The sequence below is a fragment of the Staphylococcus kloosii genome, from assembly GCF_003019255.1.
Taxonomy (GTDB): Bacteria; Bacillota; Bacilli; order Staphylococcales; family Staphylococcaceae; genus Staphylococcus; species Staphylococcus kloosii.
The window spans coordinates 2,479,870-2,595,212 of the sequence record NZ_CP027846.1; the positions used below are offsets into that span (position 1 = coordinate 2,479,870).

Here is a 115,343-nt window from a genome sequence, read left to right on the forward strand (position 1 = left end):
AAAATTGCAATTATCTAAAATTGAACATGACGTTGACGCAACGAAAGTCAGAAATAGTATGGCCGCTTTAATTGATTTAGATATATTAAGAATTTCTAAAAGCAAGCCTACTCAAGTTCAATCCGCTCATTTAATAGATAAAACAATTAGAACGTTATTTGATGTATCTACAACACCAAATTAATCTAATCTAATTACGAATATAAAAATGCCGTTCTTTGGCCTATTCGCCATCGAACGGTTTTCGTATTTATTCTTTCGTTGCCCAAAATAATGAACTACTTGTATAGATATTTTACAAATTTATTATTTCTTCAAATTAATACAATGATTTATCAATTAATATCCTTTATAATCATATTATCGTACAAACGCACAATACATATATTTTTTATCATTGTGTATTATATTTAGAAAGCGGGATTACATGTTTCTTTTATTTATTATGGGTATCGTTGCTGGTATGGTTGTACCCTTTCAAACATCAATCAACTCTAGGCTTAGTTTATACACCAAGTCATCATTTTATGCTTCCACTATCTCTTTTGCTACTGGCACGGTATTTTTAATACTCATTAATGCCATTATTAACCCACAGGCATTTACGCCACATTTTTATAGTGGTCAGTCATTAAGCTATGTATGGTTTGTTGGTGGTGCATTAGGTGTCATCTTTTTAACAGGAAATTTATTACTATTACCTAGACTAGGTGCTTCTTTAACCGTCGTAATGACAATTGCCGGACAAATTATTATGGGCGTGACAATCGATACTTTTGGTTGGTTCGGCGCACCACATGACCCTTTTACAATTTTTAAAGTTATAGGTATTATTATTTTATTTATCGGTATTTTACTTATGAATTATACACGCAAAGCGGCTAATAAAAATAAAACAGCCAACCACTTTTACTTATGGCTTATTATTGGCTTTGTCTTTGGATTTGCACCACCTATTCAAACAGCAATTAATAGTGCTTTAGGTCAACAAATCCATTCCTCAGTCATGGCTGCACTCGTTTCATTTACAATAGGAACAATCTTGCTATTTATTTTGACGCTTATATTCAATAGATCACTTAATATGACGAGCCACAACGAAGTTCAAGGTAAAATTAAGCCGTGGTATTTTATCGGAGGTATCCTCGGCGTAATTTTTGTAACGAGTAATATTATTTTAATGCCTCATTTAGGTGCAGCAGTCACTACCATTGTTGCCATGCTAGGTCAAATGTTGATGGGTGTAATTATCGATCACTTTGGATTATTAGGAACTACCGTGAACAAAATAACACTACGTAAAGTTGCGGGCGTTATAGCTATTATGATTGGAATTATTTTACTACGTTTTTTCTAATAATGTAGACGTAAGACATTTACTTTGCACTTTTAGTAAATGTCTTTTTTTTATACAAAAATTTGGTAACTTTTCATAGTATAATCAACCATAACAATAAACATTATTGAGGTGACTTCTATGAATAAGCATATTTTAATATCAATAATCACTATAGTCAGTGCCGTTATTATTGTAACCTGCTACTTTTTTTATAAGTACTATATAGTGAAAACTTCACATCAACCTGAGATTAAAACGATAAAGGTTCAATACGAACCATCTAAAAAGATTAATGCTAGATATGAATCACAATCGCTATATCATTTTTACCTAGAACCTAAACATGGATATATAAACAACTGGTTAGTAAAAAATGGGACGCAGGTACATAAAAATCAACCACTTTTTGAATATTACAATCCAACTGTTGAAAAAGCTATTGCACTTAAACAACAACTTCTCGCAACATTAAACCACGATTCAGAACATACGCAGGACAACGCTCAGCTCGTTACTTTACAAAATGACATTGCAACACTCCAGCAAAATTTAAGAACTAAAATCAACGCTCCTTTCGATGGTATATTAACTATCAATAACAGCAACCCTTCAACTCCACAATCGTATTTCGCTACACTTTATCAACCGAAATATCATATTTCTGCTAAAGTACCAGAAGCATACATATCCACTCTAAAATTAGGTACTACGCTCAAAATTCACTCCCCACATAACGACCAAATCAACAATGAAAAGATAATTCATATCTCCCCTATACCTAGCAATTATGATACTAATGATAAACAATCACAATATGAATTACGGTTAACAGCTTCTGCAAAACCACTGCTCGGACAACATTGCGAACTTGAAATACCATCCACATCAATTGCTATACCTCAATCTGCATTATTAAATAATAAATATGTTTTTATAAAAAAATCAAATAAATTTGTAAAAAGAGTAATTAAATTTAATAAATCGGGTAATAATAATCGTATCACTGTTAAATCAGGTTTATCACAAGGAGATATAATTGCGGAAAATGCAAATTCACTAAATACCTTGAATTAATTTTAATTTCTAGAACAATATAAGAACTAGACCAAAGAATAGGGATAAACTTTAATTTAAAAGTAATTATTATTTTTTGAATTTTGCTTATTTTCTTATTGAATTACAATAGAAAAACATCATGCTCATTCTTAAACAGTTTTTAGTTTACTTTTTATTTTAATTTAGATATAATTAACTAAATAATACTGGTTTTAATATATTTTATACAAATATATTCTAGCCTTATATTAAGAATAAGTTTTGTATAAACTTTGAATTTTGACAAATAATTATAAAATTGTTACTGATAATACAACTTGAACGGGCTTATAACACGGGAGGAATAAAGAATGGCGATTTCAAAAATAAATGATTGTTTCGAATTATTAGCTATGGTAACTTACGCAGACAAATTAAAAGGCATTATTAAAAAGGAATTTTCTGTAAGTTTCGAGGAATTTGCAGTGCTAACTTATATAAGTGAACACGAAAGTGAAGAATATTACTTAAAAGACATCATTAACCACTTAAACTACAAACAACCACAAGTAGTTAAAGCAGTAAAAAATTTATCGCAAGAAGATTACTTCGATAAAAAACGTAATGAACATGATGAAAGAACTGTGTTGATTTTAGTAAATAAAAAACAACGTAATAAAATCAATGAATTATTAGGGCGCGTTAATGATAGAATCAAACAAGCGAATGATAGTAAAGAAGTTTAATACTTCATTATTTCGCTTATAACTAATAAAAAGAGCGAGTTACCTTCATAGGTAACTCGCTCTTTTTATTTAATGTTATTTTGCAAGTATATCATTAACTATGATTCAATTTTGTCGCATTTATAAATATATTAAATGCGTTTTTAAAATGCATCGGTTCTTCTATATGAGGTGCATGTCCTGACTCATTAAATATATTTAAATTAATATCTGTATGTGTTGCTAAAATAGCTTTCACATTGTTGTGATTAACTAAAGGATCGCACTTCCCGTTAATAATTAATATAGGTACATTTCCTCTTTTAATATTTCCATCATCATGATGCGTCGGAAACGACATTAATGCTCTATTAGCAATAGCGCTACATTCATCTTTTTGTCTGGCATATACTCTCTGTTCTTGTAACCATTTTCGTGCACTTTCTTTCGATTTATAAATATAAGGAAACAATATAATCAAAGCCTCTGCTTTATCAAAACCGACAATTTCATCTTGATGTTCAAACATTAATTTATTGATACCATGCGTACCATTAGTGAAATCAAATGAAATTAATGTTAAAGACAATACTTTCTCTTCGTAGCATTCAGCAAATGTTTTTGCTATAACACTCCCCATTTCATGCCCAATAATATGAACATGTGCAATATCTAATCTTTCGAGAAGTACAGCTAAATCATTAATATGATCCGTTAAATCATAAGCAACAGGTTTTGATGAATAACCATGCCCTCTCACATCATATGTGATTACCTCATAATGTTCTTTTAGTTCGTCTTTTAGATTTATAAAAGCAGCCATATTACCATCTAAAGCATGAATTAAAATAACGGGAACACCTTGACCCTCTCTTGTGTATGCAATCTCGTTGTCGTTATCAATCGAAATTTTATTCATTTGGGTCACCTCCCCTTACAAAACAATATACCCGCATTTATGATACTTTATACTAGTTTATTGCAATTAATCACTATTTAAAACATACTTAAATTTATTATTTTTAATTAATATTGCCTTCGTAGATAGGGTTATAACTACACTTTTGTCACTATATTTCCAAACAAAAAAGAGAACTGAAGTCATCTCAGTTCTCTCTTCCACTAATTTCTCGACGAAATTCTTATTGTGTAGTAAATAATAACGATTAATAATAATACCCAAATAGTAATAGAAGCAATTTGTGCAATTCCAGGATTAATAATCATAGCATCAATTGTTTTCTGGCACAACAACAAGCCAATGCCAGTAAATTCTAAACGTCTGAAATAAATACCAGATATACTAAAAATAATACCTACGAAAAAGATAAATTGATGCGCATAAATCGTTACTGCTACAATACTAAAATTCACGTTGAATGCATGAATAACTACAAGTATCAACGACACTAAAGCAATCGCCAATCCGATATACATCTCAACCTTATTACTATACAAATAGTTTTTATTCGCTATCCTTAAATAAATAACAATGGAAATCGGTAAAATAATTAGACAATATACGATCGCTAAACCGGAAATAGCTTGAAAAGGTACATACTGTTTATCATATAAATATGAAATAAGTACGAAGTTTAAAATGAAAAAGACAATTGGGTTTAGCTGTAACGTAAATAAATTACGCTGAATTGTTAATATGATTTCTGCTGGCGACTTCCCTCTATATTCAATATAATCTTGGTCTTGATCTTCAGATTTTTTAAAATCTTTTTTTAACTTACTTTTAATATCATCAATTAAATTAGGAGAAAGTCCTTTATGGGTAAAATAGTCATTTATATTTTCCACTAATACTTTGTCGTTTACTCGCATTATAATCTCCTTTTCCTTACTTTATTACAAAATATGATTATATTTTTATTTCTCTAATTAGTTTTAAGTTTAACTTAATAGTTATTGTAACAGTAAAACAACCGACAAGTATATACAATGCCGGTTGTTTTATTAAAATATCATTATTAAATAACTATAATTATTGTAAGTCTATACGATATAATTTTATGTTTTTATCTTTTGGTGATGAAGAAGTAAATTGATAAGATAAATTATTATCTTGTATATAACCTATGTTCCCAGTCACATTATTAAAATGTTCACGTGTAGTGGCATTTGTGCTTACTTCTCTTTTTACTGCATTAAATGAAGGGCCAGAAGGTTCATTATATGACATTGATACTCTAGTAATTTTACCTTGATCTTTTTTACCGTCGGCAGTAACGACTAAAGTTCCTTTTGGTTCTTTAAATTCATAGTAATGCTCTTTATGATCGGGTCTATAAGAATATAGTGGTTTTTTATTCGTTTTTAAAACCGTTTGAATTGAAGCACCAATTTTCGCACCTTCTAATGACTTATCACCTTGTTGTAACTGCTTCACATTATGAATTGAGTTACCTGTGGCAGCATCTGCACTTGTTGCACTCACACCTGACAATGTAATACCTGCTACTAATACCGCTGACAATAACTTTTTCATAAGCACTCTCTCCTTTAACTACATACTATTTGTGCTCATGTACAGTATAATATAAAGATTACAAAAACAACAGTAATATTACAGAAATATTTCATATATTACTTACTTTTTCTTTATACAGCCATATTAATATATTTAATAATTATTTAAAACGTTTAATGAAACTATTTACTGAATTTAAAAAATCAGCTTTTTGTTCAACAAACGGATATAGTCCAGACGATTGAAACACTTCAAACTCACTATCTTTAATATAATCAGCGACTTCTTTAGCTTCAACTATCGTTGTTCTTTCTCCATGTTGACCTGCAATAATTTGTGTAGGTGTCGTAACTTTACCAAGATATTCTCTAATATTATTACATTTGAATGAAGCTTTAATAGAGTCCATTTCATTACTCGTTGCTATACCATTTGTATTTTCAACATGTTTTAAAAACTTATTAACTTTCTTTTTGTCGTAATACATTTTAGCTGCAAGGAATTTATGCTGCTTCTCCTCATCCCAAGTGCGAATTTTTTCAGAATATCTTCTATAGATACGTTCTTCCGGAGTGGAATCTTCAATCATCGTAGGATTAATCATTGTTAACGACGACACATAATTTGGATTTGTGGCACTAAATTCTGCAGCAACTGAGGCACCCATCTCATGTCCAATAACAGCACATTTATCTATGTAAAGGTAATCCAACAATTCTTTTACATCATTAGCATAATCTGTAAATTGAATATTATTAGGTTTATCAGAATACCCATGACCACGTAGATCAATTAACACGACTTGATTATGTGTGGCTAAATCATCCTCGATGTTATGAAATACAGTATAATTATCAAAAGCAGTGTGGATTAATACAATCGCATATCCTTCACCTACTGTTTTATAATTTAATATTGTACCGTCATTTGTAGTAAATAAATTCATAATTTTAATTTCCCTTCTGTTCTAATGGTAAAATAGTCAATAATTCTTCTAAAGTTGATATCGTAAAATCTACTTCTTCGGGTAAAGGTTCAATTTCTGCATCCTCTTCTTTAAACCATACACTAACCATACCCATCGCTCGAGCTGGCGCAACATCATTTAATGGATCGTCACCGACATACATTGTTTCTTCTGGTTTAGTATCTAATTTTTCTAAGATATTTTCAAAAATTTTAGGATGGGGCTTTCTATACCCTACTGTTTGAGAAGTAGACATATAATTAATGACATGTTCTATGCCTAACGCATGTAAACGATACTGTTTAATTTTGGATTTACCGTTAGCGATAACGCCTGTAAGATAATCTCTTTTAGTTAATTTTTCAAGCGTATATAACGTATCATAATAAGGAAATACATAACGATAGAAATGCATTTCAAAATCATGAAATAAATCTTTCCAAGTTAATCTATCAACATGAAAATCTTTAATTATCGCTTTATACAATTCCGGCTTGTCGTGATCTTCATCATCATCAAGTTCAATAAATTTATTTTTAAAATCTGCCAGTTGGATACTAACTAAATAGTCATGGAAACGTTCATATTGTTCTTCAATAAACTTGTCTCTCGATTTCTTTCTATCTAGTAAAGTACCTTCTAAATCAAATACGACGGCTTTAATATTTGATAAATCCATAGTCTACCTTCTTTATAGTTAATTTATACATTTCAAGCTAATCTACTGTTTTGGGTTGTGTTACCATCAAGTAAAATAGTACTGGAATTCCAATTAATGCTAGAACAATACTTGCTGGTATTTGATACGTTTGTAAAATAATACCACCAAACCAATCAGCTATTACCATTACGGTTCCACCTATAATAATGTTCAACGTCATTTGTATACCTAGTGAGTAACCTACGTAATATCTGCGAATCAATTGGGGTATAACCATACCAATAAATCCGATAACCCCAACAAATGAAACAATTGTTGCTGTCAGTATCGAAGAGATAAATAGTACAGTATAAGTTAAATTTCTAGATTTAATTCCTAGAGATTGCGCATGCATCTCACCTAATTGCAGTAATTTTATACGCGGCATTAAACTATATAATATTATAATGCATAGAATCAACACAAGCCCTATATAATATATTTCATTATATTCTGCTGAAGAAAATCCACCAAACATATAATTTACAATATTATTCATTTTGCGCTCATTAAAAATGATTAACACATAGAGTAGCGCATTAAACAATGCACCTATCATAATACCCGCTAAAATAAGCGATCTTGTAGGATACCCTCGCGACATAATTGACGTAATTAAAATGACTAATATTAATGTTATCAAACTGAATATCATTGATAATAATGGAATGAACAAGAAGCCTAGTCCTAAAATTACGGCTAAGCCAGAACCAAACGTAGCACCACTAGCTAATCCTAACGTAAAACTATCTGCCAATGGGTTATTTAATAACGTTTGAAACATTTGCCCAGCAAGCGTCAATCCAATACCAGCCAACAATGCTTCAACCACCCTAGGTATTCTCACTTCTAGCAATATTGTTTGCGCCATTGCATGATTAAGACCCCATAATCCCCATACAATACTTAAAATGAAAGTAATTATTAATATGATTAACCACAAATATAACGTCTTATAATGTTGCATCATTGTTCCACACTTTCATTAATGTCTCGATTATTTCTTCTTATTACAATATCACGAGCAGTACATTAACACCATAGCAATAAATGATAAGCATATACATTTTCAACATATATTATGCATAAAAGCATCCGTAACGCTAGCCTTGGCTAATTAACGTTCGGATGCTTATCTTTATTTTATGTTATTTATATAGTGCATCACGTAAAGATTTTAAACCATCATCAATACGAGGTCCTGGACGTGATATTTGGTCACCATTCACAGCTTTAATTTCGTTATTTTTAACTGCATTTGTTTTTTCAAAACCACCACGTTGTTTTACCATTTTTTTATAATCTGCTTCGCTCATACCCATTGTCGAAATCATCACATCAGGGTTCTTTTTAATAATACTTTCCTTGCTTACTTTTTTCCATCCTTCTACAGATGCAAAGTCATTTTTTGCGTGTAATTTCGTTAACATATCATTAAAGAACGTATTTTTACCTGCAGTATAAATTTCAGGTTCGGAAGAAACTTCCATAAACACTTTTTTCTTAGGTTTATCTTTAGGTACTGATTTTATAACTTTATCAACATTGTGACGTGTTTCTTTAACTAATTTATGTGCTTGTTTTTCTTTATGTACGACTTTACCTACTTGTTCAAACGACGCATAAGTTTCTTTTAAAGATTGTGCGTCTTTAATATAAACGACTTTCACACCACTTTTTTTCAATGACTTAAGTACTTTGCCGTCAGTAGATTTTTGACTTTCATGCGCTAAAATTAAATCTGGTTTCGCTTTAAGTAAAGCTTCTTTGTTTAATTTCATAGCGTTAAATTTCTTTTTATTTTTGACGTCTTTAGGATAATCGTCTACCGTCGACACACCAACAATTTTTTTAACTAACCCGAGTTTGTATAAAATTTCAGTATTACTTGGCATTAATGAAATAATTCTATCGTATGATTTGTTTGATTTATCACTTTGTTTATCATTACTCCCGCCACTACATGCGCTCAGTAACAATACAGCTGCAACTATTAAAAATAATAAACTTCTTGTTTTTTCCACTTTATATTCTCCTATTTTTTAGATTAATTTAATAATATCAAACAATTCAAACGATTTCATTGCTATTTTTTAATTAAATTAACTATATAAAAAATATAAAATGATTATCCTTGTTGCTTCACATAATATTTTATCGCAGCTACTAGATATTCATGAAAATTTTCAACTCTATTTTTATTTAAGTTGCGCTGAAAACGTTCATCATTGTTATATGTTTCTGCTACATATATTAAAAATTGTTTATCACAATTAGGTACTTGCTGAGTTAAAATCGTTTCAAGTTTCGGAATAACGCGTGCAATGTCTTCAATACTTTTATTTTCTAATACTAAGTTATTCACTTCATCAAAGAATGCATCAAATTGTGCTTTCGTTTGCTGATTGTTTTGTTCACGTTCTCTTTTATTCATGCCTTCTCTTTGTTGATCAAAAGATTGATAGTATTTGGTATTGCCATATTTTAATTGCGCTTCTTTCATGTATTGTTGGTCCATATTAAACGCTCCTATATTTTCTTCTTCCAACGCTTGTTGTGGTGTGTTTTCAAAGTGTTCATCTAAAAATTGTAAAATATGAGTAAATTTATCTCGTTGTTGTTTCACATTATTGTAGCTTGCTTTTAGCATATTATTTTTGGTCTGTACGTCCGCTTCGAAATATAACTCGATTTGCGCTAACGACAATCCTAGTTCTTTTAAAAAGATAATCGATTGTAATTTGCGAATATTTGCTGAATCATATAAGCGATAACCATTGCTTTCAATATGGTTAGGTATAACGAGCTCGATATCATGATAATAATGCAATGTTCGTTTGCTTATTTGCACGACATCTGCAACTTCTTTAATCGTAAATAATTTTTTCATGTAAGTTCACCTCTTACTTCAAACTATGCACTATTACGTAACGTTACAGTCAATAACTATTATCTAATAAAATAACTTTCTAAAAATTGCAGTTTTTGTTGTTCTTTTTTATTAAAGTATTGCTTACCAAAATTATCTAATAAAGCGTGAAACTCATTAGCATCTTGAGCAGTAAAATGTGCAGGTAATGATACTTGTTTACGCAATTGTTCATAATTATTCGTGCTATTATAGCCCAATTTATAAAATATTCTGCGTGTATAACTGTCTGGAATAAAGACTGGCACTTCAAAAATATAAACGAGTAATACATCCGCCGTTTCATTACCAACGCCTTTTATGTCTAACAAATTATTTCTCAATTCATCTTGATAATATGCTTTAATTTCTTCATATTCATAGTCAAATCTTACCATCCATGTCAGCACAGATTTTATAGTTTGTGCTTTAGCTTTATAAAAGCCACTTGATTTAATTATTTCTTGTAATGCTTCATCAGATAATTGCAATATATTATCTGGCGCTAATTGTGTGTGCTGTTCTAAGTTTTCTATGGCAAGGGCCGCGTTTCTCCAATTTGTATTTTGTACTAATATCGCCCCTAAAACGATTTCTATTTTAGTTCTAGCCGGCCACCATTGTTGAGGGCCCATATGTTTATATAATATGTGATATAACTCTGTTACATTTAACATTATTTGTCCTCACTTTGTAGAAAAATAAAAAGACTAAGACACACTTTGATGTCTTAGCCTATATTATCATATTGCTAAAATATGACTTACATTGATTCTGGTGCTTGAACGCCAACTAAATGCAATGCATTGTGTAACGTTATTTTTACAGCTTCTATTAAAGCAACAAGCGCCTTAGTTTTAGCTTCATCATCAGTCAACACTTTTTCATCGTTGTAGAATTTATGGAAGTGTGAAGCTAAATCTTGGATATAATTTGTAATACGATGAGGTGCTCTATGACTTGCTGCACTTTCAATAGTAGGTTCAAAGTCAGCTACTTTTTTCAACAATTCAATTGCTTTATCGTTCGTAATCAATGATAAGTCTGCGTCTACAGACGGTTTAACACCTCTATCTGCTGCTTGTTTTAAAATTGAACAAATACGTGCGTGTGCATATTGCGCATAGTAAACAGGATTATCTTGTGATTCTTGTTTAGCTAATTCCATATCAAAATCAAAATGAGTATCAGAACTACGCATAGTTAAGAAGTAACGTGCTGCATCAACGCCTACTTCATCCATAATTTCACGTAACGTAATAGCATTACCTGTACGTTTACTCATTTTTACTTCTTGGCCATCTTGCATTAAACGTACAATTTGCATGATTTGAATTTCTAAACGATCACTATCTACGCCAAATGTTTCCATTGAAGCTTTTAGACGGTTAATATAACCATGATGATCTGCACCAAATAGGTCAATTAAAATATCGTTACCACGTTGTATTTTATCGAAATGATAAGCGATATCTGGCAAGAAATAAGTGTAAGTGCCATCTTGTTTTATTAATACTCTGTCTTTATCATCTTTAAAGTCAGTAGTACGTAACCAAGTAGCGCCGTCTTTTTCATATGTGTAACCTAAATCTGCCATTTTATTTAACACTTCAGTAATTTCATTTTGTTCATAAAGTGACGTTTCGCTAAACCAACTATCATAATTGATATTGAAATCTGCTAAGTCTTTTCTTAATTTTTCCATTTCATAAGAAACACCTAGTTGTCTAAATGTTTTAACACGTTCATCTTCTGGTAAATCTTTAAGTTCTGGTTGTTTCTCTGCTAAATCTTTACCAATATTAATAATATCTTTACCATGATAACCATCTGCAGGCATTTCGTGACTCGTATCACCTAATGCTTCAAAATAGCGTGCTTCAATTGAACGTGCTAAATTTGTAATTTGATTACCCGCATCATTAATGTAATATTCTCTCGTTACATCATATCCTGCCGCTTCTAATAAATTACATAACGTGTCACCTACTGCGGCGTTACGTGCATGACCAATATGTAAATCTCCAGTTGGATTGGCTGACACATATTCTACTAGTACACGTTCTTTACTATTAGGAGCTACGCGACCAAAATTATCGCCTTTATTAATAGCTTCTGGTATCACTTCAGTCAAATATGAATTATCTAAATAAAAGTTAATAAATCCAGGTCCTGCAATAGCTACTTCTTTGACGTGTGCTTTTGTAGTATCTAAGTTATCAACGATAGCTTGTGCAATTTCACGAGGATTACGTTTAGCTAATTTAGTTAATACCATTGCGATATTTGAAGCATAATCTCCATTTTTATTATCTTTTGGTGTTTCAATTTTAACTTCAGGCATCTCACTCGCATCAATAAGTTGAGCCTGTTCGATGCTATTTTTAATTTCATCAATAAGTGTCTGTTTCACTTGATCAATTATGTTCATTTTCACTTTGCTCCTTATAAGTAATTTCAAATTGGTATGTGCCCATTTTTTCTTCCTCTTGCCATAGATCATAATGTACTTTTAATTTTCCACCATGGTCCGTTACAAAATGTAAAATAGAGTGTGTACGCACTGTCAATGGTATACGTCCGCCACCTACTTCATATAACGTAAAAGTATCTTCACCTTCAACAAAATGAAGATTCATATTAATATCACCTTTACGTATAATTTTTACGCCCGATTGTTCAATTTTAATCGTAACTTTCACTGTGGCGTCATCGATAACTTCTTGATAACGTATAAATTCAGCGTTACGTTTTGACCAAGTTCCATGAGTTTTAAATGAAAACTTATTCTTTTCATCTAATTGTTTAACCACTTGTTTTGTTTGTATGTCCACATTGTAGTCCAATGCTCGTTTCACCCTAATCTCATTAAAATAATACACACAATTATAGCATAATTTATATATGCAATACAGTTGTGATATTGTCTAGCAATAAAAAGAAGCTAAGTATAAATTAAGTCAGCTACACATAAGAGTTCAACTAAACGTTTATCGTTCGTTGAATATTAGTTATAGCCAAACTACCTTAGCTTTAAAAATTTACTCTAAGATATTTACTTAGCTTCTTGTATTTTATTCTGTTGCTAACGCTTGATGTAATTCTTCGGTAGAATTGTTCCACATTTCAGCATTATGTTGTGCTAAAAATTCTCTTAAGACCTTTTTATTGTCGTCACCAATTTGATCAACAACAATTTGTCGTTTCATTGATTTATCCATCATGTTTACATGTTCAGGCATACTCTTATACCCACGTCTAATTTTTTTGTTAACCATTAAGTAACAAGCTGTTACCCCAGCATAATAAGGTCCGTGTTCGCCACGTTCAGTCGTAACCCAACATAACCAATATTCTTTAGCACCTTCTACATCTACTGTCTCTTTTTCTTTAATCCATTTCACGCCTTTTTCGACGCTAGCACGTGCATGCATACCACCAATATCAATAAATGCCTCTTTGTTTTCTACATCTATAAATACTGGCGCGATATTATCTAAACTAATGGAACCTATATTTGTTCCTTTATGCCCATCAAGCGGGTCATTTTTTATAATATTAAATTTAAAGCCGTTATTTTCAGCCACTAGGTGTGCACCTCCAATATTTATCTTTATCACTTATTGCAATCTTAAAATATCTCGTTATACATAACAATATTTTAGTTCAATTCATTTAAAATACTTATAATTGCGTTACGTACATTATCGTCTGTAACATCGCTAATTAATTCTTTCGGATAATAAAGTTTATAGTCTTCTCGATTAATTCCAGTAATGCTAGAGATGACCAAGGATTCATTACTTATTTCTCTAATTGTGCCATTTCTTCTAAGCAAATGGATCGGTTGGCGGTTAGAACCCGGACGATCATAATCATATGGTAAATCAGTGAATGATTCACTTACGAAGTAATAGTTAGGATCTATTCCTGCTTGTACAAATAAATCAGTTAGTTCCGTTATTGTAATAATTGAACCGTCAAATGGCATATATTTAAATAAGTCTCTATTAATAAATCTACGTGCTAAATCACTTAAGATGGCGTCGTCTTCATTTACCCAGGCTTTTAAATAATATTGCACTACCACTTCATCCAAATCGACATATTGTGCAATAGTTACCGTTTCCTCAAAGAAAGGAATAAAGTCAGTTGGGTACATTTTAAACTGATACCCCTCATTGTAAAGTTGTTTAGCGCGTTTCAAACAGTTATTTAATAATACTTCCCCGCCTCTACTAACAGGATGGAAGTATATTTGCCAATACATTTGATAACGACTCATAATGAAATTTTCTACAGCGTGCATACCACTCTCTTTAATTAATACCTCATCTTTAGATGGACGCATTAATCTCAAAATACGTTCCATATCAAATTGACCGTAAGAAACGCCTGTAAAATAAGCATCTCTTTGTAAATAGTCCATTCTATCAGCATCAATTTGTGAAGATATCATTGAAATAACTAACTTATTGTCATGCGTTTTATTTATTACATCTGCCACTTCTTGTGGAAAAGTTGGTGAAACACGTGACAGCACTTCATTTACTTCTGTTGGACCTGTAATAATAGCTTGAGTGAATGCTTCATGGTCTGTATTAAATATTTTTTCAAAACTATGAGAAAACGGACCATGACCTAAATCGTGCAACAACGCTGCACACAAAGCTAGAGGCGCATCTTTATCATCCCACGCCTCTCTACCAGAAAATGATTCATCTATTAGTCGACGTACGATTTCATATACACCTAATGAGTGACCAAAACGGCTATGCTCTGCAGTATGAAATGATAGATATAAGGTTCCTAACTGTTTAATTCTTCTCAAGCGTTGAAACTCTTTCGTTTTAATCAAATCCCAAATAATTTGATTTTTCACATGAATATATCTATGAATAGGATCTTTAAATACTTTTTCTTCTGGTAATTGTTGTGAAGCATATGTTGAATAAGTCAAATTTGTCCTCCTGTTCACTCACAATGTTAATTTAACGTTTTATACATTAACGCTAAATTCATCGTTTCACCATACATAACATGATTATAAGAGCGTAAAATTTCAAATCCTTTATTTTTATAGAAACTTACGGCTTCTTCATTTTGATTATCAACTTCAAGATAAACTTCGTTATACTGACCTTTGAATTGTGCTAATCCTTGGTCTAGTAACTCTGAACCATAACCGTGATGTTGTGAAACTGGTGTTACGTAATGTGCTGATAAATAAAGTTCTTTTCCATAAATAAAATTGGCAAAGCCAATAATTTCATTATCCGCTTCGACAACGAGGAAAAGTTGTTCTTGTAATCTTTTATTTAAGTGTTGTTCATTATATGAAGCAGCTAACAAATCATTTACTGTTGTAGCTGCGTATATGTTTAAATAAGTGTTATACCAAGCTTTTGTTGCGACATCTCTGATGCCTAAAACATCATTTGGCGTTGCCTTTCTAACTGTATACATGTTGTTGTCCCCCTATGAGATATAGGCTAATAATGTATTTATTATAACATAATTCTAATATGCAAAATATAATATTCAATTAAACTATTGTTGTAAAAGTCCATTAGTAAAAATAAAACCGTTTGTATAATCATGTTATTAAGAAATTGGTGCCATTTTATTTGAAAAAATTAGCAATGATAATTTTTTCAAATAAAAAACTCGGCTCAATTGTGACATACATTATCATTGAACCGAGAGTGTATAACATATTTATATGATGATTGTTGTTTGCATTACCTTATTTTAAAGTTTCTTGCCATTCTCTAGCGCGATTTAAGGCATATGAATCTTTAGTAATATCGCCAGGTCTTTCGGCTGTACCTATGATATAACCTTTTAATTGACCTCCTAAAAACTCTAAAGCGTATTTCATTTGCGAAATACATGGTTTTGCTTTTACTTTAGGGAAATCTCCGCCTACTAATATTAATCTAAAATCTTTCGTAGCCATTTGTTCTTTAAAATCTGAATAACGTTTATCTACCATCGTTTCAGACCAGTGATCAATAAATGCTTTCATCGACGCAGATACACTATACCAATATACTGGTGATGCAAAAATTACTGTGTCACTAGCTAACACTTTATCGATAATTTTTTGATAATCGTCTGGATAACTTTCAATTGAACCTTCTTCGTGTCTCATATCTCTTACTGGATTAAGTTGATATTGCGTTAAATCAATCCATTCATAGTCATGTCCTTCTAATGCAAATCGAGCTAGTTGGGCAGTATTGCCTTCTGGTCTACTACCTCCAAACAAAACTGTAATCATAATATACTCCTTTGTTTTTATTTATTTCACAGGGAATAATTCTTCGATTTGTTTAATTTCGGCATCTGTTAACTTCACATCTACGGCTGTTAAATTATCTACAACTTGATTAGGCTTTTTAGCGCCTGGTATAACAACATCAAGAGACGGCTTAGTTAAGTAATATGCTAAGACAACATGAGCGACATCAACGTTATGATTATCCGCAATACCACGTAGTTTATCTACTTTAGCTAAATTCTCTTTGAATTTTTCACCTTGGAACTCTGGATTTTCAGCTCTTAAATCATCAAATCGTGAGTTTTCGTTATATTTACCTGCCAGTAACCCAGAAACTAGTGGGAAGTATGGAATGAACGTAATATTATTCTCTGCAGTATATTTTAATATATCTTCATTCTCTCTATTTAGTAAATTATATTCAAGTTGCACAACATCTACGTCATTATTTTTATTTGCTTCTTTTAATTGCTCTAATGTGAAGTTTGAAACGCCAATAGCTTTAATTTTGCCTTCATCTTTTAATTCTTTTAATGCTGCAACAGCTTCATCTTTAGGCGTATCATCATCTGGAAAATGAATATAATATAAATCGATATAGTCTAATTGTAAGCGTTCAAGACTTTTCAAAGCTTGTTCTTTTAAAAATTCAGGTTTATTTGAAAAATGTACGTTTTTGTCGTCATCAAAATAATGTGCACCTTTAGTAGCAATTGCAAAATCTTCTCTTGGAAACTCTTTAACTGCTTCCCCAACTAGTTCTTCTGAACGTTCAGGACCATAAATATAAGCAGTATCTAATAAATTAATGCCATTTCTAATAGCTGTACGCACAACTTCCTTACCTTGCTCTTCATCTAAATCTTTATATAAATTGTGACCACCCACAGCATTAGTACCTAGTGCTATAGGGAATACCTTAACGTCTGATTTACCTAATGTAACTTTGTTGACCATTTATAGACATCTCCTTTTAGAAGTATTATTACCTATTCTAACGAAATATAACCAAGAACAATAATAAGATGCCCATAAAAAAATCGTTGCAACATACTTAATGTTACAACGATTAATTATTTTGATTTTTTCGTTGTGCAAGTTTTTCTTTTAACTTGCGGTCTTGTTCTTCTTTACGTCTTTTACGTTCTTCATTACGTTTTCTAAGCCTTTCCTCTTCTTCAGGATCTCGAGGCTTTTCCAATTGTTTTTGGACTTTTTCTATAAGTTCATCTTCAGTTAATGCAGCGATGGGACGGTTATTGACGAAGGCAAAAGTTTTACGACGACCAGGTCCACAATAAGATTGACAGCCTACTTCAATTTCGGCATGTTCATCTAATTTTGTTAATTTTTTAGTTAACGTTTTACAATTGACCGCTTGGCAATCATCACAAATTAAAAACTTATTTTGCACCTTCAATACCTCCTATCAAAAATTTTATCACTCGTAATTTATCGATTTTAACTTTATTTATTGTACTCTTTTTGACCATAATTTCAAGTTTTAATTGAGTATTATGCATTTACACAACATAAATAAATCGACCACCTTTATTTTAAGATAGTCGATTGCATTAACATTGTTATTAAGTCCACCATAAATCCGGTGCAGGTTCTTCAATGTTTACACTATTTAAATTTGTCACTGCTTTTTGAAATCCTTCTTCAATAGACATGATAGGGTCTTCGTGTTCGATGCTAACAACATAATCATAACCATACATACGTAGAGCACTAATCATATTGCCCCATAAACTTGGTGCATGGCCATAGCCTACCGTTCTAAAAGTCCAAGCACGTGTTTTAACCTCGCTATAAGGTTGCATATCTGTTAAACCATACATATTCACATTTTCTTGGTCAATATACGTATCTTTCGCATGAAAATGATGAATTGCATTTTCCTTGCCTAAAATTTTTATCGCTGCAATAGGGTCAATACCTTGCCACCACAAGTGACTAGGATCTAAATTGGCACCTAATGCATCGTTCGTAGCTTCTCTAAGTTTTAATAGCGTATAAGGCGTATGAACTAAAAATCCGGCATGTAATTCAATACCAATTTTCACATTATGATCTTTTGCATATTGAGCCGCTTCTTGCCAATAAGGAATTAATTTTTCTTCCCATTGCCATTTCAACACTTCAGAATACTCTGTTGGCCATGGTGTAACTGGCCAGTTAGGATACTCAGCCTTTTCATCAGAACCTGCAACGCCAGAAAAAGTATTCACTACTGGAACGTCTAATAGCGAGGCTAACTGTACAGTTTTTTTGAATGTTTCTTGTGCTTGTTTCGCCTGTGCCTTGTTCGGTGAAATTGGATTATCATGACAACTTAAAGCGCTTATCGTCAATCCTCGTTGCTGAATTTTGTCGCGGAATTGTTGTCTTAGTTTGTCATCTTCTAATAATGCGTCAACATCACAAAAATCATTCCCCGGATTACCACCCGTGCCAATCTCGACTGCTTTTACACCCGCTTTAGCGACATGATCTAACATTTCTTCAAATTCTTTATCTTGAAACAATACAGTAAAAACACCAATTTTCATTATGCTTCCTCCTTACAACATTATTTATTCAAATTTATAGCTTCTCCTCGTTCATCACTTTGATAAATCGCTTCAATAATAGCATTCACTCTTAATGCTTCTTCTGGTTGCACAATTAATTGTTCATCGCCTAAACAACTATTAACGAAGTTTAGTGCTTGTCTGCGCGCAGCAACATGTTCATTATGTTCAGCTTCTGCTGTTTCAGTAACGAAAGTGCCATATTTTGGAGCATAAGTTTCGAAAGGATAAACATTTAATCCACCATCGACGCCAGAAATACTAATATGCATTTTGTCTTCTTTTATGTTTGCCGACCATGAACATTCGAATTGCATAGATGAACCATCATCGAACGTTATAAAACTCGTTACATGATCATCTACATCAAACGTTTGATGGTTTATGACGCCCCACTCGTTTAATTGATTAGGTATTTTACTTAATCTGTTATACGTTTTGCCTAAGACATTGACAGGATGAACTTCCCCTAGTAACCATAGTGCTAAATCTAAAAAGTGACAGCCGTAATCAATTAAACTACCGCCACCTTGTAATGACTTATTAGTAAAAACACCCCAGCCAGGCACTTTTCTGCGACGTAATGCTTGCACTCTAATAACTAGCGCGTCACCAATAATATTGTCATCTACGGCTAACTTGGAACTGATTGCAGCATCAGTAAATCGATAATGATATCCAATGGCTAATAACTTATTGGACTGTTTAGCTGCCTGAACCATTCGTTGGCATTCGTCTACTTTCATGGCCATCGGTTTTTCGCAAAACACATGTACACCTGCTGTTAATGCACTGACAGTGATGTCACAATGAAATTTATTGGGCGTACAAATTGTTACCGCATCAATGTCATCAAACATTTCCTCGTAACTTTCATACACGTTAGGAATATCAAATTTATGCGCTACAGTTTGTGCTAATTCATTATTAATATCCTGCACACCGATAATTTCTACTTGATCTTCTAATTCTTTGAATGTTGGTATATGTCTACCTTGTGCAATACCACCTACGCCGATAATTCCCATTTTCAATTTTTTCATTAAGCGTTATCTCCATGTTTTGGTTTAATAACTTCTAATGGTTGTGCATTACCATATTGATGTTTAGGCGTTTGAGTGTTTTGTACCCACTTGACGCCATTACGAATGACTTGTTGAATTTGCTCATTATAGTATGTTGGATAAGATTCATGTCCGGGTCTGAAATAAAAGATTTTCCCATTTCCACGTTTAAATGTGGCACCACTTCTAAACACTTCTCCACCTTCAAACCAACTAATAAATACTGTTTCGTCCGGCGCTGGAATATCAAAATGTTCACCATACATTTCTTCTTTTTCCAATTCGATATAAGAAGGTATATTTGAAGCAATTGGATGTGCAGGATCTACAACCCAAAGTCTTTCTTTTTCGTCTGCTTCTCTCCATTTCAAGTCACAAGAAGTCCCCATTAAACTTTTGAAAATTTTAGAAAAATGACCAGAATGTAAAACAACGAGTCCCATACCGTCTAAGACACGTTGTTGTACGCGTGCAACAATATCGTCATTTACTTCGTCATGCGCCTTATGTCCCCACCACACTAATACATCTGTTTGTGCTAAAACGTCTTCGGTTAAACCATGTTCTGGTTCATCTAGTGTCGCTGTTGTAACATTATGTTCTGTAGATAAAAAACTGGCGATTGTTTCGTGTATGCCTTGAGGGTAAACCGCTCTAACTTGTTCATTTTCTTGTTCATGTCTAAATTCATTCCATACAGTAATGTTCACACTACATATCCCCTTTACGAATTAATTAAAGTAAACTGCTTTACCTGTTCGTGCCGATTCATAAATCGCTTCTAAAATTTGTGTAACGACCATTGCTTCCTGTGGTTTAACGACTGGTTCGGTATCGTTTAAGATGCTATCGATCCATGCCTGTGCTTCTATTTCCGCTTCATCTTCTTCCTCACCATCATAAAATGCAACGCCTTTGTTATCTAATTCAACCTTCGTCGTATACAACTTACTAAAATCTTCACCGTTTAGACGCAAACCATCTTTCATATCGGCGCCACCTTCAGTACCTGACAAAGCACACTTTGCTTCGTCTTCGTCTAATGTATTTAACGCCCAACTTGATTCTAAAATAATCGTTGCACCGTTCGTCATTTTAATATATCCAAAAGCGGAATCTTCTACCGTAAAGTCTTTAGGATTCCAAGATCCCCATGCATTAGCTGCATTTTCTTTTTTTCCTAATTTATGGAACGTTGAACCCATAACAGACTCAGGTTCGTAATTGTTCATCATCCATAAAGTTAAATCTAACGCATGTGTTCCAATATCTATAAGGGGGCCACCGCCTTGTTTTTCTTCATCAAGAAATACTCCCCAAGTAGGTACAGCTCTTCTACGAATTGCTTGCGCCTTACCAAAATAAATATCTCCTAAATCTCCACGTTGCGTAACTTTATGTAAATACTGACTATCTGAACGAAATCTATTTTGATAACCGATTGTTAATTTTTTATTATTACGTTCAGCTGCAGCAATCATTTCTTGTGCTTCTGACGTAGATTTAGCCATCGGTTTTTCGCACATCACATGCTTACCGGCATCTAATGCAGCGACAGTAATCTCTTTGTGAGATATATTGGGCGTACATACATGCACCACATCAATTTCATCATTTGCTAATAACTGTGTGTAATCTTTATATACTTGCGCGTTTTCAACACCATATGCGTCAGCCGCTAGTTCTGCCTTGTCTATCTCGATATCACAAAAACCAATTAACTTTACTGCTTCAATTTTGTCTAAACTCGGTAAATGTTTACCGTTTGCGATACCACCACAGCCTATAATTCCTACGTTTAATGTCATTGTGCTTCATCCTCTCACACTATATTAGAAAGCGTTTACATTTAATGATAAATAAAAAAGATTTACTTTATATGTTTATTTAATTTTCAAATTTTTATAATTATATCGTAATATAATTTGTTCTTCTCACCAATAATTTTGACGTAATTAGAATTTATGTATTAATATTAGAATATATTTCCAAAGCATGAAAAAATTTCTATTGCTAGGTGTGACAAATAAATGTTATTAGACCATTTGATTAACCAATATTACGATGATTTGAACGACAATGACTTGCATATTATTAACGTTATGCATAACAATATGCCGCAGTTACCCTCTATGAAAATACAAGAGCTCAGCCAACTTACACATACTTCTATTTCAACTATACATAGATTAGTTAAAAAACTAGGCTTCGAGGGCTATAGTGACTTTAAATTTTATATGAAATTAAAATCACAAGAAAATACAAAGCAAGTCGAAGAAACACATTCAATTATCGAAGATGTACAACGTACTATTGAACATTTAGACATGCTTGATTATGATGCACTCAATAAACTTATTGATATTGCCCCTCTAATTTATATTTTCGGTACTGGTATGGCACAACAAAATGTTGCTCGTGATGCACAACGACACCTATTATCAATTTCTAAAAAGGTTATTTTACTTAATGATGAAAATGAATTAGCTATGGCAATTGATCAAATGGCAAAAGATGATTTAATGTTTATTATTTCATTATCGGGAGAAACGCAAAATATAACGCAACCCGTACATATTTTAAAAGCCCGTCAACTAAATTATGTTTCGATTACGACATTACATGATAATTTTATCGCTCAAAATGCTAAATTTAATATTTACGTTAGCAGTACTCCCCTACAATTTTTCAATAATACTCAATATTATAGTTTTACGCCTTATTATGTTATTTTTGATTACATTGTTCGTACATATCACAACTATAAAATTGCGCAAAAAAATAAGGATTAAACCTTACTTTATGTCTCAACTCAAAAGATAACTTTATCTGAGTTGGGACATATTTGTGTTGGTTCTATCCTTTATTGCCCGTGATGTATATTAAATTCTAACGGTTGTACATCGTTGCGTTGCCATTCATCAAATATAGCATTTTTATTAACGTCACTGCGTATTATTGTAATACCACAGTCGCCGCCACCTGCGCCCGATGTCTTCGCGGCACCACCGTGTGCTTCAGCAATATCACATAACGTTTTTAAATGTGGTGTTTCGATATCAACAGTAGCCTCACGATCCATCTGTTGAATAATCGAACGATTGTGACGGATCATCTGCTGCACACCTTTAATATGATTAGTCTTAAATGCATGAATTAACTTTTCTACACAAGCATGTGATTGTTCTAAAAATTTACCATAAAAAGTAGGGTCAGATTTCAGCCTTTTAACTTCACTGACTAAATGATGAGAAGAAGCTGGAGAACCAGTCCATCCTATCAGAACTTCCATATTTTCTGGCGCTTGAAGTGGTTCAATGTGTAAACCTGGCCAGTTTTTCTTGAGTACTTCGTTAACAGAAGTATCTTCAATTTGTTGCATAACCCATTCATGATCAAATGTACTGTAAGCAAGCCACCCAGTATAAACACTTACTGCAATGTCTCCACAAGAGCTTAAACTTTGTAATTTCATGTTGGCAATAACTGCCAATTTGTAAATATAAAGGTTTGATAATTGCATGTCATAAAATTCATTTAACGCTTTTACTATTGAAACGAGCACAGCAGCGCTTGAGCCGAGCCCATATTTATGACCAGAAGCATCGTCCAAATTACTATCTATTGTTAGATGGAAATGTTTTAACTTAATATTGTTACTGCGCACGTATTGTTCAAATACTTCTATTGCAGTAATGACGTACTTTAATTGTTTTGCCGCATTCACATCAGATAGAACTATATTATCTTCTCGACGTTGGAAGGTAATTGGTTCGTGGTGTAATGTTTTTGAATGTATAGAACTTTGCGTTATATCCGCTTCTTCAATCGTTGCTGTTACGAAACGATCGACTGCTATCAATACAGATTTGTAACCGGGTTCTGTCACTGCATATTCTCCAGCGATATATAATTTACCGGGTGCTTTCACTTGAATCATTTTATCTCTTCCTTATTGTATAATTTCTACTCCAGAACGCGTAATGTCACTTGCTATAATTTTGTCTTGTCCGAAATAACTTTCTAATTGCTCTACTACGTATTGCTTATGTGTTTTTTCGACTAAAATTTTAACATTTGGGCCTGCATCCATAGTGAAATAACAAGGATGGCCTGCCTCCCTACATTGATGAACAATTTCCATTGCTTGATAACTATCCGCAACAAGATATGAAAATGGCGGTTGAGCACCTAGATTTGTCGCATGCATACGTAAGCCGTTAGCTTCAATAATTTCACCCATGCCTACAAAATCTTTATGTGCAATAGCCGTCTTCACATTAGCGATATCTTCATCAACATGGTCTAACCAATATTGATAAAAGCGTGATGTATCTCTAGTTAAAGACATACCCGCACGACTAGATACTTTTTTCGATTTATTATTAATAACTACAAAAATCATAGCTAAATCATCTTCCCAATTGTTCGCATCAATAGGAAAACTATAAGATGAATCATCATCATGTCCTTTTTCCCATTCCACAAAACCACCGAAAATACTACGTGAAGCAGATCCTGAACCTCTACGAGCAAGTTTGGACAATTCACGTTTACCATAATTAAGTTGTAGGGCTTCATTACAAGCTGCTGCTAAAGCGGCATATGCACTTGCAGAAGAGGCTAATCCTGCTGCAGTTGGCACATAATTATCACTTTCTATATAAGCAAACATTGAGGTATTGCTTTTAGCTCGTACCACATCCATATACTTACGGATTTTAGCACTTTCTTTATCATCTACTTCGACACCGTTTAACACTAACTTATCTTCGGTATATGTTTCATCAAAAGTGACTTTTGTTTCTGTATAAAAACGTTCTAATGACACTGATAAACTGTTATTCATTGGTAAAATTAATTGTTCATCAGCTTTACCCCAATATTTAATTAATGCAATATTCGTGTGCGCGCGCGCTTTACCACTTTTAGCCAAGTTGTTTACCCTCCTAAATATTCAATCCATGTATGATGCGCACCAAGATCATGGGCACTTTGTTGTATTTTTTGAGCAGTCTCAAGGTCTTCAGCGAGAAGAATCATACTTCCTCCTCTACCACTACCTGTTAATTTACCAGCTATAGCGCCTTGTTTTTTACTTTCTGATAAAATAAGTTCGATTTTTTCATGACTGACAGTTAAATGTCTTAGACATTCCTGACAAGAATTAAAAATAGTCGCTAACTTATTAAAATTAGAGTCTTTAATCGCGTCACTAGCATCATAAACCATTTTACCAATATGTTCGATATATTGCAGATATTTATCATCGGAATCACATAAATTATGTACATCTTCAACTGATTCTTTCGTCGAACCCTGTATGCCAGTATCTACAATAACCATGTATCCGTTCAACGTTAAAGCTTTTAAATTTTCGACATTACCTTGTTTAAACCATACCGGTTTATTTGAAACAATAGTTTGAGTATCAATGCCACTCGGTTTACCATGTGCAATTCTTTCTGACCAATTTGCTTCAGCAATTAATAATTCATCTGATAATGGTTGGTCTAAATAGTCATAACTTGCTCTTATAAATGCTACCGCAAAAGCAGCACTTGAACCTAGCCCCCGTGAAGGTGGTAAATTTGTTTCAATCGTTACTTTAATAGGTTCTTTGACGTTATGTTTTTCTTTAAACCGTGTAGTTACTGCTTTTAAATGCTCAGGTGCAGTTGCTAAATTACCAGTATAAACATCACTTGAAATATATGATTCTTCATTAGCGTCTCTTGATGTAATTGTTGCACGAACAATCCCTGAAGTGAATGGAATCGCAATAGCTGGTTGTCCAAACGTGACTGCATGTTCTCCAATTAATATTACTTTTCCATTTGCTTCACCATAACCATATTGTGTCATTTATCAATCACCTTTAGACTTTTCTATAATTTATATTTTCATTTATTTAACTTAATAACTGTCATCTTCTAGAAAACTGCAGACTGAAATTATTAAATTTATCTTAGTATTTATTTGAACTTTCAGGCACAAAAATTTCACACATTAAAGTTTATACTCTCACAATTATATTGATCTGTTATCGGGCTAAAGTCATATCTTTATAGTTATAAAAATTAATACCTGCTACTAATTTAATATCATACCACTTTATTATAGAACTCATTCGCAATATATTCAAAAATCTGAGTACTATTTTTTAATAAAAGGAACAATCTACATACTTTATATATATTACTTGGTCTAAATTTATAATTCAATAATAAATAGGCGGTACGCTAATAAATTAGCACACCGGCCTATTTTACCAATTAATAACTTTCTTTCCTCAGGTACTATATATTAGTTATCCATAGCATTATTAATCTTTGCATTTCGCGCAATCATTTTATCAAAATAGCCTTCATAGCGAGACCATTCAACGTCAGTGATGGGTTCCATATTTAAACGGCCGCCTAAATCTTTTAACGCATAAAGCAATTGGAACATAACATCTTGTACCGTAATTTCTCGGTCTAATAATGTTGCTAAGGATGCCATACAATTAGGTTCAATATTAGGATAAGTGAATTTTGTGTCTTGTCCTTGTTTAGCTCTGTCGTAAAATGTTTTCATCATCTGTGCACGTTCAGCACCAGAACCTTCAACACATAAATACACTTGAACTGCTATACCGCCTCTGACACGTCTTTGAGATATACCAGCGAACTTTTTACCATTGATACTTAAATCAAATTTCCCTGGACAATAAGAACGCTCAATTTCGTGTGTTTCTATTTCAACGTCTTCGTCTTCAAACATTTTAGCAACGAGTAGGTACATAACACTAAAAGCTTCATCAATTGTAGTTTCTGTTTTGCCTTTGAAAATTAACGAAATATTTAAAATACCTTGGTCTAGAACGACACCTAACCCGCCAGAGTTTCTAACTATGGCATTATAACCTTGCTCTTCCGTTAAATAACGTATGCCATCACTTAAAAAAGGTAGGCGTGAATCATGGATACCTAAAATAACGACGTGTTGATGAATCCAGGTACGTACGACGTTACTTGATTCTTCTCTTCCTACGCTTTCTGAAAAAGTGTCATCAAATGCAAATGATTGCATCGGTTCTAAACCTGAAGAGTGATCAATGTAACGCCAGTCAACGCCATTGAAATATTTACTTGCTATATCCATTATTGTAGTGATTGAGCCGCTGTAATAATAGAAAGGTTATAAACGTCTTCTGTTGAACAACCACGTGATAAATCGTTAACTGGTGAGTTAAGACCTTGTAATACTGGTCCTACTGCATCATAACCACCTAAACGTTGTGCAATTTTATAACCGATATTACCAGCTTCCAAGCTTGGGAATACAAATACGTTAGCATCGCCTTGTATTTGCGCATCTGGCGCTTTTTTCTTAGCTACTTCTGGTACGATAGCTGCGTCAAATTGGAACTCTCCATCAACTATTACGTCTGTTAAGTTGTCTTCTTTAATTTTTTGTTGGGCTAATTCAACTGCTGTAGAAACTTTTTCAACATCGTCAGATTTAGCTGAGCCTTTAGTTGAGAAACTTAGCATCGCTACACGAGGAGACATACCGAATGATTGTGCTGATTTAGCACTTTCTACTGCAATTTCTGCTAAGTCTTGAGCTTCTAATGTAGGGTTGATTGCACAATCCCCAAAGATATATTGTTTATCATCTTTAATCATAAAGAAGATACCTGATGTTTTAGACACACCTGGTTTTGTTTTGATGATTTGTAAAGCTGGGCGTACAGTATCACCTGTAGAGTGAGCAGCACCACTTACTAGTCCTTCAGCTTTACCAGTATAAACAAGCATAGTTCCGAAATAGTTTACATCGTTTAACATTTCTTGTGCTTGTTCTTCTGTAGCTTTACCTTTACGACGTTCTACAAAAGCAGCAACTAATTCACTACGTAATTCACTTGTAGCCGGATCTATAATTTCTAAATTTGAAATATCTAAGTTTTTCTCATTTGCTAAAGCTTTCACATTAGCTTCGTTTCCTAGTAAAACTGGTGCAACTAAATCACTTTCTTGTAATTGTACAGCCGCTGTTAATACTCTTTCATCTTCACCTTCAGGTAAGACGATTCTTACATTTTTTCCTGAAAGTTTTTGTTGTAATACATCTAATAAAGACATAATAGCCTCCTTGAATATTTATGTTTAGTTATTTTCCAATGCTATTATACGCTATTTTTGTTCATAATTCCATGTCACGAATTTGTAATCATTTACTTATGTTATAACGTTTCCTTTATGATAAAATTTTTATTGAGATAAGATTAATTAATACAAAAGGAGCGATATTAATGCCACAAGCACCAGAAACTTTAGATGGTTGGTATAGCTTACATTTATTTTACGCTATAGATTGGACAACTTTACGCTTAGTCCCAGAAACAGATCGTCAAACGATGGTTGAGGAATTGCAATCATTTTTAACTAAACATGAATCTGCACGCAATAATAATGCCGGAGATCATGCTTTTTATAACATTACAGGTCAGAAAGCTGACATTTTACTTTGGGTCTTAAGACCTGAACTAAAAGATTTAAATGCTGTAGAAAATGAGTTTAACAAATTACAAATAACAGACTATTTAATTCCAACATATTCATACGTTTCAATTATTGAATTAGGCAATTATCTAGCCGGTAAATCAGACGAAGATCCATATGAGAACCCACATATTAAACCTAGATTATTCCCTGAATTACCAACATCAGAATATATTTGTTTTTATCCTATGGATAAACGTCGTAACGAGACTTATAACTGGTATATGTTACCTCTTGAGAAACGCCAAGAGTTGATGTATAACCATGGTAAAATCGGACGTAAATACGCTGGTAAAATCAAACAATTCATTACAGGTTCTGTTGGATTAGACGATTACGAGTGGGGCGTTACATTATTTGCTGACGATCCATTACAATTCAAAAAAATAGTTTATGAAATGAGATTCGATGAAACTACAGCTCGTTATGGTGACTTTGGTAGTTTCTATGTAGGACAAATTATTCAAAGTGAACAATTGCCTTCATTCTTCGCACTTTAATTTTTATAATATAAAAAAAGCGTCTGAACTAATTAGTTCAGACGCTTTTGTAGTGTGTTTGGGAGAACTTTTTCACTACAACAAATTCAGTCAATATTGTCGCTACTCAATATCAATTTATTTTGTTAACCAATTCAAACGAACGGTTAACATTATTATACATTTAAATTATAGGTTGTTGCAAACTTTTTTGTATTTCAAATTAACTTCCACCAATTTAAACGCTTTTATATTTTTATTTTAATAATGTAAAAACAAAAATTGTATTCCATGTTACAATAAAAATTCCTTAGTGAAATTTAATAATATTTGGTGATGACATGACAACTATAAATCAATCAACTGAAAATTCCAACGAAAAACTAATTAAAGATGTGGTTGTACTTGCTGGCCGTATTTTACTTGAATCAGGTGCTGAAGGTACAAGAGTAGAAGATACAATGACACGTATCGCAAATGCACTTGGTTACACAGAAAGCAATAGCTTTGTAACAAACACAGTAATCAATTTCATGTTACATAATGAATCTAATCCAAGGATATTCAGAATAAAGGCTCGTGACACTAACCTCTTTCGTATTTCACGTACAAATGGCGTGTCCCGAAAAATTGCTAAAAATGAAATATCCTTAGAAGATGCATATAAAGAATTAGAAAAAATATACAGTGAACAAAGTATACAGCATGATTTAATTTATAAATTTATCGCAGCTAGTGTGATATCAGTTAGCTTTTTATATTTACAAGGCGGACACTTAATAGATGTATTTACAGCTTTATTTGCTGGTGCCTTTGGCTACATCGTTGTAGAAATTTTAGATCGTAAATTGCATGCACATTTTATACCCGAATTCTTTGGAGCAACCGTCATCGGTCTATTTGCTATTTTAGGTAATACTTTAATTCCAGGTGGTTCTATTGAAACCATAATTATCGCCGCCGTCATGCCTATCGTACCCGGTGTCTTAATAACTAACGCAATACAGGATTTATTTGGTGGACATATGTTAATGTTTACAACGAAATCACTCGAAGCCCTCGTTACCGCCTTTGGTATTGGTGCAGGTGTTGGTACAATTTTAATCATAGTTTAGGAGAGCTGCTTATGTTTTGGATATTAAATTTAATATTTAGTTATGCTGCATCATTGTTCTTCGGCGTTATTTTTGACGTTCCAAAACGCCTTTACAATACTGCTGGTATCGTAGGTGCAAGTGGCTGGATGGTATACATTTTCTTCTCCGAAGGCTTAGAAATTCATAAAATTTACTGTAGCTTTTTTGGTAGTTTAGCTTTAGGCCTACTGAGTCATATAATGGCTCGCTTAAAAAAAGAACCTGCTATTATTTTTATGATTCCTGGCATCATTCCTCTAGTACCCGGAGGCTTAGCCTTTGATGCTACAAAAAGTTTAGTATTAGTACAATTTAGTAAGGCTATCGATACAATGTTGGAAGTAACTTTAATAGCCGGCGCTATAGCTTTAGGCTTATTATTTGCCGATCAATTTTGGAAATTAATTATCTCTGGTACGAAACATACTCGCCGTAAAATATAAATACAAACTATCGTCTTAGTGCAATGCTAAGACGATAATTTTTTTGCCTCAACTTGATACTATTTTATTGTTGTGATGCCGTTTTAAGAAAGCAACTAGGAATAATGATGCAAAGTAATAAAATCGTGGCAAATAAGAAACTCCAGTGGTAACCGACAATCGAATGATTGGCAGACGTATGAATACGATACGTATAGCTAGCTACAATTGTTGCAATAATAGCAGTACCAAAAGTCGTACCTAATTGTTCAATTATATTTACACCGACACCCGCTTCAGGCAATTGTTCTTCCTCAAGTCCTTTATAAGCATTACTTGTTAAAGGTAACATGATACCTCCTACACATAACCCACGTATAAATAATGTTATTAATATCCATATCATAGGTGTATGGCCCGTAATGAATATTAACGGCACCGAACCTATAAGAGACAACATAATACTAATTATTAACACACGTTTCGCGCCATATTTATCTGTCGCTTTACCAATAAATGGTCTAGTGATTAGCATCCCTACACCTTGGGGAATCAATGCTATTGCGACTTGAATTTCAGTATAGTGTCTAAACGTTTGGAAAAATAATGGCAATATTATCATCGGGCCTAAAATTGCCATGTTTGCTAATAACAAGCCCACACTTGATACAGCGAAATTTCTCGTTTTAAAAAGTTCTAACGGCAATACAGTAGGTCTTTTACTTATTCGGTCATAAAAGACATATGCAATCAACATAACAGCACCTATTATCATAAATAGCGTCGTACTTATATTATTAAAATTATTATGTTGAGAGGCACAAGTAACACCATAAATTACTGACACTGTAAACACGGCTAAAAGAAGCAAACTTACAAAGTCTAATTTTTGATGCTTCTTAAATGGCTCAAATTGAGGTAAATTTTTTATCATCAACGGTACTGCAATTATTGTGACTATAACATTAATGAAAAATAACCATTGCCATGAAGCCAATTGTAATAACACGCCACCTAACACTGGCCCTAATATCGGACCTAGTATCATGGGTGTCGTCACGATAGCAATCACTCGCCCCAAATATGCTTCACCGGCAACTTTTACTAATAACGTTGACATTAACGTAGTAATAATACCGGCACTTAAGCCTTGAATGACTCTAAAGACTATAAATAAGAAGACAGAATTACTTAATCCAACACACAATGAAATAACACCAAAAGTAATAACCGCATTGATAAATACACGCTTACCATTAAATTTGTTCATCAACCATCCAGAGATTGGTACAGCTAATGCTAAGGCTAATATATATCCTGTAATCCCCCATTGTAATACGCTTAAAGTTGTATGGAATGTAGCTGATAATTGTTTTATCGCAATGTTTACCATCGTGGAATCTAACATTGGGGCAATCGCACCTAAAGCGATAGACCATGCAGCTACTAAAATATGTTGTGGAATTTTATCATGAACTTCTCGTTCCATAAATACATCCTTTCAATAATGTTTCTTTAGAAACAAAATGATAAACCTATATTGTTTCCTTGTCAACAAAAAATCCACAATAAAAAACTACCAACTAATATTTCATGTACATTAGCTGGTAGAATAAGCATTTTCTTCACGTCTAAGTCTACTTATTATGACTTTGTTGTTTAATTTCCTCATCAAGGTGCGCAGAGTACTGCTCAATAAAAGACAACATTGCATCATATTGCTCATCTTTAATATTGTCAAATACTTGGCGATCTCTTTCCTGAAATTGTGCATGTAAACGTTCATGTATAGTAAAAACTTCATAGCCTTTTGATGTTAACTTGTAATAAATTTCTTTTTTGTTATCTTCCCTTTGATAACTTTCTATTAATTCTTTGGCTAATAATTTCTTCATTAATTTACTAATTGCGCCCCGTGTCATATATAATTCGCGTGATAACTTTTGGACATTTGGATTATCTATTTCTTGAATAGCTTGCACACAGTGAACTTCAGTAGCCGTATACCCTTTAAGTTCTTTTTGCATTTGTGGCTTATTTAACCATACTATTTTTTGATAAAGTGATCTCATTTCAGTAATGAGTTTTTCTTCTTTATTCATTGCTACACCTCATAAATACGATTCACATCAATTGTAGCCCTATCATAACATTTCTTTTTAAAAAAATGCTATATCAGAGTGATATAAAAAAACTGTTGGTAATATAATTACCAACAGTCTATTCTAGTTATTTTTTTTCTTCTTCATGTAAAATATCTTCAACTTCAGCATCTGTTCTATTTAAGATCATCTGACTTAAATAATCATTATTCATACGTTTCAATTTAGGATAACGCACAATAAAGAAGATTAATCCAAGTATCGTCCAACCGCCTAATGCGATGTACGAAGGCATTGATAATGCAGCCGGTGATCCTGGTATCAATAATAATAGTAAAAATATAAATGCTACGATTGAACCTAAAATCGCAAATGTTTTGTATATCGGGCCATAAGTATTGCTGTTTTTATTGTAACTAAACAATTTAACAGCCGACAGACATGTAATTAAATATGCTATCGATACGCCTGTTGAAGACATATCAACAATCCAAGTTAATGCCGTACGACCTAACCATGGTGCTATTAAAGTTATTGCTACTAAGAATATAATTGCGATATAGGGCGTCTTATATTTCTTATGCAATTTACTAAATACTGAAGGCATAATACCAGAACGACCCATTGAGAATAGCAATCTGCTTGAACTCATTAAGAAGCCATTTAAACCGGTAAATATACCCATCATTATTGCAATAGCTAGCACGGCTAAACCTATATAGCCAAAAGCTTCTTGCGTTTCAGCACCAGTTAACCACAGATTACCATTTAAACTTTTAGAACTTGTGCTTAACCAACCTGTAAATAATAGCATTACAACATATGTGAGTGCAGACGCTAATAAACTATACACAATAAGTTTAAATGTTTTGTTAGGTGAAAAATCAAATTCTTCTGCCGTTTGTGGAATATTATCGAAACCGACATATGCCCACGGTGCAACTGCAACAATCATTATAATAGAAGTAAACCATCCTTTAGATTTACTTGCTAATGGTTGAAGATTATCAAGGGCAAAGTTATGACCAAAAAATGATCCAAAGAATAATAATAAAATCGTAATAACCATTGCTACACAGAAATAATATTGTAATGAGCCAGAGACGCTAGCACCCTTAATTGCTATAAACATAAACACTAAGAGTAATACTGACGCAATAATAATTTCTGTAATATAAACATCCCAACCTGCTATCGTATATAACTTGCCTGTTTCTAAAATATTAGGCATTAAAAACTTTATTAACAAACTAAATGCGGTAGCATTCAAAGCTACTACACAAATATAACCAAATGTTAAAAACCATGATGAGAAAAAGCTTACGTATCTACCGAATCCCAAGAAACTAAAGGCGAATGCACCGCCAGATACTGGGAAACGTTCTACTAAAGCACCATAACTCACTGCAATTAAAATCATTAATAATGCGCCTATTGTAATACCAATCGCAGCTGCAATTGGGCCTGATTGACCTATCCAATCACCAGGTAAAATAAACGCACCCCAACCAATACATGAACCATATGCAATGGCCCATACAAATTTTTCAGAGAGATTTTGCTTCAAATCTCCCCTATCCACATTTACATTTTTATTACTCATAAAAAAACTCACCTCATGGAGTGTATTATACCCATAAGATAAGCTTTTGTAACATAGGTAATTTTACAATTTGATTGTTGCAATGACTAACAACAACCATCCTGCTAAAAACATCAAGCCACCAATTGGCGTGATTGCACCTAATATTTTAATTTGTGTTAACGCTAAAATATATAATGATCCACTAAAGAAGATGATACCGCCAAAAAGCAACCATCCTGACCAATTAACGTTCATTGAAGTCGTACCGCTAATAATACCTAGCGCAATAAGTCCTAAACCGTGATACATTTGGTAAGTTGTTGCCTTTTCCCAAACTGACATATATTTATCTGATAACTTGCCCTCTAAACCGTGTGCGCCAAAAGCACCAGTTGCTACTGACATGAGTGCATTTAAAGCACCTAAAATTATAAATAGCTTCATTATTATTAAGCTCCTTTTCTATTTTTAAAAATCAAAAATTGAATCGCCATTACCTATATTATCATCTGTCGTTAATTTAGATCCTTGCGTTGAATTTTGAACAGACGATTGTTGTTGCATTGTTGAAGGCACTTTCGCCCCCATCGCTTGCAACTCTTCTGCACTAATATCCGTTGATTTATTGCTGCTGCTTTGATTTGAATTATGAACTGAATTCTTAAATGAAGACGCTACATTATATGTATTGTCTCTCGTTTTTCTATTATTACTTGTATCATTAGTGTAAAGTGACGTTAATGTATGAATGGCATACATATGCTTTTCAAAATCTGCATCACTTTGTGCTTCATCAGCTTGTACAAGTTCATGTTCGATTAATTCGATAATATTATCTTTATTCATTGTCATTTCGCTCACCTTCACACCAATTTATTGGTTGAATTCCTTTTGATTCCAAATAGTTATTAGCTTTCGAGTAAGGTTTCGAACCAAAAAAGCCTCTATAAGCTGATAATGGACTTGGATGAGGTGCTTTAATGATGCAATGTTTACTAGTATCTATTAATTTAATTTTTTGTTGCGCAGGTTTTCCCCATAAAATAAACACAACATTAGATAAATTTTGAGATACAGCTTGTATCACTTCATCAGTAAAAGTTTCCCAACCTATCTCTTTATGAGAATGCGCTTCTCCTTGACGTACCGTAAGCACTGTATTTAACAACAGCACACCTTCTCGAGCCCAGTCTTGTAGATGTGGTGCAGTTCTTACGCAACCAATATCATCTTCTAATTCTTTATACATATTTCTTAAAGAAGGTGGAAACTTTGCATTAGGTTGTACAGAAAACGCCAGCCCGTGCGCTTGATTTGGACCATGGTATGGATCCTGGCCTAATATTACTACCTTAACATTATCAAAAGGCGTTAAATCGAAAGCTTGATAAATATTTTCTTTATCTGGATACACTATTTTAGTTGAATATTCATGTTCTAAAAAGTCGTGCATTTCTTTGAAATCATGACGATTAGTTATATCGTGGAACACTTCTGACCATTCCATAGACTTCACCTCACCGAATATCATAACATATCACTACCTCAAAGTTACCAAGAATATTCTTTATAAATATGACGATTTTATTGCATCTATTATAATAGAAAGAATTAAGGTAAAAAACTTAACCAACTGTATAATGTAAACATAAAAATTATTTAAGTTAACAATATAATTGCAATACATCAGCTATTTGATTTATGCTTATATTAAGATTTTACGACGAATTTGGAGTGATACAACATGTGTACAGGATTTTCATTTTTCACAAAAAATGGCCACCATTACTTAGCACGCACGATGGATTTTGCATTTGAATTTAACGGCATACCTATTGGCGTACCACGAAACTATAATTATCAATTTGACTTGGAACCTGCTTCAAAGTTAAGTTACGGATTTTTAGGTACCGGTGTAAAAGTTGGGCGTTACCGTTTCGGTGATGGCATTAACGAACATGGGCTTGCCGTGTCCAATCATTATTTTACCGGAGAAGCTACTTATTCAGCTGACAAAAAAGACGGTTATTTTAATTTAGCTCCCGAAGAATTTATCGTATGGGTGTTAGCTTACGTCAAAGATATTGCTGATTTAAAATATAAAGTTAAACGACTCAATATCGTTAACATTAAAAATCCGACATTAAATGTTGTCCCTCCATTACATTTCCTTATAACAGATGCGCATGGCAATACTGTAACTATCGAACCGCACGATGGTCTACTTGTCGTCAAAGACAATCATGTTAATGTGTTAACGAACATGCCTAACTTAGAATGGCAAATTGAAAATTTACGTAATTATGCTTTTCTAACGCCTGAAAAAAATACTCAAAAAATAATGGGTAAAGTACTAATACGACCATTAGGAGTTGAAGCAGGCACTAAAGGATTACCTGGAGGTTATACATCACCTGAAAGATTCGTACGTGCTGCATATTTACGTAACCATATGATTGATGCTAACGATGAAATATTAAATCTAACAAATTGTTTTAAAATTCTAGATGCTGTGAGTATACCTAGAGGTGCAGTATTGGATGCTGGGGAAACACATTACACGCAATATCAACTCATTATGGAAAGCAAGACACAATCTTACTATATTAAACCTTATTATAGTAGTGATGTATTTCAAGTCACTTTAAATAATGACATCTTAAATGCGGATGATTTAACGTACTATTCATTAAACAATACCTTTTCGACTGTACAATTAAATTCTTAACTATCTCAAGGTCTATTTAACGCATTATACTTTGCATATCCAACAAAAGTGATATGATATATTTAAAAGAATTTTGTGGGAGTGAATTAATTTATGGCATTAAAAAAAACATTAACAATTGCCGGTTCTGACACTAGTGCTGGCGCTGGAATGCAAGCTGACTTAAAAACTTTTCAAGAGTTACAAACATATGGCATTGTAGCTTTAACTTCAATTGTAACGATGGATAAAGAAACATGGTCACACGATGTAACACCAATTCCATTTGACGTTTTTGAAAAGCAATTAGAAACAGCAATTTCTATCGGACCTGATGCAGTCAAAACAGGTATGCTAGGTACTGAAGAAGTTATCAAACGTGCTGGAGAAGCATTTGAAGAATCAGGCGCTGATTACTTTGTCGTAGACCCTGTTATGGTTTGTAAAGGTGAAGATGAAGTCTTAAACCCAGGTAATACTGATGCAATGATTAAATATCTATTACCAAAAGCAACTGTTGTAACACCAAATTTATTTGAAGCGGGTCAATTATCTAATTTAGGTAAATTAACTACGATTGATGATATGAAAAAAGCTGCTAAAATCATTCATGAACAAGGTGCAAGTCATGTAATTATTAAAGGCGGTAAAGCGTTAGATCAAGAAAAATCATACGATTTATATTTCGATGGTCAAAATTACTATCAATTAACTACAGACATGTTCCAACAAAGTTATAACCATGGAGCAGGCTGTACTTTCGCAGCGGCTACTACTGCTTATTTAGCCAATGGTAAATCACCTAAAGAAGCAGTTATTGCTGCCAAAGCATTCGTTGCTTCAGCTATTAAGAATGGCTGGAAAATGAATGACTTTGTTGGACCAGTTGATCATGGCGCATATAATCGCGTAGAACAAATAGACGTAGCAGTAACAGAAGTTTAAATTATTTAATAAAAACGATCCTAGGACAGAAATATTCTAGAAAGTAAAAATACAGTGGAAATTCATTAGTAAAATTGAATTTCCACTGTATTTCATTTTTAAAGTCTTTTTGGTAGCTCTTAGAGCTGCCATTTTTCTTATATTTGTCGCCATTAAGGTAATTCCAAGTTCGCGTTTTACATCGGATTGCCCCGTAATGACATACGAGTAAAACCCAAAATAGCCTTCAAATATTAAAAAATTGGTTCTACATCTATCTTTCTTTGGTTGTAGATTTTTTCAGTTTCAGGATTTGAAAGCAAGTTTTGTGTCATATATTTGAAGTATTTCCACACACTATTTTTCATAATTTTTAATTTGTAGTTTGATATGACTTTTTTCTACTTGTATAAAATTGGAAATTAGTAACGATTTTGTAAAGTGCTGACGCCTGAGGGAATCGTATGAGTGAGAGACTACAGGCTCGAGCCATATTATTCTTGATCAAGGCAAGCATGCACGAACAAAATCGTAGATTATAAAAATAGCACCTCATTTTACTGAATGAATCAATAGAATGAGGTGTTATTTAATTTGAGTTAGGAATTAAGTCCCAACTCGTTTTTATTATGCTTCTTCTACTGCAATTGCTTCTTTAATATAAGCTTCCGCATCTGCTAAACGTTGAAGTTCTATCTCGTCTAACTTCAGAGCAAAACGTTTTTCAACACCTCGGTTACTTATTAACGTAGGCATACCTAATCCTACATTATACTTATTATATTCACCTTCTAACATTGAAGTCACAGGTAAAATTGCACGTTGATTTAACACAATAGTATTAACTAATTCGACCGTAGCACGTGAAATAGCAGTATTCGTCCACCCTTTATTATGTAAAACATCAAAAGCTACTTTATCGATAATACTACTTATCGCTTCTTTATCTATTGGTTCACAATCATAAAGTTCTTCAAACTCTTCGATAGTCATACCAGCAATACGTACACGACTCCATATAGGTACAGCGTGTTTACCATGTTCACCCATTACGAAAGCCTCAACGCTTTTAGGGTCAATATTATAATGGTTAGCAATTAATTTTCTAAAGCGAGCACTTTCTAACAATGTACCCGTACCTAAGATTTTATGCTTAGGATAATTTGAAGCTGTAGTAGCAATATATGTCATTGCATCTACAGGATTAGTAATAAAAATAATAATTGCATCATGTGTAACTTGTTCAATACGTGACATAATATCTTTCACAATCGTTTTATTATTTCGTGCCAAGCTAGTACGATCTACAATTGATGCGTCCATTGGCGTACTTGCCGTTATAACGATAAGATTCGCATCTGCCAAATCTTTATAATCTCCAACATGTACATCAATACTATTTGTTGAAGCTAAACCTTGCATATGTTGATGATCTAGTACTTCGCCTTTAAGTAACTTTTCGTTACTATCAATAACCGTTATTTCAGAAAATTGATTCATATATTGAATATCTGTCAAAAATTGGCTTCCTACCTTGCCAATACCAATGATTCCTAATTTCATATTATCGCCCCTTGTTTTACCATTTTCATATTATATATTCACCTTACATTAATCATTGTACTACACTCAAAAAATTGAATCGCATCGCTTTTCTTTCACTTTATAGGTCTTGCGATATAGAAATTATATATCCTTAGACCGAATAAAAGTTGATACCCTAGACTCATGTATTTTCATTACACATGCTTTATTATATTAAACATAGAGCAACAAAGGAGGGAATGTTTCAATAGTAGTTATTTATCTCAATATCCTATTGTTTAAACCATTTAACACTTGTTACAAAATAGCTCTATAAAGAAGAGATAAAAAAACCGGTCGAAAGTCTGATATCAATTTGATACCCCAGACTCATGTATTTATAAAGTAATTAAGTTATTATAATACATGTAGAGAGCAAAGGAGGAACGCAGCATGATAATCTACAAACAAGCTTTTGAAAATGGTAATCCTATTTGTGAGATAATTACTAAAACATTTAAAACAATAACTGTGAAGTTTGATGAAAATTTTAGTAATTCAGAACTATATAGGTTACTCTCTCTACTTGAAAGCGACGTTGATAACATGAATCTAAGTTATTAACCGAAGTAGCACCTATAGAGCACACATAAGTTATACGCATAAGTACAACCTTAACATTTGAACATGAAATTAACTCCCCCTAAGAATGATTTGTATTAAAGTATATTTATAAGTTGTCCCCTTACAAATGATACTTTTCGTTACAAAAACCCTAATTAACTCACCTATAGAGCGACGTTATGTTAGTCAAAGATTGTCCCCTTTGATTACTTGGAGAGACCCCTCGAAGTTTACTAACTACAACGTCGCTCTTTTTTTATGCTGTATATATTTCTTTTTTCTTACTTAAGCTAAACATCCATACACTAATAAATGTAATAAGCGCTAAAATTCCGAAAAGAATAAAACCATGTTGCGTCACGTCAAGCAAGTAACCACCTAACAATGGTGCTAACAATCCACCAAAGTTTTGTAAGCCTGCTAAAGAATAATAAGAACCTTTTAAACCTTCTTGTGAGATCTCATCAATTCGTATATCAAGCATTGTAAAAACAAACATTTCTCCAATTGTAAATATAAACATTGCCACTATGAGCATCACAATATGTGTCATCGTACCTAGTAGCAATAGTCCAATAGGTAGTAATGTTCCACCTATCATAACTGCGTTTTTTGTAGGTACCTTATTGCCAATTTTATAAATAAAATACTGACAAGTTAATACTGTAATACCGTTTACTAAAACTAACTGTGCATAAAGACTTGAAGCAGTATGTGCACCATGTTCATGCGTGAAAAATTGAGGTAACAAGACGGTCATTTGATTGTAGCCAAAAGTGAAAAATATAGCGCCTGCAATCAGATATACAAAACTTATATTATTTTTAAAGATATTAATGGACCGCTTAAATGATAATGATGTTGCTTGCTTAAAATGTGATAAATCGATATTAAATTTAGTAAAAGTGTACACAAACACTAAAATATTAATGCTATAAGCTAAAGCTACAGCGTAGAATAAATTTGCATAACCAATCGCTCGCCATTGCGTAGATAATAAAGGTGCAAAAGCAGCAGCTAAATTAATTAAGTAATAGCGCACATTGAAGACTAATTTCTTCTTATCTTCTGGAGATAGGATAGAGATTAAAGCTTTGTACAACGGTACTGCTAATGACGTCCCAACACTAGAAAAAATGGAGAATGCAATAAAACCAATATAATTATGTATAAAAGGAAAGCTAGCAAAGCTAATTACACAAATTGATAAACCTATGTAGATAATTACTTTTTTATCATATTGGTCTAAAAATGGTGCTGCAATAAAACTCATAACCATTTTGGTGATGGCAACAACTGCCAATATAGTTCCTACCGTAAAACCACTATAATGATATTGCGATACTAAATAGATAGACAAAAATGGAATGACTAAAAATTCTGTAAATTTTTGCAAAAAAGTAGCGATAAGTAAAGCATATATAGATGGCGATAAATTGAGCATGTAATTCCCCCAACTATTCTATTTTTATATAATTGCCATCATATCATATTTATTATTTGCTGACACTAACACAAAAAAACACTCAGTAACGATAACCGTTACTAAGTGTTAATAAATGTATTAAATTATACATGTTTATCTTTAATCCACCATAATGCTTTTTTAGGATTTTCCGCATAATAATCAAATTCTTTTTGACTAGATACGTTAGGATAAGACCCTTTTAAAGATTTACCTGCAGTACTCACATGTAGTAAGCCTACAACAATAATACCTACAATACTTACCGCCGTTAAGTAATAAGCAGGAGATAAAGGATCACCTGTTTTAGCTACTAAACTAGAAGCAATTAATGGTGTTGTACCACCAAATAATGATACTGATACGTTAAATGTTACAGCTAATGTTCTGTAACGAATATGTGTATAGAACATTGTTGGTAAAGAACCTGGCATTGTCGCTTCATATGTTGATAAGAAGAAACCTAAAATGAAAATACCAATAATGATAAATACTAGAGACTTAGTTTGGAATAATGAGAACGCTACAGTACTTAAAACAGCTGTACCAATTAAACCAATTAAGAATACTTTTTTCTCACCGATTTTGTCAGCCACTCTACCAAACATAAGCGCTAACGGTATCATAATAGCCATTACAATAGTAATTAATACTGATACTAAAGTATCATCTAACTTCACTACACCTTGTAAATATGAAGGTAAATATGAAGTTACCATATAGTTTGTACAGTTAAAGAATGCAACTGCTACGAAACAAACAATAATATCTTTATAATAATATCTAATAATCGTGAAGAAATGTACATTATCACGTTTAGGTGTAGATTCGATATCATTCTCATATACTGGAGATTCTTCTAATTTTCTACGTAAATAGAAACCAAAGATACCTAAAAATAATCCTAGAATGAATGGAATTCTCCATCCCCAACTAGCCATTTGCTCAGAACTTAAAGCGAAGAATAATACACCGCTTAGTACTGAAGCTGCGATATAACCAGATAATGTTCCTATTTCAAGTCCACAACCTAATGAATTACGTTTTTTATCCGGTGAAGACTCGGCAACGTAAACCATTGCACCAGCATATTCCCCACCTGTTGAGAATCCTTGTAAAACACGTCCTAATAATAATAATATAGGCGCCCATACACCAATTTGATCGTATGTAGGTAACAGTCCGATTAATAATGTAGAAAATGCCATCATTATAATCGTCGTTGTTAGTACTACTTTTCTACCGTATTTATCTCCAATTATACCGAAGATAATACCACCTACTGGTCTAAGTAGGAACGCAATTGCGAATGTAGCAAAAGTAAATATCAGTTTCAATTGATCATTTTGAACTGAACTGAAAAAGTTTTGGCTTATGATGACTGCCAAATAAGAATAAAGACCAAAGTCAAACCATTCCATGGCATTACCAATTCCTGTCGCGAATACTGTTTTTTTCGCTTTTTTTGTTTCAACCATGTTTATATTGCTTTTATCAAAATCCATTGAACATGTCACTCCCTTAGCATGTTATAGTATTATACGTAATTAATTCATTTTGTCAAACAGCTAATCAACTTATTATTTTTCGAAAATCTATTTTCATACATTATTAAAAATTGAATTTATTTTTTAAAATAATTTTGAAACTAATTAATTTTCGAAAAACAACCGTACACAACTAACATGCTTCATTGTTCTTATTAAGAACAATTAACTTTACCACCCTGTCTGCATTTAAAACATTTATTTTACCGTCATAACAGTTTTCGAAAGTTATTTCCTCGTTAATACTAATAGGGTTCACATATTTCACTTCATAATATTTCCAGTTTAAATTCAGTTGCGATAAGATAATTTCTACTACTAATTGTCCTGGAACGATTTGATCATGAATTGGATTTTGATCATCGATAAGTGATAAATAATCATCTACAAATTGTTTAGTTATGTGTATCATTTTCCACCTTCTTAACAAACGTTTGATTAATAGAAATGCATTTAAGGTTATTTTTATAAATTTCTAGTAAAAATTCGTATCGTTTAAATTGTTTGATATTTTTACAATTTTTAATTGTCATTTGTGCAACATAATCTTCATCGGTTTTCAACTGTGTCATTTGTTCAATGTTTGTCTTAATAAGCTTAATAGCACTGTGTCGAAATTGCTGGAATAATTTAAATTGCCCCCATAACTTTGCGCAATATAGTGGTGGCACTTCGTCCTCATCATATTGATTGCTATTAAATAATTGTTTATAGCTCGCGACGCTCGAACTTCGAAACTGAACTATTTTACTTTCGGTTCCACCTGTGGAAGAGTATTGCATTCCCTATGCCACCTCCTATACCCATTGTGGCAATGCTTTTAATTATATCTTTCATATAAAACAATCGTGTAACTAATGCTGCACCACTCGCACCATATGGGTGGCCAGAAGCAATTGATCCTCCCCATTGATTAAGTTGTTGCGCTGTAATATCTAATTGTTGTTTACATGCTAAAACTTGAGAAGCAAATGCTTCATTTAATTCTACGGCATCAATATCTTGCATAGTCATTTTATGTTTGTGTAATAATTGCGTCACAGTAGGAACCGGACCAATGCCTAATAATTTAGGATCTACTCCCTTTGTAGCACTATCTATAAATTGCAAACCTTCTTCAAAACCTAATGATTGTGCTAATTGTGCTTCCATAACGAGTAATAACACTGCACCATCATTCTTCATACAACAATTGGCAGCACTAACACTACCATTAGCTAACAATGGTTTAAAACGACTTATTCTTTCATATGATAATCTTGGTTTAACACTTTCATCTATAGCAAAAGCGTCACCTTTTACTGTTATTGGTAATATTTCCTGGGTAATTTGTTGATTATCATAAGCTTTTATAGTTTTTTGATGGCTTTCATAGGCAAATTTATCTTCTTCTTCTTTTGTAATATTAAATTGCTGTGCTACATTTTCTGCCGCTTCAATCATTGAAGGATCTTGATTTTCAGGAGCAAATGAAGCACGTTCATAAAACATAGGCAATTCATTATCATATACTGATTGAGGCCGTTTAATTTTCCATGGCGCTCTGCTTGAACTTTCGACACCACCAGCAATGAACACTTGCCCCGCTTCTGCCTGAATCATACGACAAGCTTGAATAACAGCCTCTAGACCTGAACCACATTGTCGATCTATTGTGATACCAGGAATACGATTATCCAAACCAGCTTCTAATAATGATTTACGTGCAATATTTCCTCCATTACCAACGATATTCCCTAATATAACATCATCAATTTGCGTCATAATATCCGGATATTGTGCTTTAAAATGTTCAAATAAAGGTAATAACAATTGCTCAGGTTCAAGATGTTTTAACGTTCCACCATATTTACCAAAAGCAGTCCGTTTAGCTGCTACTATAATTGGTTGTTTCATATATTAAATGTCCCTTCCTCATACTGTCTTTGCATTTCTTTTCTAGCAATCTTACCACTACTTGTATAAACCATTTTAGGTACCTTTACTATTTTGGATGGAATTTGATATCGATAGAGTTTTGTCGCTAAAAATGCACGCATCTCTTTATAATCTATTTGTCTGTCACCCGTATATAATAAAATAGCTAGTTCGCCAAATTTATGGTGTTTTTGACCAATCACTAACACTTCATCTACTGCTTCATTTAATGCCATCGCTCGCTCTATTTCTATAGGATAAACATTTTCACCACCAATGATTAGGCGATCATGTTCTCTTCCATGAAGGTATAGATAATTATCTTTATCGATAGAAGCGTAATCTCCAATAGCTATCCATTCATTGCTATTAATTTTTTGTGGTACATAACCACTAAATGTCATATTACTTTTTATCGATAATAAACCTATTCCTCGCTCATCTTTATTTGTTATTGCTGTTGCTACATTAGGAAACAGTTTACCTACCGAATGATTAGGCGCTTCATTATTATAATTGTAGCTAATATAGCTGGCTTCAGAAGACCCAAAAAATTCTATAATAATGGCATTTTCAAATTGTTGTGCAATCCTTGCACGTAAATTATGGTCAAATTTATCTCCCGTGCTAAACAAATGACTTAGTTGCGGTACTTTAATGTTTTGAAGTGCCAATTGTTGAATCATTGTTGGGACGCCAAAAAATGCAATATCATTTTTCATTACACACATATCTTTTAATAATGTTGTTGCATCAAATTGTTGTTGGCCAACAAATGTATTGCCTATGTATAAAGCATAAATACACGTGAATAATGCCAACGAATGTGCTATGGGCCCTGGCGAAATGATAAAAGGTGGTACTTCTTTCATCATTAAATCATGTTGGTCATAAGACTCTAACCACGATTGCTCATTCCGAAAGTACGCTTTAGGCAAACCAGTGGTCCCTGATGTAAAACCAATATGTAAAATATCTTCTAAATTTTGGTCCATAATATGATGATGTAACTGTGTTATTGTTTCAGCGTTGTTAATTTCATAATTAATACCATACTGTTTATATATTTTATTTTTAGTCTCCTGTGGCCAGCGATAATCAATCACACATGGTATTGCATTAGATTGTAAAACTGCCAAATAGTAAATAATTAGCGTTAACGGGTTTTGAATATTTAATGCCACAGTGGCTTGTTGTTCAATCTGTTGCAATTTGTAATGCTTTGTTGCTATTTCATCTTTTAACGCTTTATATGTTATTTGTTGTTTATCAATTTTAATCGCTATTCGGTCAGCATTTTTGTGTGCATGGTTTTCAATATTAGTTAATAATGTCATAAATTACACCTACAAAGTTATTTGTTAGTTTTAATTATAATATAGTGCTAGTAAGTTAGCGATTAAAGACACAATTCACATATGTAATCAGTTAATTAAGCAATTTACTTTTCGACACCGCTCTATCAAAACGATGTGGTACATAATGACATACAAAACCCAAATTCATTAATTTTTTTCACCTCATTTTATCGTTTTCTTCCTAATTTGAATTATAAATTAACACTATTTGGTGGCTAATCCCATTTCTTATTCATAATTAAGTTTAATCTTAAAATCATGACCTACATTAATGAATTAAAGTAATTCATATATAATTGTATTAAAAAAAGCAATTTCTATTTTTATTCAATAGAAATTGCTTTTAAACTTAATTATGCCTATTTCATTAGAATCGATGCTTTATTCTAAATTAGCATGATTTTGTTGCATTGTGTTCTCGTCTACATTTAATGCTTCCATTAAATCTAAAACGATACTATCAAAGAAAATTTGTGTTGCTTGTTCGAATAAAGTACCTAATGGTTGCGCTGAGCCTTCCGAGTCATATTTTGTTCCTGCAGGCAACTCAATAACGGAGTTAGCTAACTTACCAATTGGTGATTCTGGTTTAGTTGTTAATAACACAACTTGAGCATTTGTACTTTTTGCTTTTTCAGCTAAGATTTTCAAATGTTCAGTCGAACCTGAACCAGAAACGATAACAAATAAATCTTCTTCTGTAATAGAAGGTGTCGTTGACTCTCCTACGACATGTGCACGTTTGCCAAGTTGATTTAGTCGCATGGCAAAGCTATTAGCTACATATCCAGATCTACCTTTACCTGAAACAAAGACATTGTCAGCTGAAATCACTTGTTCTAAAAACGTCTTAGCTTCATTCTCTTTAATATTAGATAATGTACGATCTAATTCATCCAACATTAATCTATAATTAGTAATTTCTGCCATAATTATCTACCATCAATCGCGTTTCGACATTGTTGAGCTGCCGCAACTGGATCGTCAGCATTCGCAATACCGCCACCAACTACGATTAAATCAGGTTCTTCTTTAGCTACTTCTTCAATTGTATCAGGTTTAATACCACCTGCTACAGCAAGTTTTGAATTAGTAATAACTGATTTAACTTTACGTAAACTATCTAATGGTGAAACACCTTCTGCTTGCAAGTCATAACCAGTGTGTACCATGATATAGTCTGCACCTAATGCGTCTAATTCTTTAGCGCGTTGTTCTAAATCTTGAACAGCAATCATATCAACTAATAATTCTTTATTGTTTTTATGCGCTTCTTCAACTGCGCCTTTGATTGAAGCATCTTCAGCTACGCCTAAAATTGTAACTACATCAGCGCCATATTTAACAGCTTGACTTACTTCATATCCTGCAGCATCCATAATTTTAAGGTCTGCTAATACTTTCACGCCATCAATGTTATCGTCTAAATGTTGAACTGAAGGTAAACCTTCATTAATAACGATAGGCGTACCAATTTCTACGATATCAACGTAATCTTTTACTTTGTTAGCTAATTCTGCTGCTTCTTCTTTGTTTAATAAATCAATTGCTAATTGTAGTTCCATTCATATTCATCCTTTCAAAGTTATCAATTATACTGTTATTTTACGTGAATTAAACACGTTATACATTCATATTGCTCAAATCAATTCCTTTAATGGTTTACCCCATATAATTCGCATTAAACTTATAGGTAATTTTGTAAATAACCAAGTGACAGTTAAGCTTTTCATTATAATTACTAGTTATTCTCGTTAAAATCATGTATCATTGATATTCAAATTTGCATTTAATTGAGCATACATGTACATTTCTGCACTTGTTTTTAGTAGAATATAAAGATAATCAATTTTAACCATGATATGTAAGCATTAATATGACAAACATAAGAACAAAGTTCCAATTATTTTGTTCTTTTTATAAATATTTGGTTGCTATTATCAACATATAGCAAAGTAATGCTAAACAGACTTCATTTTTAGCATTTTCTTACGATAAGGAGTGAATTTGTTGGAATTAATAGAATATGACAAAGTACAATCTTTGCTCGATTCTTACGCGAATAAACCAGTATACATTCACGTTGAAACTACAAATGGTGCTTATGCAAACCATTTCGATCAACGCGTATTTAATGCTGGTACATTTTTAAGAAACATCCAGATAACTTTTGAACACGCTCAACTTAAAGGTGGAGAAAAAGATCCATATCGCGTAGGTTTAAAATTAGTAAATAGTGGTTGGGTTTATGTTCAAGGATTAACCCATTTTGAAATTAATGATAATAATGAATTTCTCATTGCTGGCTTTAATTATGAAGGACAATTAGCTGCAACGTTAGAAATTAGTACACAACCATTTAACATATAGAGGAGGACGAAAATATGTCAGAAGAAAAACACGTACTCGTAATTTTTCCACACCCAGACGACGAAACGTTCTCATCTGCTGGAACGTTAGCTCGTTATATTGATAATGGCGTGCCGGTTACTTATGCTTGTTTAACGCTCGGCCAAATGGGACGTAATTTAGGTAACCCACCATTCGCTACGAGAGAATCATTACCTAATATTCGTGAGCGTGAACTTGAAGCTGCTGCTGAAGCAATAGGTATTAAAGATTTACGTAAAATGGGATTACGAGATAAAACAGTTGAATTTGAACCACATGATGAAATGGATAATATGGTAAAATCTCTAATTGATGAATTACAACCCTCAGTAATCATTTCATTCTATCCTAATTTCGCAGTGCATCCTGACCATGAAGCAACGGCAGAAGCAGTCGTTAGAACTGTTGGTAAAATGCCAAAAGATGAAAGACCTAGATTACAATTGGTTGCTTTTAGTAACGATGCACCAGAAAAACTCGGCGAGCCTGATATTTTAAATAAGATCAGTGATTATAAGGATGTTAAATTACGTGCTTTTGAGGCACACGCATCACAAACAGGTCCATTTTTACAACAATTAGCTACCCCTGATGTAGACGGTGAAGCGAATAGTTTCTTAGAAGTTGAGCCGTATTGGACTTATAACTTTGAATCTTAAGTGGAGGCAATAGCATGACTGAATTAGACTTATCTACAAGAGAAGGAAGATGGAAACATTTCGGTTCTGTCGATCCAATCGAAGGTACAAAACCTGTCGTTAAAGAGGAAATGACCGACTTACAAAGCACGAACAAAAACTTTTTATTTGATATAGAAGAAGTAGGTATTAAAAACTTAGTTTACCCTGTCCGAATTGACGACTATCAAACTGCAGGTACTTTTAGTTTTTCTACAAGTTTGAACCAAGATGAAAAAGGTATCAATATGAGTCGTATACTTGAAAGTGTTGAGCAACATTACGATAATGGTATCCAACTTAATTTCACTTCACTAAACGAAGTGTTACGCACACTACAAACGAGTATGAAGCAAAGTTCTGCCGGCGTAGATGTTTCGGGTAAATGGTTTTTTAATCGATTAAGCCCAGTCACTAACATTAAAGCGATAGGTAATGCTGATGTTACATTCGGTTTAGCAATTGAGGGAGATGCTATTACTCGTAAAGAATTAACAATTAATGCTGCAGTAACGACACTATGTCCTTGTTCTAAAGAAATCAGTGAGTATTCAGCGCATAATCAACGTGGCTATGTAACTGTAAAAGCTTATTTAGATAAAGATACGACGTTAAATGATAATTACAAAGAAATTATTTTAGATGCAATGGAAGCTAATGCAAGCTCAATATTATACCCTATTTTAAAACGCCCTGATGAAAAAAGTGTTACAGAACGTGCATATGAAAATCCACGCTTTGTAGAAGATCTTATTCGTCTTATTGCTGCCGATTTAGTAGGATTTGAATGGATTGAAGGTTTCGATATTGAATGTAGAAATGAAGAATCTATTCATCAACATGATGCTTTTGCAAAAATAAAATATAGAAAATAATAAGTCTTGAATTTTTACTGGAATAATTCATTGTATGTAACTATGTTTACATGTGATTATTCCAGTTTTTTTGTTTAAAACTAAAATTTTTAATTTTAGCATTAATTTTTTTAGCTTATAGTAAAAATACCAAAAATAATGTAAATAAATAAACATAAAGAGTAAAAAAATAATACCCCCATTAAATGAAAAACATATTAAAATAATTACTATATGATATGTGTATTAAGCAATTTCAACCATTCATATATAATCATTTATTTTGTGTGGTGATTAAGTGTGGATTTCACATTGACGATGTTTAATAACCAAAACGCTGTACAAGGACTTACAAATTTAAGTCGTGTTAATGTTTATTTAATTATTAACGGCAATATGTCCCTCTTAAAAAACAACGAATTGCTACATTATCATATAGGCGATGTCTTTCACGTCTTTGACTTTGACCAAACTATCATCTTCCCACATCACGCTTCATTATTAAAATTATCTATAAATCATCATTATTTTTACGATATATATAACGTTCACACCTCACAATTTAAGACTTTAAATTATCCAAGTAATCAATTATTTATAAATGCATTATATGCCTTACATCAAAATGAATTATCTCGTTTCAAACATACAATCAATTTATATTTCCAACAAATATGTAATACCTTTAACGCCGATTTACATACAAATCAATCCACTCAAATCTCTTACGGTTATACATTAATTAAAAATGTAATCCTTTATATCAACACGCATTGTTTAAATAAACTTCCATGTAAACATATCGCTCAAAGTCATTACGTCAATCATTGCTTCCTATCTCGAGAATTTTCAAAGTTTATGAAAACTACATTATCTAATTATATTTCGATTGCGAAAGTTACTCATAACGCTAAATGGTTACTCGAGCAATCTACCAAAACTTATACCTGGCAAAACTATCATTTCCATACATACAATGACTATGCCTCACGTTTTGAACAAATGTATCATTGCTTACCAGAAACATGGCCAAAACAAAATAACATGAATACAAAACATGCAAAGCGCATTTTAGATAAAAATATAATGTCCCAATTAAGTAAGCTCAAATAAAATCTATAAAGTTGGTGATAAACATGAATATTATTAAATATGAAGAAAAAAGAACCTTAATTAAAAAAGTAGTAAAACAAAACTTAAATATTACGTTAGTTGAAATCGTAATTTTAGATAAAATAGCTGAAATTAATAAAACGCGTATTGAAGCCTCCGAATTAAAAAAATCGTTATATAATAAAAACACGCCAATATCATCACAATTAAGTAATTTAATCAGTCTTAAATTACTAAAAAAAGAAAGAGACTTACATGACGAAAGACGCATTTATTTATATGACATAGATTTAGCAGGTATTAACAAAATTTTACAACAATACCATTCTATAGTTAGTAAATTAATAGCAGCAACATAATCATTAATATTTTTGAGTAACACAAATAATATTTCAAATCAAAAACTAATCTATTGTTATGAACTGCACCCTTCAAAGTAGACACTTAAAAATGTAAACTTTGAAGGGAGCATATCAGTTATACAGATTAGTTCTTTTTATATTTAACTTGTTGCTCTTTTGTTTGAAAATCCCACAATTGCCTTCACATTCAACTTACTATAGTTAGATAAATTAAAAAACGTCAATTACTATAGTTCAATAGCAATTGACGTTTATTGTCGAACTCAAGGTTATTGTGCCCCGGACATTATTTTAAATGTTCGTATGGACTATTTTTAACGAAAGAAATAATTTGATCAACAAATAATTTAGAACGTAATTGAAACTCTTCGTTCGCTAAATATAACGTACCATCTTCAAGTTTATTATAGTCAGAATCGTGAGTAGCTATTTGTGTAGGTATTGCAATACCTAATAAAGTACGTACTATTAAACGTAAGTGAGATAATGGCTCTGCACTAACAATACCGCCACTATTACCGATTAAACCAACGGGTTTCATTTTGAAATCGTCCATAGTTAAATGATCTAAAGCATTTTTTAAAATACCTGAATAAGAACCGTGGTAGTTTGGGCTACCTAAAACGAAAAAGTCAGCTTCTCGAGCTTTAGATTGTAATTCAGCTAAATTATTTTTATAAGTTTCTGTAGGTGTTGAAGCACCTGAAACATCTAATTGATGTATTGGCTTTTCTGCTAAATCAAATATTTCTGTTTCGAAGTCGTGTTCTTCAAAATGACCTTTCAAATATTGTGATAAAGCTGTAGTATGGGAGCCTAATTTTGCGCTACCAACTATAATTAATCCTTTCATTATTAAGTCACCTCTAATATTAGTTGTTATATTCTTTAAGTAATTTCATAATTGCCTTACCAACACCGCTATTCTCATTTGATTCAGTTTCAAATTTAGCAGTTGCTTTAACTTCATCTGTAGCGTTTGCCATTGCAACAGAATAACCAGCACGTTCAAGCATAGAGACGTCATTTAAATTATCGCCTATTGCCATAACATCAGACATATCAACCTTTAGTCTGTCGGCAATCGTTTGTAACGCTATCCCTTTTTGAGCATCAGCATGCGTAATCTCAATATTACCTCTTGAAGAAGATGACACTGCTAAACTACCTGATTGTGCCAATTCTTCGCTTACGCGATCAATTTTTTCTAAATCACTATCAAAAGCAAGTATTTTCATAACGATTTCCCCAGGTGTATCTTTAATTTTGTCATAATTATCGACAACTTTTAAAGTGCCATTATCGATTCTTTTTTGTATACCTGCTTTAATCTTTTCTACGTCAGCTTGTTGTCCCGCACGTTCTGCAATATCGATATAAATGTCTAAATCACGTTGTGGGTTTTCAGTATAAATACCAATGTTAGTATAGATTTGGTAATAAATACTTTCTCTATTAAGAACGTCTGTAATTCTATCAATTAATTCTCGATTTAAGTTTGAAGTGCTACTAATGTTAAAAGACTCATCTCTAACTTCAGCCCCGTTCAAACAAATGTACGGCAATTTCAAATCAGTTTGTGCGATAGGCGTATTCGCTTCATAAAATGCGCGACCTGTCGCAATAACTACGGTAATACCTTGTGATTGCGCATATTCAATAGCTTGAATATTTTCCTCTGAAATTTCATGTGCAGCATTTAATAATGTGCCATCCATATCTGTTGCAATTAATTTTATCATTATAAATTTTCGTCCCCTTCTGTATTAAGTTACACACTAGCCTGTAAACTAAAAAATACGCGCACTGTTTATAACACATTATATAGTTTAACAAAACTTTACGTGTTTGTATTATCGTCTGTTCGGCTGATTTTTTTCTTTTTTCTTATATTTTTAAAGAATTGACGTAATAATTCGCCACATTCCTCTGCTAATATATGTTTATCTACAATAGCTCTATGATTAAAACGTGGTTCCTGTGTTAAATCCATTAAACTACCACTACAACCACCTTTAGGGTCACTCGCACCATATACAACTCTTGGTATACGACTCATTACGATTGCCCCTGCACACATGACACATGGTTCTAGCGTTACATATAATGTACAGTCTTCCAAGCGCCAACTTCCAACTATTTTAGCTGCTTTTTGAATGGCCAAATATTCAGCATGTGCTGTTGGGTCTTGGCGTGTTTCTCTTAAATTATGCGCACGTGCAATAATCTTATTGTCTTTTACAATGACTGCACCTATTGGCACTTCACCGATGTACTGCGCTTTTAAAGCTTCATTTATTGCAACTTTCATATATTTTTCATCACTTGTCATGTGTCTGACACCTCACATATGGTACAATACTTATTGTCTATTTTAACATTTGGAGCGTTAATCATGAATAAACCATTTATAGCAATCGAAGGCCCTATTGGCGTTGGGAAATCTTCCTTAACGCATAAATTAAGCCAAGATTTAAATTATTACGAAGAAAATGAAATTATCGATGAAAACCCATTTCTTTCTGACTTCTATGATGATATATCAAAATGGAGTTTCCAAACAGAAATGTTTTTTTTATGTAATCGATATAAACAATTTCAAGATCTAGCACAAATTCACCAAGGTATAGTTAGCGATTATCATATTTATAAAAATAAAATTTTCGCACACAATACACTGACATCGACTGAATATGAAAAGTTCACGCGTATATATGACATTCTAACCGAAGACTTGCAGATGCCAAATATCATAATCTTCTTAGACGCTGATTTATCAGTACTACAACAAAGAATTGCTAAAAGAAACCGCAGCTTTGAACATCAAATATCTGACGATTATTTATTTGCTCTAAAAGAAGATTATACTCATTTTTACAATACATTAAAAGCCGATGGCCAGAATGTCATAAAAATTGATACTTCGACACTTGATTTTGTAACGCAAGACGATGATTATCAACATATATTAGAACTTGTACGACCACTTATAGGAGGAACGAAAGATGAATAATTATGGTATTCCACAAGATGCAGTGATTACTATTGCTGGAACTGTAGGAGTAGGAAAATCAACTTTAACTCAAGCCTTAGCAGACCGTCTAAATTTCCGTACGTCATTCGAAAATGTAGAGCATAATCCTTATTTAGATAAATTTTATCACGACTTTCAACGTTGGAGCTTCCACTTACAAATTTACTTTTTAGCGGAACGTTTTAAAGAACAAAAACGTATGTTTGAATATGGTGGCGGCTTTGTCCAAGATCGTTCAATCTACGAGGACGTTGATATTTTTGCTAAAATGCATGAAGAACAAGGTACAATGACAGACGAAGACTTTAACACTTACTCTGAATTATTTAATGCTATGGTGATGACACCTTATTTTCCTAAACCAGATGTACTTATTTATTTAGAATGTGATTATGACGAAGTAATTAATCGTATACAACAACGTGGCCGTCAAATGGAAATCGATACCGACCCACAATATTGGCAAAAATTATTTCAACGTTATGAAACTTGGATTAGCCAGTTTAATGTGTGTCCGGTCGTTCGTGTAAATATCAATGAATATGATTTACATGCGGACCCAGATTCACTAGACGTTGTCATCAACAAAATCAAATCAGTTATCGATACTTATAGAAAAGTAGATCAACGTTAATAATCAATAAAAGGTTGAAACTGGCTTAAAGTGCCTTGTTTCAACCTTTTTATTATTCAATATGACTACGGTTAATAATTTTATCAATCTCGTCATCATTGACTATTTTGTTGTAATAACTATCATCAACTTGACTCAAGCCAAATGTATTAGCCTTTTCTTTATCGTTAGTTCCAATATATTGATTGCCATCACTATCTTGATAATAATCAAAAATTGCGCCTTCATATCTTGCTTCTTGAAAAAGCTCATAAAGTTCTTCTAAATCATCTCTAGCTACATGTTTATAATATAGTGTGTGTAATGTATGATCTTTAGTTTGAGCAATGAATCCTTGTTCTTCGGCGCGTTCATCCTCAGTCACTAAAAGTACTTCATTACCATGAATACTTACTACTTTATATGTTTCATTATTATAAATCGCATATTTGCCATCAATCATCGCCAACACCTCTTTTAAGAAACTCATAATATATGTTTTATATATTATGACACATCAGCATTATGAATCCTATTGATTTATAATATCGATGATTTCATTCATTGTCGGTATAATATAATCCGCTTCGCCAAAACTTTCTTCTATATCCACACCCGTTAATACAGCGATAGATAATCCTAAGCCAGCATTCTTACCCGTTTTAATATCATTTGCTGTATCACCAACAATCGCAACATCTTTAGGGTCCACATCATGATTATCAAATAATGGTTTTAATACTTCTGGATTTGGTTTTTCTACGGCATTTGCTTCTGTAGAAATAACCACATCAAAAAATTTAGCGCTTTGCGTAACCTCTAAAAATTGATCGACACCTTTTTTTGAATCACTCGTTACGATGCCCATCTTATACCCTTGCTGTTGTAAATTTTCTAAAGTTTGATACGCACCTTCAACCCACTCATTATCAGGAACGCGATTGTCGACTAACGTTTGACTACGTTGTTGTACCCATTGTGTCACATCTTCTTCCGCAATATCATTAAATGTTGCTATCATGTTATCTAAAGCGCCCGAAGCCATAATCGTACCTTGTTGAATTTCACCGTCCACGATTCCTAAACGTTTATAAGCTGCATCTACATTAGCAATTTTGTGCTTATAACGTTCAATAAAATCATCAGCTAATTGTAAACCAATGGTCATCCAACTACGATCAAAATATATTAATGTGCCATCTTTATCGAATAAAATCCACTTCATCAAATTACATCTCCTACGTATTTATCATTACTTGTTGTATTCATTTACTACTTTCACTTTAGTCATTACATTAAAAAAAGGCAAATATCAAAACGTCATTTTAAATAATAAATACAACCAGTAAGTAACTATGTATATATTTAAAATGACCGTAGTTTTGACTTTGCCTTAAAACGATATTAAATATTAATATTTAGGAACTACAACTCTCCAATTTTGTGGATCGTCAAGTTTACCACTTTGTATGCCTACATAATTATCATAAAGTTTTTGTGTAATTGCACCTGTTTCGTTATTGTTAATAACAATTTCTTCTTCACCATATTTTAATTGACCGACTGGTGAAATTACAGCTGCAGTACCTGTACCAAACACTTCATCTAACTCACCTTTACGATGAGATTCAATTAATTCATCAATAGATACGCGACGTTCTTCAACATCATAACCTAATTGTTGAGCTAATTCGATAACCGTTTTACGTGTGATACCTGGTAAGATACTACCGTTTAATGCTGGCGTTACGATTGTGCCGTTTTCTACGAAGAAGATATTCATACTACCAACTTCTTCGATATATTTTTGTTCAACACCATCTAACCATAATACTTGGTCATAGCCTTGTTTAGAAGCATTTGTTTGTGCTTTTAAACTTGCTGCATAGTTACCTGCAACTTTAGCATGTCCTACACCGCCTCGCACGGCACGTACATATTCATCTTCTACATAAATTTTCGTTGGGTTTAACGATTCTCCACCATAGTATGAACCTGATGGCGATAAAATAATAAGTAATTTGTAAGAATAAGATGGTCTTACACCTAACATACCTTCTGTAGCAAAAACGTAAGGACGGATGTATAATGATTGACCTTCACCTTCTGGTACCCAGTCACGTTCTTTATCGACTAACTGTTTTAGCCCTTCTAATAAAACATCTTCATCAACTTTAGGCATATCTAGTCTACCTAGGGAATTATTAATACGCTTAAAGTTTTCTTCTGGTCTAAATAATACGACTTCACCATTATGTTTGTATGCTTTTAATCCTTCGAATACTGCTTGTCCATAATGTAACGCTTGTGCTGCTGGAGAAATTTCAATTGGTCCATATGGCACAATTTTTAGGTCATGCCATCCTTGATCTAAATCATAATCGAAGCTTAGCATATAGTCAGTAAAGTATTTACCAAAACCTAAATCACTTGGATCTGGCTTTTCTTTTAAGTTTTCACGTTGTACAAATTCAATTTTTTCTGACATGATTTATTCCTCCAGTTAATTCTAAAATTTTAATTAAAGTCAATTATACCAATCGTTTGAGGTGCATTCAATAATTTTCAAAAAATTTAAAATTTTGAGCCTTCGAATAGATGCTCTTTAAAATGAATTTATAGCTAAGAAAATATTGTTGTATGAGAGCTGGATTTACACTATAAATAGGTCAGCACCCTTGACCTTTATATTACTATTTATTGTGTTAAAAAGTAAAATTATTGCGTATTAAAACGTTAATTATGCGATGTCCGTTATAAATCTCCATTTAAGAATTGTGCTTCGCCGTTAAAGAAACTCCAATTTTCATCGGTATTTTCTACTAAACTTATCATGACATCTTCTTTACGTATATTTAACTCATCATGTAATTGTGATACTAAATTGTGATAAAACTTAGTTTTTTGGTCTTTCGTACGTGGACGAGATACTAAAGTAAATACTAGCACTTCATCCGTTCTTTCCACGCCTAGCCCTGTATCTAATATAGCCATTTCGTAATCTTCATGTTGTGTAACGATTTGATATCTGTCGCCTTCTGGTGCATCAAATGCGTCTAACATCACTTCGTAAGATACATCTAAAATTTCTTTAATCTGTTCTTTAGTACGTCCTTTAATCATATCTATTTTAATAATTGGCATAAAATAGCCCCCTTAAATTAATATATTCTATTCAAATTTTATTTTAGCTCATTTATAAAGGTTTACAACTCATCTGTTTTCTCTATACTATTTAAGATAAAAATAAAGCACTTAAAAGTTATACAACTTTTAAGTGCTTTTATGATTTATCTTACGTAATTTTGTTCTTCAATTGCTTCTAACATTATTTTTGTCATAGATTGTAAGTCGTATTTTGGATCAAAGCCCCATTCTGCTCTAGCACAGCTTACATCAATGTTATCTGGCCAGCTATCAGCAATAGCTTGTCTATCTGGATCTACGTTATAGTCCAATTCGAAGTTTGGATAATGCTCTAAAATAGCTTCTTTTACCATTTCAGGTTCAATACTCATAGCACTCAAGTTATAAGCATTTCTATTTATAAGTTTAACGCCATCTGCTTCCATTAATTTAATAATGGCATCTACCGCATCATCCATAAACATCATATCCATAAATGTATCTTTAGCAATATAGCTTGTATATTTACCTTCTCTAACGGCTTTGAAATAAATTTCTACAGCATAGTCTGTAGTACCGCCGCCTGGTTCTTTAACGTGTGAAATAAGTCCTGGGAATCTTACACTTCTTGTATCAATACCAAATTTTTCAAAGTAGTATTGGCATAATAATTCACCGGCAACTTTATTTACACCATACATTGAAGTAGGTCGTTGTATAGTAACTTGTGGTGTATTCACTTTTGGTGTAGTTGGTCCAAACGCACCAATTGAACTTGGCGTAAAGAATTTCAAATCATATTCACGTGCTGCTTCTAAAGCGTTCATTAATCCACCCATATTTAAGTCCCATGCAAAAATCGGATTTTTTTCAGCGGTTGCTGATAATAATGCTGCCATATGCATCAACGTATCGGCTTTAAATGTATCTACTAGTTCGAACATACGCTCTTTATTCGTTACATCTAAAATTTCAAAAGGTCCATCTAATATTGGAGAACCTTCTTCAGGCTTTCTAATATCAGTAGCTAAAACATTTTCATTTCCGTAAATCGCTCTACATTTTACTACTAATTCAGTTCCAATCTGTCCTAAGGCACCTGTAATCATAATTTTTTTCATTTCTCTCTCTCCTTTGTCTATTGCCAAAAAGCAATGTATTTCTCATGTAAACAAATAGCCCATTTCACTTAAAATTATACTACATATCCCCAAAATTGTATACTGTGAGTGAACATGAAGCAATTTTTTTATTAAGTTGCACAATTCATTTAAAACAATAACCATCCTGTTTATAGATACGCGATTTAAAATAACTAACTCCGGGAATTAATAAAATGGATTACGAAAAGGAGTGAAAGAAATGGATTATAATTTATTAGGTAATTCTGGATTAGCAGTATCTAAATATGCACTTGGTACGATACCTTTTACAGGTACGAATGGATTTGAAAACGCAGGTGGCATGTCACAACAACAAGCAAATAAGATGATTGATTATGCACTAGACCAAGGCATTAACCAATTTGACACGGCAAATTTATACTCTAAAGGAGATTCCGAGATTGCATTAGGTAAAGCAATTAGAGATAAACGTCACGAAATGGTTATTAGTAGTAAAACAGGTTTTCAATTGACTGATAATCCTAATGACGGTGGCGCAAGCAGAATTAATATCGAACGTTCAGTTAATGAATCACTTCAAAGATTAAACACTGACTATATTGATTTATATTACACACATTTATGGGATGGCCAAGTGCCAACGATGGAAACCATTCAGACCATGAACGATTTAATTCAACAAGGTAAGATTCGTTATTGGGGTGTTTCCAATTATAGTGGTTGGGCTTTAGCTAAAACACATACGCTTGCCGTCGCTAACAATATGGCACCACCTATTGCACAACAAATTTACTATACACCTGAAGCACGTGAAGCTGAATACGAATTATTACCTGCCGGCAAAGAACTTGGCGTTGGTAATAGTATATGGTCTCCATTAGGTGAAGGACTATTAACTGGTAAAGTTTCAAGAACGAAATCAGGCGATGCTGGTACACGCCAAGGTGACGGCTGGCCAGAACCTTATATTAAAAATCACGAATTATTTTATAATTTAGTAGATGTGCTTAATGACATTGCAGTACAGCACAACGTTTCAGTTGCCCAAGTAACATTAGCATGGCTAAGAGACAGACCAAATATAGACTCACTCGTACTTGCAGCAAGAACCCAAGATCAATTACAAGATAATATCGCTTCTTACAACCTACAACTTACAGATAATGAAATTAAAACAATTACCGAGTTAACAAACCCAGAACCTATATATCCGTTATGGCATAGAGCAATGAACTCCTACGACAAAGCTTCAACTTCAGAAAAAGTTTACCTTGAAGGTTACAATAACCTAATGAACAATAAAGATTCTATGCTTTAAATCTTTATTATTTAATTGAAAAACAATGGCAATTTCCATCAATGTTAATGGAAATTGCCATTTTTTCATTTCCTATATTAAAAATAAAAATGAACTAAACAGTTAAATGAATAACACCGTTGGCTCCATTACCTTTAACTCACTTTTATTTTGAGCAAGACTCCTGCCGGAATAGAAAGTGTCTCGAGACTACAGGCTCGAGCCTTTCCCGTAGGAAAGCACAGCTCAAAATATATTATTTTCACACCCTTCCTTATTAAAAATAAATATGAGGGAAAGAGTTAAACGAATTACACTGTTGGCTCAATTCCCTTTAACACACTTTATTTTGAGCAAGACTCCTGACGGAATTGAAAGTGTCTCGAGACTACAGGCTCGAGCTTTTCCCGTAGGAAAGCGCAGCTCAAAATATATTATTTTCACACCCCTTCCTTATTTAAAATAAAAATGAAGGAAACAGTTAAACGAATTACACTGTTGGCTCCATTCCCTTTAACACACTTCTATTTTGAGCAAGACTCCTGACGGAATTGAAAGTGTCTCGAGACTACAGGCTCGAGCCTTTCCCGTAGGAAAGCGCAGCTCAAAATATATTATTTAAAAACCAAAAAAGCCAACCAACGCGTTTAAAATCACGTTAGTCGGCTTCTTCATTGGGAGTTAACCCCAAGACTTAGAATTCTAATAATTACTATATATTAAAATTTGTCTTTTAGATCATTAGCTTTGTCTTTCGCTTGATCTTTAACTTCTTTTTGCTTATCTTTATCATTCTTAACTTCGTCTACTTTATCTTTTGCTTGGTCTTTAAATTCGTCAAATTTACTCATTATAAATACCTCCTAAAAGTTTGGATATATAGTTCTACCACCTAAAAACTTTGGTAAACACTTTTTTTACGATAAATTTTAGTTTTTTATAAATTAACAAGTCTTAACCTTTCCAAACATAACATTCATAACATTTCAGAGGATTTATAAATTATCGCTGTTTCTTAGTTTCTTTTAGTTTAAATGATAATAAGAAACCAATAATAGTTACACATGTAGCAACGATAAATGAAATATTAACACCATGCACGATACCTTCTTGCCCTTTTGTTGGGTCGACAGCTAATGACATAACCGTTATAAATAATGCCGTACCTAGAGCACCTGCCATTTGTCTAAAAGTATTGTTCATCGCCGTACCATGCGAAATTAAGTGTTGCGGTAATTGGTTAATCGCTAACGTCGTCATAGGCATCATAACCATCGCAATTGAAATCATTCTAATCGTATTCATTATAGTTAGATATGTGATACTTGTATGCGACGTCAAGAACGTAAATGGCAACGTCGATAAGGCTAGCAATAATAAACCGCCACGAGCCAACCATTTACCACCAAATTTATCGAATAAATATCCGGTAATCGGGTTAAAGAGACCCATAACAATTGCACCTGGTAATAATACTAAACCAGATTGTAATGGCGTTAAATGCAACATGTTTTGCATATATAACGGTAATATAATGTTAGTCGCAATCATAACCGCAAATACAAACATCCCTAGCACAGTACCTATTGTATAAATGTTATATGAAAATACTCTAAACTCGAGCATAGGCTCTTTTAGATTTAATTGACGTTTAATAAATATGACTAATGCAATAATACCAACGATTAGAGAAACAATAACGTGCCAGCTCGTAAATCCAGCTTGACTCACCGTACTAAAGCCATATAATATACCACCAAAACCAATCGTAGATAATACGACAGATAGTTTATCAAGTTTAGGATACGTTAATTCTGTAACGTTTTTCAATAAAATATATGCAGTAATAATATTAATGACTGCGATTGGCAGGATAACGTAGAAGACACTTCTCCATGTGAAGTATTCGACTAAAATTCCTGATAACGTTGGCCCGATTGCTGGAGCAAATGCAATCACTAAACCAAATAGTCCCATTGCAGTACCACGTTTTCCTTCAGGGAAAAGTAAAAATAATATTGTTTGCATAAGTGGCATCATAATACCCGCACCAGCGGCTTGAAGAATTCTACCTATTAATAATGTGAAGAAATCTGGTCCAAAGGCACAAATCAAAGTACCAACAGTAAAGACGCCCATTGCAGATAGGAATAATTGACGAGATGTAAAACGTTCAATTAAAAATGCGGTAACTGGAATCATAATACCATTGACTAGCATAAAGATTGATTGCAACCATTGAACGGTACTATTGTCCAGATGTAAATCTTTCATTATAGGTGGTAACGCCGTTCCTAATAAAGTTTGGTTTAATATTGTTATAAATGCCCCTGATAATAAGACAATAAATAACGGTATATTTTTCTTTAAATCAAACTTTTCTGTTTCAGACAAAGTAATCCCTTCCTTCAATAAGTTTAAATATTTATTTGTAAAAACTTAAAATTTCATGTGTAAATAAATAAGACCGTTCATCTTACTTCATATAAAGTAATCCGCACGATCCATTATCAATACACGCATTCGAATGCATTCATCTTTAGTTACAATTGTTATAATTTAACACTTATACCATCGCAAGTCCACTTAGTTGCTTGCTATTGTTATAAAAGTATAATTTTCAGAAATTCAATTAAATCTAAATCTCCAATTATTGAGCTAGGTTGACAATTGTATAATTACTTGCTATAAAAAGTATATTATTACAATTGGAGATGATGATATGTTGCACATAAATGCTACATCTTTAATACAAAGCAACTAAATAAATGCTTTGTTAATCATTCCTCTATTCACAAAGCATTTAAATAACTTACAATAAATTCGTTTTGTGAAAGGAAGAACAACATGGAAACTAAAATATATCCATATCAATTTAACTATATAAAAAACAATGTAGCACGTTTGTTAAACGTCTATAATTCTGTGAATGACCAACGTACTGTTGCCGCTATCCAACAAACGACAAAGGAAGATATTTTACAATCTTTCCCTAATGGTGACGAGACAATAACACAAGCCGTTGAGAGCTTAATGAACGTTCAGTTATCTAGCCTACAAGCCGAAAAAATATTAGATACTTTCAGTACTTACGTTACACCGTTTAAACACCCTAGTAATAAGCAAGTAGAAAAAGTGTTTAAAAAGGTTAAGAAATTAAAGACACCATTGATTAGTGATGAAGTATTAAAGGAAAGTACTTATGTAGGATGGAATGAAATATCTTCAGGACGCAAATATATTATTTATTATGACGAACATGATAAATTAACTGGATTTTATGGCGATATTTCAAATCAAACAGTAAAAGGTTTTTGTTCGATTTGTAACAAAGAATCTAATGTCGCATTATTTATGCGCAAAACACATTCATCAAGTGATGGACGCTATACTAAAAAAGGCGATTACATTTGTTTCGATAGCACACGTTGTAATCGTCAAATTACAGATTTGACTCATTTTTATAAGTTTTTAGACAAAATTAAATCTTAATAACACGTAACAATAAAAACACCTAACTACAAACTAATACTGTTGTAGTAGGTGTTTTTGTTATTTATCTAACTTCGCAAATATGAGATGAATTTATTAATTGCTGCATTGTTATTATCTGGTCCTTTAGTAATTGCCGTAAAATAAATATAATAATCAAATGGCTTCCCTATTGGCACAGTTTCAATAGAACCATTCATAATAAATGGATCATCCTCAATAATCAGATTAGAAACAATGCTAATCCCTAAGCCTTCCGATACTGTTCTAATTAATACACTTGGGTTATTCGTTCGAAATACTATTTTTAATGGTCCATTTTCATCCTCGAACGCCTTCAAATTATTTTGATAAAAGCTACGATCATATAATACAAATGGATATTGTTGAATCTCCTCTAAATTCACTTCTTCTTTAAGCGCTAACTTTGATTTTTTCGGGACAATTAATTTAAATCCACTCGACTTATTTAAAGAATGTAATTGTAAGCCGTCATCAATAGATTCGTTATCTCTTATACCTATCAATCCTATATCTACTTCATTTTGTTGTACTAAACGTGCAATTTCATCTTTATCACTTTCAAAAATTTTCACATTAATATGCGGATAGTCTTTATTAAACTTAGACAAGGCTTTTGGGACAACTTTGTTAAATAAGGTAGGAATTGTCGCTATAGTAAGAGAACCATTAATATGAGCCTTCATAGCATCTACTTCGTCTAATAAATGATGTTGCGCTTCTAAAATTTCAATAATATATGGGATTAAATGTTTACCGTCTTGAGTAGGTAAAGTCCCCTTTCGCGACCTATTAAATAGTTTATAACCTAATTCTGTTTCTAAGTTAGCAATAGATTGGCTCATCGCAGATTGACTTATATGCATTGCTTCTGCCGCATAAATAATCGATTCAGTTTCATATATCTTTTTAACATAACTCAATTGTTCAAAATTCATAGCTTCACCCTTTTATATCAGTTTTACTTATATAAATATCAGAAATTCTAATTATACATTAATATATTTTAACTATTATAATAGTTATTGGTTTAGAAAAACAATATAAAAATAAAGGACGGTCTTACACTATGTACGATAAACTCTGGACTAAGGATTTTATCTTCATAACTATAGTTAACTTTTTAATGTATCTTATTCATTACACATTAATAGTTACAATTACAGAATTTACTATAGATAAATATCATGCATCTGAGAGTATGGGCGGTCTTGCCGCAGGTATATTTATTATCGGTATGCTATTTGGGCGTCTCGTTTCTGGACGAATAATCGATAGTTTACAGCCTAAAAAAGTATTACTTGGTGGCATTATATTTTCTATTATTACAGTAGCACTATATTTTGCTATTAATAGCATTGCTATATTAATGCTCGTACGTCTACTACATGGTTTAGCATTTGGTTTTGCTTCAACCGCCACTGGTACAATTTCTTCAAGAATAATACCAGAAGAGCGTAAAGGTGAAGGTATCGGCTATTATGCATTAAGTGTTACTACTGCTTCAGCGTTTGGACCATTTTTTGGTATACTAATCAACCAACATTTAGGTTTCCAATCTAATTTCTTAGTATGCTTAGTAGTTATTATTGTGGCATTTCTATTTGCTATTATGATTAAAAAACTACCTCAAATTAATGTAAGTCAAGATATTGAGGATGCATCTAATAAAGGACTAAGTGCATATATTCAAAAAGAAGCATTGCCTATATCAACAGTGATTATTTTAGTAGGTGTAGCATATTCTAGTATATTATCGTTCTTAACTGTTTATACCGCACATATTAATTTAGCAACGGCTTCAAGTTTCTTTTTCATCGTCTATGCGGTAAGTACATTTGTAACAAGACCATTTACCGGAAAAATTTATGATGAATATGGTGAAAATAAAATTATGTACCCTGTGCTTATCAGCTTTATTGTCGGACTCGTATTGTTAGGTTTAACACACGGTAGTGTATTATTGCTTATTTCAGCAATATTTATTGGTATAGGGTATGGAACTATTATTCCAAGTGCACAAGCAATTGCCATACAACAATCGCCAAAAGATAAAGTTGGCTTAGCAACTTCTACGTTCTATATGTTTACAGATTTTGGTGCCGGCATTGGTCCATTCATATTAGGTATCCTTATCCCGTTTGTGGGCTATCGTTATCTATATATACTTATGGGCGTATTAGTAATTATCGCGCTTATAGGTTACTACTTCTTACATGGTAAAACTGCTAAAAATAACCGTGAATATTAAAAAATCACAAAGTAAAAGACCTTCGATATTAAGTGTATCGAAGGTCTTTTCATATTATTGTTCAAGATTTAACGCAGCCGCCACTTGTTGTTGTCTACCTTCAAAATCCATTTGCTGTTGATCTAGTGTTGCGCCACTTTCAATAAGTTGCGTGACATTGTCAATTTGGAACTGCCATCCAGTAAAGTCTAACACGATGTGTGGAAACTCAAACGGCAAATATTCCGTAAACGTTAACCTTGTTTGATTATCTTGTTGCTGCAAATCAAACTTTACGTTACCAATATCCCATGTGAACCCGATAACCTTATCTTCAACAAAATCAGTTATCGTCATCGTTTGGTTTGCTGTTGCTTCATCCATGACAAATTGCATTTTACCCTGAGGTTTACGCTCTTCAATCACTAACTGTGGAAACCATTGTTGTATGCCTTCCGTTGTACTTAAATAATGAAAAACAGTTGCAACACGGTCATTGATTTGTGTAGTGATTGTTTGGCTTACGCCCTCGTTACTTTTATTATAACTGACTTCCATATTTACGCCCTCGCTTAACGATAAAAGTTATGAAATTTAATCATTCGATAATTTATTCGCTAACGCCTCTTTAACAGATTGATTCTTCATTTTATAATACACCAAAATTAAGAAAATAAACCATATTGGTGTTAATAGTACACCACTTCTTGTATCAGGTGTAACAGTTAAAATAATTAGTACGAAAATAAAGAATACTTGAACGAAATAAGCCATTAGCTTACCACCAGGTAATTTAAAGCTATTTTTCTTATGCTCTTCTGGTTGGTTCTTAGTGTATTTAACATAAGCATGCATGATAAACATCCAGTTAATAATTAATAACACTGTTGATAATGACGTTACATAGAAAAAGACTTGCGTCGCATTAGGAATAAAATAATTTAATATAACAGTTACGCCTAATAATAAACATGTCACTAAAATGGCTACGAAAGGTACACCTTGTTTATTTTTTAATAACAATAATGTATGCACTTGTTTTTTATCTGCTAGTCCAAAAAGTATTCTACTATTAGCAAATATACCACTGTTACAAGAAGACGATGCTGCAGTAAGCACTACGAAGTTAATTATGCCTCCTGCGAATGGGATACCAATTAAGGCAAATAAACTTACAAATGGACTATCATCTGGACTAATATGATTCCAAGGAATAATAGACATAATAACTGCCAATGCACCAACATAGAATATAAGTATTCTGATTGGCACGTTATTAATCGCTTTAGGAATTGTATTTTCTGGATTTTTAGTTTCACCAGCAGTAATACCTACGATTTCAATACCAGTGAATGAAAATACAACCATTTGGAATGACATTAAAAATCCGGATGCGCCATGTGGGAAAATACCATCATGTTTATATATATTATCTAAGCCCGTATAACCATAATGTGTATGAAATGCAAAGACCATCATAATAATACCCACTACGATTAAGGCAATAATTGTTACAACTTTTATAATTGAGAACCAAAATTCCAATTCACCAAAAACTTTCGTACTCGTTAAATTTAAAATCATTAATATCAAAATACATGAGAGTGATGTTATCCAGTTTGGTATATCTGGCAACCAATACTCTACGTATTTAGCTACGGCTGTAATTTCAGCCATACCTGAAGTAATCCAAGTTAACCAATAAGTCCATCCTGTTAGAAATCCAGCCAATGGCCCTGATTGATCGTGAGCAATATCTGCGAATGTTTTGTATTCGGTATTTGCTACAAGCATCTCACCCATTGCTCTCATAAACATAAATAGTACAAAACCAACAATAATATACGTTAGTAAAATAGACGGACCGGTTAAACTAATCGATTGACCGGCACCTAAAAATAGACCTGTCCCTATTGCGCCACCAATGGCAATAAGCTGAATATGTCTATTACTTAACTCTCTGCTTAATTGATTGGACATAAATTTTCCCCATTTGTTTATGTATTTTAGCATTAGTTTCAAATATCATTAGTTCAAACCCCTTTTTCATGAACTAATTTTTATTTCATAAACATATCTGACTTAATGCTTGATTGTATGATATTCTTTTTCTCTACAAATTTCAATTGTTTATATAATCAATAATATTTTTGTTTGTTTAAACATTTTACTACATATTAATAAATAATTTACTTACAGATTTATTGAATATAGCAATCTATTTCGATATATATTTGAAAACAAAATTGATACTCTCTATAATTGTTAATTAATAAAGGGGGCATTATATTTTATGAAAGATAATATTTATGGAAATACACCATGTTTTTTAGATAGTAAGAATTTATCAAAGTCACAAGATTTAGATACTGACGTTATTGTGTATGGTGTGCCTTTTGAAGGTGAAAGTACTTGGGGTGACTATACAGGCGTTGAACTAGGACCTAAACAAATTCGTGTATGTTCTGCACGTTATAGTCAATATTTACCTGAGCTAAACCATATAGATGTAAGCGAACATTTATCTATGGGTGATGTTGGTGATGTTCCTTTCGTCGCGCATGATAACAAGCAAAGTTATGAGAATATTGAGAATTTTGCATATAATTTATGGCAACAAGATAAATTTTTAGTGGGCTTTGGTGGTGAACATGGCGTTACCTACCCTATTCTCAAAGCACTAACTAAAACAAATAAACGTGTAGGTATTATTCATTTAGATGCACATTATGATAATATGCCTGACTATGATGGTGAACTTTATGCACGTAATACACCATTTATGCGCTTATATGAAACCGAGGGTATCAGAAATGAAAGCATTATACATACAGGTATTCATGGTCCACGTAATAAACCTGAAACTGGTAAATATGCTGAAGAAGCGGGTGCTATCACTTTAACAATTAACGACATTAGATCATCTACAAACTTAACACAATTAGCACGTGATATTTATGCACAAGCAAGTAAAGATGTAGATGTCGTCTATTTAACAATTTGTAGTGACGTTCTTGATTTTGCTTTTAATCCAGGTGGTCCAGTGGACGGCAATGGCGTTACATCTTACGAATTACTAACATTAATACATGAATTTGGTAAATTAGGTCTTTGTGGAATGGATTATGTTGAGGTATATCCAATGCAAGACGCCAACCAAAATTCTGCTCATTTTGTCTCTACTGCTGTACTATACGTACTTGCAGGCCACGCGAAATACTTAGGCAAAGCCTAATAACACGGGGATGTGATGGTTGTGTTTAAGAACTTTAGTAAAGTATTTAAATCAATTGGACCAGGAATGATTATTACCGCTTCATTTATTGGTCCAGGTACTGTTACTACAATGACCCAAGGGGGCGCAGGCTTTGGTTATAGCTTGTTGTGGGCAGTAGTGTTCTCTATTATTGCAACAATCGTCTTACAAGAAATGATTATTCGCCTATCCTTAGTAACGAGAGAAGGATTAGGAGAAGCCGTGCAAGAATTATTTGCACATAAAATAGGCAAATTTATTTTAGTTTGGTTTACATTAATCGCAGTGACTTTAGGGTGTGCCGCATACATAAGTGGTGACTTGCTAGGTACCTCTCTGGGTGCTGCATATTTATTACATTTACCTTCACATGCAGTAGCTCCTGTGATTGGTATTATTATTTTATTAATCGGTCTATTTGGAAATTATCGCTTTTTAGAAAGAATAATGATTGTACTAATGGTTATTATGGGGATTATTTTCATAACGACTATGATTGTAATTAAACCTGACATAACAGGTGTCTTGAAAGGTATTTTTGTACCAACGATACCGAATGGATCAATTATTACTGTTATTGCATTAATTGGTACAACGGTAGTACCTTATAATTTCTTTATTCACTCTACTGCCGTACATGAACGTTTTAAAGACCTTAGCGAATTAAAATTTGCACGTTGGGATACTATTATTTCAATTGCTGTGGGTGGTATTATTTCAGTGGCAATTTTGATTTCGGCCGCTACGTTAATTAAAGGTAAAGAGGTATCAAGCATTATCCAACTTGCCGATCCCTTAAAACCAATTTTCGGAGAATTTGCACCATTCATTATTAGTATAGGGCTATTTGCAGCCGGACTATCATCTGCCATTGCTTCACCTACTGGGGCTGCTGCTACAATTAGTAGCTTACTCGGTTGGGAAAAAGGTATGAAAAGCAAAAAATACAAAACCGTATTTGCAGCTATCATACTTATCGGTATTATCACGTCAGGATTAGGCTTCGAACCAATCCAAGTCCTACTCGTTGCTCAAGCATTGAATGGTATTATCCTACCGATCGTAGCAATCCTAATCTTTATCGTTATTAACAAAAAACAACTTATGGGCAAATACGCCAATAACATATGGCTAAATATTTTAGGTTTTATAGTTGTACTTATCGTGTCATTTTTAGGCGTTTATAGCTTGATTGATGCAGTTACGAGTATTTTTTAAGTAGTTACTTTTTATCTGAACATAAAACACAATCATATATCATAAATGGGAGAAGGGATAAATTCATTATTTAAGTCGAATTTATCCCTTCTCTTTTATTTGAATTTTTATAAGTAATTATAAGCCATTAAATTCTTTGAAATGAACCATTAATAAACTCTTATTTATATTATTTTTTGTTAATAAAGTAATACCTTTTCAATATACCCCAACAAATTGTAATGTGTTGTTTAAAAAATAATATTTACATACGGATTCTCTTTCATCCACACTTTAATTTTCTCAATACATTTATATATATTGACTCTTTGCCCTATTCACTACTACGAATTCTAATTGTCCATATTGACCGTGTAACTCTTTTTCAAACTTTATATTACTATTAATAATTCTTTGGACATATTTTACATAAGTTAAACCTTCTTTAGTTAATTCCATACCGTACTTTTTGTATATTTGCTTTCTATAAATATTATAAAAATATAATAAAAGTCGATTGCAAATAAGATTGCCCTAATTGAAAAACTGATATATAATAAGTGAAATTAAATTTAAGAAGGTTTTTATTATGGAAACATTATTGAAAGGAAAAAATGCACTATTTTTAGGTCTATTAAATCAGTTCAATATTGTTTTTTGATTTTAACGAATCTTGAATTAACAAGACCTTAGGTGTAAGTTCTTATGCAGCTAGAAGAGCAATAGATATTATCGCTGCTGTTAATGTAGCAGCAATTGTTGGTTTAATTGGTGCAGTTACAGGTGCTGGTGTTATTGGAGCAGGTATATTGTTTACTGCAAAAAGACTTATTAAAAGGTTTGGTAAAAAATACGCTGCATCTTGGTAAAATTTATTCATAATTGAAAAAGAGAGCAAGTTTTTCTTGCTCTTCTTTTTTTAAAAGAGGTATTACTTCATATGCTAAAAAACTTAATAAAATTGAATTCTAGAAAAATTAAAATGGGATCGAATTTAAATATTTTTCTATTGATAGTTAGCTTGTTAGTTTTTCTTTTTATTTTAATGTCGGTGTTTTTTTCTTATTTTCTTAGAGACTATCTCTTGACTATAATAATAGCTTTGTTTTTATCCCAATATAATAAACCGTTATTTGTTAAATCATTGATTAATAATACTTTTTTTCACTATTATCAAAGTAAGAAGACTATGAGGAGATACATATTTTTTGAATTAATAAAAAATAATCCATTGTTACTTTTACTAGTTCTATTCTTATTAATAGAACTAATTTTTTCAATATACTTTTTGGATATCAAAGTCATTTTAGCAATAATAATTAGTTTGCTTCTATCATTTAATATGATTTCCAAAAATTTTGTGATTAATAAGTATATTAAAATAGCTAATTATATTTCTTGTTCTTTGGTTATTATTTCATTTTTGATACCAAATCTTTATATTATAAGTTGCGTTACATTCGTTTTATTTATGCTTTTTTATATAAATATTAATAATATTGAATTTAACAAGAAAGAGTTTAAACATACTATAAAAAGTAGAGAAATTAATATTAAAAACAAAGAATTCCTTTTTAGTTTGCTTTTCTTAAAAAGGAAAAATTCAAACACGACTTATGTAACATTATTAATAGTTCTTATATTTATGTTTGTTGGACAAAAATTAAATTTCATACTAGATTATACATTTCTAATTGTTTTTCTATATATAATAGAAGTAGAACTTATATCAGATTTGAATTTTAGTAGTTTATCCAAAACAACAGCGAAATTTTATGCTTATAATTTTTCACCTTTGTCTTCGTTAAAAAAATTTATGTTAAGTTTGTATTTTTCTTACTTCATTTTATATTCTCTTATGCTATTAATAGCAAGCTTATTAATTTCATATGTTGCGAATTTTTCTTTAATATTAAACTTCTTTGTAATTACCCCGTTACTTTGGATGATAGGCGTATTTTATTTTATTGGAGAGAAAATAACAGTACAAAAAAAGAAAAATCCCAATAATTTCTTGAGTCAATATTTTATTTTCACAATAATAATACTTTATTTAACTTTAAAAAAATATTTATTGAAAATTTGAGGTACTTATTATGAAATTAAGAGTCACGGAATATCTAACTTTTTCATTAATGATATTGCTATTAGGCATATCTCTTTTTATGCTTATGTCTTTATTATTTTCAGGAATTAATTTTTCACGAACTAATGAGTTGAAAAATATTAATTATGGATTCGGCTATGCTCAAAAGATAATGCTAAATAACATGTTAAACTTCGCCCAATATTTTATATTTTTTTTGATTTCTCCATTTTTAATAATTATTGATTTGGCAATTACAGTTTATCAAATATATATTAGTATCCAAATTAGAGGTGTCAGTAACACTTTTTCACTTTTATGGGCTCATGCTAATTTTGAAATCCCTAACATGCTTTTATATATGTGTCTGTCTTTTAAATCATTGAGAGTGTTTTTAGCATCCAAAAAATTACATTCTTTAATAGACTTTTGGAAAGAAAACAAAAAATTATATTTTTTGAGTCTACTATTAATTATATTTGCAAGTTTTATCGAAGGTATGGTGAATTAGATGGTTGAAATTAAATGTGATAAATGTAAAAAGATATATAATAATAATACTATATTAAGTGATTTTACTTATGACTTTGTAGATAATGTGTATTTTTTAAAAGGAAGAAATGGTAGTGGGAAAAGTACTTTATTACGCTTATTAACAGGAATAGAAAAACCTACTTCTGGTAAAGTTAAAAACAATGCTAAAAATATTTTATTTCTTACAAATGAAGGAATCGGACAAAATTTTTTAACTATTCAGGAAAATATAGAACTAACTTTTTCCATACATCAACTTAAATTGGATAAAGATATCAATTACAATATCTCTAAATTATATGACAAAGCACAATTAGATACTTTATATGAAAATGCTTCTTTAGGAATGACTTTAAAAATCGGTTGCACATTACTTTTCAAAACACATTATTGGGATTTAATAATAATTGATGAAACATTTTCTAATATAGATAGAGAGAGTCAAAAGATTCTACTAGATCAAATTAATATTTTGGCTCAGCAAGGTAATATATGCGTAATAATCACTTCTCATAATGATATTATGGAAGATTATCAAGGATCATATAAAATAATAAACTTATAGTTAGAAGGAGTAAGAAAATGAAAACAATTAAAATATTGTCACTTTATATCATTAGTATGATTCCTTATTTAGCATCAAGTTTACTATTATTCTTTGCATTTACGTATAGTGATCCGACCATTACTAGTCAAGTAAACTCAATTAAAGACACATTAAGTATGACTGACAATCAATTATATTTTTTTATAGGCCTAATAGTTTTGATTTTTAATGTTCTTATATTTTTCTTTACATTTTTTGTATTGAAATTAATAGTTTCTTTATTTGATAGAGATAGAAAAGCTAAAGACAAAGATTTGTTCTTTTCTTTATTGATAGGTTACACTATCGCTAATTTGGCTACTTTAATCATTAATGACTTCTTTAATGTTTCATTTAATACATTAAGCTACATTATACCAATTGTAGATTTAGTTATATTCATAGTATTATACTATTTATTCAGCAAATTAAAAAGCATTACAATTGTATTATTCATTATAAAACTTATAATAATTGTAATAGGATTTTTTATTAAATAGCTATCGGAGAAGTCAGGCTATGTATATGGAATTCTTTTTTACTTGGCCAAATTAATATAAGTGAAAAATAATCTGACAGCGACTTAACCAATACACCAAAAAAGCCCGATAACTACGGACATAGTTATCGGGCTCAGTGTTTACTATGTAAATACTCTACTTGTTATTTGTTAGGTGGATTAATTATATCTACTTGAAAATCTATAAGAATATTTGAAGTGATTGGCACCATTATTTATTTCCAACTATAAGTAGCTATTACTGGATTGTCACTAGTTAATAATTTATTTCTTCCCATTGCAATATAAAAATTCATATTACATATTTCCTTAATAAGTTTTCTAGTTCGTTATATTGATTAACAATTTCATTTAACTTCTGTTTGAATATACTAAAGTTCTTAATTTGATTGTTTGATATTTGCATAAACACCTCTGATTATAATCGAAAGAGCAACAGCTATTATTAAAATTATTGATAAAATAACGATAGTAAACTTAACGCTTATTACATTAACTATAAAGCCTGATAAAGCAAGTCCTAAAGGATATCCAGCTGTACTAAAAGAATAAAATAATGAAAATATTTCCCCTTGATTTTGCTCAGGTATATTTTCTTGTATATAAGTCTTAGAAAATATCATTGCTGGAACAGAAATAATACCAAATAATAATGCTAACAAAAGAAAGAAAAATTCATTATTAGATATACCTATAGTAAAAAATATTACTCCATGCGCTATAATAAAAAATCAATGATTTTTCTGAACTATATAAAATAAACTTAACGTAAGCGAATATTCTTGTAAATTTATAGTTGATATAATAATGAAGTCGCCTTAACTTCCGGCGATATTTTCGACGGAAGGAGGTGAGCATCTATGGACTTTTTATTCGTAATGATTATTGCACCTGTGATAACTGGATGTATTGTAGCTTGGTTTACTTACTGGTTAAACCATCGCAATAAATAGGCGACTATCCATGTCACATAAAGAGCCCCAACCTACGGCAATAGGTTGGGGCTCGGTGCTATCTATGAACTTTCTATTCGTTAATTATATTATAACATTATAGTAGTTAGGAAACAAAAAAAGCTAACTCAATTATCTAACAATGTATATTTTAGGATTATATCCATAGGATGATGTAATGTTATACCATTCAGAAATTATTAATTTTAATAACATTGAGCCTAATTTATCTAAAATTAACTTATTATTTTCTATTGCATTAATGGTTTGTCTGTAAACATTTAATTTTTTTACTTAGTGTTTCTTGAGAAATACCTTGTTGTTTTCTATATTCTCTAATTTTATTTTTCATCAATTTAATCTTTGGATGTATATTTTTTATTTGTAGAAAAGTAATTATAAATTAAAAGAATTAACGTCACGATTATAAAGAAAACTTCTGGATACTGTGAAAACCATGATTTTTCAATATTTGGTGTTAGACCTGTAAATTTAAGTAATAAGCTAAATAGCATGCTATATATAATCCAAATAAAACTTTTGGCGAGTATTTCAATAAACATTTTACGTTGTCTTTCATCAATATTTTAAACCAAATACTAATAGTTTAGTTAAATTGTTATATTTTATTCACAATATTTGGTGTTTTAGTTATTTACTTAATGGCAATAAAAGGATTATATTAAATTTAAAGTGAAAATATTATAAAATATTAACTCATATAATTATGAATTTTATAATTACATTATACATTTATAAATTCAGTCTCCTGCTTGCAGCAACGCCAATAAACAAGTAAATTATTGAGTAATGATTTGTCATAGGCATTGTCTGAAATAAATGCTTAGCAAATTAAGTGTTTTATTTCTGTTAAGCAGAACGTTTGTTTTTATATGTTGTTCGATAAATAATGAATGTGAGATTAAGTGACACAGTTAATGTTCACAAATAATAAAAAAAGTGGTGTATGTAATGGAAAATATTGATTTAGAAGAAAAAGTAAACAAACTTGTATCTGATAATTTTTCAGAAGATATTGATAACAAAAAAGCAAGTATAAATTCAGCAATGGAAAACATAAAAAGCATTATTGAATTATGTGGCGATGATCCAGAAAGAGATGGCTTAATTGAGACACCCTATCGATTTTTGAAAGCTTTTTTTGAATATACAGAAGGCTATAAAGAAAATCCAAAAAACCATTTAAAGAAAACATTCGATGTGCAACAAGATGATATGGTATTGGTTAAAGATATTGAATTTTACTCCATGTGTGAACATCATTTCGCTCCCTTTTTCGGCGTAGCACATGTAGGCTATATTCCAGATCAAAAAGTTACGGGTTTATCTAAAATAGCTAGAGTAGTTGAAGGTTATGCTAGAAGATTTCAAGTTCAAGAACGCTTAACTTCACAAATAGCCACTGCTATAAATGAAGAGCTAAAACCTAAAGGCGTCATGGTTGTGATTGAGGCGAAGCATATGTGTATGTGTAGTAGAGGAATTAAAAAAGACCAATCATCAACTTTAACTTCTGCTGTACATGGCTTATTCCAAAGTAGCTATAACACAAGAAGCGAATTTTTGACTTTGATTCATAAATAATTTGATTAAGGTGTTGTAATGATATGAAACGAAAAGTTGCATTAATAACTGGAAGTGCAAAAGGTTTAGGTAAAAAAACTGCATTTGATTTAGCTGAAGCTGGTATAGATGTTGTGATTAACTACAAAACAAGCAAAGATGCAGCACAATATACCGTTGAAAAAATCAATACTCTATATGATGTCAATGCGATAGCTGTCCAAGCTGACGTTAGTGATCCTAATGAAGTAGACAGAATGGTGCAATATATTATGTCGACTATGGGTTCGATTGATATTTTAATTCATAATGCTGGTCCTTTTATAGCAGAAAAACTAAAAATAACTGACATCAGTTTTGAACAATGGGACTTAATGATTAATGGTAATTTTAAAAGTTTCTTTAACTTAGTTAAATGTATTGTTCCTATTATGAGGAATAATGCTTGGGGCAGAGTCATAACTATAGGGTTCGATCAAGTTCATACATTTCCTGCTTGGACATATCGTGGTGTTTATGCTGCTGCCAAAACCGGGACAATGTCTTTAACTAAAACTTTGGCTAAAGAAGAAGCTAGTTATAACATAACTTTTAATGCTGTTTCTCCAGGCGATATTTCAGAACAAAATAAAGATAAAGATATCAATTATGAAACAACAAATGGTAACTTCAAGCAACACGAAATACAGAGAGAAGAATATGGCGAAGATATTTCACGCGTTATCAAGTTTCTTTGTGAAGAAGATTCTGGTTACATAACAGGTGCGATTATACCTATTACCGGAAATCATAATATTGTTAATAAACACGATAATTAACAAAAAGCAGGCGCTTGAACATGACCGAAAACATTGTAATTATAGGTAGCTCTACCGTCAGCGTATTTACTACTAGTGAATTAAGAAAAGATGGCTATGAAGCTAAAATCACGATAGTAGAAAGCGAAAATCGTTTTCCATATGATAAGCCACCCCTATTTAAAGAGTGGATGCAGGATAATAAAGATGAAAAACTGCCATTGCTAAAGCCTGAAACATTTTTTGATGATAATAATATACAGTTAATCTTAAATACAAAATAACAAGTATAGATACAGACAAAAAGCAATTATTTTCAGAAGATGATCAAACTATTAGCTATGACAAACTAGTTATAAACTTTAAAAAGTGTTTTAAAAGAAGGTTAAACATGACATTTTATGACGAAAACGGCAATGCTATAGCTTACACCGAGGATTCAGTACACCTCTATCTTTTCACTGGTTAACCCGTAGTATATTTTGCAAATAAAAAAGTATACGGTTTTAACGGGGCTCATTTAGGTTGGTTTGAAGATGGGTGGATTAGAGATTTAAAAGGCAAATGCGTATTATTTAATTCCACAGCAACTGAAAAGGCCCAATAAACCTATAAAACAATCTGCGCCAGTTAAAGAGACTAAGCCAGTAAAAAATCAAAAAAGCGCGTGAAAAATAAAAAATATATATCATTCGTCCTGGTCACATATAAGAGGAAAAGATTTTCTATTACAAGGTATTTAAAAACAATTATAAGTAGAAGGATAAATAAATTGGAAATTGTTATTTATTATGATGGTTTAATTTACCTATAAACATTAAAATTAATACTTATGCTATATATAAAAATAACAATATTTCACAACTTCTTAATGGTATTGATAATATGTATCAATAAAAAATCCGCTTAATTCTGATTAAGCGGATTTTTGCTTTTTTTTACTTTCAAACCACTAATAACTTATCAAAAAACACTTCTGCTAAATTCAATTGATTATGAATTCAGTGGGAGTGTCTTACTATAATAACCACCATTAAAATAATTTATCCTACTATTATTATTCAAAGTTTTCATTGACAATGGCTCTAACGTTTTTCATAATGCTTGCCTTTTTATAGCCATGTAAATCATGCAATGCTTTATATGCTTTGAATAATTTTTTGTAGGTTGCGACTTTGTCTTCTTCTGGTTCTACTTGATAAAGTATCGGCTCTTTCATGGCTTGAATAGCCTGTTCAAATGAATCGTGTGCTTTACCGCTTATAGCGCCCAATATGGCTGCTCCTATTGCAGGGGCATACTCGCTATCGATAATAGTGATAGTCTTATTCAATACATTGGCATATATTTCCATTAATAATGGGTTTTTCTTCGGTATGCCGCCACATGCATATACGTTATCTACTTCCATTTGCCAACCTTGATATTGTTGCATAATCATTTTCGTACCAAAAGCCGTAGCTTCCATATATGCTCGGTAAATCTCTTCATGTCTTGTTTGTAGCGTCATGCCAAATAGACTTCCGGTTAGTGTACTATCACTTAGCACACTACGATTACCATTATGCCAATCGAGTGCCACTAAACCACTTTCTCCTGGCGCCAACTTCTGCGCCTTTTCATTAAGTAATTCAAAAATTGAAATATTACGATTTTCAGCTTCGACAACGTAGTCGTACGGTGTTTGTTTGGCGATATATTCAAATAGATCACCCACCGCAGATTGTCCCGCTTCGTATGCATAAAGTTCAGGAATGATAGCTCCTTTGACCGAACCAGAGATGCCCGGCACTTTATGTTGTTCTTTATTAAGCATTAAATGACATGTACTCGTTCCCATTACCAACGTCATTTCTTTATCTTTTTCTGAACCTATACCTAATAAACTCGCATGTGCATCAATAATAAATGGACTTACTGCTATTGTGTCTGGGAGTCCTAATTTATCAGCCATCTCTGTACTTAATGTACCGACTGTGTCACCAATATTTACGATAGGTGCATCGACTTTTGTTCTCACTATATCAGACAATGCATCATCTATTTGATCAAATAAGTCATAATGAAACCCTGACTCTTGTTGCCAAAACGACTTGAAACCTAGTCCGCAATTAGAACGAACATTTTTCCCAGTTAATTTATTAACAATCCAATCCCCTGCTTCCATAATATTGGCTGTTTTAGCCATTACTTCAGGTGCTTTATGTTGTACTTCCATTATTTTTGGAATCATCCATTCACTACTTACATTAAATCCATAGTAACCTAACCATCTATTCTTTTGTTGTAGTGCTGTTTGGAATAATTTATCGGCTTCGGCTTGAGCGCCGTGATGCTTCCACAATTTTACGTATGCATGTGGATTATCTTTGAAGGCTTCATAGTTATGCATCGGCTCCATATATTCATCTACAAATACTACAGTCGAAGAAGTGAAATCAATGCCCATTCCTACTATATTGTTAACATCAATGTTGGCATTTTTTATTATGTATGGAATGCCTTCTTCAATGACATCCATATAATCATTAGCATTTTGTAACGCAAAACTTTGTGGTATCTTTTGACCATTTAATTGTTGCTCGATTGTTCCATGAGAATATTCTTTTATATATTGTGAAATAATTTCACCATTAGCTGTATTGACTAAAAATACTCTCCCAGAACCCGTGCCAAAATCAATACCTATACTGTAATTCATAATAACCCTCCATATACGCACAATAGAAAACGCTTTATTAAATAATAAGCAACTTAATAGTAAAAAGCAACGCACAAAACTTAAATAAACGAACAAAAATAAACATTCATTCAATAATTACAAGCACATAAAAACACATTTATTGTAGTTTTATGATTGACATATGCAAATGAAAGCGATTACTATTGTTTTTACAAACATAAATGTACAAAAAATAGTTTTATTTTTTCTAAAAATGATTTTTCTATTTTATTAGCAGTTTATATTTAAGACATCCTAGACCGACAAGCATAACACTAACATCACTATGTGTGATTAAAGGAGTATTTTATATGAGAAATTCAAATTCAGTTTTAGGTATGCCTCGCCAAATTGTTTGGGGTTACATAGGTATTATTATTTTCATGATGGGTGACGGTTTAGAAATTGGTTGGTTAAGTCCTTGGTTACATGAAAATGGTTTTTCCGTTAAAGAGACGAGTGCACTGTTTTCTTGTTATGGGGTTACTGTTGCTTTAGCAAGTTGGTTTAGCGGTGTGTTTGCCGAAGCATTAGGCGGCAAAAAAACAATGATACTTGGTTTATTCTTCTATATTATAGGAACAATTTGTTTTGTTGGATTTGCCATTCCATCAAATAATTTATATTTGATGTTACCTGCATATGCGCTACGTGGTTTGGGTTACCCGTTATTTGCTTATTCATTTTTAGTATGGATTTCTTACCGTTCAGAGCAAAAAACGTTAGGTGCCGCAGTTGGATGGTTTTGGTTTGTCTTTACTGGTGGTTTGAATGTTTTAGGTGCACTTTATTCTATTTGGGCGATTAAATATTTAGGACACATTAACACGTTATGGAGTTCACTATTCTGGGTTATTTTAGGTGCCGTATTCACAATTATTATTAATAGAGATAAATTACCTTCAAATCAAGGAAGTTCGAAAGAAAAGCTAAAAGAGATACTTAAAGGTATAACAATTATGAAGGAAGAGCCTAAAGTATTACTCGGTGGTATCGTCCGTGTAATTAATACGACGGCACAATTTGCCTTCCCTGTGTTCTTACCTATTTATTTATCAAGTTTCGGTATACCTACATCAAAATGGTTAGCCGTATGGTCTACTATCTTTGTAGGCAATATAGTTTTCAACTTAATCTTTGGTATCGTTGGCGATAAAATTGGTTGGCGTAACACGGTTATGTACTTCGGAGGCATTGGTAGCGGTATCTCAGTATTATTGATTGGTTATATTCCGATGTGGACTGACGGAAATATTGTATTATTAACCATCGTCGGATTTTGCTGGGGCGCATTTATCGCAGCCTACGTACCTTTATCAGCATTAATTCCTACACTAGTTAAACAAGATAAAGGTGCAGCACTTTCTGTACTGAATTTAGGTGCTGGTTTACCAGTCTTTGTTGGTCCAATGATTGTAAATTTATTTATCGATATCGTACATGACATTGGTATCATTTGGATTTTAGGTATACTTTACTTTATTAGTACGATTCTTACTTATTTCATCAAGCTACCTAGAAGTGCACAGTATGAATAATTAAGGCATTACTAATTTTATTATACTTATGTCTAAAATGGGGTGTAGTTAATGTTACCAGCTGAACGCGAAGAAAAGATAATTGCTTTCTTATTAGAACATAAACAAGCAACGATACACACATTATCAAAACAGTTCAATGTTCACGAAGCCACGATTCGTCGTGATTTAAATAAACTTGAACAATTCGATCAAATTAAACGTACACATGGTGGTGTCGTATTAAATAAAGGGGAAGTATGGGACGAGCTTAGCTTCGCTGATAGACAAACGAGCAATTATGAAGAAAAAGTTGCTATTGCCACTAGAGCTGCTGAATTTGTACAGGACAACGATACTATTATTATTGATTCAGGTTCTACAGGGCTACAATTAGCCTTAGCTTTACAAAACAAACGCAACTTAACGCTTATCACGAATGATATTTATATTGCATCTACTTTAAAATCGACAAACCATCAGGTCATCGTTACTGGTGGTGCTTTGCATAAAGACAATTATGTCTTAGATGGCCAGCTTGCAAACAACGCTTTAAAATCTTTTAACCCTTTAAAATTATTTTTAAGTACCCCTGCGATAGACGCAGTAAAAGGTGTGACGCATTTTAGTGAATCTTTAGCATATACGAAAGCGCAAATGGTAGAACAAGCACAAGAAGTTTATGTCTTGGTAGATAGTTCTAAACTAGATAAAGTTTCTTTATATAATGTGTGCGTTCCAAACAATATAGACATGCTAATAACCGACACTTCAAATTCAAATGCAAATTGGAATTCATATCGTAATCATTTCAAACATTTAACTCGTGTCGAAGTAGCTCATAACAATAATTAATTACTATATAATCTAACAGAGGTCATTTCTATATTTAGGAAATGACCTCTGTTTTTTATCCATTAAATTGAGCAGGATCTGGCCCGACACGCTGATTTTTATTTAATTTATCTATTTTTGTCATTTGTGTTTCAGAAAGTTCAAATCCAAAAACATCAATATTTTGTTCTATACGTGCTGGTGTTATAGATTTTGGGATTGTTATTACTCCGTGTTGTATATTCCAACGTAGCACAACTTGTGCCGTTGATTTATTTATTGTTTGTGCAATTTCGTTAATGGTTTCATCCGCTAATATTTCTGCATTCATTAATGGTGACCATGATTCCATTTGAATATCTTCCTCTATTAAATAATTGCGTAACAATGATTGATTAAAATAAGGATGAAATTCTACTTGGTTAATAACTGGTTTGAATTGTGCGTTCTTTTTCAATGTTTCTAAATGATCAATATTAAAATTACTCACGCCGATATTTTTAACCTTACCATCCTTATATAACTTTTCCATGCCTAACCATGTATCAATCATTAATGCTTCATCTGTACCTGGCCAATGAACTAAATATAAATCTAAATAATTAAGTCCTAAATTATTGAGTGAACGTTCATATCCTCTAATAACATTGTTCTTGCCAAAATCATCAAACCATAATTTAGAAGTAATAAATAAATCTTCACGTGAAATGCCAGCTGCTGCTATGCCTTCCTTAATACCTTGGCCTACCATTTCTTCATTTTCATAAACTAAAGCTGCATCGATACTTCTATAACCATTTATAATTGCATGTTTTACTGCTAATTTTGCAGTATCATCGTTAGCAACTCGAAAAACGCCTAACCCTAATTGTGGCATCTCATTTCCATTATTGAATGTTAGTTGATTCATCATTATTTACTCCTTATATTAGCATTGCGCTAAGTTATGTTGTTTTTCTCTACTATATAATGTGTACATCATTGCACTTGCGACTATAACCATTACGAAGCCAAAGTAAGGTGTCATTGCTACTGAAAATTCATTTAACACGTAACCACCAATAACGGATCCTAATGTAATACCTATATTAAACGCTGAAATATTTAAGCTTGATGCAAAATTGACAGTCGCTTTATTTTCACGTTCTGCAAATAACACAACGATAAGTTGTAATCCTGGCACATTCATAAAAGCAAATAATCCCATAAATAAAATGGCGATAAGTCCAATAATTGGATGGTCTGTCGTTACACCTACAAATAAAAGTACGATGGCTTGAATTAAAAAGATAATACTTAAAGCTTTAGTAGGCATTTTATTCGTGAATTTACCACCTAAAGTATTTCCTATCGCTACCATCACACCGTATACGATAAGTAAAACAACGACTGTGCTATCGCTATAACCTAATTGATGTGTCAACATTGATGTTAGATACGTATAGACGACAAACGTGCCACCATAACCTAAGGCAGTAATTAAGTAGACAAGCATAAGGGATTTATTTTTAAATACTTTTAATTGTTGAATGATTGGTGATTGTTCAAATTCGTTTAAATTACTTGGCACGAAAATCACATTAGCAATCAAACTAATGAAACCAATAATTGCTATTGTGATAAATGACATTTCCCAACCGAAATTTTGTCCAATCCAAGTTCCAAATGGTACGCCTGTAATTGTTGCAACAGTTAATCCGGTAAACATCATAGCAATTGCACTTGAACGTTTATCTGGGGACACAAGATCACTCGCTATAGCTGTAGCAATAGACATAAACACGCCATGCATTAATGCAGATAAGACACGCATTGCTAGTAACATCGTAAATGACGCTGAAAATGCTGCTAATAAATTAGCCACAATAAAGATAACCATAATTGTAATTAATAAATGTTTTCTTTTCATTTTATTTGTAAGTGGCGTTAGTACTGGGGCCCCTACCGTAACTCCAATGGCGTATAAAGATACTGTTAATCCAGCCATAGGAATTGTAATATCAAATGCATTTTTAATAAGTGGTAATAACCCAACGCTAATAAATTCTGTCATACCAATCGCAAAGGCTGAGACGGCTAAAGCAATAATTGCTAATTTTTGTTGTTTCATTTACTTCTTTCCTTCCTCTTTTATTAATATGTGTGTTATTATAATTCCATTAATCAAAAGAAGTAAGTACGCACTTTAAAGTCATATAGGTACCTAAAAGTACTATAGGCACTTTTTAGTACCTATGGAGGTGGAATATATGTTAAAGAATCATTATAATATCGGCGTAGAAGCAACGATTGATGTGTTAGGTGGCAAATGGAAACCTGTAGTGCTCTGTCATTTGAAGGATAATTGTACGATGCGAACTTCCGAACTTAAACGCGCCATCCCTAATATCACTCAAAAAATGTTGACGCAACAATTACGAGAGTTAGAAGAAGATAGCATTATCGAACGTATTGTTTATCAACAAGTGCCACCGAAAGTCGAATACAAATTATCCGATTATGGACAGACGTTAAGTGAAATTTTATCTTCTTTATGCCAATGGGGAGAATTTCACATTGCTAAAATGCACGATGAAGGTCGTCCAGTATCTTTAGAAAAGCAAGACTTTATTAATATTCCAGATTTAGTAAGCTCTGAATAATTTATAGGCATAAAAAGTAACCTCGACGTTATCATTAACATCGAGGTTACTTTTTATTGTTTATTATTAAACGCCTGAATAAGAATTAAATCCACCATCGACTGGCACAACAACACCGGTTACAAAGCCACTTTGTTTATTGTCTATTAACCAATATAAGGTACCTAACAATTCCTCTGGTTCACCAAAGCGTTGCATAGGCGTTTGTGATAAGATTTTATTGGCTCTTTCAGAATAAGAGCCATCATCATTTCTTAACAAACCTTTATTTTGTGCAGTTTCAAAAAATCCTGGCGCGATTGCATTGACGCGGATTTGACCTGCAAAGTAAGTACTTAACCATTGTGTAAAGTTGCTGACAGAAGCTTTTGCACCACTATATGCTGGAATTTTAGTTAGTGGCGTAAATGCGTTCATTGATGAAATATTAATAATTGTACCTTGTTCAGATGTCACGACATCTTGACCAAAGACTTGTGAAGGTAAAAATGTTCCTGTGTAATTTAACTTAAATACTTGATCAACACCATCTTCAGTTAAATCAAAGAAAGATTTTCCACTGTTTTCATCGTACATTTCGTCATCAGTTGTAGCATTAGGATTGTTACCGCCTGCCCCATTAATTAAGACATCAATTTGACCAAATGTTTGATTAAATGTCTTTTTAGCTTGTTCTAAGGCTTTTTTGTCTAATACGTCTGCCACTAATCCTACAGTTTGTTTATGGTCTGCGTCTATTTGTTGTTGCAAGTTAACAATCTTGTCCTCAGAACGTCCTAATATACCTACATTAGCACCTTGATCAACTAATGCTTTGACGAACGTTGAACCAATAACGCCTGTGGCACCGGTTATCACTATGTTTAAATTTTCAAATTGTGTCATTTTATTTGCGCACCCCTTCGATTAAGCCATTAATATAAGTTGCACCTAAGGCACGGTCGTATAAGCCATATCCTGCCTTACCTGTTTCTCCCCAAATCATTCGTCCATGATCGGGTCTAATTGTACCTTTAAAATCAATGTCTACTAATGCTTCAACTACGGCTTTCATGTCCACCGAACCGTTTTTAGATAAGTGTCCAGTTTCTAAGAACGAATACTCACCGATACGTTTAACGTTACGCATGTGCATAAAGTGAATATGATCTCCAAACGTTCTGATCATTGTCGGCAAGTCATTTTCAGCAAGTGAACCTAACGAACCTGTACAGAAACATATGCCGTTATTTTTACTATTATTGATAGATAATAGACGTTCATAACTATCTTTATTTTTAATAATTCTTGGAATACCGAAAATTGGCCAAGGTGGATCGTCCGGATGTATCGCTAGATCAACATCATGTTCTATCGCCGTCGGTAACACACGTTCTAAAAAGTACTCTAAGTTTTCCCATAATTGTTCTTCTGAAGTCTCACGGTAGTCTAAAATCAATTGATTCATTTCTTCTCGAGAGTAACTTTCATCCCAGCCCGGTAAATTTAAATCCGTTGTTAAAGGGTCGATATCTTTAATTTGATCATGTTTATAAATCAAAGTGTTAGAGCCATCCTCAAGTTCATAATCTAATTGTGAACGTGTCCAGTCAAATACTGGCATAAAATTATAAGTTACAGTTTTAATACCATTTTCAGCTAAATTAATAAGTGACGTTTTATAATTTTCGATAAGTTCATCTCTATTATCAACGCCTAATTTAATATTTTCATGTACAGGTAAACTTTCAACTACTTCAAACTTTAGACCTTCAGCTTCAATTGTAGCTTTTAAGTCAGCAATACGTTCACTCGTCCAAACTTCACCTACTGGCACATCATAAATGGCCGAAACAATATGCTTCATATCAGGAATTTGTTTAATTTGTTGTAAGGTTACTGGATCGTCTTTGCCGTACCATCTAAATGATAATTCCATAACGTTTAAACCTCCTTAATGCCATCGATTTTGAATAGTTTTAATGCATTATTGAAACAAATATCTTTCAGAATTTGTTCAATTGTTTTATTACTTAACGCAATTTCACCTTTTTCAATTCTGTCGCCTAATAAATTACATAAAATGCGTCTGAAGTATTCATGTCTAGTATATGAAGTCATACTTCTTGAATCTGTTAACATACCTACAAAGTTTGGTAATAGACCGACATTCGCATAATCTATTAAGTGCTGTTCCATGCCTTCTTTAGTATCGTTAAACCACCATGCTGCCCCTAATTGAACGCGATGTTCACTATTCGTAAAGTTACCAGCAGTGGCTTGTACCATTAAATGATCTTGACCATTATTTGGATAAATAATAGTGTCTGATAATGCATTGTTTAATTCTAAATGATTAAGAAAGGCGTTTAAGCGTTTTGCACTCAATTGATCGCCCACACTATCAAATCCACTATCAGCGCCAACTTGTTGGTACATTTTTGTATTATTGTTGCGTGTAGGTCCTAAGTGGAATTGCACGACCCAATTTAATTCTTTATAAACTTTTGACAATTCAGTCATAATAAAGCCAGCTAACTCGTATTGTTTTGCTTCTTCGATAACGCCACCGTTTAACACTTTTTCAAATAATTTGGCCGCTTCTTCTTCATCAACAGTGACACATGGTGTCTTTTCAAAACTTTGATCCGAACTTAAAGCACCATTTCTGTCAAAATAATATATGCGTTCTTTTAATGCTGAAATATAGCTTGTTAAATCATTAATATTACAGTCTACATTCTTTTTTAACTGTTCAACTTTTGCAGTGACTGTGTCTTTGCTTAGGAACACATAACTATCTGGTCTAAACGTTGGGCATACTTTAAAATTAACTTTTTTATCTTCATTCAATAAACGATGATATTTTAAATCGTCACATGGATCATCGGTTGTGCACACGACTGAGACATTACTTTTTTCAATCAATGCTTGTGGTGTATGTGAAGGTTTACTTAATTTTTTATTTAACGCATCATATAATTTTTTAATATCGACGTCATCGAAATTAGTCGTTTCATTAAAATAACGTTTTAACTCTAATGCACACCAGTGATACATAGGATTCATAATTGAATATGGCAACATATGCATAAATGCTTTAAATTTATCAAAGTCCGGTGCGTTACCTGTAATAAATGATTCGTTAATACCATCAGCACGCATCAGTCGCCATTTATAGTGGTCACCTGCTAACCATAATTGTGTGATATTGTCATAGTTTTTATTGTCATAAATTTCTTTAGCGTCTATATGACAATGGAAATCGATAATAGGTATATTTTTAACTTTTTGGTAAAGCTTCTCAGCTGTTTTATTATTAAGTAAAAAATTATCATTAATAAGTGTCATAGTACCTCTCCTTTATTTCTCTATCTTTCATTTTCATTAAGTTTTTGAATGCGTTTTCAAAATTACATTTACTAACGCTTTAATTCGCCAAAGTTAGAGGATAAATTTAAAATATCTTGTTCTTCTATACTTAATGAATCTTCGTTGGTTGTATGTTGCAGTACGGAACATTTTGTTGCAAAATCGATAACTTGTGCTAAATCCCACTGTTGAAGCAATCCATGGATAATACCTGCTGTAAATGCATCGCCAGCACCGATACGATTGAGGACGGTATATTGGTATTTCGGACTTGTTATAAAGTTATCTTGTATTAACATGATACCTTGCAATGTACTTTCAGTAATATCTCTATTGCTAGACGCCATTACTGGTATATTATATTGAGCTTGTATCGTTCTAGCACATGTTTCCATATCGTCAGATTCACTATTCGTTGATAGTAGATGTGTAGCATCTTTTTTCCCAAAGAGTAAAATATCTACAAGTGGTAACACTGATTTAATAACTGGTATCGCTTTATCTGTTGACCACAAATTACCTCTATAATTTATATCAAATACTAATTTAACGCCTTGCTTTTTAAGTTTAGTTAAAATGTCTACAATGTTGTCTCTTATTTGTGTATTTACTGCAAGCGTAATACCTGTCAAAATCAGGTGATCTCCATCATTAAAATCAATTTGTTGTAACTGTTCATAGCCATTGATAGCAAATGTAGAATGGTCACGATCATAAATAACTTGGCCGCTTCTATAACCGAAGCCTTCTTCCATATAGTAAGTGCCTAAGCGCCCTTCACTATGATTGATAAATTTTGTGCTTACGTTCGCACTGCGCATCGTTTGTTCTACTAAATCTTTTAAATTATCTTGTGGTAATGTTGTTAACATTGCAGTATCTTGTTTAAATCCAGCTAACGTCACGAGTGTATTTAACTCGGCGCCACCTGTCTGTATATTCAACGACCGTGCATTTTTTAGTTGTTCGTAATTCGGTGGCGTAAAGCGCAGTAAGACTTCCCCTAAGCCATAGATAGTCATCTTCACTCACCACCTTTAAGTTCACTTACATATTGCTTCAAACCGTCTGCTCCATTTTGTTGATATACTTTTGTAATTTCACTGCCAATGCCTACTGCAAAACTACCAGCATCTAACCATTCTTGGTGATTTTTCTTGCCAACCCCTCCTGTAGGAATAAATTCTGTTGTAGGTAATGGACCTCTAAAGTCTTTTATTGATGAAGGTGTAAACTGTGTAGCCGGAAATAGTTTGAGTACTTTGCAACCGTATGTCATTGCTTCTATCATTTCTTTTACCGTCATTACGCCAGGAACATAAGGTACATCATATAAGTTAGCCACTTTTGCAGTTTCTTTATCAAATGACGGACTAACGATAAATTTCGCACCATTTAAAATAGCCACTCTTGCCGAAACACTATCAAGTACTGTACCTGCCCCTATAAGTGCGTTATCTTTTTGAGACAACGTTGTTATAATTTCCATTGCTTGAGGCGTAGTTAGTGTTACCTCTATGACATCTAAACCTTGTTCGATAATTATATTGGCGATATCAACAAACTCCTGTTTGTCGTCTGTTCTCATAACAGCTATGTGTTTAGAGCTATTAATTTTATGCATTGTCTCCATCGAATTCATCACAGCATCCCCTTTACTCACAAAATAACAACGTTGTTATTTTGTGATAAAAAATATTTTTTTTCTTGTCTATATGGTATAATTAAATTCAAATTAAATCAATCCCTTTGAAGGAGTATTTTTATGGCAGTTACACTCAAAGATGTCGCAAAAGCCTGTGGTGTGAGTTATTCGACAGTTAGTAAAGCATTAAAAAATTCACCACTTGTAAAACCGAATACGAAAGCATACATACAACAAAAAGCCGCCGAAATGAATTATATACCTAATCATTCTGCGCGTGCACTTGTGTCTAAACGTAGTAATACTATCGGTCTGATTTGGCCGTCCGTTGATCGTGTTGCCGTTACTCATCTCGTTTCTGAAATTAATGAAGCCCTTAAATTATTAGGCTATGTCATGATATTATCCATTGATGATATCGCAGTCGCTTCTAAAAAATTTCTTGAGTTTGGCTGTGATGGTATCATCATTTTCGACGAAGGACCGAGTACAAATTTACCATCTGATGTCTATGAAAATATACCAGTTGTAGCATATGGTGTAGATAGAGAAATCGACTACCCTATCATTAACGTTAACCATTACAAGGCGATGATAATGGCTATTGAGTCTTTACTTGAAAAAGGCGTTAAACAAATTGATTATATAGGTGATATTAATACTACTGACTCAAGACAAGTAGCCAAAAAAGATGCAATCGTCGATTATTGCCAACAGCATCATATTTATTATCGCATCATTGATTCACAAGGGCTATCAGCTTTAGAAACAGAATCAGCAGTCAAAAACTTTTATGCGCAACACGACCTTGCACCCGGCGTGATTTGTGGTAGTTATGATATTACAATTGGTACATTAAATGCGATAGATTTAGAACGAAATCAACCGATAATTTATTCTTATGATAACATTCCTCATATCGCTAAATTGGATTATCCAGTACATGCTATCGGGGTACCTACTGTCGAAATTGCGAATAAGGTTGTCGAAGTATTAGATCAAGTTATTTCAGGCGGTACAATAAACAATGTTTATAATTTAGAGCCGCAATTAAATGAATAAATATACTTATAGCGATTAAACTATGTCAGCTCATATTAGTTTAATCGCTATTTTTGTTACCTACTTATCCTGATATAATAAACAAAATTCCAGTGTAAACCTTTTCATTAAGTTATAATAGTTTAGTATTTAACATTTTTCATTATAAAAATGCACTTATCATACATTTTTTAAGGGAGTTATTTTTATGGCATTACAAGATTATAGATTACTTATCATTACAGTAGTTAGTATTTTATTACTTATTATATTAATTACATCTAAACTACGTTTTCATCCTTTACTTGCCTTATTATTAACAGCAATCTTCGTTGGTTTCTCGGCGGGTTTAGATATAGGAAAAATTGTAGATTCTATCGAAAAAGGTGCAGGATCAACGCTTGGTGAGACAGGCGTCACTATTGCTCTAGGGGCAATGTTAGGTAAAATTTTATCTGATACTGGGGCAAGTGATAAAATTGCATCGACTATTTTAAGCAACGCTTCTTATAAACAATTACCATGGTTAATGGCTCTAGCTGCGTTCATAATCGGTATACCTATGTTCTTTGAAGTAGGATTAATAATGCTGTTGCCACTCATATTTACGATAGCAAAAAAACTAGAAGACCAGCATGATTTCAAAGGTTCTACCTATGTCGCTATAGGAGTACCAGTAATTGCTGCATTAGCTACGATGCATGGTATGGTGCCACCACATCCTGGACCATTAATTTCTATTAATCAATTTAAAGCAAATATTGGTATTACGATGATTTACGGTATTATTTGTGCAATACCAACAATTATTATTGCTGGCCCGCTATACGGCAAATTTATAACGCCTAGATTATCAGTAAAACCAAATCAAGACTTATTAACGCAATACGCAACACCTGAAAAATCAACTGATGAACGTCCAGTATCATCATTTTTAGCTTTTTCAACAATCTTAGTCCCTGTCGTTATGATGTTACTGCATGCTATTGCTGGCATATTTTTTGAAGAGCAGACATTACAATACAAAACTTTTGAATTTCTAGGTAGTCCGATTATAGCAATGTTTATAGGTGTGTTATATGCATTAATCACACTCGGATACTTACGTCATTCAGATACTAAAAAATTAAGAGATTCACTCGGCGCAAGTCTAAAACCAATTGCAGGTATTATGTTGATTATCGCTGGAGGTGGCGCTTTTGGACAAGTGTTAGAAGATTCTGGTGTGGGTACAGCAATTGTACATTTGGCCGATAATTTTTCATTATCAGCTATACTTATGGGCTGGATAGTCGCTGCCCTACTATCAATATCTACAGGTTCTGCAACTGTTGGTATAGTCGGTGCAACTAATTTATTATATCCACTTTTACAAGCAGACCCTAGTATCAATAAGGAATTATTAACAGTCGCAATAGGCTCAGGATCCTTATTCTTCAATTACGTCAATCACGGTGGATTTTGGTTAGTAAAAGAGTCCTTTGGCATGTCAATGGGTGAAACATTTAAAACCATTACTATCGTGCAATCTATTGTAGGATTGTGTGGTCTAATTATGACCCTCCTACTAAATTATGTTATTAATTTATTTTAATAATTTCGTCATCAAAAAAAACGATATCACTAAACCTATTTAAGGTAGTGATATCGTTTTTTATATGTAATAACAAAATATTAGAACATTAAGCAATAATAGAATCGTTGCAGGTAACGCTTTTATTAAAGGATCTTTGGCTAAAAATATTAATGATAATGCACCTGCTAACATCGTACATCCTAATACAACGCTAGCCCCCATAGCTAAATAAGGATTAAAAATGCCAAATAACATATTTAAAGCGCCTAATAATTCTATTGCTCCAGTAATTTGATTAAACACTTGGGGGTAACCCATGCGTACAAACTCTTCATTCATAGCCCCCGACACAATTTTTGACCCCGTTATGATAAATATTATCCCAAGCAGTACTTGTAAGATAATAATTATTACGCCCATATATACACCTCGTTTTACGCCCTACTTAATTTATACATATATTCATTATAAGCAAAATATTTTATTATTTATAGTATTTATTATTATTTCATCTTTTGTCGTAATACTTCTTGTTCTTGCGGTGATAAAAATGTATGTTTAACAGCATTTTTATTAATGTTTGCAACATCTTCCATTGTTAGTTGTTGTGCTTTAAGTAATAAGTCATATTCTGCTAGCAATGTTGTTTGAGTGACTGTTCTATTGTCTGTATTTATGAGAAAAGGTATATCTTGCGATACTAAATAAGGTAAATTCAACTCCGCAACGTCTTTAATCGCCCGCGTTTGTATATTACTTTTAGGGCAGATTTCTAATAACACTTGTTGTGCTTTTACTTCTGCCAATACTTGTTCGTCATTATTAATGGCAACGCCATGTCCTATACGTTTAGCCCCTAATTTAATCGATTCTACAACGTTATGAATACAACCGCATTCGCCGGCATGAAGCGTTAGATTTAACCCTTTTGCGACACCGTATTGTGCTGCTTCTTCAATTTTTTCTGGTGGGAAAGCTGCCTCGGGTCCCGCAAAATCAATACCAGCAATATCCATGTTATCATTTTGGAGCACATGATTAAATAAATCTTTGTTTACTGCATTACTATGTTGACGCATAGCACATACTAAAATATTAATCTTAATATCGTATTGAGACATTGCTCTTTTAGCACCCGCAACGACTGCTTGAATTGTCTCATCTATACTTAAACCTTGTTCCATATGAAATAAAGGTGCAAATCTAATTTCAATATATTTAACATTATCTTCAACTGCTTGCGCTGCTACGTCAACGACAGAGCGTTGTAAGCTATCTGCAGTTTGTAAGACTTTTTGAATTTCATCAAAACATCGTAAATATTGTTCCAAGTTTTCACAATTTTGATCAACATAAAGATTCTGTTCATTTAAAGAAATGCCTTGTTCCAGAGCTAGTTGCTTAAGTAATGCTATACTTACTGATCCATCTAAATGACAATGTAATTCTATTTTCGGGATAGTATATAATTGTTGTTCCATTCTTGACTCCTTGTTCATTTAATAATTATGTGTGATTTTTATTTTTAACATAACGCTTAATATTATACATCATATAGTTATATATCATATAATACTAAAGTAAATTAAGTTAATTTTTCAAACTAGAATGTTTTCAGATTAACTTATTTAATTTATGTTACATGCGGAACTTAGTTATACATTTTAAAATGGAAGGTGTCCTTAAAATGACAAAAATATTTGTAGTTGGTGCCACTGGTCTTATTGGTACTAAATTAACAAAACGCTTATTAGAAGAAGGATATGATGTTGCTGGTTTAACACGTTCACAACAAGGTAAAGCTAAATTAGAAGACCAAGGCGTTACTGGTTTTATTGGTGACGTATTTAAAGCTGATACAGTTGAAGCTGCGGTTGCTAGTTACAAACCAGATGTTATTATTAATGAAATAACTGACCTAAAGCAAGCGGATATGTCAGCTAACACACGCGTTAGAAAAGAAGGCACAAAAAATATAGTATCGGCAGCATTAAATAACGACGTACAACATATTCAATCACAAAGTATTGCTTTCGTTTATGAAGGTGGGCAAGGTTTAGCAACCGAAGAAACGCCACTTGATTATCAAGCGACTGGCGAAAGAAAAGTAACTGTTGATGGTGTAGAAGCTTTAGAACAAGAAACTGCTCGTATTCCACATCATGTTATTTTACGTTACGGCTTACTTTATGGCCCTCAAACATGGTTTGGTAAAGATGGTATGATTTACAACCAATTTATAGACGGCTCTGTATCAATGTCTAATGGTATTCAATCATTTATTCATATTGACGATGCTGTGGAAACAGCTATACAAGCTTTATCATTTGAACCAGGTATATATAATGTTACAGATGACAATCCAGTAGACGGAGAAACTTGGGCTAAATGGTATGCACAGCTATTAAATGTTAATCCAACATTAAATATTGAACAAGCTGCTGATCATGAGCGTGGTGCAAGCAACAAAAAATTTAGACAACAAGGTGGCAAGTTAATATATTCTGATTGGCAAGAAGGTATGAACCCTATTAAATAAAAAACGCCACATAAAAAGTGTAATTACGAAGTACAAACTACGTAATTACACTTTCTTTATTAGTTATTTAATTTCAGCAATTTTTGATAGAAATAATTAGCTACGACAATATCTACAATGGCTAGACCTACCGATTTAAAAACAGTTATTTCTTCCTCATTCAGTCTACCTTCAAGCTTACCTGCTACAATATTACCTAATTCTCCGTATAAATCATTCGCTTTAAAAACGCCTTCTTCAATAGGATTAATTAGGTCTCCTGTTTCTTCTAACGCTGTATCACTTGATTCAACAACGACTTTGTCTGCTTGTTGTATGGCAACAGACGGTAACTCTTGCATATCTGGTTTAAACGAACCTACAGCATTGATATGTACACCAGCTGTTAAGTCATTATGAAATACTGGCGACGCAGCATTTGTAGCAGTAACGATTACGTCAGCATTTTGCATCGCATCTTCAACGCCTTCAAAAACTTTTGTAGTTATAGCGTATTGTGCTTGCAACTTATTAGCAAAAGTAACAGCTTTATCGTATGTACGATTATAAAGATGTATATGTGTAATTGGCCTAACTGCAAGGACCGCTTCAACTAATCCTTCTGCCTGTTCACCAGTGCCAATAACACATAATGTTTTGGCATTTTGTTGTGCAAGGTATTTTGTAGCTACACCAGAAATTGCACCTGTACGTATTTTCGTTAAATACGCTCCTTCTAAGACAGCTAACGTTTCGCCTGTATTATAATCTGACAAAATAACTGAACCCACGATAGTATTTTTCCCTAGTTGCGGATTATTAGGTGCAAATGTTACTGTTTTGAGTCCCACTATACCTAATTTGTCTGATAATGCCGGCATCACTAAATACTTATTTTCTTCATTGAATGGTAAAACATGACGTAGTGGATTTTCAGTTTGTCCTTCTGAATAAGCTTGCAAAGCTTCTTCAACTGCTTCGACAACTTCTGCCATATCTAGTAATTCAGCTTGCTTCTGTTCACTTATAAATTGCACTATAAAACAAACCTCCTATGTATCAATATAACGTTCTTTTTATTATACATAATTATCAAATCACAGTGACACTATTGTTAAACAATTATGCTAAGTGGTTCTCAAAGTGTGCATCAGTATATTTTTCTACATCTTCAAGTGTTGTCCCTTCTTGAAGTTCGACCAATTTCATAACACCATTATCAAATTGGAATACAGCTAAATCAGTAATCAATGTGTGCACCACTTCACTTCCTGTTAATGGCAACTCACATTCCTTCTTAATCTTAGATTCACCATGTTTATTCATATGATCCATAATCACTACAACTTTTTGAGCACCTACGACTAAATCCATGGCGCCTCCCATACCTTTAACTAACTTTCCAGGAATCATGTAATTGGCTAAATCACCCTTTTGGGATATTTCCATACCTCCTAAAATAGCTAAATCAATATGGCCACCTCTAATCATGGCAAACGATTCAGCATTATCGAAATATGAAGCACCTTTAGCAGCAGTTACCGTTTCTTTACCCGCATTAATTAAATCTGGGTCTATCTCCGCTTCAGTTGGATAAGGACCAATTCCAAGCAAACCATTTTCAGATTGGAAATAAACATTTTCAACGTGGTCATTAATTTCATTAGCTACTAAAGTTGGCATCCCAATACCTAAATTAATAACCATATTACTTTTAATTTCTTGCGCTGCACGTTGTATAATTTTTTTCCTTTGTGACACTTTATCCATGATTAGCCTCCTTAACTGTTCGTTTTTCAATTCGTTTCTCATAATTTTGTCCTTCGTAAATATAATCGACATAAACACCTGATAAATGTACATCATCAGGATCGATTTCACCAATATCTACGATTTCTTCGACTTCAACAACAGTTGTCGTAGCAGCCATCGCACATAACGGATTGAAGTTACGCGCCGTTTTATTAAATACTAAATTTCCAAATGTATCTGCCTTTGCTGCTTTAACAATGCCATAATCCCCTTTAATAGCGCGTTCCATTAAATAATTTTCACCATCAAACTCACGCGTTTCTTTGCCTTCTGCGATTTGAGTGCCTACGCCAGTTTTAGTATAAAATGCTGGAATTCCTGCACCACCCGCTCGCAATTTTTCAGCTAATGTGCCTTGAGGTGTTAATTCTACTTCTAGTTCGCCATTTATTAATTGACGCTCAAAAATTTTATTTTCGCCGACGTATGAGCTTATCATTTTATCAATTTGTTGATGCTCTAGCAGTCTACCAAGTCCAAAATCATCGACACCACAGTTATTACTTACAACTGTTAAACCTTTTGTTCCTTTATGTCGAATAGCTTCAATAGCATACTCAGGTATGCCACATAGTCCAAATCCGCCCGCTAACACGGTCATCCCATCTTTTAAATCATCGAATGCCTCGTTGATGTCTTGAATAACCTTTGACATGCAATCCCTCTTTCTATTTCATAATTTATTCAATTGTTATTATACTTGAAAAAATAAACAAAGTCTTTCAATTATGATTGCGCTTTCATTTCGTCGTTATTATTGTTTGCTGAATCGTTTTCAATTAAAAAAGCTTAACGCATTAATAGAATACGTTAAGCTAACATTATTTATTAAGTTTATGCAATTTCTATCATAAATCTACGTGTAACTGTACCATCTTCATGTTGATATGATTCAATTTCTTCGCCACCATTATTTAAAATAACAGTCGCCGAAGCTTCATTATCATCATCACAAGTAATTAATGCTTCTTGAACACCTATTCTTGATAAGTAATCTAATGATTTTTTAAGAATTTTGGTGCCGTATCCTTGTTGACGATATTTTTTTCGTACGCCATAACCAATATGGCCACCGTGTTTTTTTAATGCATCATTTAAATTGTGACGAATATTGGCTGCACCAATAATTTCTTCGCCAATTAAAAATAGCGTGGTATTATCAACTTTTTGATCATGTGACTTATTATCTTCTAATTTATGCACTAAGTCTTCAAAATTATCATATTTAGCAATGTTCGTAACTGTTGGGACGATCTGTTCGTCATTATCCAACCACTCTTCCATATAGTTACAGTACAACTCTTCATCGCCCATCGTTAATTCTCTAAATTCTGCCATTATATTACGCCTCCCCGTGCAAGTCATTATTATGTGTATTTATATAGTAGACATAGTTGTCGGTCCATTCCCCATCTTCATAAATAAAACCTTCACGTAAACATTCAAATTTAAACCCTACTTTTTCTAATAATTTTATAGATGGTTCATTATCAATGTTGACGTGTGCTTCAATTCTATGAAAATTCATCGTCTCATAAGCTTGAAAGACTAATTCTGCTACAGCTTCATAACAATAGCCATTTCTCCAATACTGATTATGCATAAAATAACCAATTTCAGCCCATTGAAAGTTATCTCTACTCAGCGTTTTTAGATCTAACATTCCTAAGTGATTATTATTACGGTCAAAAATGCCCCAAATATACAAATCATCTTGTTCAGCAGATATCGTTTGTCGTTCTACCAAATCGTGAAACCACGTAACAGTAGCATCGGACATATCTAATTGACCTTTATCATGCTTATATTGTGATGGTAGTCTATCTTTAAAACCTTTTAACCAAACTTCATAGTCATTTTTCGCTAACGGTCTTATGATAAGACGTGGTGTAATAAAATGCAACCGTGACAATTTATCCATATATTATCCCCTTAAATTACATTTATTTTAATATATATTAGCTTGAATATAGCATACAAATAACCTTTATGTCAGTAGTAAATGTAAGTGATTACAATTTTTATCACTTGGGTATATTAAATAATAAAGATGTGGCGATTCACGAAAAGTCATAAATAATTGTTAGCTTATATAGCAATCACTATTGAGCTACAATTTAGGGGGCAATAATGATGAACAAAAATTTATCTAAAATTCTCTTCACTTTCTTTGGCATACTAGCATGGTTAGCAACGATGATTATATTTATCTTGCCGACTTTAACACCTTACCAACACTATATTGAAAGACAGAGTGGTATTTCTGAAGGTTGGATAGTCGTATTACTTGTCTTGATTACCTTATTTTATATCGGTATTCTTATACTCGATATATTTAACACTTTCGCCACACAAGTATTACAATTCGTTTTATTATCACTTGTAGTTATTTGTTCATTACCTTCAATAACTGCATTTATCATCGTGTCATTTATTGTCGACATTAGTATTATAGAAGTATTCATTCCAATAGTATTGGTAATTCTAACTATTTTACTGCATGTGCTTTGGTGTGCAATACCATTTATGCAAACGAAAGCTGAGCGAGAGCACGAAAAAGAAAATAATAACCATTAAAACGTTATAAAGCTTAGGCTGTATATTATCATTACAGCTTAAGCTTTTTTTATTTCTCCGATTATCTTTGTTAAAATCTCTTCCTTATTCATATATTGGGTTAATATTTGTTCTTGATCATTGCCTAAATAATCAGGCTCCACAAACCATGAGGCCATCTTTTCTTCTCCAAAATCAGTATTTTTTTTAGTATTATGACGACGTACAGTTTCTTCAAAAGGTAAATCAAAGTAGTAAATATGAGCAGTTACTTCAGGCAAATCAATTAATGATTGTAGCATATGATTATATTTCTCTTTGTTTAATATGCCTTCTAGAATAACATACTGACAATGTTCCATACCATATCGTGCAATTTGCTCGATAAGTGATATCGCTAAATTACCTGGTCGATCATGTACTTGTAACATTTCTCGTCTTACAACATCTTGTGACAGTAATAATGCATCTTCACCAAGTTCATTATGTAATGCCTTTGCTATTGTAGTTTTACCGCTACCAGAGTTACCTCTTATTATAATCAAGTCCATTTCAACACCTCACAATATATAAAAAATAGTCGAGATATGAAGTAGCGTTTTGAAACCTATGCTAAGTTTCTTGCTGTTACTTATATCTCGACTAAATATTTTAACTATGAATAATTAAATAATATCTAATTCTTTACCAACTTTTTCAAATGCTGCAATTGCATCGTCTAACATTTCTTTTGTATGTGCTGCAGTAGGCATATTTCTTACTCTACCAGTACCTCTTGGAACTGTTGGAAAGACGATTGATTTAACATATACGCCTTCTTCTTTTAGACGGTTACTAAATTCTTGTGTCTTTTTCTCATCACCAATAATAACGGGTGTAATTGGTGATTCTGATTGACCGATGTCAAAACCAAGTTTTTGTAAGTTTTCTTTTAAATAATTGCCATTTTCCCATAATTTATCATGTAATTCTGTAGAAGACATTAATTTTTTCACAGCTTCGGTGATTGCTTTAGTGTCTCCAGGTGCTAATGAAGTTGAAAATAAGAATGGTCTTGATTGTACTTTTAACCAATCAATTAATGATTGTGTACCAGCCACGTAGCCACCGACAACACCGATAGCTTTAGATAATGTACCGATTTGGAAATCAATTTTATCTTGTAAACCAAAGTGTTTAACAGTGCCTGCACCGTTACCCATAACGCCTGAACCATGTGCATCATCTACGTATGTTAATAGACCAAATTCTTCAGCAATTTCTACAATTTCAGGTAACTTTGCAACGTCTCCATCCATACTAAATACGCCGTCAGTAATATACATTACTTTGTTATATTGGCCTGATTCTACAGCTTCTTTAGCTTTCGCACGTAAGTCTTCCATATCTGAGTGATTTACACGAATAATTTTGGCACGTGATAAACGACAACCATCAATAATAGATGCGTGGTTTAATTCATCTGATAAAATCGCATCATTTTTATTCATTACAGCAGAAATAGCCGCCATATTACAATTAAATCCTGATTGATAAGCGATTGCTGCTTCTGTGCCTTTAAATTTAGCTAATGTTTCTTCTAATTCATCATGTAAGTCTAATGTACCGTTAATTGAACGTACAGCACCTGCACCTACACCATGTGTATCTATTGCGCTTTTAGCTGCTTCTTTTAAATCTTCGTCTGTTGCTAGTCCTAAATAGTTATTTGAAGATAAGTTGATATAATTTTTGCCGTTAATTTTAATTTCAGGTCCATTTGCACCTTCAATTGTATCTATTTCATTATAAAGTCCATTATCTTTCAAATAGTTAATATTTTCTGATAAAAAGTCAGTAAGTGATTGTACCACTTTAAATCCCCCTTTGAGTTATCTATCTACTATGACAATAATACCTTATTTTCACTTAATATAAAAGCACTAACACGTTTGTCTTAAAGTTAATTAACGAACATATACCGCCTACTACATATCATGTTATAATGTATTTAAATTGCACTAGGAAGAAGGGCTTAAGTTGTTTGATTGGTATCAACTTGCGAATAAAAAAGAAGATAAAATGATTCAAATTCGACGATATTTACATCAATATCCTGAATTATCTTTTGAAGAAACACACACACATGATTTTATCGTAAATCAATTAAAACAATGGTCATGTGATATTACTGAGCCTGTTGGTCGCAACGGCATAGTAGCGACTTTTAATGGCACTGGCGACGGTCCCACCATCGCATTGCGTGCAGATTTTGATGCACTTCCTGTTGAAGAACTTACGACACATGATTTTAAATCAAAAATTGATGGTGTGATGCATGCTTGTGGTCATGATGGACATACGGCCATATTGTTAGCAGTCGCCGAAATAATAAATGACAATCTTGAACATCTAAACGGTAACGTGGTACTCATTTTCCAATATGGTGAAGAAATGATGCCTGGAGGTTCCCAAGAAATGATTGATGATGGTTGCCTTAAAGGTGTAGATAGAGTATACGGTAATCATTTATGGAGTGGTTATCCGACAGGTACAATCTACTCAAGAGAAGGTGCTATGATGGCATCACCAGATGAATTTAGCATAAAAATACAAGGCCAAGGCGGTCACGGTGCAAAACCACACGAAACGATTGATCCCGTCGTTGTGTTAGCAGAGTTTATTCTGAGCGCACAAAAAATTGTTTCACGTACGATAGATCCAGTAAAACAAGCTGTCGTTAGTTTCGGTATGATTCAAGCCGGTAGTATAGATAATGTCATTCCAGATGCGGCATATTGTAAAGGAACTGTGCGTACGTTTGATACTGCAGTACAACAACATGTCATCGACAAAATGGAAAAATTACTAGCAGGTTTAGCTGTAGCAAATGATATAACATATTCTTTAGATTATGTACGCGGTTATTTACCGTTGCATAATAACCCTAAGTCATATAATACAATTAAAACCGCTGCAAATGACTTAAACTTTCGATTTAATGATTCTGAACTAATGATGATTGGTGAAGATTTTTCACACTATTTAAAAGTACGTCCTGGGGCATTCTTCTTAACAGGTTGTGGTAATCCGCAAAAAAACATTACTGCCTCACATCATAGTCCTTACTTCGATATAGATGAATCATCATTAAAATATGCAGCAAGTACATTCCTTAAAATCTTAGAATTAGAACAAGTCTTCAAAAAATAATAATTCACAGTTACGTAAAAAAGGCGCTCTCTATTACATGAAAATAGAGAGCGTCTTTTTATTAAGAAAACCATTTTTAATAAGTAATAAGTTAATAATTATGTAATAAAAAAAGCCTCCATAAGGAGGCTTTAAACATAGTTTTAGAAACTACAGTTTATTATTTTTCGATTTGAGTAACAACGCCTGATCCTACAGTACGGCCACCTTCACGAATTGAGAAACGAGTACCGTCTTCGATAGCGATTGGTGAAATTAATTCAACGTCCATTTCAACGTTGTCACCAGGCATAACCATTTCAGTACCTTCTGGTAAAGTAACAACACCTGTTACGTCAGTAGTACGGAAATAGAATTGTGGGCGGTAGTTACTGAAGAATGGAGTATGACGTCCACCTTCGTCTTTTGATAATACATAAACTTCTGCTTTGAATTTAGTGTGTGGTGTAATTGAACCAGGAGCAGCTAAAACTTGACCACGTTGGATGTCTTCACGTGCAACACCACGTAATAAAGCACCAATGTTGTCACCAGCTTCAGCGTAATCTAATAATTTACGGAACATTTCTACACCAGTAACTGTTGTTTTGCTTGATTCATCTTGCATACCGATGATTTCAACTTCTTCACCGACTTTGATTTGACCACGTTCAACACGGCCTGTAGCAACAGTACCACGACCAGTGATTGAGAATACGTCCTCAACTGGCATCATGAATGGTTTATCAGAGTCACGTTCTGGAGTTGGGATGAAGTCATCAACTGCTTGCATTAAGTCTAAGATTTTTTGTTCGTATTCTGCGTCGCCTTCAAGCGCTTTTAATGCAGAACCAGCGATTACAGGAATGTCGTCGCCAGGGAAGTCGTATTCGCTTAATAAGTCACGAACTTCCATTTCAACTAATTCTAATAATTCTTCGTCGTCAACCATGTCAACTTTGTTTAAGAATACAACTAATGCTGGAACACCAACGTTACGTGATAATAAGATGTGTTCACGAGTTTGTGGCATTGGACCGTCAGCAGCAGATACTACTAAGATACCGCCGTCCATTTGAGCAGCACCAGTGATCATGTTTTTAACATAGTCAGCGTGTCCTGGGCAGTCAACGTGAGCATAGTGACGTTTGTCAGTTTGATATTCAATGTGAGCAGTATTGATTGTAATACCACGTTCTTTTTCTTCTGGAGCGTTGTCAATCATGTCGTATGATTGTGCAACAGTGTCACCATTTTTTGCTAATACAGTTGCGATAGCAGCTGTTAAAGTAGTTTTACCATGGTCAACGTGACCGATAGTACCAATATTGGCATGTTCTTTTGAGCGATCGAATTTTTCTTTAGCCATTATAAAATCTCTCCTATTCTCTTAAAAAATTAATTTAATTATTTATCTCTCATGACAGTTTCTCACCATCATGAGAAGATGGTTTACATTGTACATAAAGGAACATAGTTCCTTTATAATGCATTTAGTCCAAAAAATCAATTATAACAATTGCTAAGTTAAAATAAACTCTTAGTGTATTTTATCGGCTTTAGCCAATCAATACAAGTTTAATTAGTCAGCTTTGTTACCACTGTTTTTCTTGATGATTTCATCAGAAATTGATTTAGGAACTTCTGCATAGTGGTCAAAGTACATAGTGTAAGTACCGCGACCTTGAGTGTTAGAACGTAATGAAGTTGCATAACCGAACATTTCTGAAAGTGGTACATAAGCGTTAACAACTTGTGCATTACCACGAGGTTCCATACCATCAACACGTCCACGACGAGCTGTTACGTCACCCATGATATCGCCCATGTATTCTTCAGGCATTTCGATTGTAACTTTTGTAATTGGTTCTAAGATAACTGGATCACATTTTTTAGCAGCTTCTTTAAGTGCTAATGATGCAGCAATTTTGAAGGCCATTTCAGATGAATCGACATCATGGTATGAACCATCAAATAATTTAGCTTTAACATCAATTAATGGATAACCAGCTAATACACCGTTTTCCATTGCGTCTTTAAGACCAGCTTCAACTGATGGAATGTATTCACGAGGAACTACACCACCAACGATAGCATTTTCAAATTCAAATCCGCCACCAGTTTCGTTTGGAGTGAATTCGATTTGAACGTCACCGTATTGTCCACGACCACCTGATTGACGCGCGAATTTACCTTGAACTTGTGCAGATTGCTTAAATGTTTCACGGTAAGAAACCATTGGCGCACCTACGTTACATTCAACGTTAAATTCTTTTTTCATACGGTCAACTAAGATGTCTAAGTGAAGCTCACCCATACCACCGATGATAACTTGTCCAGTTTCTTCATCTGTATGTGCATGGAATGTTGGGTCTTCTTCTTGCAATTTAACTAAAGCTGTAGTCATTTTATCTTGGTCAGCTTTAGATTTTGGTTCAACTGATAAGTGGATAACAGGCTCTGGGAATACCATTGATTCCAAGATGATGTCATTTTTCTCACCACATAAAGTATCACCAGTTCCTGTATCTTTAAGACCTACCGCAGCAGCGATATCTCCTGAGTATACAGTGTTTAACTCTTGACGTGAGTTAGCGTGCATTTGTAATAAACGACCTACACGTTCACGTTTGTTTTTAGTAGAGTTTTTAACGTATGAACCAGATGTTAAAGTACCTGAGTAAACACGGAAGAAAGTTAATTTACCAACATAAGGGTCAGTCATAACCTTGAATGCTAATGCAGCGAATTCTGCACTGTCATCTGGTTTTGCAATAACTTCTTCATCTGGGTTTTCAGCACGGTGACCAACAATTGGTTTAACGTCTAAAGGTGATGGTAGGTAGTCAATTACAGCGTTAAGCATTAATTGAACACCTTTGTTTTTGAATGCTGTACCAACAAGTACTGGGTAGAATTCTACGTCAGTTGTTGCTTGACGGATAGCAGCTTTCAATTCATCTATAGAGATTTCTTCGTCTCCAAGATATTTTTCCATCAATTCATCGTTTGTTTCAGCAACTGCTTCAATTAAGTTAGCACGTGCTTCTTCAGCTCTGTCTTGATGGTCTGCAGGAATTTCGATTTCTTCAATTTCAGTTCCTAAGTCGTTGTTATATTTGAAACATTTCATTTCAACAAGATCGATGATAGCTTCGAACTCATCTTCCGCACCAATTGGTAATTGGATTGGTTGAGCATTAGCTTGTAAACGATCGTGAATAGTGCTTACTGAATAATCAAAGTTAGCACCTAATTTATCCATTTTGTTAACAAATACAATACGAGGTACACCGTATGTTGTTGCCTGACGCCAAACTGTTTCAGTTTGAGGTTCAACACCTGATTGAGCGTCAAGTACTGTTACAGCACCGTCAAGTACACGTAATGAACGTTCAACTTCAACAGTGAAGTCTACGTGTCCAGGAGTGTCGATAATGTTTACACGGTGGTCGTTCCATTGTGCAGTTGTTGCTGCTGATGTAATTGTGATACCACGGTCTTGCTCTTGCTCCATCCAGTCCATTTGTGAAGCACCTTCGTGAGTTTCACCAATTTTGTGGATACGGCCAGTATAGTAAAGAATACGTTCAGTCGTAGTTGTCTTACCAGCGTCGATATGAGCCATGATACCGATATTACGAGTTTTTTCTAAAGTAAAATCTCTAGCCATGTATTTTTCTCCTTCCAGTATTACTGTGAATAAATACTATAAATACGGCAATGCCCTAAGTACGAACCTTAGATAGTAAACTATCACATCGAAAAGTACTCAGGGTAAAAACTACCATCTTACCAACGATAGTGAGCAAATGCTTTGTTTGCTTCAGCCATTTTGTGAGTGTCTTCACGTTTCTTAACTGCGCCACCTGAATTGTTAGCTGCATCTAAGATTTCGTTAGCTAAACGCTCTTCCATAGTTTTTTCACCACGAAGACGAGCATAGTTAACTAACCAACGTAAACCTAGAGTAGTACGACGTTCTGGACGTACTTCTACAGGTACTTGATAGTTTGAACCACCAACACGACGAGCTTTAACTTCTAAAACTGGCATAATATTTTCGATAGCTTCTTCGAATACTTCTAATGCATCTCTACCACTACGTTCTTGTACTAGTTCAAATGCAGAATAAAGAATTCCTTGAGCTGTTCCACGTTTACCATCTAACATGATTTTGTTAATCAATTTCGTAACTAATTTTGAGTTATGAATTGGATCTGGTAATACGTCTCTTTTTGGGACTGATCCTTTACGAGGCATAATGTAAGTCCTCCCTTCCTATAATAATGATATTTATAAAGCTAAAAGTTAATTTAAAAATTAGTTTTTAGGTTTTTTAGTACCGTATAATGAACGACCTTGTCTACGTCCATCAACACCTGAAGTATCAAGCGCACCACGTACGATGTGATAACGCACACCAGGTAAGTCTTTTACACGACCACCACGTACAAGTACAACACTGTGTTCTTGTAAGTTATGACCTATACCAGGGATATACGCGTTAATTTCGATGTTGTTTGATAAACGAACACGAGCATATTTACGTAAAGCTGAGTTAGGTTTTTTAGGTGTCATTGTGCCGACACGAGTACAAACACCACGTTTTTGTGGAGAGTTTAAATCAGTAAATTTTTTCTTTTTACTGTTGAAACCTCTATTTAAAGCTGGTGAATCTGATTGTTTGCTTTTACTTTGTCTTGGCTTACGTACCAATTGGTTAATAGTTGGCATGTGAATGTCCTCCTCTCTTGAATTTTAATCCCACACATCCAGGTGGTTCATTTTCAGAGTAAATAAAATTTAGTAAGAAAAATTCTTACTAATCTCATTTCAATAATGCCACGATAGCAGCATTAACATTAATACCTACATACTCTCCAAGTGCTTTTTTGCTACTGAAAAAAGTAATAGGCATTGCTTGTAGATTGATTTGGCTTAACACGCGAGTAAGTAAATAAACTTCTACGTCTTGAGCAATAATCAATGATGTCACTTGATCTTTACTTAGCGCTTTAAGCGTCTGTTTAAGACCAATAACATAGTGTTGTTTGTTAAAGCGTGCAACTTTTTCATTAGACATTAAATATCCTCCAAAGTTCTGCTTGCATCAACCTTAATAATAATAACATCGATATTACACATAGTCAACTTTAAATTAAACTATAAAATCAAAAAACAAGTGACCGAAATAGCTTTCGGCCACTGTTGATTTAACCTTATGATTCAGTAAATTCTATCGATTCTTCTACCTCTTGTTCTGGTGCAGCTTTATCGTATTCAACGTCTCTATAACGTCTCATACCTGTACCAGCTGGGATAAGTTTACCGATGATTACATTTTCTTTAAGGCCTAGTAAGTTATCACGTTTACCTTTAATTGCAGCATCAGTAAGTACACGAGTTGTTTCTTGGAATGAAGCAGCTGATAAGAAGCTTTCAGTTTCAAGAGAAGCTTTCGTAATACCTAATAATACTGGTTTAGCTGTCGCTGGACGTTTACGATCTTTAAACGCTTCACGGTTAGCATCAGTAAAGTTGTGAATATCTACTAATGAACCAGGTAATAGTTTAGTGTCACCTGCTTCAATGATACGTACTTTACGTAACATTTGTCTTACCATAACTTCAACGTGTTTATCATCGATTTCAACACCTTGCATACGGTAAACTTTTTGTACTTCTTTTAATAGGTAACTTTCAGTAGCATTTAAGCCAGCAACTGATAAGTAGTTCTTAGGTTCAATTGAACCTTCAGTTAATACTTCACCACGTTCAACGCTTTGGCCAATTTCTACTTTAAGTCTTGAAGTACCTGAAGCAAGATATGATCTAACTTCGTTACTACCTTTAATCACAATTTCTTGTTGACGATCTTTAGCTAATTTAATATCTTCTACAACACCTTCGATTTCTGTAATAACCGCTTGCCCTTTAGGATTACGCGCTTCAAAAATCTCTTGGATACGAGGAAGACCTTGCGTGATATCGCTTCCTGCTACACCACCAGTATGGAATGTACGCATTGTAAGCTGCGTACCAGGTTCACCGATTGATTGGGCAGCAATTGTACCAACTGCTTCACCAACTTCAACTTTTTCACCTGTAGCAAGGTTTTTACCGTAACATTTTTCACATACACCATGTCTAGTATTACATGTAAATGCTGAACGGATATACATTTGTTCGATACCAACATCAGTAATTTTTTTAGCAATGTCTGGTGTGATTAATTCATCTGGACGAATAATAATTTCGTCTGTTTCTGGATGACGAATTGTTTCTTTAGAATAACGACCTTCAATACGTTCGATAAACGGTTCGATCATTTCAGTACCTTCTCGGATATCTGAAACAAGTAAACCACGGTCCGTTCCGCAATCTTCTTCACGTACGATAACATCTTGTGCAACATCAACAAGACGACGAGTAAGATAACCTGAATCGGCAGTTTTCAGTGCTGTATCGGCAAGACCTTTACGCGCACCGTGAGTAGAGATGAAGTACTCTAATACTGTTAAACCTTCACGGAATGATGATGTGATTGGTAATTCAATGATCTTACCAGAAGGCGCAGCCATAAGTCCACGCATACCAGCTAACTGTGTAAAGTTAGATGCGTTACCACGGGCACCAGAGTCACTCATCATGAAGATTGGGTTAGTTTTTTCTAATGATTGCATTAACTCGCCTTGAATTTGGTCTTTTGCGTCAGTCCAAATTTCAACGACTCTGTTATAACGTTCATCTTCAGTGATTAAACCACGGTTAAATTGTTTAGTTACTTTTTCAACTAATTCATCGTGTTCATCTAAGATATCTTTTTTGTCTGGTAATACAACGATGTCAGATACACCAACAGTGATACCAGCTTTAGAAGAGAATTTGAAACCTAAATCTTTCATTCTATCAAGCATCATAGATGTGTCAGTGATACTGAAGCGATTGAACACTTCTGCAATGACATTACCTAAGAATTTTTTGTTAAATGGTTCGATAAGTTCTTTATCTTCAAAGTATTCCGCTAATCCGCCTTCACCAAGTTCAGTTGCAGATACGAAATATTTATCAGGTGTTTTATCTTCTAAGTTTGCTTGAGTAGGTTCGTTAATATATGCAAATGAATCAGGAATGATTTCATTGAATATTACTTTACCAACAGAAGTAGTTAAAATTTTGTTATTTTGTTCTTCTGTAAATGTTGGGTTGTTAAATGAACGTGCATGTACACCAATACGAGTGTGTAAGTGAACATAACCATTTGCGTATGCTTTTAATACTTCGTTTGTATCATTGTAGATAGTACCTGTATTTACAGCATCTTTACGTTCTAATGTTAAGTAGTAGTTACCTAATACCATATCCTGTGATGGTGTAACAACTGGTTTACCATCTTTAGGGTTTAAGATATTTTGAGCTGCTAACATTAACATACGTGCTTCAGCTTGTGCTTCTTTTGATAAAGGTACGTGAACAGCCATTTGGTCACCGTCAAAGTCAGCGTTATATGCTGTAGTAACAAGTGGGTGTAAACGGATTGCACGACCTTCAACTAGTGTAGGTTCAAATGCTTGAATACCTAGTCTGTGAAGCGTTGGCGCACGGTTAAGTAATACTGGATGTTCAACGATAACGTCTTCTAATACATCCCATACTTCATCGTCCATACGTTCGATTTTGCTTTTCGCATTTTTAATGTTAGTAGCAATCTCACGTTGTACAAGTTCTTTCATGATAAATGGTTTGAATAATTCTAAAGCCATTTCTTTTGGTAAACCACATTGGTACATTTTCAAGCTTGGTCCTACTGCAATAACCGAACGACCTGAATAGTCAACACGTTTACCAAGTAAGTTTTGACGGAAACGACCTTGTTTACCTTTTAACATATGAGAAAGTGATTTTAATGGACGGTTACCTGGACCAGTTACTGGACGGCCACGACGACCATTGTCGATTAATGCGTCTACAGCTTCTTGCAACATACGTTTTTCGTTTTGAACGATGATGCCAGGTGCACCTAAATCTAATAAACGTTTCAAACGATTATTACGGTTAATAACACGACGGTATAAATCGTTTAAATCACTTGTAGCAAAACGTCCACCATCTAATTGAACCATTGGTCTGATTTCAGGTGGGATAATTGGAAGTACATCTAAAATCATCCAAGCTGGATTGTTACCAGAATGTCTGAATGACTCAACTACTTCTAATCGTTTAATTGCACGAGTCAGTCTTTGACCAGTTGCTGATTCTAATTCATCACGCAATTGTTTAAGTTCTTCGTCTAAGTCGATTTCTTCTAATAATTCTTTAATACCTTCAGCACCCATTTTGGCATTAAATTGCCCAGGGAATTTATCATAGTATTCTCTGAATTCAGCTTCAGATAATAAAGTTTTCTTCTCTAATCCAGTTGGACCTGGATCAACAAGTACGTAAGATGCGAAGTAAATTACTTCTTCTAAAGCTCTAGGAGACATATCTAGTAATAGTCCCATACGACTTGGAATACCTTTGAAGTACCAAATGTGAGAAACAGGTGCAGCTAGTTCGATATGACCCATTCTTTCACGACGTACTTTAGATTTAGTTACTTCAACACCACATCTGTCACAAACCATGCCTTTATAACGAACACGTTTGTATTTACCACAACTACATTCCCAGTCTTTAGTAGGTCCGAATATTCTTTCACAGAATAGACCATCTTTTTCTGGTTTTAACGTACGATAGTTAATTGTTTCTGGCTTTTTAACTTCCCCAAATGACCATGAACGGATTTTTTCAGGTGAAGCAAGTCCTATTTTCATATAATGGAAATTATTTACATCAATCAAGGAGCCTACCTCCTTCAATTTAGATTACTGTGCAAATTGATTGATTAGCTTATATCGATCAATAGTGTGCAAGTGAGATAAAGGCAATCATCCAATAGCGTTATTTAAGATAAGTACTATTAATGAATTGCCTCATTGCTCAATTGCATAACTATTAAAACTTAAATGCAATTAGTCAGTGATTTCTTTTTGAGATTCTGGCGCATCTTTTTGTTGTAAATCAACTTTGCGCTCTGTAGCATCTTCATCTTCGTTATCATGCATGTCAATTTCATTATCATGTTCGTCCATGATCTTAACGTCTAATCCTAAACTTTGTAATTCTTTCATCAATACACGGAATGATTCAGGAACACTTGGTTTAGTGATGTTTTCACCTTTAACGATCGATTCGTAAGTTTTAACACGGCCTACAGTATCGTCAGATTTATAAGTTAAGATTTCTTGTAACGTATAAGCAGCACCATATGCTTCAAGTGCCCATACTTCCATTTCACCGAAACGTTGTCCACCAAATTGAGCTTTACCGCCAAGTGGTTGTTGCGTTACAAGTGAATATGGTCCAGTTGAACGCGCATGTAACTTGTCATCAACCATGTGAGCAAGTTTAAGCATGTACATAACACCAACTGAAATACGATTATCGAATGGTTCACCAGTACGGCCATCATAAAGTACTGTTTTACCGTCTCTAGCCATGCCTGCTTCTTCAATCGTAGACCAAACGTCGTCATCATTTGCACCATCAAATACTGGAGATGCAACGTGAATGCCTAGATTTTTAGCAGCCATACCTAAGTGTAATTCAAGTACTTGTCCGATATTCATACGTGATGGTACACCTAGTGGGTTTAACATGATGTCAATTGGCGTACCGTCTGGTAAATAAGGCATGTCCTCTTCAGGAACTATTTTAGAAATTACACCTTTGTTACCGTGACGACCACACATTTTGTCACCAACATGAATTTTACGTTTTTGAACGATATATACACGTACTAATTGGTTTACACCAGGAGATAAAGTGTCGTCTCCTTCTTCACGGTTAAATACTTTAACATCAAGTACGATACCGCCTGCACCGTGAGGTACACGTAGTGAAGTATCACGAACTTCTCTAGCTTTTTCACCAAAGATTGCATGTAATAGACGTTCTTCAGCAGTTAATTCAGTTACACCTTTAGGCGTTACTTTACCTACTAAGATGTCACCATCATTAACTTCAGCACCAACGTAAACAATGCCTCGATCATCTAAGTTTTTCAATGCACTATCAGAAACATTAGGAATATCTCTTGTGATTTCTTCAGGTCCTAATTTAGTGTCACGCGCTTCTGATTCGTATTCTTCAATATGAATTGAAGTATATACGTCATCTTTAACAAGGCGTTCACTCATAATTACAGCATCTTCATAGTTATAACCGTCCCAAGTCATGAAACCTACAACGACGTTACGACCTAATGCCATTTCGCCTAGTTCCATAGAAGGTCCATCTGCTAAGATTTCGCCTTTAGTTACAACATTACCTGCTGCAACGATTGGTCTTTGGTTGTAACAAGTACCAGTATTAGAACGTTTGAATTTAGATAATGGATAACGATCTAATTCGCCTTCGTATTCTTTGCCGTCTTCTTCAATTAAACGACGTACTAAGATTTCATTAGATTCAACGTGTTCAACGCGACCTTTATGCTTAGCAATAACTGCAGCTCCTGAGTCACGAGCGGCAACGTGTTCCATGCCTGTACCAACAAATGGTGATTCAGGGTTCATCAATGGTACCGCTTGACGTTGCATGTTCGCACCCATTAAGGCACGGTTAGAGTCATCGTTTTCTAAGAAAGGAATACATGCTGTCGCAGCCGAAACAACTTGTTTTGGTGATACGTCCATGTAGTCCATTTTTTCTTTCGCCATAACTGTGTTGTTACCACGGAAACGACAAACTACTTCATCATCTAAGAAACGACCATTTTCATCTAATTTAGAGTTAGCTTGCGCTACCACATAGCTATCTTCTTCATCAGCTGTTAAATAGTCAATTTGATCTGTGATTGAATTAGTTTCTAAATCAACTTTACGGTATGGTGTTTCGATAAAGCCAAATTCATTAACACGTGCATAACTTGATAATGAGTTGATAAGTCCAATGTTTGGACCCTCTGGCGTTTCGATTGGACACATACGACCATAGTGAGAATAGTGAACGTCACGCACTTCCATTTGAGCACGTTCACGAGTTAAACCACCAGGTCCAAGCGCAGATAGACGACGTTTATGCGTTAACTCAGCTAATGGGTTAGCTTGGTCCATGAATTGTGATAATTGAGAGCTACCAAAGAATTCTTTGATAGAAGCAATAACCGGACGAATATTGATTAATTGTTGTGGTGTAATTGAGTCAGTGTCTTGAATAGACATTCTTTCTCTTACAACACGTTCCATTCTTGATAAACCAATACGGAATTGGTTTTGTAACAATTCACCTACTGAACGTAGACGACGATTACCTAAATGGTCAATATCATCAGTGAAACCAATGCCACTTAATAAGTTAAAGAAGTAAGACATTGAAGCAATGATATCTGCTGGAGTTATACATTTAACCTCTGAATCAGGGAATGCATTACCAATTACTGTTGTTTTACGACCTTCTTCATCATTAGGTACATAAACTTTAATAGATTGGATTTCTACAGGTTCATCAATTACAGTGCCTTCTAATTCATAAACTTCGCTGTTGGCATTAGATTCTAAAACATCCATGATTTCATCAATTTTACGACGGTCTAAAACAGTGCCTTCTTCAGCTACTATTTCACCAGTTTCAGCATTAACGATTGG

118 protein-coding genes and 4 pseudogenes (2 of these 122 only partly in view) are annotated in these 115,343 nt (G+C 33.1%); 40 read left to right on the forward strand and 82 right to left on the reverse strand.

What is annotated here, in order from left to right; translation table 11 throughout:
- From C7J89_RS12360 to sarA, 4 genes are all read left to right on the forward strand, one after another.
- A protein-coding gene (locus C7J89_RS12360; RefSeq protein WP_172459013.1) for a DUF2922 domain-containing protein crosses the window boundary here: on the forward strand, window positions 1-184 show its 3' portion. It extends 50 nt beyond the left edge of the window; only the last 184 of its 234 coding nucleotides appear in the window; its start codon lies off the left edge, out of view; it ends in the stop codon at window positions 182-184.
- A gap of 243 nt (window positions 185-427) precedes the next feature.
- A complete protein-coding gene (locus C7J89_RS12365) occupies window positions 428-1,357 on the forward strand; it encodes a DMT family transporter (protein ID WP_103295047.1) in 930 nt (309 codons plus the stop codon).
- 207 nt (window positions 1,358-1,564) lie between these two features.
- Window positions 1,565-2,413, forward strand: coding sequence for an efflux RND transporter periplasmic adaptor subunit (locus C7J89_RS12370; RefSeq protein WP_142381010.1), 849 nt, complete (start codon window positions 1,565-1,567; stop codon window positions 2,411-2,413).
- Window positions 2,414-2,745: 332 nt separating this feature from the next.
- Window positions 2,746-3,120 carry a global transcriptional regulator SarA gene (gene sarA, locus C7J89_RS12375; RefSeq protein ID WP_061855357.1) on the forward strand — a complete coding sequence of 125 codons (375 nt, stop codon included), beginning with the start codon at window positions 2,746-2,748 and terminating at the stop codon, window positions 3,118-3,120.
- Between the two features lie 94 nt (window positions 3,121-3,214).
- Here sarA and C7J89_RS12380 read toward each other — a convergent pair whose 3' ends face one another.
- The 21 genes from C7J89_RS12380 to C7J89_RS12480 all read right to left on the reverse strand — a co-directional run bounded on the left by C7J89_RS12380 (window position 3,215) and on the right by C7J89_RS12480 (window position 21,884).
- The gene (locus C7J89_RS12380) at window positions 3,215-4,018 is read right to left on the reverse strand and encodes an alpha/beta fold hydrolase (protein ID WP_103295049.1); all 804 of its coding nucleotides are present in this window, start codon (window positions 4,016-4,018) and stop codon (window positions 3,215-3,217) included.
- A 203-nt stretch (window positions 4,019-4,221) separates the two neighbouring features.
- Window positions 4,222-4,932, reverse strand: coding sequence for a hypothetical protein (locus C7J89_RS12385; protein ID WP_103295050.1), 711 nt, complete (start codon window positions 4,930-4,932; stop codon window positions 4,222-4,224).
- A 160-nt stretch (window positions 4,933-5,092) separates the two neighbouring features.
- Window positions 5,093-5,596, reverse strand: coding sequence for an SA0570 family protein (locus tag C7J89_RS12390; RefSeq protein WP_061855360.1), 504 nt, complete (start codon window positions 5,594-5,596; stop codon window positions 5,093-5,095).
- A 142-nt stretch (window positions 5,597-5,738) separates the two neighbouring features.
- Entirely contained in the window at window positions 5,739-6,524 is a 786-nt protein-coding gene (locus C7J89_RS12395) for an alpha/beta fold hydrolase (RefSeq protein ID WP_061855361.1), read from the reverse strand.
- A 4-nt stretch (window positions 6,525-6,528) separates the two neighbouring features.
- Complete coding sequence (locus tag C7J89_RS12400; RefSeq protein WP_061855362.1) at window positions 6,529-7,224, reverse strand: HAD family hydrolase; 696 nt, start codon at window positions 7,222-7,224, stop codon at window positions 6,529-6,531.
- A 37-nt stretch (window positions 7,225-7,261) separates the two neighbouring features.
- The gene (locus tag C7J89_RS12405) at window positions 7,262-8,212 is read right to left on the reverse strand and encodes a FecCD family ABC transporter permease (RefSeq protein WP_061855523.1); all 951 of its coding nucleotides are present in this window, start codon (window positions 8,210-8,212) and stop codon (window positions 7,262-7,264) included.
- A gap of 181 nt (window positions 8,213-8,393) precedes the next feature.
- On the reverse strand, window positions 8,394-9,269 hold the full coding sequence (locus tag C7J89_RS12410) for an ABC transporter substrate-binding protein (RefSeq protein ID WP_103295051.1): 876 nt from the start codon (window positions 9,267-9,269) through the stop codon (window positions 8,394-8,396).
- A gap of 104 nt (window positions 9,270-9,373) precedes the next feature.
- The gene (locus tag C7J89_RS12415; RefSeq protein WP_103295052.1) at window positions 9,374-10,135 is read right to left on the reverse strand and encodes a MerR family transcriptional regulator; all 762 of its coding nucleotides are present in this window, start codon (window positions 10,133-10,135) and stop codon (window positions 9,374-9,376) included.
- A 59-nt stretch (window positions 10,136-10,194) separates the two neighbouring features.
- Window positions 10,195-10,830 carry an endonuclease III domain-containing protein gene (locus tag C7J89_RS12420; RefSeq protein WP_103295053.1) on the reverse strand — a complete coding sequence of 212 codons (636 nt, stop codon included), beginning with the start codon at window positions 10,828-10,830 and terminating at the stop codon, window positions 10,195-10,197.
- Between the two features lie 86 nt (window positions 10,831-10,916).
- On the reverse strand, window positions 10,917-12,584 hold the full coding sequence (gene argS, locus C7J89_RS12425; protein WP_103295054.1) for an arginine--tRNA ligase: 1,668 nt from the start codon (window positions 12,582-12,584) through the stop codon (window positions 10,917-10,919).
- Complete coding sequence (locus C7J89_RS12430; RefSeq protein ID WP_103295055.1) at window positions 12,571-12,999, reverse strand: YwiB family protein; 429 nt, start codon at window positions 12,997-12,999, stop codon at window positions 12,571-12,573. The genes argS and C7J89_RS12430 overlap by 14 nt, the downstream gene beginning before the upstream one ends.
- Before the next feature lie 228 nt (window positions 13,000-13,227).
- Window positions 13,228-13,740 carry a YwhD family protein gene (locus C7J89_RS12435; protein ID WP_061855368.1) on the reverse strand — a complete coding sequence of 171 codons (513 nt, stop codon included), beginning with the start codon at window positions 13,738-13,740 and terminating at the stop codon, window positions 13,228-13,230.
- A 74-nt stretch (window positions 13,741-13,814) separates the two neighbouring features.
- Entirely contained in the window at window positions 13,815-15,113 is a 1,299-nt protein-coding gene (locus tag C7J89_RS12440; RefSeq protein ID WP_061855369.1) for an HD domain-containing protein, read from the reverse strand.
- Between the two features lie 26 nt (window positions 15,114-15,139).
- Window positions 15,140-15,619 carry a GNAT family N-acetyltransferase gene (locus C7J89_RS12445; RefSeq protein ID WP_103295056.1) on the reverse strand — a complete coding sequence of 160 codons (480 nt, stop codon included), beginning with the start codon at window positions 15,617-15,619 and terminating at the stop codon, window positions 15,140-15,142.
- A gap of 280 nt (window positions 15,620-15,899) precedes the next feature.
- Window positions 15,900-16,436: a flavodoxin family protein gene (locus C7J89_RS12450; RefSeq protein WP_103295057.1), complete on the reverse strand. Its 537-nt coding sequence runs from the start codon at window positions 16,434-16,436 to the stop codon at window positions 15,900-15,902.
- Between the two features lie 21 nt (window positions 16,437-16,457).
- Window positions 16,458-17,393 (reverse strand): aldo/keto reductase, encoded by a 936-nt coding sequence (locus C7J89_RS12455; RefSeq protein ID WP_103295058.1) that lies wholly within the window; start codon window positions 17,391-17,393, stop codon window positions 16,458-16,460.
- Between the two features lie 112 nt (window positions 17,394-17,505).
- On the reverse strand, window positions 17,506-17,850 hold the full coding sequence (locus tag C7J89_RS12460; protein ID WP_061855373.1) for a DUF1450 domain-containing protein: 345 nt from the start codon (window positions 17,848-17,850) through the stop codon (window positions 17,506-17,508).
- A 172-nt stretch (window positions 17,851-18,022) separates the two neighbouring features.
- The gene (locus C7J89_RS12465) at window positions 18,023-18,991 is read right to left on the reverse strand and encodes a sugar phosphate isomerase/epimerase family protein (protein WP_103295059.1); all 969 of its coding nucleotides are present in this window, start codon (window positions 18,989-18,991) and stop codon (window positions 18,023-18,025) included.
- A gap of 20 nt (window positions 18,992-19,011) precedes the next feature.
- Window positions 19,012-20,055: a Gfo/Idh/MocA family protein gene (locus C7J89_RS12470; protein ID WP_103295060.1), complete on the reverse strand. Its 1,044-nt coding sequence runs from the start codon at window positions 20,053-20,055 to the stop codon at window positions 19,012-19,014.
- The gene (locus C7J89_RS12475; RefSeq protein WP_103295061.1) at window positions 20,055-20,786 is read right to left on the reverse strand and encodes a ThuA domain-containing protein; all 732 of its coding nucleotides are present in this window, start codon (window positions 20,784-20,786) and stop codon (window positions 20,055-20,057) included. The genes C7J89_RS12470 and C7J89_RS12475 overlap by 1 nt, the downstream gene beginning before the upstream one ends.
- 21 nt (window positions 20,787-20,807) lie before the next feature.
- The gene (locus tag C7J89_RS12480; protein ID WP_061855377.1) at window positions 20,808-21,884 is read right to left on the reverse strand and encodes a Gfo/Idh/MocA family protein; all 1,077 of its coding nucleotides are present in this window, start codon (window positions 21,882-21,884) and stop codon (window positions 20,808-20,810) included.
- A 222-nt stretch (window positions 21,885-22,106) separates the two neighbouring features.
- On the opposite strand from C7J89_RS12480, the gene C7J89_RS12485 reads away from it, so the two are divergent.
- Window positions 22,107-22,868 carry a MurR/RpiR family transcriptional regulator gene (locus C7J89_RS12485; RefSeq protein WP_061855378.1) on the forward strand — a complete coding sequence of 254 codons (762 nt, stop codon included), beginning with the start codon at window positions 22,107-22,109 and terminating at the stop codon, window positions 22,866-22,868.
- Between the two features lie 71 nt (window positions 22,869-22,939).
- Here C7J89_RS12485 and C7J89_RS12490 read toward each other — a convergent pair whose 3' ends face one another.
- From C7J89_RS12490 to pta, 5 genes are all read right to left on the reverse strand, one after another.
- The gene (locus C7J89_RS12490) at window positions 22,940-24,016 is read right to left on the reverse strand and encodes a phosphomevalonate kinase (RefSeq protein ID WP_061855379.1); all 1,077 of its coding nucleotides are present in this window, start codon (window positions 24,014-24,016) and stop codon (window positions 22,940-22,942) included.
- 12 nt (window positions 24,017-24,028) lie between these two features.
- A complete protein-coding gene (gene mvaD, locus C7J89_RS12495) occupies window positions 24,029-25,012 on the reverse strand; it encodes a diphosphomevalonate decarboxylase (protein ID WP_061855380.1) in 984 nt (327 codons plus the stop codon).
- A 5-nt stretch (window positions 25,013-25,017) separates the two neighbouring features.
- Window positions 25,018-25,941 carry a mevalonate kinase gene (gene mvk, locus C7J89_RS12500; protein ID WP_103295062.1) on the reverse strand — a complete coding sequence of 308 codons (924 nt, stop codon included), beginning with the start codon at window positions 25,939-25,941 and terminating at the stop codon, window positions 25,018-25,020.
- 441 nt (window positions 25,942-26,382) lie between these two features.
- A complete protein-coding gene (locus C7J89_RS12505; RefSeq protein WP_061855382.1) occupies window positions 26,383-27,222 on the reverse strand; it encodes a lipoate--protein ligase family protein in 840 nt (279 codons plus the stop codon).
- Entirely contained in the window at window positions 27,222-28,211 is a 990-nt protein-coding gene (gene pta, locus C7J89_RS12510; RefSeq protein WP_170066465.1) for a phosphate acetyltransferase, read from the reverse strand. Before pta ends, C7J89_RS12505 begins: the two co-directional genes overlap by 1 nt.
- Window positions 28,212-28,378: 167 nt before the next feature.
- Here pta and hemQ point away from each other — a divergent pair, with 167 nt between their 5' ends.
- From hemQ to C7J89_RS12525, 3 genes are all read left to right on the forward strand, one after another.
- Window positions 28,379-29,128, forward strand: coding sequence for a hydrogen peroxide-dependent heme synthase (gene hemQ / locus C7J89_RS12515; protein WP_103295064.1), 750 nt, complete (start codon window positions 28,379-28,381; stop codon window positions 29,126-29,128).
- A 320-nt stretch (window positions 29,129-29,448) separates the two neighbouring features.
- Entirely contained in the window at window positions 29,449-30,222 is a 774-nt protein-coding gene (locus C7J89_RS12520; protein WP_103295065.1) for a threonine/serine exporter family protein, read from the forward strand.
- An 11-nt stretch (window positions 30,223-30,233) separates the two neighbouring features.
- Window positions 30,234-30,686, forward strand: coding sequence for a threonine/serine exporter family protein (locus tag C7J89_RS12525; protein ID WP_061855386.1), 453 nt, complete (start codon window positions 30,234-30,236; stop codon window positions 30,684-30,686).
- A gap of 64 nt (window positions 30,687-30,750) precedes the next feature.
- Here the strand turns inward: C7J89_RS12525 and C7J89_RS12530 are convergent, their stop codons facing one another.
- The 6 genes from C7J89_RS12530 to C7J89_RS12555 form a co-directional block, all read right to left on the reverse strand.
- Window positions 30,751-32,154 carry an MDR family MFS transporter gene (locus C7J89_RS12530; protein WP_103295066.1) on the reverse strand — a complete coding sequence of 468 codons (1,404 nt, stop codon included), beginning with the start codon at window positions 32,152-32,154 and terminating at the stop codon, window positions 30,751-30,753.
- 148 nt (window positions 32,155-32,302) lie between these two features.
- Window positions 32,303-32,767 carry a MarR family transcriptional regulator gene (locus tag C7J89_RS12535; RefSeq protein ID WP_061855388.1) on the reverse strand — a complete coding sequence of 155 codons (465 nt, stop codon included), beginning with the start codon at window positions 32,765-32,767 and terminating at the stop codon, window positions 32,303-32,305.
- A 127-nt stretch (window positions 32,768-32,894) separates the two neighbouring features.
- On the reverse strand, window positions 32,895-34,370 hold the full coding sequence (locus tag C7J89_RS12540; RefSeq protein WP_103295067.1) for an APC family permease: 1,476 nt from the start codon (window positions 34,368-34,370) through the stop codon (window positions 32,895-32,897).
- Window positions 34,371-34,433: 63 nt separating this feature from the next.
- The gene (locus C7J89_RS12545; protein ID WP_103295068.1) at window positions 34,434-34,796 is read right to left on the reverse strand and encodes a DUF423 domain-containing protein; all 363 of its coding nucleotides are present in this window, start codon (window positions 34,794-34,796) and stop codon (window positions 34,434-34,436) included.
- Window positions 34,797-34,820: 24 nt separating this feature from the next.
- Window positions 34,821-35,198, reverse strand: a complete 378-nt coding sequence (locus C7J89_RS12550) for a DUF5327 family protein (protein ID WP_103295078.1) — start codon at window positions 35,196-35,198, stop codon at window positions 34,821-34,823.
- Window positions 35,191-35,859: a uracil-DNA glycosylase gene (locus C7J89_RS12555; protein WP_061855391.1), complete on the reverse strand. Its 669-nt coding sequence runs from the start codon at window positions 35,857-35,859 to the stop codon at window positions 35,191-35,193. Before C7J89_RS12555 ends, C7J89_RS12550 begins: the two co-directional genes overlap by 8 nt.
- A gap of 237 nt (window positions 35,860-36,096) precedes the next feature.
- Between C7J89_RS12555 and C7J89_RS12560 the strand changes: the two genes are divergently transcribed.
- Both C7J89_RS12560 and thiD read left to right on the forward strand, forming a co-directional pair.
- Window positions 36,097-37,080 (forward strand): choloylglycine hydrolase family protein, encoded by a 984-nt coding sequence (locus C7J89_RS12560; protein WP_103295069.1) that lies wholly within the window; start codon window positions 36,097-36,099, stop codon window positions 37,078-37,080.
- Between the two features lie 93 nt (window positions 37,081-37,173).
- Complete coding sequence (thiD, locus tag C7J89_RS12565) at window positions 37,174-38,004, forward strand: bifunctional hydroxymethylpyrimidine kinase/phosphomethylpyrimidine kinase (RefSeq protein ID WP_061855393.1); 831 nt, start codon at window positions 37,174-37,176, stop codon at window positions 38,002-38,004.
- 36 nt (window positions 38,005-38,040) lie between these two features.
- On the opposite strand, the pseudogene C7J89_RS13455 reads toward thiD, so the two are convergent.
- Window positions 38,041-38,357, reverse strand: a pseudogene (locus C7J89_RS13455) (transposase); the annotation flags it as partial.
- A 253-nt stretch (window positions 38,358-38,610) separates the two neighbouring features.
- Window positions 38,611-39,546, reverse strand: a complete 936-nt coding sequence (locus tag C7J89_RS12570; RefSeq protein WP_103295070.1) for a lactate/malate family dehydrogenase — start codon at window positions 39,544-39,546, stop codon at window positions 38,611-38,613.
- A 414-nt stretch (window positions 39,547-39,960) separates the two neighbouring features.
- Between C7J89_RS12570 and vraX the strand changes: the two genes are divergently transcribed.
- On the forward strand, window positions 39,961-40,131 hold the full coding sequence (gene vraX / locus C7J89_RS13260; RefSeq protein ID WP_048792425.1) for a C1q-binding complement inhibitor VraX: 171 nt from the start codon (window positions 39,961-39,963) through the stop codon (window positions 40,129-40,131).
- A gap of 256 nt (window positions 40,132-40,387) precedes the next feature.
- Here the strand turns inward: vraX and C7J89_RS12575 are convergent, their stop codons facing one another.
- The 8 genes from C7J89_RS12575 to hxlA all read right to left on the reverse strand — a co-directional run bounded on the left by C7J89_RS12575 (window position 40,388) and on the right by hxlA (window position 47,983).
- Complete coding sequence (locus C7J89_RS12575) at window positions 40,388-41,575, reverse strand: MFS transporter (protein ID WP_103295071.1); 1,188 nt, start codon at window positions 41,573-41,575, stop codon at window positions 40,388-40,390.
- 125 nt (window positions 41,576-41,700) lie between these two features.
- On the reverse strand, window positions 41,701-43,101 hold the full coding sequence (locus C7J89_RS12580; RefSeq protein ID WP_103295072.1) for an MFS transporter: 1,401 nt from the start codon (window positions 43,099-43,101) through the stop codon (window positions 41,701-41,703).
- A 175-nt stretch (window positions 43,102-43,276) separates the two neighbouring features.
- Window positions 43,277-43,555 (reverse strand): hypothetical protein, encoded by a 279-nt coding sequence (locus C7J89_RS12585; RefSeq protein WP_061855397.1) that lies wholly within the window; start codon window positions 43,553-43,555, stop codon window positions 43,277-43,279.
- Entirely contained in the window at window positions 43,539-43,925 is a 387-nt protein-coding gene (locus C7J89_RS12590; protein WP_061855398.1) for a hypothetical protein, read from the reverse strand. The genes C7J89_RS12585 and C7J89_RS12590 overlap by 17 nt, the downstream gene beginning before the upstream one ends.
- Complete coding sequence (locus C7J89_RS12595) at window positions 43,891-45,039, reverse strand: thiolase family protein (protein ID WP_103295073.1); 1,149 nt, start codon at window positions 45,037-45,039, stop codon at window positions 43,891-43,893. The genes C7J89_RS12590 and C7J89_RS12595 overlap by 35 nt, the downstream gene beginning before the upstream one ends.
- Entirely contained in the window at window positions 45,036-46,397 is a 1,362-nt protein-coding gene (locus C7J89_RS12600) for an AMP-binding protein (RefSeq protein ID WP_103295074.1), read from the reverse strand. Before C7J89_RS12600 ends, C7J89_RS12595 begins: the two co-directional genes overlap by 4 nt.
- Before the next feature lie 402 nt (window positions 46,398-46,799).
- Complete coding sequence (gene hxlB, locus C7J89_RS12605) at window positions 46,800-47,348, reverse strand: 6-phospho-3-hexuloisomerase (RefSeq protein ID WP_061855401.1); 549 nt, start codon at window positions 47,346-47,348, stop codon at window positions 46,800-46,802.
- A gap of 2 nt (window positions 47,349-47,350) precedes the next feature.
- Window positions 47,351-47,983: a 3-hexulose-6-phosphate synthase gene (gene hxlA / locus C7J89_RS12610; RefSeq protein ID WP_061855402.1), complete on the reverse strand. Its 633-nt coding sequence runs from the start codon at window positions 47,981-47,983 to the stop codon at window positions 47,351-47,353.
- Window positions 47,984-48,428: 445 nt separating this feature from the next.
- On the opposite strand from hxlA, the gene C7J89_RS12615 reads away from it, so the two are divergent.
- From C7J89_RS12615 to C7J89_RS12635, 5 genes are all read left to right on the forward strand, one after another.
- Window positions 48,429-48,788 carry a YojF family protein gene (locus C7J89_RS12615; protein WP_061855403.1) on the forward strand — a complete coding sequence of 120 codons (360 nt, stop codon included), beginning with the start codon at window positions 48,429-48,431 and terminating at the stop codon, window positions 48,786-48,788.
- 14 nt (window positions 48,789-48,802) lie between these two features.
- Window positions 48,803-49,468 carry a bacillithiol biosynthesis deacetylase BshB2 gene (bshB2, locus tag C7J89_RS12620; RefSeq protein WP_103295076.1) on the forward strand — a complete coding sequence of 222 codons (666 nt, stop codon included), beginning with the start codon at window positions 48,803-48,805 and terminating at the stop codon, window positions 49,466-49,468.
- Between the two features lie 14 nt (window positions 49,469-49,482).
- Window positions 49,483-50,361, forward strand: coding sequence for a GTP cyclohydrolase FolE2 (gene folE2 / locus C7J89_RS12625; RefSeq protein WP_103295077.1), 879 nt, complete (start codon window positions 49,483-49,485; stop codon window positions 50,359-50,361).
- 291 nt (window positions 50,362-50,652) lie between these two features.
- On the forward strand, window positions 50,653-51,453 hold the full coding sequence (locus C7J89_RS12630; RefSeq protein ID WP_142381015.1) for a hypothetical protein: 801 nt from the start codon (window positions 50,653-50,655) through the stop codon (window positions 51,451-51,453).
- 23 nt (window positions 51,454-51,476) lie between these two features.
- A complete protein-coding gene (locus tag C7J89_RS12635; RefSeq protein ID WP_061855407.1) occupies window positions 51,477-51,812 on the forward strand; it encodes a transcriptional regulator, SarA/Rot family in 336 nt (111 codons plus the stop codon).
- Window positions 51,813-52,101: 289 nt separating this feature from the next.
- Here C7J89_RS12635 and C7J89_RS12640 read toward each other — a convergent pair whose 3' ends face one another.
- The 3 genes from C7J89_RS12640 to tadA form a co-directional block, all read right to left on the reverse strand.
- The gene (locus C7J89_RS12640; protein ID WP_061855408.1) at window positions 52,102-52,668 is read right to left on the reverse strand and encodes an NADPH-dependent FMN reductase; all 567 of its coding nucleotides are present in this window, start codon (window positions 52,666-52,668) and stop codon (window positions 52,102-52,104) included.
- A gap of 19 nt (window positions 52,669-52,687) precedes the next feature.
- Complete coding sequence (locus tag C7J89_RS12645) at window positions 52,688-53,557, reverse strand: Cof-type HAD-IIB family hydrolase (protein ID WP_061855409.1); 870 nt, start codon at window positions 53,555-53,557, stop codon at window positions 52,688-52,690.
- Between the two features lie 98 nt (window positions 53,558-53,655).
- A complete protein-coding gene (gene tadA / locus C7J89_RS12650) occupies window positions 53,656-54,147 on the reverse strand; it encodes a tRNA adenosine(34) deaminase TadA (RefSeq protein WP_103295777.1) in 492 nt (163 codons plus the stop codon).
- Between the two features lie 63 nt (window positions 54,148-54,210).
- Here tadA and C7J89_RS12655 point away from each other — a divergent pair, with 63 nt between their 5' ends.
- Together C7J89_RS12655 and C7J89_RS12660 are read left to right on the forward strand one after the other, a co-directional pair.
- Window positions 54,211-54,828 (forward strand): deoxynucleoside kinase, encoded by a 618-nt coding sequence (locus C7J89_RS12655; RefSeq protein WP_061855411.1) that lies wholly within the window; start codon window positions 54,211-54,213, stop codon window positions 54,826-54,828.
- Window positions 54,821-55,483, forward strand: a complete 663-nt coding sequence (locus C7J89_RS12660; protein ID WP_061855412.1) for a deoxynucleoside kinase — start codon at window positions 54,821-54,823, stop codon at window positions 55,481-55,483. The genes C7J89_RS12655 and C7J89_RS12660 overlap by 8 nt, the downstream gene beginning before the upstream one ends.
- Window positions 55,484-55,535: 52 nt before the next feature.
- Here C7J89_RS12660 and C7J89_RS12665 read toward each other — a convergent pair whose 3' ends face one another.
- The 5 genes from C7J89_RS12665 to C7J89_RS12685 all read right to left on the reverse strand — a co-directional run bounded on the left by C7J89_RS12665 (window position 55,536) and on the right by C7J89_RS12685 (window position 59,709).
- Entirely contained in the window at window positions 55,536-55,925 is a 390-nt protein-coding gene (locus C7J89_RS12665; RefSeq protein WP_061855413.1) for a hypothetical protein, read from the reverse strand.
- A gap of 69 nt (window positions 55,926-55,994) precedes the next feature.
- Window positions 55,995-56,687, reverse strand: a complete 693-nt coding sequence (locus tag C7J89_RS12670; RefSeq protein WP_061855414.1) for an HAD family hydrolase — start codon at window positions 56,685-56,687, stop codon at window positions 55,995-55,997.
- Between the two features lie 186 nt (window positions 56,688-56,873).
- Window positions 56,874-57,950 (reverse strand): branched-chain amino acid aminotransferase, encoded by a 1,077-nt coding sequence (locus C7J89_RS12675; RefSeq protein WP_061855415.1) that lies wholly within the window; start codon window positions 57,948-57,950, stop codon window positions 56,874-56,876.
- 266 nt (window positions 57,951-58,216) lie between these two features.
- Entirely contained in the window at window positions 58,217-58,606 is a 390-nt protein-coding gene (locus C7J89_RS12680) for a tautomerase family protein (RefSeq protein WP_103295778.1), read from the reverse strand.
- Window positions 58,607-58,752: 146 nt separating this feature from the next.
- Window positions 58,753-59,709, reverse strand: a complete 957-nt coding sequence (locus tag C7J89_RS12685; protein ID WP_103295779.1) for an NAD-dependent epimerase/dehydratase family protein — start codon at window positions 59,707-59,709, stop codon at window positions 58,753-58,755.
- A 241-nt stretch (window positions 59,710-59,950) separates the two neighbouring features.
- On the opposite strand from C7J89_RS12685, the gene C7J89_RS12690 reads away from it, so the two are divergent.
- Window positions 59,951-61,030, forward strand: a complete 1,080-nt coding sequence (locus tag C7J89_RS12690; protein ID WP_103295780.1) for an aldo/keto reductase — start codon at window positions 59,951-59,953, stop codon at window positions 61,028-61,030.
- Window positions 61,031-61,728: 698 nt separating this feature from the next.
- Here C7J89_RS12690 and C7J89_RS13505 read toward each other — a convergent pair.
- Both C7J89_RS13505 and C7J89_RS12695 read right to left on the reverse strand, forming a co-directional pair.
- Window positions 61,729-61,860, reverse strand: a complete 132-nt coding sequence (locus C7J89_RS13505; RefSeq protein WP_258027137.1) for a hypothetical protein — start codon at window positions 61,858-61,860, stop codon at window positions 61,729-61,731.
- 151 nt (window positions 61,861-62,011) lie between these two features.
- Window positions 62,012-63,403 (reverse strand): MDR family MFS transporter, encoded by a 1,392-nt coding sequence (locus tag C7J89_RS12695; protein WP_061855419.1) that lies wholly within the window; start codon window positions 63,401-63,403, stop codon window positions 62,012-62,014.
- A 453-nt stretch (window positions 63,404-63,856) separates the two neighbouring features.
- Here C7J89_RS12695 and C7J89_RS12700 point away from each other — a divergent pair, with 453 nt between their 5' ends.
- Window positions 63,857-64,501 carry a FusB/FusC family EF-G-binding protein gene (locus tag C7J89_RS12700; protein ID WP_103295781.1) on the forward strand — a complete coding sequence of 215 codons (645 nt, stop codon included), beginning with the start codon at window positions 63,857-63,859 and terminating at the stop codon, window positions 64,499-64,501.
- Between the two features lie 68 nt (window positions 64,502-64,569).
- Here C7J89_RS12700 and C7J89_RS12705 read toward each other — a convergent pair whose 3' ends face one another.
- Window positions 64,570-65,460 carry a LysR family transcriptional regulator gene (locus C7J89_RS12705; RefSeq protein WP_103295782.1) on the reverse strand — a complete coding sequence of 297 codons (891 nt, stop codon included), beginning with the start codon at window positions 65,458-65,460 and terminating at the stop codon, window positions 64,570-64,572.
- A 131-nt stretch (window positions 65,461-65,591) separates the two neighbouring features.
- On the opposite strand from C7J89_RS12705, the gene C7J89_RS12710 reads away from it, so the two are divergent.
- The gene (locus C7J89_RS12710; RefSeq protein ID WP_061855422.1) at window positions 65,592-66,773 is read left to right on the forward strand and encodes an MFS transporter; all 1,182 of its coding nucleotides are present in this window, start codon (window positions 65,592-65,594) and stop codon (window positions 66,771-66,773) included.
- A gap of 54 nt (window positions 66,774-66,827) precedes the next feature.
- On the opposite strand, the gene C7J89_RS12715 is transcribed toward C7J89_RS12710, so the two are convergent.
- Both C7J89_RS12715 and C7J89_RS12720 read right to left on the reverse strand, forming a co-directional pair.
- Window positions 66,828-67,310, reverse strand: coding sequence for an SRPBCC domain-containing protein (locus C7J89_RS12715; RefSeq protein ID WP_103295783.1), 483 nt, complete (start codon window positions 67,308-67,310; stop codon window positions 66,828-66,830).
- Window positions 67,311-67,346: 36 nt separating this feature from the next.
- Window positions 67,347-68,732, reverse strand: a complete 1,386-nt coding sequence (locus C7J89_RS12720) for an amino acid permease (protein WP_061855424.1) — start codon at window positions 68,730-68,732, stop codon at window positions 67,347-67,349.
- A gap of 313 nt (window positions 68,733-69,045) precedes the next feature.
- On the opposite strand from C7J89_RS12720, the gene C7J89_RS12725 reads away from it, so the two are divergent.
- From C7J89_RS12725 to C7J89_RS12755, 6 genes are all read left to right on the forward strand, one after another.
- A complete protein-coding gene (locus C7J89_RS12725) occupies window positions 69,046-69,987 on the forward strand; it encodes an agmatinase family protein (protein WP_103295784.1) in 942 nt (313 codons plus the stop codon).
- Between the two features lie 15 nt (window positions 69,988-70,002).
- Window positions 70,003-71,226: an Nramp family divalent metal transporter gene (locus C7J89_RS12730; RefSeq protein WP_172459015.1), complete on the forward strand. Its 1,224-nt coding sequence runs from the start codon at window positions 70,003-70,005 to the stop codon at window positions 71,224-71,226.
- Window positions 71,227-71,936: 710 nt separating this feature from the next.
- Window positions 71,937-72,074: an uberolysin/carnocyclin family circular bacteriocin gene (locus tag C7J89_RS12735; protein WP_233432458.1), complete on the forward strand. Its 138-nt coding sequence runs from the start codon at window positions 71,937-71,939 to the stop codon at window positions 72,072-72,074.
- A 1,227-nt stretch (window positions 72,075-73,301) separates the two neighbouring features.
- Complete coding sequence (locus C7J89_RS12745; RefSeq protein WP_103296154.1) at window positions 73,302-73,802, forward strand: hypothetical protein; 501 nt, start codon at window positions 73,302-73,304, stop codon at window positions 73,800-73,802.
- Window positions 73,803-74,390, forward strand: coding sequence for an ATP-binding cassette domain-containing protein (locus tag C7J89_RS12750; protein ID WP_103296153.1), 588 nt, complete (start codon window positions 73,803-73,805; stop codon window positions 74,388-74,390).
- Window positions 74,391-74,407: 17 nt separating this feature from the next.
- On the forward strand, window positions 74,408-74,911 hold the full coding sequence (locus C7J89_RS12755; RefSeq protein WP_061855429.1) for a hypothetical protein: 504 nt from the start codon (window positions 74,408-74,410) through the stop codon (window positions 74,909-74,911).
- Window positions 74,912-75,311: 400 nt separating this feature from the next.
- On the opposite strand, the gene C7J89_RS12760 is transcribed toward C7J89_RS12755, so the two are convergent.
- A complete protein-coding gene (locus tag C7J89_RS12760) occupies window positions 75,312-75,656 on the reverse strand; it encodes an MFS transporter (RefSeq protein WP_325051231.1) in 345 nt (114 codons plus the stop codon).
- A 135-nt stretch (window positions 75,657-75,791) separates the two neighbouring features.
- Between C7J89_RS12760 and C7J89_RS12765 the strand changes: the two genes are divergently transcribed.
- Window positions 75,792-75,884, forward strand: coding sequence for a type I toxin-antitoxin system Fst family toxin (locus C7J89_RS12765; protein ID WP_106884416.1), 93 nt, complete (start codon window positions 75,792-75,794; stop codon window positions 75,882-75,884).
- 240 nt (window positions 75,885-76,124) lie between these two features.
- On the opposite strand, the pseudogene C7J89_RS13600 reads toward C7J89_RS12765, so the two are convergent.
- Both C7J89_RS13600 and C7J89_RS13535 read right to left on the reverse strand, forming a co-directional pair.
- Window positions 76,125-76,236, reverse strand: a pseudogene (locus C7J89_RS13600) (helix-turn-helix transcriptional regulator); the annotation flags it as partial.
- Between the two features lie 4 nt (window positions 76,237-76,240).
- Window positions 76,241-76,465, reverse strand: a pseudogene (locus C7J89_RS13535) (hypothetical protein); the annotation flags it as partial.
- Window positions 76,466-76,856: 391 nt separating this feature from the next.
- On the opposite strand from C7J89_RS13535, the gene folE reads away from it, so the two are divergent.
- The 4 genes and pseudogenes from folE to C7J89_RS13605 form a co-directional block, all read left to right on the forward strand.
- On the forward strand, window positions 76,857-77,489 hold the full coding sequence (gene folE / locus C7J89_RS12780; RefSeq protein ID WP_103295850.1) for a GTP cyclohydrolase I FolE: 633 nt from the start codon (window positions 76,857-76,859) through the stop codon (window positions 77,487-77,489).
- Window positions 77,490-77,512: 23 nt separating this feature from the next.
- Window positions 77,513-78,286, forward strand: a complete 774-nt coding sequence (locus tag C7J89_RS12785) for an SDR family oxidoreductase (protein ID WP_103295851.1) — start codon at window positions 77,513-77,515, stop codon at window positions 78,284-78,286.
- A 20-nt stretch (window positions 78,287-78,306) separates the two neighbouring features.
- Window positions 78,307-78,549 carry an FAD/NAD(P)-binding oxidoreductase gene (locus tag C7J89_RS12790; RefSeq protein ID WP_103295852.1) on the forward strand — a complete coding sequence of 81 codons (243 nt, stop codon included), beginning with the start codon at window positions 78,307-78,309 and terminating at the stop codon, window positions 78,547-78,549.
- Between the two features lie 197 nt (window positions 78,550-78,746).
- Window positions 78,747-78,872, forward strand: a pseudogene (locus tag C7J89_RS13605) (4-fold beta flower protein); the annotation flags it as partial.
- 450 nt (window positions 78,873-79,322) lie between these two features.
- Here the strand turns inward: C7J89_RS13605 and C7J89_RS12795 are convergent.
- The gene (locus C7J89_RS12795) at window positions 79,323-80,966 is read right to left on the reverse strand and encodes a ribulokinase (RefSeq protein WP_103295853.1); all 1,644 of its coding nucleotides are present in this window, start codon (window positions 80,964-80,966) and stop codon (window positions 79,323-79,325) included.
- Between the two features lie 332 nt (window positions 80,967-81,298).
- Here C7J89_RS12795 and C7J89_RS12800 point away from each other — a divergent pair, with 332 nt between their 5' ends.
- Together C7J89_RS12800 and C7J89_RS12805 are read left to right on the forward strand one after the other, a co-directional pair.
- Entirely contained in the window at window positions 81,299-82,525 is a 1,227-nt protein-coding gene (locus C7J89_RS12800) for an MFS transporter (protein ID WP_103295854.1), read from the forward strand.
- Between the two features lie 51 nt (window positions 82,526-82,576).
- The gene (locus C7J89_RS12805) at window positions 82,577-83,359 is read left to right on the forward strand and encodes a DeoR/GlpR family DNA-binding transcription regulator (protein ID WP_103295855.1); all 783 of its coding nucleotides are present in this window, start codon (window positions 82,577-82,579) and stop codon (window positions 83,357-83,359) included.
- A 55-nt stretch (window positions 83,360-83,414) separates the two neighbouring features.
- Here C7J89_RS12805 and C7J89_RS12810 read toward each other — a convergent pair whose 3' ends face one another.
- Window positions 83,415-84,248 (reverse strand): aldo/keto reductase, encoded by an 834-nt coding sequence (locus C7J89_RS12810; RefSeq protein ID WP_103295856.1) that lies wholly within the window; start codon window positions 84,246-84,248, stop codon window positions 83,415-83,417.
- A gap of 18 nt (window positions 84,249-84,266) precedes the next feature.
- Window positions 84,267-85,448 carry an MFS transporter gene (locus C7J89_RS12815; protein ID WP_103295857.1) on the reverse strand — a complete coding sequence of 394 codons (1,182 nt, stop codon included), beginning with the start codon at window positions 85,446-85,448 and terminating at the stop codon, window positions 84,267-84,269.
- Window positions 85,449-85,587: 139 nt separating this feature from the next.
- Between C7J89_RS12815 and C7J89_RS12820 the strand changes: the two genes are divergently transcribed.
- Window positions 85,588-85,980, forward strand: a complete 393-nt coding sequence (locus C7J89_RS12820; RefSeq protein WP_103295858.1) for a winged helix-turn-helix transcriptional regulator — start codon at window positions 85,588-85,590, stop codon at window positions 85,978-85,980.
- Window positions 85,981-86,046: 66 nt separating this feature from the next.
- On the opposite strand, the gene C7J89_RS12825 is transcribed toward C7J89_RS12820, so the two are convergent.
- The 5 genes from C7J89_RS12825 to eda all read right to left on the reverse strand — a co-directional run bounded on the left by C7J89_RS12825 (window position 86,047) and on the right by eda (window position 90,973).
- Window positions 86,047-86,865 carry an SDR family oxidoreductase gene (locus tag C7J89_RS12825; RefSeq protein WP_103295859.1) on the reverse strand — a complete coding sequence of 273 codons (819 nt, stop codon included), beginning with the start codon at window positions 86,863-86,865 and terminating at the stop codon, window positions 86,047-86,049.
- A gap of 1 nt (window position 86,866) precedes the next feature.
- Window positions 86,867-87,898 (reverse strand): mannonate dehydratase, encoded by a 1,032-nt coding sequence (locus C7J89_RS12830; RefSeq protein ID WP_103295860.1) that lies wholly within the window; start codon window positions 87,896-87,898, stop codon window positions 86,867-86,869.
- A gap of 5 nt (window positions 87,899-87,903) precedes the next feature.
- Window positions 87,904-89,310: a glucuronate isomerase gene (gene uxaC / locus C7J89_RS12835; RefSeq protein WP_103295861.1), complete on the reverse strand. Its 1,407-nt coding sequence runs from the start codon at window positions 89,308-89,310 to the stop codon at window positions 87,904-87,906.
- Window positions 89,311-89,381: 71 nt separating this feature from the next.
- Window positions 89,382-90,353: a sugar kinase gene (locus C7J89_RS12840; protein WP_103295862.1), complete on the reverse strand. Its 972-nt coding sequence runs from the start codon at window positions 90,351-90,353 to the stop codon at window positions 89,382-89,384.
- Between the two features lie 2 nt (window positions 90,354-90,355).
- A complete protein-coding gene (gene eda / locus C7J89_RS12845; protein ID WP_103295863.1) occupies window positions 90,356-90,973 on the reverse strand; it encodes a bifunctional 4-hydroxy-2-oxoglutarate aldolase/2-dehydro-3-deoxy-phosphogluconate aldolase in 618 nt (205 codons plus the stop codon).
- Between the two features lie 123 nt (window positions 90,974-91,096).
- Between eda and C7J89_RS12850 the strand changes: the two genes are divergently transcribed.
- Entirely contained in the window at window positions 91,097-92,038 is a 942-nt protein-coding gene (locus tag C7J89_RS12850; RefSeq protein WP_103295864.1) for a LacI family DNA-binding transcriptional regulator, read from the forward strand.
- 187 nt (window positions 92,039-92,225) lie between these two features.
- Window positions 92,226-93,611 carry a GntT/GntP/DsdX family permease gene (locus tag C7J89_RS12855; protein WP_103295865.1) on the forward strand — a complete coding sequence of 462 codons (1,386 nt, stop codon included), beginning with the start codon at window positions 92,226-92,228 and terminating at the stop codon, window positions 93,609-93,611.
- A 60-nt stretch (window positions 93,612-93,671) separates the two neighbouring features.
- On the opposite strand, the gene C7J89_RS12860 is transcribed toward C7J89_RS12855, so the two are convergent.
- Window positions 93,672-94,013, reverse strand: coding sequence for a DoxX family protein (locus tag C7J89_RS12860; RefSeq protein ID WP_061855449.1), 342 nt, complete (start codon window positions 94,011-94,013; stop codon window positions 93,672-93,674).
- Between the two features lie 83 nt (window positions 94,014-94,096).
- On the reverse strand, window positions 94,097-95,074 hold the full coding sequence (gene add, locus C7J89_RS12865; protein WP_106884417.1) for an adenosine deaminase: 978 nt from the start codon (window positions 95,072-95,074) through the stop codon (window positions 94,097-94,099).
- A 206-nt stretch (window positions 95,075-95,280) separates the two neighbouring features.
- On the opposite strand from add, the gene C7J89_RS12870 reads away from it, so the two are divergent.
- Window positions 95,281-96,132: an NAD-dependent epimerase/dehydratase family protein gene (locus tag C7J89_RS12870; RefSeq protein ID WP_061855451.1), complete on the forward strand. Its 852-nt coding sequence runs from the start codon at window positions 95,281-95,283 to the stop codon at window positions 96,130-96,132.
- A 59-nt stretch (window positions 96,133-96,191) separates the two neighbouring features.
- Here the strand turns inward: C7J89_RS12870 and C7J89_RS12875 are convergent, their stop codons facing one another.
- From C7J89_RS12875 to C7J89_RS12895, 5 genes are all read right to left on the reverse strand, one after another.
- A complete protein-coding gene (locus C7J89_RS12875; RefSeq protein WP_103294568.1) occupies window positions 96,192-97,148 on the reverse strand; it encodes an ornithine cyclodeaminase family protein in 957 nt (318 codons plus the stop codon).
- An 85-nt stretch (window positions 97,149-97,233) separates the two neighbouring features.
- The gene (locus C7J89_RS12880; RefSeq protein ID WP_103294569.1) at window positions 97,234-97,881 is read right to left on the reverse strand and encodes a 3-oxoacid CoA-transferase subunit B; all 648 of its coding nucleotides are present in this window, start codon (window positions 97,879-97,881) and stop codon (window positions 97,234-97,236) included.
- The gene (locus C7J89_RS12885) at window positions 97,874-98,578 is read right to left on the reverse strand and encodes a CoA transferase subunit A (RefSeq protein WP_103294570.1); all 705 of its coding nucleotides are present in this window, start codon (window positions 98,576-98,578) and stop codon (window positions 97,874-97,876) included. The genes C7J89_RS12880 and C7J89_RS12885 overlap by 8 nt, the downstream gene beginning before the upstream one ends.
- A 179-nt stretch (window positions 98,579-98,757) precedes the next feature.
- A complete protein-coding gene (locus tag C7J89_RS12890) occupies window positions 98,758-99,261 on the reverse strand; it encodes a GNAT family N-acetyltransferase (protein ID WP_103294571.1) in 504 nt (167 codons plus the stop codon).
- Between the two features lie 4 nt (window positions 99,262-99,265).
- A complete protein-coding gene (locus tag C7J89_RS12895; protein ID WP_061855455.1) occupies window positions 99,266-99,844 on the reverse strand; it encodes a GNAT family N-acetyltransferase in 579 nt (192 codons plus the stop codon).
- Between the two features lie 209 nt (window positions 99,845-100,053).
- Here C7J89_RS12895 and C7J89_RS12900 point away from each other — a divergent pair, with 209 nt between their 5' ends.
- Window positions 100,054-100,500 carry a hypothetical protein gene (locus tag C7J89_RS12900; protein ID WP_229347622.1) on the forward strand — a complete coding sequence of 149 codons (447 nt, stop codon included), beginning with the start codon at window positions 100,054-100,056 and terminating at the stop codon, window positions 100,498-100,500.
- A 38-nt stretch (window positions 100,501-100,538) separates the two neighbouring features.
- On the opposite strand, the gene C7J89_RS12905 is transcribed toward C7J89_RS12900, so the two are convergent.
- The gene (locus tag C7J89_RS12905; protein ID WP_103294573.1) at window positions 100,539-101,030 is read right to left on the reverse strand and encodes a kinase; all 492 of its coding nucleotides are present in this window, start codon (window positions 101,028-101,030) and stop codon (window positions 100,539-100,541) included.
- Between the two features lie 114 nt (window positions 101,031-101,144).
- A complete protein-coding gene (locus C7J89_RS12910) occupies window positions 101,145-102,332 on the reverse strand; it encodes a glycine C-acetyltransferase (RefSeq protein ID WP_061855458.1) in 1,188 nt (395 codons plus the stop codon).
- 166 nt (window positions 102,333-102,498) lie between these two features.
- On the opposite strand from C7J89_RS12910, the gene C7J89_RS12915 reads away from it, so the two are divergent.
- Window positions 102,499-103,671, forward strand: coding sequence for a M20 family metallopeptidase (locus tag C7J89_RS12915; protein ID WP_103294574.1), 1,173 nt, complete (start codon window positions 102,499-102,501; stop codon window positions 103,669-103,671).
- A 160-nt stretch (window positions 103,672-103,831) separates the two neighbouring features.
- On the opposite strand, the gene tuf is transcribed toward C7J89_RS12915, so the two are convergent.
- The 7 genes from tuf to rpoB all read right to left on the reverse strand — a co-directional run.
- Window positions 103,832-105,019, reverse strand: coding sequence for an elongation factor Tu (gene tuf / locus C7J89_RS12920; protein ID WP_061855460.1), 1,188 nt, complete (start codon window positions 105,017-105,019; stop codon window positions 103,832-103,834).
- Window positions 105,020-105,232: 213 nt separating this feature from the next.
- Complete coding sequence (gene fusA, locus C7J89_RS12925; protein WP_061855461.1) at window positions 105,233-107,323, reverse strand: elongation factor G; 2,091 nt, start codon at window positions 107,321-107,323, stop codon at window positions 105,233-105,235.
- Between the two features lie 119 nt (window positions 107,324-107,442).
- Entirely contained in the window at window positions 107,443-107,913 is a 471-nt protein-coding gene (gene rpsG, locus C7J89_RS12930) for a 30S ribosomal protein S7 (RefSeq protein WP_048792368.1), read from the reverse strand.
- Window positions 107,914-107,973: 60 nt separating this feature from the next.
- On the reverse strand, window positions 107,974-108,387 hold the full coding sequence (gene rpsL, locus C7J89_RS12935) for a 30S ribosomal protein S12 (protein ID WP_048792367.1): 414 nt from the start codon (window positions 108,385-108,387) through the stop codon (window positions 107,974-107,976).
- A 94-nt stretch (window positions 108,388-108,481) separates the two neighbouring features.
- The gene (locus tag C7J89_RS12940) at window positions 108,482-108,736 is read right to left on the reverse strand and encodes a ribosomal L7Ae/L30e/S12e/Gadd45 family protein (RefSeq protein ID WP_061855462.1); all 255 of its coding nucleotides are present in this window, start codon (window positions 108,734-108,736) and stop codon (window positions 108,482-108,484) included.
- A 136-nt stretch (window positions 108,737-108,872) separates the two neighbouring features.
- Entirely contained in the window at window positions 108,873-112,469 is a 3,597-nt protein-coding gene (gene rpoC / locus C7J89_RS12945) for a DNA-directed RNA polymerase subunit beta' (protein WP_170066466.1), read from the reverse strand.
- A 198-nt stretch (window positions 112,470-112,667) separates the two neighbouring features.
- On the reverse strand, window positions 112,668-115,343 hold the 3' portion of the coding sequence (rpoB, locus tag C7J89_RS12950) for a DNA-directed RNA polymerase subunit beta (protein WP_103294576.1). Its footprint extends 876 nt past the window's final position; the window shows 2,676 of its 3,552 coding nt (coding positions 877-3,552); its start codon lies beyond the right edge, outside the window — the gene reads right to left on this strand; the stop codon is at window positions 112,668-112,670.

Excerpts from the sequence above, each read along its gene's own strand:
- C7J89_RS12535 (WP_061855388.1), bottom strand. The coding sequence starts at position 32,767 with ATGAATAAAGAAGAAAAACTCATTACTGAAATGAGATCACTTTATCAA.
- C7J89_RS12555 (WP_061855391.1), bottom strand. The coding sequence starts at position 35,859 with ATGGAATGGTCAGAAGTGTTCCACGATATAACTAATCGTCATGATTTC.
- C7J89_RS12415 (WP_103295052.1), bottom strand. The coding sequence starts at position 10,135 with ATGAAAAAATTATTTACGATTAAAGAAGTTGCAGATGTCGTGCAAATA.
- rpsG (WP_048792368.1), bottom strand. The coding sequence starts at position 107,913 with ATGCCTCGTAAAGGATCAGTCCCAAAAAGAGACGTATTACCAGATCCA.
- add (WP_106884417.1), bottom strand. The coding sequence starts at position 95,074 with ATGGAACAACAATTATATACTATCCCGAAAATAGAATTACATTGTCAT.
- C7J89_RS12540 (WP_103295067.1), bottom strand. The coding sequence starts at position 34,370 with ATGAGTAATAAAAATGTAAATGTGGATAGGGGAGATTTGAAGCAAAAT.
- C7J89_RS12645 (WP_061855409.1), bottom strand. The coding sequence starts at position 53,557 with ATGATAAAATTAATTGCAACAGATATGGATGGCACATTATTAAATGCT.
- hxlB (WP_061855401.1), bottom strand. The coding sequence starts at position 47,348 with ATGGCAGAAATTACTAATTATAGATTAATGTTGGATGAATTAGATCGT.
- C7J89_RS12470 (WP_103295060.1), bottom strand. The coding sequence starts at position 20,055 with ATGAAAAAATTGAAAATGGGAATTATCGGCGTAGGTGGTATTGCACAA.
- C7J89_RS12580 (WP_103295072.1), bottom strand. The coding sequence starts at position 43,101 with ATGGATTTTGATAAAAGCAATATAAACATGGTTGAAACAAAAAAAGCG.
- C7J89_RS12850 (WP_103295864.1), top strand. The coding sequence starts at position 91,097 with ATGGCAGTTACACTCAAAGATGTCGCAAAAGCCTGTGGTGTGAGTTAT.
- C7J89_RS12570 (WP_103295070.1), bottom strand. The coding sequence starts at position 39,546 with ATGAAATTAGGAATCATTGGTATTGGCAAGGTAGGAAGCCAATTTTTG.
- C7J89_RS12725 (WP_103295784.1), top strand. The coding sequence starts at position 69,046 with ATGAAAGATAATATTTATGGAAATACACCATGTTTTTTAGATAGTAAG.
- C7J89_RS12480 (WP_061855377.1), bottom strand. The coding sequence starts at position 21,884 with ATGACATTAAACGTAGGAATTATAGGCTGTGGTGGTATCGCAAACGGT.
- C7J89_RS12810 (WP_103295856.1), bottom strand. The coding sequence starts at position 84,248 with ATGAATCAACTAACATTCAATAATGGAAATGAGATGCCACAATTAGGG.
- C7J89_RS12680 (WP_103295778.1), bottom strand. The coding sequence starts at position 58,606 with ATGCCAATTATTAAAATAGATATGATTAAAGGACGTACTAAAGAACAG.
- hemQ (WP_103295064.1), top strand. The coding sequence starts at position 28,379 with ATGCCACAAGCACCAGAAACTTTAGATGGTTGGTATAGCTTACATTTA.
- thiD (WP_061855393.1), top strand. The coding sequence starts at position 37,174 with ATGGCATTAAAAAAAACATTAACAATTGCCGGTTCTGACACTAGTGCT.
- C7J89_RS12390 (WP_061855360.1), bottom strand. The coding sequence starts at position 5,596 with ATGAAAAAGTTATTGTCAGCGGTATTAGTAGCAGGTATTACATTGTCA.
- C7J89_RS12405 (WP_061855523.1), bottom strand. The coding sequence starts at position 8,212 with ATGCAACATTATAAGACGTTATATTTGTGGTTAATCATATTAATAATT.
- hxlA (WP_061855402.1), bottom strand. The coding sequence starts at position 47,983 with ATGGAACTACAATTAGCAATTGATTTATTAAACAAAGAAGAAGCAGCA.
- folE (WP_103295850.1), top strand. The coding sequence starts at position 76,857 with ATGGAAAATATTGATTTAGAAGAAAAAGTAAACAAACTTGTATCTGAT.
- C7J89_RS12380 (WP_103295049.1), bottom strand. The coding sequence starts at position 4,018 with ATGAATAAAATTTCGATTGATAACGACAACGAGATTGCATACACAAGA.
- C7J89_RS12395 (WP_061855361.1), bottom strand. The coding sequence starts at position 6,524 with ATGAATTTATTTACTACAAATGACGGTACAATATTAAATTATAAAACA.
- C7J89_RS12900 (WP_229347622.1), top strand. The coding sequence starts at position 100,054 with ATGATGAACAAAAATTTATCTAAAATTCTCTTCACTTTCTTTGGCATA.
- C7J89_RS12720 (WP_061855424.1), bottom strand. The coding sequence starts at position 68,732 with ATGTCCAATCAATTAAGCAGAGAGTTAAGTAATAGACATATTCAGCTT.
- C7J89_RS12890 (WP_103294571.1), bottom strand. The coding sequence starts at position 99,261 with ATGGCAGAATTTAGAGAATTAACGATGGGCGATGAAGAGTTGTACTGT.
- C7J89_RS12660 (WP_061855412.1), top strand. The coding sequence starts at position 54,821 with ATGAATAATTATGGTATTCCACAAGATGCAGTGATTACTATTGCTGGA.
- C7J89_RS12455 (WP_103295058.1), bottom strand. The coding sequence starts at position 17,393 with ATGGTCAACAAAGTTACATTAGGTAAATCAGACGTTAAGGTATTCCCT.
- C7J89_RS12895 (WP_061855455.1), bottom strand. The coding sequence starts at position 99,844 with ATGGATAAATTGTCACGGTTGCATTTTATTACACCACGTCTTATCATA.
- sarA (WP_061855357.1), top strand. The coding sequence starts at position 2,746 with ATGGCGATTTCAAAAATAAATGATTGTTTCGAATTATTAGCTATGGTA.
- C7J89_RS12635 (WP_061855407.1), top strand. The coding sequence starts at position 51,477 with ATGAATATTATTAAATATGAAGAAAAAAGAACCTTAATTAAAAAAGTA.
- C7J89_RS12940 (WP_061855462.1), bottom strand. The coding sequence starts at position 108,736 with ATGTCTAATGAAAAAGTTGCACGCTTTAACAAACAACACTATGTTATT.
- C7J89_RS12790 (WP_103295852.1), top strand. The coding sequence starts at position 78,307 with ATGACCGAAAACATTGTAATTATAGGTAGCTCTACCGTCAGCGTATTT.
- C7J89_RS13505 (WP_258027137.1), bottom strand. The coding sequence starts at position 61,860 with ATGAGTAAATTTGACGAATTTAAAGACCAAGCAAAAGATAAAGTAGAC.
- C7J89_RS12525 (WP_061855386.1), top strand. The coding sequence starts at position 30,234 with ATGTTTTGGATATTAAATTTAATATTTAGTTATGCTGCATCATTGTTC.
- C7J89_RS12860 (WP_061855449.1), bottom strand. The coding sequence starts at position 94,013 with ATGGGCGTAATAATTATTATCTTACAAGTACTGCTTGGGATAATATTT.
- C7J89_RS12685 (WP_103295779.1), bottom strand. The coding sequence starts at position 59,709 with ATGAAAAAAATTATGATTACAGGTGCCTTAGGACAGATTGGAACTGAA.
- C7J89_RS12840 (WP_103295862.1), bottom strand. The coding sequence starts at position 90,353 with ATGACTATCTATGGCTTAGGGGAAGTCTTACTGCGCTTTACGCCACCG.
- C7J89_RS12885 (WP_103294570.1), bottom strand. The coding sequence starts at position 98,578 with ATGTCAAAGGTTATTCAAGACATCAACGAGGCATTCGATGATTTAAAA.
- C7J89_RS12365 (WP_103295047.1), top strand. The coding sequence starts at position 428 with ATGTTTCTTTTATTTATTATGGGTATCGTTGCTGGTATGGTTGTACCC.
- C7J89_RS12590 (WP_061855398.1), bottom strand. The coding sequence starts at position 43,925 with ATGCAATACTCTTCCACAGGTGGAACCGAAAGTAAAATAGTTCAGTTT.
- C7J89_RS12830 (WP_103295860.1), bottom strand. The coding sequence starts at position 87,898 with ATGGAATTATCATTTAGATGGTACGGCAAAGACGATCCAGTAACCTTA.
- tadA (WP_103295777.1), bottom strand. The coding sequence starts at position 54,147 with ATGACAAGTGATGAAAAATATATGAAAGTTGCAATAAATGAAGCTTTA.
- C7J89_RS12755 (WP_061855429.1), top strand. The coding sequence starts at position 74,408 with ATGAAAACAATTAAAATATTGTCACTTTATATCATTAGTATGATTCCT.
- C7J89_RS12420 (WP_103295053.1), bottom strand. The coding sequence starts at position 10,830 with ATGTTAAATGTAACAGAGTTATATCACATATTATATAAACATATGGGC.
- C7J89_RS12445 (WP_103295056.1), bottom strand. The coding sequence starts at position 15,619 with ATGTATACAGTTAGAAAGGCAACGCCAAATGATGTTTTAGGCATCAGA.
- C7J89_RS12640 (WP_061855408.1), bottom strand. The coding sequence starts at position 52,668 with ATGAAAGGATTAATTATAGTTGGTAGCGCAAAATTAGGCTCCCATACT.
- C7J89_RS12795 (WP_103295853.1), bottom strand. The coding sequence starts at position 80,966 with ATGAATTACAGTATAGGTATTGATTTTGGCACGGGTTCTGGGAGAGTA.
- C7J89_RS12800 (WP_103295854.1), top strand. The coding sequence starts at position 81,299 with ATGAGAAATTCAAATTCAGTTTTAGGTATGCCTCGCCAAATTGTTTGG.
- C7J89_RS12765 (WP_106884416.1), top strand. The coding sequence starts at position 75,792 with ATGGACTTTTTATTCGTAATGATTATTGCACCTGTGATAACTGGATGT.
- C7J89_RS12520 (WP_103295065.1), top strand. The coding sequence starts at position 29,449 with ATGACAACTATAAATCAATCAACTGAAAATTCCAACGAAAAACTAATT.
- C7J89_RS12655 (WP_061855411.1), top strand. The coding sequence starts at position 54,211 with ATGAATAAACCATTTATAGCAATCGAAGGCCCTATTGGCGTTGGGAAA.
- fusA (WP_061855461.1), bottom strand. The coding sequence starts at position 107,323 with ATGGCTAGAGATTTTACTTTAGAAAAAACTCGTAATATCGGTATCATG.
- folE2 (WP_103295077.1), top strand. The coding sequence starts at position 49,483 with ATGACTGAATTAGACTTATCTACAAGAGAAGGAAGATGGAAACATTTC.
- C7J89_RS12545 (WP_103295068.1), bottom strand. The coding sequence starts at position 34,796 with ATGAAGCTATTTATAATTTTAGGTGCTTTAAATGCACTCATGTCAGTA.
- C7J89_RS12675 (WP_061855415.1), bottom strand. The coding sequence starts at position 57,950 with ATGTCAGAAAAAATTGAATTTGTACAACGTGAAAACTTAAAAGAAAAG.
- C7J89_RS12560 (WP_103295069.1), top strand. The coding sequence starts at position 36,097 with ATGTGTACAGGATTTTCATTTTTCACAAAAAATGGCCACCATTACTTA.
- C7J89_RS12705 (WP_103295782.1), bottom strand. The coding sequence starts at position 65,460 with ATGAATTTTGAACAATTGAGTTATGTTAAAAAGATATATGAAACTGAA.
- C7J89_RS12550 (WP_103295078.1), bottom strand. The coding sequence starts at position 35,198 with ATGAATAAAGATAATATTATCGAATTAATCGAACATGAACTTGTACAA.
- eda (WP_103295863.1), bottom strand. The coding sequence starts at position 90,973 with ATGAATTCGATGGAGACAATGCATAAAATTAATAGCTCTAAACACATA.
- C7J89_RS12815 (WP_103295857.1), bottom strand. The coding sequence starts at position 85,448 with ATGAAACAACAAAAATTAGCAATTATTGCTTTAGCCGTCTCAGCCTTT.
- bshB2 (WP_103295076.1), top strand. The coding sequence starts at position 48,803 with ATGTCAGAAGAAAAACACGTACTCGTAATTTTTCCACACCCAGACGAC.
- rpoC (WP_170066466.1), bottom strand. The coding sequence starts at position 112,469 with ATGAAAATAGGACTTGCTTCACCTGAAAAAATCCGTTCATGGTCATTT.
- C7J89_RS12855 (WP_103295865.1), top strand. The coding sequence starts at position 92,226 with ATGGCATTACAAGATTATAGATTACTTATCATTACAGTAGTTAGTATT.
- C7J89_RS12730 (WP_172459015.1), top strand. The coding sequence starts at position 70,003 with ATGGTTGTGTTTAAGAACTTTAGTAAAGTATTTAAATCAATTGGACCA.
- C7J89_RS12490 (WP_061855379.1), bottom strand. The coding sequence starts at position 24,016 with ATGATTCAAGTGAAAGCACCCGGTAAATTATATATCGCTGGAGAATAT.
- C7J89_RS12670 (WP_061855414.1), bottom strand. The coding sequence starts at position 56,687 with ATGAAGTGGATTTTATTCGATAAAGATGGCACATTAATATATTTTGAT.
- C7J89_RS12450 (WP_103295057.1), bottom strand. The coding sequence starts at position 16,436 with ATGATTACAGTTTTGTTTGGAGGTAGTAGACCAGAAGGCAATACTGCC.
- C7J89_RS12385 (WP_103295050.1), bottom strand. The coding sequence starts at position 4,932 with ATGCGAGTAAACGACAAAGTATTAGTGGAAAATATAAATGACTATTTT.
- vraX (WP_048792425.1), top strand. The coding sequence starts at position 39,961 with ATGATAATCTACAAACAAGCTTTTGAAAATGGTAATCCTATTTGTGAG.
- C7J89_RS12600 (WP_103295074.1), bottom strand. The coding sequence starts at position 46,397 with ATGACATTATTAACTAATATTGAAAACCATGCACACAAAAATGCTGAC.
- C7J89_RS12690 (WP_103295780.1), top strand. The coding sequence starts at position 59,951 with ATGGATTATAATTTATTAGGTAATTCTGGATTAGCAGTATCTAAATAT.
- C7J89_RS12530 (WP_103295066.1), bottom strand. The coding sequence starts at position 32,154 with ATGGAACGAGAAGTTCATGATAAAATTCCACAACATATTTTAGTAGCT.
- argS (WP_103295054.1), bottom strand. The coding sequence starts at position 12,584 with ATGAACATAATTGATCAAGTGAAACAGACACTTATTGATGAAATTAAA.
- uxaC (WP_103295861.1), bottom strand. The coding sequence starts at position 89,310 with ATGACACTTATTAATGATAATTTTTTACTTAATAATAAAACAGCTGAG.
- C7J89_RS12710 (WP_061855422.1), top strand. The coding sequence starts at position 65,592 with ATGTACGATAAACTCTGGACTAAGGATTTTATCTTCATAACTATAGTT.
- C7J89_RS12805 (WP_103295855.1), top strand. The coding sequence starts at position 82,577 with ATGTTACCAGCTGAACGCGAAGAAAAGATAATTGCTTTCTTATTAGAA.
- C7J89_RS12465 (WP_103295059.1), bottom strand. The coding sequence starts at position 18,991 with ATGAAAATTGGTGTTTTTACTGTATTGTTTCAAGATAAAGAATTTGAA.
- C7J89_RS12505 (WP_061855382.1), bottom strand. The coding sequence starts at position 27,222 with ATGGATATAGCAAGTAAATATTTCAATGGCGTTGACTGGCGTTACATT.
- C7J89_RS12870 (WP_061855451.1), top strand. The coding sequence starts at position 95,281 with ATGACAAAAATATTTGTAGTTGGTGCCACTGGTCTTATTGGTACTAAA.
- C7J89_RS12750 (WP_103296153.1), top strand. The coding sequence starts at position 73,803 with ATGGTTGAAATTAAATGTGATAAATGTAAAAAGATATATAATAATAAT.
- C7J89_RS12820 (WP_103295858.1), top strand. The coding sequence starts at position 85,588 with ATGTTAAAGAATCATTATAATATCGGCGTAGAAGCAACGATTGATGTG.
- C7J89_RS12905 (WP_103294573.1), bottom strand. The coding sequence starts at position 101,030 with ATGGACTTGATTATAATAAGAGGTAACTCTGGTAGCGGTAAAACTACA.
- C7J89_RS12665 (WP_061855413.1), bottom strand. The coding sequence starts at position 55,925 with ATGATTGATGGCAAATATGCGATTTATAATAATGAAACATATAAAGTA.
- C7J89_RS12400 (WP_061855362.1), bottom strand. The coding sequence starts at position 7,224 with ATGGATTTATCAAATATTAAAGCCGTCGTATTTGATTTAGAAGGTACT.
- C7J89_RS12595 (WP_103295073.1), bottom strand. The coding sequence starts at position 45,039 with ATGAAACAACCAATTATAGTAGCAGCTAAACGGACTGCTTTTGGTAAA.
- C7J89_RS12585 (WP_061855397.1), bottom strand. The coding sequence starts at position 43,555 with ATGATACACATAACTAAACAATTTGTAGATGATTATTTATCACTTATC.
- C7J89_RS12745 (WP_103296154.1), top strand. The coding sequence starts at position 73,302 with ATGAAATTAAGAGTCACGGAATATCTAACTTTTTCATTAATGATATTG.
- tuf (WP_061855460.1), bottom strand. The coding sequence starts at position 105,019 with ATGGCTAAAGAAAAATTCGATCGCTCAAAAGAACATGCCAATATTGGT.
- C7J89_RS12825 (WP_103295859.1), bottom strand. The coding sequence starts at position 86,865 with ATGACACAATTTGAAAATTTAAACATAGTGATAACCGGTGCCACAGGC.
- C7J89_RS12715 (WP_103295783.1), bottom strand. The coding sequence starts at position 67,310 with ATGGAAGTCAGTTATAATAAAAGTAACGAGGGCGTAAGCCAAACAATC.
- C7J89_RS12880 (WP_103294569.1), bottom strand. The coding sequence starts at position 97,881 with ATGGATAAAGTGTCACAAAGGAAAAAAATTATACAACGTGCAGCGCAA.
- C7J89_RS12700 (WP_103295781.1), top strand. The coding sequence starts at position 63,857 with ATGGAAACTAAAATATATCCATATCAATTTAACTATATAAAAAACAAT.
- C7J89_RS12485 (WP_061855378.1), top strand. The coding sequence starts at position 22,107 with ATGTTATTAGACCATTTGATTAACCAATATTACGATGATTTGAACGAC.
- C7J89_RS12575 (WP_103295071.1), bottom strand. The coding sequence starts at position 41,575 with ATGCTCAATTTATCGCCATCTATATATGCTTTACTTATCGCTACTTTT.
- C7J89_RS12785 (WP_103295851.1), top strand. The coding sequence starts at position 77,513 with ATGAAACGAAAAGTTGCATTAATAACTGGAAGTGCAAAAGGTTTAGGT.
- mvk (WP_103295062.1), bottom strand. The coding sequence starts at position 25,941 with ATGACACAATATGGTTATGGTGAAGCAAATGGAAAAGTAATATTAATT.
- rpsL (WP_048792367.1), bottom strand. The coding sequence starts at position 108,387 with ATGCCAACTATTAACCAATTGGTACGTAAGCCAAGACAAAGTAAAAGC.